The organism is Stenotrophomonas sp. STEN035 (assembly GCF_056759935.1).
The window spans coordinates 1-115,343 of record NZ_JBRRDY010000005.1 but is presented as its reverse complement, the minus strand read 5'-3'; the positions used below and the strand labels follow the sequence as shown (position 1 = coordinate 115,343).

Annotated in this window: 95 protein-coding genes and 1 riboswitch (1 of these 96 running past the window's edge); of the genes, 47 read left to right on the top strand and 48 right to left on the bottom strand. The window is 63.4% G+C overall.

What is annotated here, in order from left to right; all coding sequences use genetic code 11:
- Positions 1-2,503, top strand: the end of a protein-coding gene (locus tag ACVOLL_RS04265; RefSeq protein WP_481511749.1) for an SdrD B-like domain-containing protein. Its footprint begins 8,627 nt before the window's first position; the window shows 2,503 of its 11,130 coding nt (coding positions 8,628-11,130); the start codon falls outside the window, past its left edge; the stop codon is at positions 2,501-2,503.
- 10 nt (positions 2,504-2,513) lie between these two features.
- Positions 2,514-3,527, top strand: a complete 1,014-nt coding sequence (locus ACVOLL_RS04260; protein ID WP_481511748.1) for an OmpA family protein — start codon at positions 2,514-2,516, stop codon at positions 3,525-3,527.
- 147 nt (positions 3,528-3,674) lie between these two features.
- Here ACVOLL_RS04260 and ACVOLL_RS04255 read toward each other — a convergent pair whose 3' ends face one another.
- Together ACVOLL_RS04255 and ACVOLL_RS04250 are read right to left on the bottom strand one after the other, a co-directional pair.
- Positions 3,675-4,748: a serine hydrolase domain-containing protein gene (locus ACVOLL_RS04255; protein ID WP_481511747.1), complete on the bottom strand. Its 1,074-nt coding sequence runs from the start codon at positions 4,746-4,748 to the stop codon at positions 3,675-3,677.
- A 100-nt stretch (positions 4,749-4,848) separates the two neighbouring features.
- Positions 4,849-5,394 carry a hypothetical protein gene (locus ACVOLL_RS04250; protein WP_481511746.1) on the bottom strand — a complete coding sequence of 182 codons (546 nt, stop codon included), beginning with the start codon at positions 5,392-5,394 and terminating at the stop codon, positions 4,849-4,851.
- A gap of 199 nt (positions 5,395-5,593) precedes the next feature.
- Here ACVOLL_RS04250 and ACVOLL_RS04245 point away from each other — a divergent pair, with 199 nt between their 5' ends.
- Positions 5,594-5,776 (top strand): hypothetical protein, encoded by a 183-nt coding sequence (locus tag ACVOLL_RS04245; protein ID WP_481511745.1) that lies wholly within the window; start codon positions 5,594-5,596, stop codon positions 5,774-5,776.
- Positions 5,777-5,840: 64 nt separating this feature from the next.
- Here ACVOLL_RS04245 and ACVOLL_RS04240 read toward each other — a convergent pair whose 3' ends face one another.
- From ACVOLL_RS04240 to ACVOLL_RS04215, 6 genes are all read right to left on the bottom strand, one after another.
- Positions 5,841-6,176, bottom strand: coding sequence for a hypothetical protein (locus ACVOLL_RS04240; protein ID WP_481511744.1), 336 nt, complete (start codon positions 6,174-6,176; stop codon positions 5,841-5,843).
- Between the two features lie 96 nt (positions 6,177-6,272).
- Entirely contained in the window at positions 6,273-6,767 is a 495-nt protein-coding gene (locus tag ACVOLL_RS04235; RefSeq protein WP_481511743.1) for a hypothetical protein, read from the bottom strand.
- 436 nt (positions 6,768-7,203) lie between these two features.
- Positions 7,204-7,653, bottom strand: a complete 450-nt coding sequence (locus ACVOLL_RS04230; RefSeq protein ID WP_481511742.1) for a nuclear transport factor 2 family protein — start codon at positions 7,651-7,653, stop codon at positions 7,204-7,206.
- Between the two features lie 59 nt (positions 7,654-7,712).
- Entirely contained in the window at positions 7,713-8,612 is a 900-nt protein-coding gene (locus ACVOLL_RS04225; protein ID WP_481511741.1) for a type 1 glutamine amidotransferase domain-containing protein, read from the bottom strand.
- Between the two features lie 91 nt (positions 8,613-8,703).
- On the bottom strand, positions 8,704-9,720 hold the full coding sequence (locus ACVOLL_RS04220) for an AraC family transcriptional regulator (RefSeq protein ID WP_481511740.1): 1,017 nt from the start codon (positions 9,718-9,720) through the stop codon (positions 8,704-8,706).
- 324 nt (positions 9,721-10,044) lie between these two features.
- On the bottom strand, positions 10,045-10,872 hold the full coding sequence (locus ACVOLL_RS04215; RefSeq protein ID WP_481511739.1) for a hypothetical protein: 828 nt from the start codon (positions 10,870-10,872) through the stop codon (positions 10,045-10,047).
- A gap of 195 nt (positions 10,873-11,067) precedes the next feature.
- Here ACVOLL_RS04215 and ACVOLL_RS04210 point away from each other — a divergent pair, with 195 nt between their 5' ends.
- The 4 genes from ACVOLL_RS04210 (at position 11,068) to ACVOLL_RS04195 (ending at position 15,156) form a co-directional block, all read left to right on the top strand.
- A complete protein-coding gene (locus ACVOLL_RS04210) occupies positions 11,068-11,343 on the top strand; it encodes a metal/formaldehyde-sensitive transcriptional repressor (protein WP_282268719.1) in 276 nt (91 codons plus the stop codon).
- Positions 11,344-11,391: 48 nt separating this feature from the next.
- On the top strand, positions 11,392-12,501 hold the full coding sequence (locus ACVOLL_RS04205; RefSeq protein WP_481511738.1) for an S-(hydroxymethyl)glutathione dehydrogenase/class III alcohol dehydrogenase: 1,110 nt from the start codon (positions 11,392-11,394) through the stop codon (positions 12,499-12,501).
- Between the two features lie 90 nt (positions 12,502-12,591).
- Positions 12,592-13,419, top strand: a complete 828-nt coding sequence (gene fghA / locus ACVOLL_RS04200; RefSeq protein ID WP_481511737.1) for an S-formylglutathione hydrolase — start codon at positions 12,592-12,594, stop codon at positions 13,417-13,419.
- A 318-nt stretch (positions 13,420-13,737) separates the two neighbouring features.
- Positions 13,738-15,156: a GGDEF domain-containing protein gene (locus ACVOLL_RS04195; RefSeq protein ID WP_481511736.1), complete on the top strand. Its 1,419-nt coding sequence runs from the start codon at positions 13,738-13,740 to the stop codon at positions 15,154-15,156.
- 294 nt (positions 15,157-15,450) lie between these two features.
- Here the strand turns inward: ACVOLL_RS04195 and ACVOLL_RS04190 are convergent, their stop codons facing one another.
- From ACVOLL_RS04190 to ACVOLL_RS04180, 3 genes are all read right to left on the bottom strand, one after another.
- Positions 15,451-16,128 carry a Dph6-related ATP pyrophosphatase gene (locus tag ACVOLL_RS04190; protein ID WP_481511735.1) on the bottom strand — a complete coding sequence of 226 codons (678 nt, stop codon included), beginning with the start codon at positions 16,126-16,128 and terminating at the stop codon, positions 15,451-15,453.
- A gap of 3 nt (positions 16,129-16,131) precedes the next feature.
- A complete protein-coding gene (locus ACVOLL_RS04185; RefSeq protein WP_481511734.1) occupies positions 16,132-16,470 on the bottom strand; it encodes a hypothetical protein in 339 nt (112 codons plus the stop codon).
- A gap of 72 nt (positions 16,471-16,542) precedes the next feature.
- Positions 16,543-17,496, bottom strand: coding sequence for a DegV family protein (locus tag ACVOLL_RS04180; protein WP_481511733.1), 954 nt, complete (start codon positions 17,494-17,496; stop codon positions 16,543-16,545).
- A 249-nt stretch (positions 17,497-17,745) separates the two neighbouring features.
- On the opposite strand from ACVOLL_RS04180, the gene ACVOLL_RS04175 reads away from it, so the two are divergent.
- A complete protein-coding gene (locus ACVOLL_RS04175; RefSeq protein ID WP_282272308.1) occupies positions 17,746-18,285 on the top strand; it encodes a DUF924 family protein in 540 nt (179 codons plus the stop codon).
- A gap of 327 nt (positions 18,286-18,612) precedes the next feature.
- On the opposite strand, the gene grxD is transcribed toward ACVOLL_RS04175, so the two are convergent.
- Positions 18,613-19,539 (bottom strand): Grx4 family monothiol glutaredoxin, encoded by a 927-nt coding sequence (grxD, locus tag ACVOLL_RS04170; protein WP_481511732.1) that lies wholly within the window; start codon positions 19,537-19,539, stop codon positions 18,613-18,615.
- Positions 19,540-19,599: 60 nt separating this feature from the next.
- On the opposite strand from grxD, the gene ACVOLL_RS04165 reads away from it, so the two are divergent.
- On the top strand, positions 19,600-20,379 hold the full coding sequence (locus tag ACVOLL_RS04165; protein ID WP_481511731.1) for a polysaccharide deacetylase family protein: 780 nt from the start codon (positions 19,600-19,602) through the stop codon (positions 20,377-20,379).
- Between the two features lie 41 nt (positions 20,380-20,420).
- Complete coding sequence (locus tag ACVOLL_RS04160; protein ID WP_481511730.1) at positions 20,421-21,680, top strand: DEAD/DEAH box helicase; 1,260 nt, start codon at positions 20,421-20,423, stop codon at positions 21,678-21,680.
- Between the two features lie 265 nt (positions 21,681-21,945).
- Here the strand turns inward: ACVOLL_RS04160 and ACVOLL_RS04155 are convergent, their stop codons facing one another.
- From ACVOLL_RS04155 to ACVOLL_RS04140, 4 genes are all read right to left on the bottom strand, one after another.
- On the bottom strand, positions 21,946-22,275 hold the full coding sequence (locus tag ACVOLL_RS04155; protein ID WP_481511729.1) for a DUF6172 family protein: 330 nt from the start codon (positions 22,273-22,275) through the stop codon (positions 21,946-21,948).
- Positions 22,276-22,354: 79 nt separating this feature from the next.
- A complete protein-coding gene (locus tag ACVOLL_RS04150) occupies positions 22,355-23,053 on the bottom strand; it encodes a class I SAM-dependent methyltransferase (RefSeq protein WP_481511728.1) in 699 nt (232 codons plus the stop codon).
- Positions 23,050-23,691: an SGNH/GDSL hydrolase family protein gene (locus ACVOLL_RS04145; protein WP_481511779.1), complete on the bottom strand. Its 642-nt coding sequence runs from the start codon at positions 23,689-23,691 to the stop codon at positions 23,050-23,052. Before ACVOLL_RS04145 ends, ACVOLL_RS04150 begins: the two co-directional genes overlap by 4 nt.
- Before the next feature lie 9 nt (positions 23,692-23,700).
- Positions 23,701-24,972 carry a pyridoxal phosphate-dependent aminotransferase gene (locus ACVOLL_RS04140; protein ID WP_481511727.1) on the bottom strand — a complete coding sequence of 424 codons (1,272 nt, stop codon included), beginning with the start codon at positions 24,970-24,972 and terminating at the stop codon, positions 23,701-23,703.
- A gap of 331 nt (positions 24,973-25,303) precedes the next feature.
- Here ACVOLL_RS04140 and rsgA point away from each other — a divergent pair, with 331 nt between their 5' ends.
- Both rsgA and ACVOLL_RS04130 read left to right on the top strand, forming a co-directional pair.
- A complete protein-coding gene (gene rsgA, locus ACVOLL_RS04135) occupies positions 25,304-26,401 on the top strand; it encodes a ribosome small subunit-dependent GTPase A (protein ID WP_282273104.1) in 1,098 nt (365 codons plus the stop codon).
- 232 nt (positions 26,402-26,633) lie between these two features.
- Positions 26,634-27,890: a flavohemoglobin expression-modulating QEGLA motif protein gene (locus ACVOLL_RS04130; protein ID WP_481511726.1), complete on the top strand. Its 1,257-nt coding sequence runs from the start codon at positions 26,634-26,636 to the stop codon at positions 27,888-27,890.
- Between the two features lie 6 nt (positions 27,891-27,896).
- Here ACVOLL_RS04130 and ACVOLL_RS04125 read toward each other — a convergent pair whose 3' ends face one another.
- The 8 genes from ACVOLL_RS04125 to ACVOLL_RS04090 form a co-directional block, all read right to left on the bottom strand.
- On the bottom strand, positions 27,897-29,138 hold the full coding sequence (locus ACVOLL_RS04125; protein ID WP_481511725.1) for an FAD-dependent oxidoreductase: 1,242 nt from the start codon (positions 29,136-29,138) through the stop codon (positions 27,897-27,899).
- 85 nt (positions 29,139-29,223) lie between these two features.
- The gene (gltS, locus tag ACVOLL_RS04120) at positions 29,224-30,429 is read right to left on the bottom strand and encodes a sodium/glutamate symporter (protein ID WP_481511724.1); all 1,206 of its coding nucleotides are present in this window, start codon (positions 30,427-30,429) and stop codon (positions 29,224-29,226) included.
- Between the two features lie 265 nt (positions 30,430-30,694).
- Positions 30,695-31,093, bottom strand: coding sequence for a RidA family protein (locus ACVOLL_RS04115; RefSeq protein WP_481508577.1), 399 nt, complete (start codon positions 31,091-31,093; stop codon positions 30,695-30,697).
- Between the two features lie 34 nt (positions 31,094-31,127).
- Positions 31,128-32,567 (bottom strand): N-acyl-D-amino-acid deacylase family protein, encoded by a 1,440-nt coding sequence (locus ACVOLL_RS04110; RefSeq protein WP_481511723.1) that lies wholly within the window; start codon positions 32,565-32,567, stop codon positions 31,128-31,130.
- 3 nt (positions 32,568-32,570) lie between these two features.
- A complete protein-coding gene (locus ACVOLL_RS04105) occupies positions 32,571-33,446 on the bottom strand; it encodes a MurR/RpiR family transcriptional regulator (protein ID WP_481511722.1) in 876 nt (291 codons plus the stop codon).
- Positions 33,447-33,448: 2 nt separating this feature from the next.
- Entirely contained in the window at positions 33,449-34,804 is a 1,356-nt protein-coding gene (locus tag ACVOLL_RS04100; protein WP_481511721.1) for a GntT/GntP/DsdX family permease, read from the bottom strand.
- 23 nt (positions 34,805-34,827) lie between these two features.
- Positions 34,828-36,093, bottom strand: coding sequence for an amino acid deaminase (locus tag ACVOLL_RS04095; protein ID WP_481511720.1), 1,266 nt, complete (start codon positions 36,091-36,093; stop codon positions 34,828-34,830).
- 122 nt (positions 36,094-36,215) lie between these two features.
- Positions 36,216-37,364 (bottom strand): OprO/OprP family phosphate-selective porin, encoded by a 1,149-nt coding sequence (locus ACVOLL_RS04090; protein WP_481511719.1) that lies wholly within the window; start codon positions 37,362-37,364, stop codon positions 36,216-36,218.
- Positions 37,365-37,483: 119 nt separating this feature from the next.
- Between ACVOLL_RS04090 and ACVOLL_RS04085 the strand changes: the two genes are divergently transcribed.
- A complete protein-coding gene (locus ACVOLL_RS04085; RefSeq protein ID WP_481511718.1) occupies positions 37,484-38,143 on the top strand; it encodes a response regulator in 660 nt (219 codons plus the stop codon).
- Between the two features lie 134 nt (positions 38,144-38,277).
- On the opposite strand, the gene ACVOLL_RS04080 is transcribed toward ACVOLL_RS04085, so the two are convergent.
- On the bottom strand, positions 38,278-40,920 hold the full coding sequence (locus ACVOLL_RS04080) for a PAS-domain containing protein (RefSeq protein WP_481511717.1): 2,643 nt from the start codon (positions 40,918-40,920) through the stop codon (positions 38,278-38,280).
- 184 nt (positions 40,921-41,104) lie between these two features.
- Here ACVOLL_RS04080 and ACVOLL_RS04075 point away from each other — a divergent pair, with 184 nt between their 5' ends.
- Together ACVOLL_RS04075 and ACVOLL_RS04070 are read left to right on the top strand one after the other, a co-directional pair.
- Positions 41,105-42,436, top strand: coding sequence for a dicarboxylate/amino acid:cation symporter (locus tag ACVOLL_RS04075; RefSeq protein ID WP_481511716.1), 1,332 nt, complete (start codon positions 41,105-41,107; stop codon positions 42,434-42,436).
- A 233-nt stretch (positions 42,437-42,669) separates the two neighbouring features.
- Positions 42,670-44,961 carry an NADP-dependent malic enzyme gene (locus tag ACVOLL_RS04070; protein WP_481511715.1) on the top strand — a complete coding sequence of 764 codons (2,292 nt, stop codon included), beginning with the start codon at positions 42,670-42,672 and terminating at the stop codon, positions 44,959-44,961.
- Between the two features lie 236 nt (positions 44,962-45,197).
- Here ACVOLL_RS04070 and ACVOLL_RS04065 read toward each other — a convergent pair whose 3' ends face one another.
- Together ACVOLL_RS04065 and ACVOLL_RS04060 are read right to left on the bottom strand one after the other, a co-directional pair.
- The gene (locus ACVOLL_RS04065; protein ID WP_481511714.1) at positions 45,198-45,563 is read right to left on the bottom strand and encodes a helix-turn-helix transcriptional regulator; all 366 of its coding nucleotides are present in this window, start codon (positions 45,561-45,563) and stop codon (positions 45,198-45,200) included.
- Between the two features lie 93 nt (positions 45,564-45,656).
- Complete coding sequence (locus ACVOLL_RS04060; RefSeq protein ID WP_481511713.1) at positions 45,657-45,896, bottom strand: hypothetical protein; 240 nt, start codon at positions 45,894-45,896, stop codon at positions 45,657-45,659.
- 66 nt (positions 45,897-45,962) lie between these two features.
- Between ACVOLL_RS04060 and ACVOLL_RS04055 the strand changes: the two genes are divergently transcribed.
- The 5 genes from ACVOLL_RS04055 (at position 45,963) to ACVOLL_RS04035 (ending at position 52,962) form a co-directional block, all read left to right on the top strand.
- Entirely contained in the window at positions 45,963-47,114 is a 1,152-nt protein-coding gene (locus ACVOLL_RS04055) for an HlyD family secretion protein (protein ID WP_481511712.1), read from the top strand.
- A 197-nt stretch (positions 47,115-47,311) separates the two neighbouring features.
- Positions 47,312-50,056: a M16 family metallopeptidase gene (locus tag ACVOLL_RS04050; RefSeq protein WP_481511711.1), complete on the top strand. Its 2,745-nt coding sequence runs from the start codon at positions 47,312-47,314 to the stop codon at positions 50,054-50,056.
- 270 nt (positions 50,057-50,326) lie between these two features.
- Positions 50,327-50,524, top strand: coding sequence for a zinc-finger domain-containing protein (locus tag ACVOLL_RS04045; protein WP_282267169.1), 198 nt, complete (start codon positions 50,327-50,329; stop codon positions 50,522-50,524).
- Between the two features lie 10 nt (positions 50,525-50,534).
- Complete coding sequence (locus tag ACVOLL_RS04040; RefSeq protein WP_481511710.1) at positions 50,535-51,647, top strand: glycosyltransferase; 1,113 nt, start codon at positions 50,535-50,537, stop codon at positions 51,645-51,647.
- Positions 51,628-52,962 (top strand): O-antigen ligase family protein, encoded by a 1,335-nt coding sequence (locus ACVOLL_RS04035; RefSeq protein ID WP_481511778.1) that lies wholly within the window; start codon positions 51,628-51,630, stop codon positions 52,960-52,962. The genes ACVOLL_RS04040 and ACVOLL_RS04035 overlap by 20 nt, the downstream gene beginning before the upstream one ends.
- A gap of 13 nt (positions 52,963-52,975) precedes the next feature.
- Here the strand turns inward: ACVOLL_RS04035 and ACVOLL_RS04030 are convergent, their stop codons facing one another.
- Positions 52,976-53,896, bottom strand: a complete 921-nt coding sequence (locus ACVOLL_RS04030) for an LpxL/LpxP family Kdo(2)-lipid IV(A) lauroyl/palmitoleoyl acyltransferase (RefSeq protein WP_481511709.1) — start codon at positions 53,894-53,896, stop codon at positions 52,976-52,978.
- 407 nt (positions 53,897-54,303) lie between these two features.
- Here ACVOLL_RS04030 and waaA point away from each other — a divergent pair, with 407 nt between their 5' ends.
- Together waaA and ACVOLL_RS04020 are read left to right on the top strand one after the other, a co-directional pair.
- Complete coding sequence (waaA, locus tag ACVOLL_RS04025; protein WP_481511708.1) at positions 54,304-55,611, top strand: lipid IV(A) 3-deoxy-D-manno-octulosonic acid transferase; 1,308 nt, start codon at positions 54,304-54,306, stop codon at positions 55,609-55,611.
- Positions 55,612-55,948: 337 nt separating this feature from the next.
- Positions 55,949-56,266, top strand: a complete 318-nt coding sequence (locus ACVOLL_RS04020) for a hypothetical protein (protein ID WP_481511707.1) — start codon at positions 55,949-55,951, stop codon at positions 56,264-56,266.
- Between the two features lie 40 nt (positions 56,267-56,306).
- Here the strand turns inward: ACVOLL_RS04020 and ACVOLL_RS04015 are convergent, their stop codons facing one another.
- From ACVOLL_RS04015 to ACVOLL_RS04005, 3 genes are all read right to left on the bottom strand, one after another.
- A complete protein-coding gene (locus ACVOLL_RS04015; protein ID WP_481511706.1) occupies positions 56,307-57,662 on the bottom strand; it encodes a TolC family outer membrane protein in 1,356 nt (451 codons plus the stop codon).
- Between the two features lie 20 nt (positions 57,663-57,682).
- Positions 57,683-58,330: a protein-L-isoaspartate O-methyltransferase family protein gene (locus ACVOLL_RS04010; RefSeq protein WP_481511705.1), complete on the bottom strand. Its 648-nt coding sequence runs from the start codon at positions 58,328-58,330 to the stop codon at positions 57,683-57,685.
- A gap of 125 nt (positions 58,331-58,455) precedes the next feature.
- On the bottom strand, positions 58,456-59,130 hold the full coding sequence (locus tag ACVOLL_RS04005; protein ID WP_481511704.1) for a TetR/AcrR family transcriptional regulator: 675 nt from the start codon (positions 59,128-59,130) through the stop codon (positions 58,456-58,458).
- Positions 59,131-59,235: 105 nt separating this feature from the next.
- On the opposite strand from ACVOLL_RS04005, the gene ACVOLL_RS04000 reads away from it, so the two are divergent.
- From ACVOLL_RS04000 to ACVOLL_RS03990, 3 genes are all read left to right on the top strand, one after another.
- The gene (locus ACVOLL_RS04000) at positions 59,236-60,363 is read left to right on the top strand and encodes an efflux RND transporter periplasmic adaptor subunit (protein ID WP_481511703.1); all 1,128 of its coding nucleotides are present in this window, start codon (positions 59,236-59,238) and stop codon (positions 60,361-60,363) included.
- Positions 60,364-60,366: 3 nt separating this feature from the next.
- Entirely contained in the window at positions 60,367-63,528 is a 3,162-nt protein-coding gene (locus ACVOLL_RS03995; RefSeq protein WP_481511702.1) for an efflux RND transporter permease subunit, read from the top strand.
- Between the two features lie 215 nt (positions 63,529-63,743).
- Positions 63,744-66,623 carry a ligand-binding sensor domain-containing protein gene (locus ACVOLL_RS03990; protein ID WP_481511701.1) on the top strand — a complete coding sequence of 960 codons (2,880 nt, stop codon included), beginning with the start codon at positions 63,744-63,746 and terminating at the stop codon, positions 66,621-66,623.
- A gap of 52 nt (positions 66,624-66,675) precedes the next feature.
- Here ACVOLL_RS03990 and gdhA read toward each other — a convergent pair whose 3' ends face one another.
- The 9 genes from gdhA to ilvC form a co-directional block, all read right to left on the bottom strand.
- Positions 66,676-68,025: an NADP-specific glutamate dehydrogenase gene (gene gdhA / locus ACVOLL_RS03985; RefSeq protein WP_481511700.1), complete on the bottom strand. Its 1,350-nt coding sequence runs from the start codon at positions 68,023-68,025 to the stop codon at positions 66,676-66,678.
- A gap of 115 nt (positions 68,026-68,140) precedes the next feature.
- A complete protein-coding gene (leuB, locus tag ACVOLL_RS03980) occupies positions 68,141-69,202 on the bottom strand; it encodes a 3-isopropylmalate dehydrogenase (protein ID WP_481511699.1) in 1,062 nt (353 codons plus the stop codon).
- Between the two features lie 238 nt (positions 69,203-69,440).
- Positions 69,441-70,019, bottom strand: a complete 579-nt coding sequence (leuD, locus tag ACVOLL_RS03975; RefSeq protein ID WP_481511698.1) for a 3-isopropylmalate dehydratase small subunit — start codon at positions 70,017-70,019, stop codon at positions 69,441-69,443.
- Positions 70,019-71,437, bottom strand: a complete 1,419-nt coding sequence (gene leuC, locus ACVOLL_RS03970; RefSeq protein ID WP_481511697.1) for a 3-isopropylmalate dehydratase large subunit — start codon at positions 71,435-71,437, stop codon at positions 70,019-70,021. Before leuC ends, leuD begins: the two co-directional genes overlap by 1 nt.
- A gap of 35 nt (positions 71,438-71,472) precedes the next feature.
- Positions 71,473-73,026 carry a 2-isopropylmalate synthase gene (locus ACVOLL_RS03965; RefSeq protein ID WP_481511696.1) on the bottom strand — a complete coding sequence of 518 codons (1,554 nt, stop codon included), beginning with the start codon at positions 73,024-73,026 and terminating at the stop codon, positions 71,473-71,475.
- Positions 73,023-74,123 carry a threonine dehydratase gene (locus ACVOLL_RS03960; RefSeq protein ID WP_481511695.1) on the bottom strand — a complete coding sequence of 367 codons (1,101 nt, stop codon included), beginning with the start codon at positions 74,121-74,123 and terminating at the stop codon, positions 73,023-73,025. Before ACVOLL_RS03960 ends, ACVOLL_RS03965 begins: the two co-directional genes overlap by 4 nt.
- 111 nt (positions 74,124-74,234) lie before the next feature.
- Positions 74,235-74,486, bottom strand: a complete 252-nt coding sequence (locus ACVOLL_RS03955; RefSeq protein ID WP_057632948.1) for an ACT domain-containing protein — start codon at positions 74,484-74,486, stop codon at positions 74,235-74,237.
- Complete coding sequence (gene ilvG / locus ACVOLL_RS03950) at positions 74,470-76,197, bottom strand: acetolactate synthase 2 catalytic subunit (protein ID WP_481511694.1); 1,728 nt, start codon at positions 76,195-76,197, stop codon at positions 74,470-74,472. Before ilvG ends, ACVOLL_RS03955 begins: the two co-directional genes overlap by 17 nt.
- A gap of 38 nt (positions 76,198-76,235) precedes the next feature.
- Positions 76,236-77,210, bottom strand: a complete 975-nt coding sequence (ilvC, locus tag ACVOLL_RS03945; protein ID WP_481511693.1) for a ketol-acid reductoisomerase — start codon at positions 77,208-77,210, stop codon at positions 76,236-76,238.
- A 641-nt stretch (positions 77,211-77,851) separates the two neighbouring features.
- Here ilvC and ACVOLL_RS03940 point away from each other — a divergent pair.
- Together ACVOLL_RS03940 and ggt are read left to right on the top strand one after the other, a co-directional pair.
- Entirely contained in the window at positions 77,852-78,679 is an 828-nt protein-coding gene (locus ACVOLL_RS03940) for an AfsR/SARP family transcriptional regulator (protein WP_481511692.1), read from the top strand.
- A gap of 272 nt (positions 78,680-78,951) precedes the next feature.
- Positions 78,952-80,655, top strand: a complete 1,704-nt coding sequence (ggt, locus tag ACVOLL_RS03935; RefSeq protein WP_481511691.1) for a gamma-glutamyltransferase — start codon at positions 78,952-78,954, stop codon at positions 80,653-80,655.
- 293 nt (positions 80,656-80,948) lie between these two features.
- Here the strand turns inward: ggt and ACVOLL_RS03930 are convergent, their stop codons facing one another.
- Entirely contained in the window at positions 80,949-82,529 is a 1,581-nt protein-coding gene (locus ACVOLL_RS03930) for a BCCT family transporter (RefSeq protein WP_481511690.1), read from the bottom strand.
- Between the two features lie 278 nt (positions 82,530-82,807).
- Positions 82,808-82,909: riboswitch (TPP riboswitch) on the top strand.
- A 116-nt stretch (positions 82,910-83,025) separates the two neighbouring features.
- On the opposite strand from ACVOLL_RS03930, the gene thiC reads away from it, so the two are divergent.
- The 6 genes from thiC (at position 83,026) to ACVOLL_RS03900 (ending at position 92,790) form a co-directional block, all read left to right on the top strand.
- Positions 83,026-84,900, top strand: coding sequence for a phosphomethylpyrimidine synthase ThiC (gene thiC, locus ACVOLL_RS03925; protein ID WP_481511689.1), 1,875 nt, complete (start codon positions 83,026-83,028; stop codon positions 84,898-84,900).
- Positions 84,901-85,006: 106 nt separating this feature from the next.
- On the top strand, positions 85,007-85,597 hold the full coding sequence (locus ACVOLL_RS03920; RefSeq protein WP_481511688.1) for a DUF4136 domain-containing protein: 591 nt from the start codon (positions 85,007-85,009) through the stop codon (positions 85,595-85,597).
- Positions 85,598-85,653: 56 nt separating this feature from the next.
- Entirely contained in the window at positions 85,654-86,337 is a 684-nt protein-coding gene (locus ACVOLL_RS03915) for an ion channel (protein WP_481511687.1), read from the top strand.
- Positions 86,338-86,578: 241 nt separating this feature from the next.
- On the top strand, positions 86,579-88,852 hold the full coding sequence (locus ACVOLL_RS03910; protein ID WP_481511686.1) for a winged helix-turn-helix domain-containing protein: 2,274 nt from the start codon (positions 86,579-86,581) through the stop codon (positions 88,850-88,852).
- Between the two features lie 133 nt (positions 88,853-88,985).
- Positions 88,986-89,888: a helix-turn-helix transcriptional regulator gene (locus ACVOLL_RS03905; RefSeq protein ID WP_481511685.1), complete on the top strand. Its 903-nt coding sequence runs from the start codon at positions 88,986-88,988 to the stop codon at positions 89,886-89,888.
- Between the two features lie 61 nt (positions 89,889-89,949).
- The gene (locus ACVOLL_RS03900) at positions 89,950-92,790 is read left to right on the top strand and encodes a TonB-dependent receptor plug domain-containing protein (protein WP_481511684.1); all 2,841 of its coding nucleotides are present in this window, start codon (positions 89,950-89,952) and stop codon (positions 92,788-92,790) included.
- A 313-nt stretch (positions 92,791-93,103) separates the two neighbouring features.
- Here the strand turns inward: ACVOLL_RS03900 and ACVOLL_RS03895 are convergent, their stop codons facing one another.
- Complete coding sequence (locus tag ACVOLL_RS03895; RefSeq protein WP_481511683.1) at positions 93,104-94,219, bottom strand: HDOD domain-containing protein; 1,116 nt, start codon at positions 94,217-94,219, stop codon at positions 93,104-93,106.
- A gap of 162 nt (positions 94,220-94,381) precedes the next feature.
- Positions 94,382-94,927, bottom strand: a complete 546-nt coding sequence (gene ppa / locus ACVOLL_RS03890) for an inorganic diphosphatase (RefSeq protein ID WP_481511682.1) — start codon at positions 94,925-94,927, stop codon at positions 94,382-94,384.
- Between the two features lie 221 nt (positions 94,928-95,148).
- Here ppa and ACVOLL_RS03885 point away from each other — a divergent pair, with 221 nt between their 5' ends.
- From ACVOLL_RS03885 to ACVOLL_RS03840, 10 genes are all read left to right on the top strand, one after another.
- Positions 95,149-95,649, top strand: a complete 501-nt coding sequence (locus ACVOLL_RS03885) for an RNA polymerase sigma factor (protein ID WP_481511681.1) — start codon at positions 95,149-95,151, stop codon at positions 95,647-95,649.
- 107 nt (positions 95,650-95,756) lie between these two features.
- Positions 95,757-96,728 (top strand): FecR family protein, encoded by a 972-nt coding sequence (locus ACVOLL_RS03880; RefSeq protein WP_481511680.1) that lies wholly within the window; start codon positions 95,757-95,759, stop codon positions 96,726-96,728.
- A 126-nt stretch (positions 96,729-96,854) separates the two neighbouring features.
- Positions 96,855-99,770 carry a TonB-dependent receptor gene (locus ACVOLL_RS03875; RefSeq protein WP_481511679.1) on the top strand — a complete coding sequence of 972 codons (2,916 nt, stop codon included), beginning with the start codon at positions 96,855-96,857 and terminating at the stop codon, positions 99,768-99,770.
- Between the two features lie 178 nt (positions 99,771-99,948).
- The gene (locus tag ACVOLL_RS03870) at positions 99,949-100,539 is read left to right on the top strand and encodes a biliverdin-producing heme oxygenase (RefSeq protein WP_481511678.1); all 591 of its coding nucleotides are present in this window, start codon (positions 99,949-99,951) and stop codon (positions 100,537-100,539) included.
- A 40-nt stretch (positions 100,540-100,579) separates the two neighbouring features.
- Positions 100,580-100,969, top strand: coding sequence for a YbaN family protein (locus ACVOLL_RS03865; RefSeq protein ID WP_481511677.1), 390 nt, complete (start codon positions 100,580-100,582; stop codon positions 100,967-100,969).
- A gap of 126 nt (positions 100,970-101,095) precedes the next feature.
- Entirely contained in the window at positions 101,096-101,812 is a 717-nt protein-coding gene (gene exbB / locus ACVOLL_RS03860; protein WP_481511676.1) for a tonB-system energizer ExbB, read from the top strand.
- A 9-nt stretch (positions 101,813-101,821) separates the two neighbouring features.
- A complete protein-coding gene (exbD, locus tag ACVOLL_RS03855; protein ID WP_481511675.1) occupies positions 101,822-102,247 on the top strand; it encodes a TonB system transport protein ExbD in 426 nt (141 codons plus the stop codon).
- Positions 102,244-102,984: an energy transducer TonB gene (locus ACVOLL_RS03850; protein WP_481511674.1), complete on the top strand. Its 741-nt coding sequence runs from the start codon at positions 102,244-102,246 to the stop codon at positions 102,982-102,984. Before exbD ends, ACVOLL_RS03850 begins: the two co-directional genes overlap by 4 nt.
- A 228-nt stretch (positions 102,985-103,212) precedes the next feature.
- A complete protein-coding gene (locus tag ACVOLL_RS03845; protein WP_481511673.1) occupies positions 103,213-104,433 on the top strand; it encodes a helix-turn-helix domain-containing protein in 1,221 nt (406 codons plus the stop codon).
- A 47-nt stretch (positions 104,434-104,480) separates the two neighbouring features.
- Positions 104,481-105,149 carry a glutaminyl-peptide cyclotransferase gene (locus ACVOLL_RS03840; RefSeq protein WP_481511672.1) on the top strand — a complete coding sequence of 223 codons (669 nt, stop codon included), beginning with the start codon at positions 104,481-104,483 and terminating at the stop codon, positions 105,147-105,149.
- Positions 105,150-105,336: 187 nt separating this feature from the next.
- Here ACVOLL_RS03840 and ACVOLL_RS03835 read toward each other — a convergent pair whose 3' ends face one another.
- A complete protein-coding gene (locus ACVOLL_RS03835; protein ID WP_481511671.1) occupies positions 105,337-107,364 on the bottom strand; it encodes a sodium-translocating pyrophosphatase in 2,028 nt (675 codons plus the stop codon).
- Between the two features lie 243 nt (positions 107,365-107,607).
- On the opposite strand from ACVOLL_RS03835, the gene ACVOLL_RS03830 reads away from it, so the two are divergent.
- Positions 107,608-108,114, top strand: a complete 507-nt coding sequence (locus tag ACVOLL_RS03830) for a hypothetical protein (protein WP_481511670.1) — start codon at positions 107,608-107,610, stop codon at positions 108,112-108,114.
- 37 nt (positions 108,115-108,151) lie between these two features.
- On the opposite strand, the gene ACVOLL_RS03825 is transcribed toward ACVOLL_RS03830, so the two are convergent.
- From ACVOLL_RS03825 to ACVOLL_RS03810, 4 genes are all read right to left on the bottom strand, one after another.
- The gene (locus ACVOLL_RS03825) at positions 108,152-108,745 is read right to left on the bottom strand and encodes a DUF2846 domain-containing protein (RefSeq protein ID WP_481511669.1); all 594 of its coding nucleotides are present in this window, start codon (positions 108,743-108,745) and stop codon (positions 108,152-108,154) included.
- 4 nt (positions 108,746-108,749) lie between these two features.
- Complete coding sequence (locus tag ACVOLL_RS03820) at positions 108,750-109,463, bottom strand: hypothetical protein (protein ID WP_481511668.1); 714 nt, start codon at positions 109,461-109,463, stop codon at positions 108,750-108,752.
- Between the two features lie 499 nt (positions 109,464-109,962).
- A complete protein-coding gene (locus ACVOLL_RS03815; RefSeq protein WP_481511667.1) occupies positions 109,963-110,616 on the bottom strand; it encodes a YiiX family permuted papain-like enzyme in 654 nt (217 codons plus the stop codon).
- Positions 110,616-111,872 (bottom strand): 6-phosphofructokinase, encoded by a 1,257-nt coding sequence (locus ACVOLL_RS03810; protein WP_481511666.1) that lies wholly within the window; start codon positions 111,870-111,872, stop codon positions 110,616-110,618. The genes ACVOLL_RS03815 and ACVOLL_RS03810 overlap by 1 nt, the downstream gene beginning before the upstream one ends.
- A 142-nt stretch (positions 111,873-112,014) precedes the next feature.
- Here ACVOLL_RS03810 and ACVOLL_RS03805 point away from each other — a divergent pair, with 142 nt between their 5' ends.
- The 3 genes from ACVOLL_RS03805 (at position 112,015) to ACVOLL_RS03795 (ending at position 115,151) form a co-directional block, all read left to right on the top strand.
- The gene (locus ACVOLL_RS03805; RefSeq protein WP_481511665.1) at positions 112,015-112,578 is read left to right on the top strand and encodes an adenylate kinase; all 564 of its coding nucleotides are present in this window, start codon (positions 112,015-112,017) and stop codon (positions 112,576-112,578) included.
- A gap of 328 nt (positions 112,579-112,906) precedes the next feature.
- Entirely contained in the window at positions 112,907-114,412 is a 1,506-nt protein-coding gene (gene mpl / locus ACVOLL_RS03800; RefSeq protein WP_481511664.1) for a UDP-N-acetylmuramate:L-alanyl-gamma-D-glutamyl-meso-diaminopimelate ligase, read from the top strand.
- A 133-nt stretch (positions 114,413-114,545) separates the two neighbouring features.
- A complete protein-coding gene (locus ACVOLL_RS03795; RefSeq protein ID WP_481511663.1) occupies positions 114,546-115,151 on the top strand; it encodes an LON peptidase substrate-binding domain-containing protein in 606 nt (201 codons plus the stop codon).
- Positions 115,152-115,343 lie beyond the last annotated feature (192 nt).

The following is a 115,343-nucleotide window of genomic DNA, read 5'->3' as shown; positions in this document are numbered from 1 at the left end:
CTCCCTGCGTGGCTTCGATGCACGCTCGGCCGAGCGCCTGTACGTGCGTATCGACAAGAACCGCAGCTACATGATGTACGGCGACTTCCAGACCGGCGACACACTGACCACGCAGACCGGCATCAGCGCCAGCGGCAAGGCGGTGATGCGCAGCCTCGGCACCTATAACCGTACCGCGACTGGCTTCGGTTGGCACTTCGAAGGTAAGCGCGTGCGCGGCAACGTGTTCGCGATGGAGGATTCGCTGCGGCAGGTGATCGATGAGTTCCCCAGCCAGGGCAGTGGCCCGTACGCATTGCGCAACAGCGCGGTGCTGGAGGGCAGTGAGCGGGTGGAGGTGATCACCCGTGATCGCAACCAGCCCAGCCGCATCATCAATGTGCGTGGCCTGGGACGGCTGATTGATTACAGCTTCGAGCCGTTCTCCGGACGCATCCTGCTCAACAGCTTCCTGCCCGCTTTCGACAGCGAGTTGAACCCGATCTCGCTGCGGGTGACGTATGAGCTGGACCAGGGAACGGAGAAGTTCTGGGTGTATGGCGTTGACGCGCAGTTCCGCGTCAACAAGTACATCGAGGCCGGCGCTTCCTACGTAAAGGACGAGAATCCGTTCGCACCGTTCAAGATGGGTAGCGCCAACCTGGGCTTCCGCTTCGGCCCCAATACCTGGATGGTGCTGGAAGCGGCGCGTACCGAAAGCGAGGTCAATACCAACTCCATCAACCAGTACGCAACGCCAGGGCTGCAGAACCTCAGTGGTGATATCAGTGGCAATGCGTACCGGCTGGAGTTCGCCCACGATGGCAAGGCCTTCGATGCGCGCATGTTTGCCGGCCGCAGCGGCCCGGCGTTCAACAACCCGTCCTCGCCGCTGTATGGCGGGCGTGGTGAATACGACCTGGAGTTGAACTGGACGGTCAATCCGCGCTTCCAGGTCTACGTGGAGGCAATGCGCAGCGAGGACCGCAATCCTGATGGTGGCGACCGCGATGCGGCCGGTGCCGGTGTGCGTATCGATGCGACCAAACGGCTGACGCTGGATCTGGGCGTGCGCAGCATCCGCGAGACCATCGGTGCCTACTCGCCGTGGTCGACGCTGCCGCCGTTCGGCAGTACCGGTGGCCTCAGTGGCGGATTTGCCACCGGATCGGCGGGCGGGGCGCTGGGCTATGGCCAGCAACCGCTGGATCCGCTCACCGGCCTTCCGATCATCCGAAGCGGCGGCACGGTACCTACCAGCAGCCTGCCGATCGGCACCAGGCTGGAATCGGACAGCGTGCATGTCGGCGCCGGCTACAAAGTCACCGACAAGCTGGTGCTGGGCGGCGAGTACGAGCAGGACGTCAATGGTGAAGACCGCAACCGGGTCGCCGTGGGCGCTGACTACCAGCTGCGCGAGCGCAATAGGCTGTACGGCCGCTACGAGAAGCAGACCGGCCTGACCAGCGCCTATGGCATCACCACCACCGATCGCGAAAGTGATGCGCTGGTGTTCGGTGTCGACAGCACCTACCTCAAGGACACCCAGGTGTTCAGCGAGTACCGCCTGCGTGATGCCATTGCCGGGCGCGATGTGCAGATGGCCTCGGGCATCCGCAACGACTGGAGTGTGCGCGAAGGCCTGCGCCTGAGCACTGCTGCCGAGCACGTCAAGATCTATGACGGCGACAGTGGCGATTCCACCGCACTGGCCCTGGGTCTGGATTACAGCGCCAACCCGCTGTGGCGCGGCGCCATGCGCCTGGAGTACCGCATCTCCGGCGATGTGGACAGCACACCAGCCACCAACGAGGAGTTCAACACCACACTGTTCCAGCTGATGTGGGCCCGCAAGCTCAACCGTGACTGGACCCTGCTTGCCCGCAACTACCTGCTGGCCACCGACTACAAATCGCGCGGTGATGTGATGCAGGACCGCTTCCAACTCGGTGTTGCCTACCGCGATACCGACCGGAACCGGATCAACGCGCTGGCCCGATACGAGTACAAGCTGGAGTCGGACAAGAGCGGCATGGGCATTGATGGCGCCTCGCAGCAGGATGTTGGCCAGGACATCCGCACTGCGGCGCATATCGTCTCCACCCATGCCGATTGGCATCCTTCGCGGCCGTGGTGGCTCACTGGTCGCATCGCTGCCAAGTGGCAGAAGGACCGCTTCGCCTACAACGACGGCAGCCGTGTCGAAGACAGCTTCCGGGGCGTGCTGTTGTCCGGTCGCATCGTGTACGACGTCACCGAGAACTGGGATATCGGCGTGCTCGGTACCACTTTCCGCGGCGACTACGGCAGCAATCAATACGCCTACGGCATGGAAATCGGGCGGCTGCTGCGGCAGAACCTGTGGCTGTCGGCGGGTTACAACTTCGTCGGCTTCGAGGCGGACCGGGATCTGGCCGGTTACGAATACACCGACGAAGGCGCCTTCATCCGCCTGCGTTTCAAATTCGACGAAGATCTTTTCCGTCGCGACGACAACCGCTACCGCAAGCCGGCGCAGCCCTGAGGACCCCGACATGACACCTCGTCGTACGCGACTGATTATTGGAGTACTGCTGAGCGCTGCATGCACGGCACCGTTGTTGGCGCAACAGCCCAGCGCCGGGCAACGGACTGAGCTGTTGCCGCAGAAGGCGCGAATCACCGACGAAGCGCTGTATGCGGATCATTCGCGCTACCAGGCCGCCCAGGATCGGATCCAGGCGCTCAATGACGGTGGCCGCCCGGTACGCGACTACCACCTGTCCAAGGCGCAATGCTGGCTGGACGTATCCTTCCACGAGTACAGCCGCAACGACCGCAGTGACTTCCCGCAGCTGGCATTGGATGAGTCGGTCAAGCTGATCGACGGCATGGAGCGGGGCGTGTCACCGCTGCCAACGGATACCCCGTTGGTGAACGATGCACGCTATTTGCGCGAGGACCTGTGGAAGCGTCTGCGCGTCATCCACGGAACCCCGGGGTTTGAATGCGCGCAGCAGGCGGTCGCCTGTGGCGAAGTGGAGCTGGTGCATGCGGGCAATGAGTTCAACCAGCAGCAATGGCGCCACTCAAAGCCATACATCCAGATCGCCGAAGACCTGACCAACGACGCCGAGGCACTGGCGCGCCAGTGTGACGTGGAACCGGCGATTGTCCCGCCGCAGCAAGCGGTGCTTACCGCCAATGTGGTGTTTGATTTCGACAAAGATACCCAGCGGCATATCCGCGCTGAATCACTGCGCGCTGTGGACGATGCACTGCGCCGCGCCAGCGAAGAGAAGAGGAAGATTACCGGCGTGCAGCTGATTGGCCACGCCGATCGTCTGAAGGGCCCAACGGATCAATACAACCAAGGCCTGTCCGAACGCCGCGCGCAGACCGTTCGCCAATACCTGATCAGCAAGGGCATTGCTGCGGACCTGATCAACTACGAATGGCGCGGTGACAGCGAGCAGGTGCAAGCCTGCGACGGCATGAGCGGGGCGAAGCTGCGCGAGTGCCTGCTGCCCAATCGTCGAGTGGAGGTGAAGTTCATTACGACGCGCTGAGTTCTGCTGGGAAACCGGGCAAACCGGCAGGTTGTTGCTTGCGGTAGTGCCGAGCCATGCTCGGCAGAGGCACTACACGTAGATCACCAGCCGCCCTGCAGAAGCGACGCAGGCCGCAACACTTGCTGCCACACCAGTGCCCGACAACTACTTTATTGTCGGCAGCGAGGCGTCACGTCCATAGATGGTCTCCACGATGGCTTCCACAAAAACATTGGTCGGGATGCGCTCGCCATTGGTCGAGTAGGCGAGCGCGATGCCATCCTTGGGGTTGTAGATGACCCGTGAATGAGATCCAAGCACGTCGCCGCCGTGGCCAAGAAATCGATCCTCCCCGTACGTGAACTCCGCAAGACCCATGCCCCAGCCCTTGCCGACGACCGGCTGCATCTGCTCCACGGTATCCCTGCGCAGGATCCTGTACTGAAACAGGCTGGTAATCAGTGTGTTCAGATCGTGCGTGGTACTTGCGATATCACCAACACCGATCACATTGGAGTAGTCGACATCCTTGATCTCTCCCCACTGCCCCTTGAACGCATAGGACTTGAAGACATTGGTGGGATGAGACTCAACTGATGCGAAGTTGTCGAGGCCCAGCGGCGCTGCAATCTCCTGGGCAACGATCTGGTGATACCCACGCCCATACACTTTTTCAAGGATCATCCTCAGCAGGAAGTACGCGGAGTTGGAGTACGCGACACGTTCACCTGGCTCGAACGTCGCCCCCTGCCTCTTGATCTCCTCCAGGATCTCGCTCTGGCTGAGTGGGTCAATCACCCAAAGCGAGCCATCCTTTATGCCGAAATTCCCGAGCCCACTGGAATGCCCCAACAGGTTCCTGATGGTGATCTTCTGCGCAGACGGCATATCAGGATAGAAGTCGGACAAGCTGTCATCCAGACTCAGACGCCCATCTTCTATCAGCTTGAATGCCAGAATCGCCGTTACCATCTTGGTTACGGATGCGACCTGGTATTTGCTGTTCTCATCGTGAGCAACGCCGGCCAGGTTCTGCTGCCCGAAGCTCCTGGCATAGACCTCGCGGCCGTCCTGGAAAATGGACACACTGCCGATGCCACCATTGTTGTCTTCGACATAGCTGAGGAAGTCTTCCAGCCTTTCCGCATGCACTGCTTGTGACGACACAGGTTCCGAATGCACCACCTGCGCAAGCGCGAAAGCCGGAAGAAGCAACAGCAGGGCAGCCAATCTCTTCATATCACTCGTTTTGATCAAACAATTCAGTTGCGTGTGTGCTGGTGAACGAGAGACATCCACTGGCCTGAGCTGGAGCAGGTACATCTTTCCGGTTGCTACATCATGCTGCCGATGCCGCGCGCGCGCGGCGCACCGCCCATGTGACGGCCGGCCACAACACCAGCCGGCTAATTACAGCGATCAGCATCGGCACGCAGGCCACCAGCGCCGGCAATACGGGACCGAAGACAAAGGTCATCCCCATGACGAACCCGAACAGGTACTCGGCCCGGTAGAGCGGGAACAGAACAGCAGCCACCAGCAGCGCCATCATCACCTGCGTGGCGGCCGCCTCGCCGCTGCTGACGAAGGCCACCGACAACGCGGCTCCTCCCAGCAGTGCCCCGAGGAAGCCGGCGATGGCCGGAATGAGTGCACCCGGCCGTTTGCGCGTTCGCCGAGTAACGACCCAGCCCGCCAATGCGCCCAGCAACGGCATTGCCAGCAATGCCCACACATTGGAGATTGCCGGCAGGCTCGCGTCATTGAGTAGATGGTGGCGCAGAATGCCACCGTGGGCGTGTTCCCAGATCAACTGCATGAGCGCGGTGGCCATGCCAAGTGCCACGGCGAAGGGAAGCAGCCATCGGGACTTCTGTGTCGTCATGATCAAATCCCTATGAAGGGAGTCCGGATTGTGATGACGACAGGATAGGAAGGACGTATGCAGCACACAATGTGACTGGCGGCACCATGACCAACGGCGGTTGGGCTGCAGCAATGCTCGCGATTCGCTGCCCGCGGGCTGCGTCATGGCTTCCAAACAATCGAGGTGGATCGGGGCGCATAGCCGCGCTAGATACCGAATGAGCGTTAAGCTCACCTCCGAAAAATTGCGGAAATTCGCCATCTACGACAGGAATGGAGACTTATTCCCGATCAGCGATATTGATTCAATTGAACCCGTTGCTGGAAGAAATCTGACAACGCCGGATGCTCAGGGAAACAGAGGTGGAAGTGCGGAAGTGACGCAAGCGCATCATGTCTGATGCGAAAGACAAGGACATCATGTGCAGCATGCCGAAGGCAAGCGGCAAGCGGCAAGCGGATGTATTAGGTGCTGGATGCAATGAGAGCAAGGACGATTTCACTTTCACGAAGGTTGCCCTGCTCACGCAGGACGCAGGCGAGCACGCTCAAGTAGTCGGCCTCGCGAACGAACTGCTCATAGCCGTTGGGACGCCCCCAGTATCCGTATATCTCAACCATTCCTGCAGGAATGCTGAGTCCCTCGATCTCACGTTGATACTCGTCCAGGTCTCCCGGGTAAACAACGCCGAAGCCACCGTTGGAATCGCCAAAGCCATGCCGTTTTCGAGCGAAATCCGCCAAGTCCGTGGGTTTATACCAAGCCCCAATGACTTCCCGTATAAGCAGCTCTGTATCCATATCGCACTGATTCACTACCGCAGCACCTAGTTATCGAAAGGCCAGGACATCATGTGTCTGGAGTTGATGGTAAGTTCAATACGGAATTATCGGCGCTCAGCCGTTGTAGGAGAGAACTACAAGACGGAGCGCAGGAATGACCAGAATTACTTTTTCCGGGCCATTGACGTAATAGGAGCCTGGGTGGTGCGTAGCGTGTTCGATCTGGTCCTGAAGATACTGGTCAAGTTCAGCGCACTCCAAGCCTGGCGATAGCAATGTCTGATCATCGTCAATGAACTCGGCTTGCGGCGTTGGAAGCCATGGGCCGAAGGTATGGTAATGGTCATTCGATTTGCGGGAATGGCTTGTTCCGGGAAGGTAGTTGATGCCGTTTTTGATCAGCGCCTTGGTGGTCGCTGCGTCAATGCGATACACGGCTGCTCCACACCCTTCTCTCAGGTCCCACATGCCACCTCTTGCCACTGGGTAGCTGATTCCAATCTCGGCGGGGATGATGCGCAAGTAGAACAACTCAATCCAAGCCATGCCGGAAATAGAGAGTGCAAGTGCGGCGGCAGTTAGCTTCGCAGAGCGAGGAAAAGTCTTCATGAACGCTGATTGCCTGGTAGCCAGATCCCGGGGCCAGGTTATAAAGACTGTGCATAGCGCAGCCCAAGGTTGGCGATTCCTTTGATACGGCTCGATCTTAGGCTTGCCGGGTCCTGCCAACAAGCATGTACGTAGCCAGCAGAGCGAGCCAGCTGGAGAGCGAGGCGATGGCTAGATCGATGGGGGGGATGAGCATCGCTTTGGGTCGGAAGCAGTAGTCTTCGGCTTCCATCAGTCTGATCGCCGAGGTCAGCGAAGTGACCAAGGTCGCTGGCTCAAAGATGCGCTCGCGGCTGCGTTGTCACCCGGCATAGCCCACGAAGATACTTCAAGTGATAGTCCGTGCATCTGTTCCCGCTACCCGCACGCATAAATAATGCGCCCGGCTTTCACCGGACGCACCATCACGTAACTGATGCGAAGAGCTACGCCCCGCTTACGAAACTGGCGTCTTGCGCTTCCCGCTCCACGACTTGCTGACGATCATCCAGTTGCCGTCGATCTTCGCCAACGCGAGGTAGTCCGAGCCGTCCCATGTCGGATAGTCGAGGGTGAGCTTGACCACGGCGGCGCTGTCCGTCACATCCAGGATCTGGTATTGGCGGTGACGTTGCGCCTCATCTGGCGCTGGTTTGCCGGGAAACCCTTTGGCCCATTCTTCCGTGGTCTCCATGACGACGGCGCCGCGATTGGACGAATAGCCGATAACCACGCCGTCATTCCGCAGTACGCCGCTGAGCAGCTTGGCGTCGCCTGCTTCGAAGCCGCGCAGCAGGGTCTGCATGGCGCGATCAACTTCAGCATGTTCGTTGTTCTGAGCCATCAGTGAGGTGGGGAGCAGAAGCAGTGCTGCGGCGAGAACGGTGGATCGGATTGATGTGTTCATGGGTTTCCTGGGGAGTGTGGGTTGTTGATGTGCGTGGAGTTGGACGGGGTTCTGGCCGCTCAATCCCTCCTGGCCTGGCTGGTTTGCGGGTTGGGAAGCTTGCGCAGCGCATCGACCACGGCTGCAGCCAACGGCCCTGCGGAGGCATAGTTCTGGCCCGTCATCACGCGGCCGTCGACTTCGATATAGGGTGCGTAGCCGTCCACGGCATGGAACAGGCCGCCTCGGGCTTGTACGGTCTGCCGGATCAGGAAGGGGAATTCCTTGAAGTAGGCGGCGTCGCGGTCTTCGTGTTCTTCGGGGTAGCCGGTGATGCGCTTGCCGGCGAGCAGGCTTTGGCCGCCGGCGAGTTTGAGGTTCACGATTCCGGCCGTGCCATGGCACACGGCTGAGACCACCCCGCCATTGCGCTCGTAGACATGCATGGCGATGTCCTGCAGGGCGCGGTTCTCGGCAACGCCGTACATGGCGTTGCTGCCACCGACGTAATAGACGGCGCGGTACAGGCTGGGGTCGATCTGCGCCGGTGTGGCGGTGTTGCGCAGGCCGCGCATGACGCGCTCGTCCTGCAGGCGCGCTTCCACTTCCTTGCCCACGTACGGGTCGAGGATGGGGACGTCGCCGCCGTCGGGGGTGACGAAGTCCACTGCGTAGCCGGCCGCCTGGAACGTATCCCATGCATGGACCACTTCGCCGAAGCTGATGCTGGCCGGGATGTTGGAGCTGCCGTGCACCTTGCTGCTGGCAAGGATGAACAGGATGCGTTGCTGTCCGGTCTTGCTGGGGTCGCTGAGGCTGGTGCTGGCGACAAGCTGATGGCCACCGGCCTGTTGCGTGGATGTCTCAGCAGTGGGCCGCTCCATGGCGGGTCCGGTGTTCGCTGCGGCGTCGGAAATGCCGCCCTGCCACGCGTAAAGCAGCACGATCAGCAGGGGTTTGAGGAGTCGATGTATGGGCATGGCTTCGGCTCGTTGGGGGTGAGCCGGCAGCCTATCGTACCCCTTATAAATCAATGTCTTGCTGTGTAATTCCGGAGTGCTGGAATCTATTTCAGGAGTTGCCGGCAGCGGCGCGGAATGCTCCCGGGGGCTGGCCCTCCAGCTTTTTGAAGGCGGCGTGGAAGGTGGACATCGATTGGAAGCCAGCTTCCTCGGCAACCAGCTCAAGTGGCTTTGGCGGCAGCTGCAGTAGCAGCGTTTTTGCCTCGATGACCCGCAGCTGCGCCAGGTATTGCTTGAAAGAGGTCTGCTTGTTGTCGTTCAACAGCTGCGACAGCCGGGTCTGCGGAATGCCCAGTCGACGGGCGAGGCGGGGCAGGGTCAGGCCCGGATCGAGGTAGAGGCGCTCGCGTGCCATCAGGTCGGCCAGCGCCTGCAGTTGTGGCGCTGCCTCGTCTTCGGAAATCCGCCGGTCCTGGTAGGGCTCGATCGGCGCTTGGCCGGAACGCAGGCGCAGGTAGACGAGCATGCTCGCGGCCAGGAGGAAGGTGAAGGACAGCGCGCCCACGATATACGAGGTATAGCCAGCGGTGAAATAGGCGGCCCAGATCAGCCACACGCCGAGCAGCGCCCCCAGTAACAAGGTGCTGGAGGCTGTGTCCTTGAGCTGGGTGCGGTGCCGGTACAGCAGTCCACTGGCCAATAGCAGGTAGCCCAGCCAGACATATTGGATGGCCGGGGTGATGGCATGCCGCCACAGCTCGGGATGGCCGGTGTAGGGCAGGAATACATTCACCCCGATGACAATGGCCAGCAGGCCGGTGAGGTGCCAACGGTCCGTCTTTCGCGGGCTGGAAGCGTCGGCCAGGCTTGAGCGCAGCAGAAAGAACAGGCACGGTCCGATCATGAAGCAGGCGGTCAAACCCACTTGCAGGACCACCCTGGGAATGTCCGGCCAGAAGTAGTAAGCGACCGACTTTCCGGTGCGCATTCCCACGACCAGAATCAACAGCGCCAGCCAGCGCTGGCTGGGCTCGCCCTTTGCCCGCCACCACAGGAACGATGCGAGGGTGGCGCCAATGAAGGCGCCAAGCATGGCAAAGAAGAACAGGAAGTGTTGGCTCAGCATTGGCGAAGTATTGAGAAAACCAATCTTTCGTCAAGGTGCGGAGGTCATGTATGAAGTTGCATCGAGAGCATGCGGATGTCTTGCGTATTTGGTCGCTAGGCCAAGGTTTCCCGTGCCGGTTCCACGATCTGCATCGGTGTGGAGCCTGGCTCTTTCATATGAGTCGCGTATGGCAAATGGCGGTTCAATCGAAATTGGACCAACGAAACGGCATTGCAGCCGCAGGTTGGTTGGGCCGGATTATTGGGGGTGATCTAGTTCCGGCCGTGGGCAGGCATGGACGTGTGCTTTTGCTCCTGGCCAGTGCCCTGTCCAACGGGTCGATTACCTGATCAAACGTTCCAGTTTCAGGCGCGCCATCGATTTCTCATCGCCCAGTGCCGCGCCGCGCTCCAATAGTGCCAGTGCAGCGTTGCGATCTCCTGCGCTATCACGTTCAAGTCGCATGATTGCCGCGTTGTAGGCGGCGATCGCGCTTCCAACGCTTGCCGCATGCTCAAAACCGTTCAATGCGCCATCCGGGCATAGCATGAAAATGTCAGCACCGGCGGCGGCACGCATCTGCAGCTCTGCATCGTTTTCGGGAAAAAGGCCTTGGGATTGGCTGAACCAGCCCGCGGCGAGGGGTACAAGCAGCTCTTCGTTCTTGGGAAGAAAGTAGGATCCAGCGCCCTCGCGCAGGGTGAATGCTTGTTGGGTTGTGCGACGTGTGCCGTCCTGCTTCAACCAAAGGAAGCCGTCCTCCCCAGCGACAGGAAATCCCCCGAGTGCATTGGAGAGTCGGGTAGCCAACGATTGCGTGCCAGGGCTTGGCGAGGTGCCGGTCCACGAGCCGATCAGCTCGATGCGTTTCACCTTGTGGTCAAGTGTTGGTTTGATGGACGCCGCCAGCTCGTCGATGGTGAGGATTCGCATATCCGCGTCGTACATCCGCCACGGACTTGTATGGAGGCCGATCGTGAGGATGTCATCGCTATCCGGTACCGCATCCATGTACTGGGAGACGGCATTCCCAGAGTAGATGCAGTTCTCCGGGTTCTGCTTCGGTGAGCAGGTCGGTACGGATACCGTGCCAGACAAGGGCAGTGACGCTGTTTCGCACGCTTGTGCGACGGGGCTGAGCAGGCACAGCATGAGAACGGAGGCTTTCATGGACTGACCTTCAGCAGGTGCGATGGGTAGTGCGACGAGAGTGCCGGTTGGGTGGCGCTCGTGCAAGGCATCGACCATCCAGGGTTTGTTTCGGCAGCACTTGGGAGGGTGTTGCCTGGCGGGCTGATCGGCACCAATGGTATTCGTCCGGAGCTCGAAATATACTATCCCCCAGTACAGGATATTGGCGCCGCCATGCCGCATTCCCCCGAAGAGAAGAAAAAGGTCCTGGCCCGGGTCAAACGTATCCGCGGCCAGTGCGATGCGCTGGAGCGTGCCTTGGAAGCAGGCGCTGACTGCAATCCGGTGCTGCAGCAGATCGCGGCCATCCGCGGTGCAGTCAACGGGCTGATGTCCGAGGTGATGGAGGCGCACCTGCGCGAGGAGTTCGGCCAGCCGGCGCGCTCCGATGCGCAGCGCGCTGCACGCGTTGCCGAGATGTCCAGCCTGATCCGTTCCTATCTCAAATAATTCCGGCGGCGCCTTGCGTCGTCTTCGTCATTCCCGCAGGAGAAAGTCATGAAATCACGTGCCGCCGTTGCCTTTGGTCCGGGCCAGCCTTTGCAGATCGTCGAGATCGATGTCGCGCCGCCGAAGGCAGGCGAAGTTCTGGTCAAGATCACCCATACCGGTGTCTGCCATACCGATGCCTTTACCCTGTCTGGTGATGACCCGGAAGGGTTGTTCCCGTGCGTGCTGGGCCATGAAGGTGCAGGCATCGTGGTCGAGGTGGGCGAGGGTGTCACCTCGGTGAAGGCCGGTGATCACGTGATTCCGCTGTACACCGCCGAGTGCGGCGAATGCCTGTTCTGCAAGAGTGGCAAGACCAATCTGTGCACGTCGGTGCGCGCCACCCAGGGCAAGGGCGTGATGCCGGACGGCACCAGCCGCTTCTCGTACAACGGCGAGCCGATCTACCACTACATGGGCTGCTCCACTTTCTCCGAGTACACCGTGGTGGCCGAGGTGTCGCTGGCCAAGGTCAACCCGGAAGCCAATCCGGAGCACGTCTGCCTGCTGGGCTGCGGTGTCACCACCGGGATTGGCGCTGTGCACAACACCGCCAAGGTCGCCGAAGGTGACAGCGTCGCGGTGTTCGGGCTGGGTGGTATCGGCCTGGCGGTGATCCAGGGTGCGCGTCAGGCCAAGGCCGGTCGCATCATCGCCATCGACACCAACCCGTCCAAGTTCGAGTTGGCCAAGCAGTTTGGTGCCACCGATTGCGTCAACCCGAAGGACCACGACAAGCCGATCCAGCAGGTAGTGGTTGAGATGACCGGTTGGGGCGTGGACCACAGCTTCGAGTGCATCGGCAACACCAACGTGATGCGTGCGGCGCTGGAATGCGCGCACCGTGGTTGGGGCCAGAGCGTGATCATCGGCGTGGCCGGTGCCGGGCAGGAAATCTCCACCCGTCCGTTCCAACTGGTGACCGGTCGCAAGTGGCTGGGTACGGCATTCGGCGGCGTCAAGGGTCGCAGCCAGCTGCCGGGGATGGTTGAGGACGCGATGAAGGGCGATATCGAACTCGCACCGTTCGTGACCCACACGATGGAACTGGACAAGATCAACGAAGCCTTCGACCTGATGCACGAAGGCAAGTCGATCCGCTCGGTCATCCATTACTGATCGCAGTACTTGTGGGAGCGGCGTTAGCCGCGAAGCTGGCGCTCCCTCAGTCGCAAACACCACGCAACCCAACACCAAGGATTCAAAACCATGCAACGACTCGAACACCGCGCCTGCTTCGGCGGCTGGCAGGACGTTTACCGGCACGAATCCAAGGTGTTGGGCTGCGAGATGACGGTAGGCGTCTACCTGCCGCCGCAGGCCGAGCACGGCCCGTGCCCGGTGCTGTACTGGCTGAGCGGCTTGACCTGCACCGAGCAGAACTTCATCACCAAGTCCGGCGCGCAGCGCTATGCGGCCGAGCACGGCATCATCCTGGTGTCACCGGATACCAGTCCACGTGGTGAAGCGGTGGCTGATGCAGAAGGTTACGACCTGGGCAAGGGCGCAGGCTTCTACCTCAATGCCACGCGCGAGCCCTGGGCGCGGCATTACCGCATGTACGACTACATCGTCGATGAGCTGCCGGCCTGGGTGGAAGCCGATCCGGCCGCCAGCGACGTGCGCGCGATCAGCGGGCATTCGATGGGTGGGCATGGTGCCTTGACGATTGCGCTGAAGAACCCCGGGCGCTACCGCAGCGTATCGGCGTTCTCACCTATCGTGGCGCCGACGCAGGTGCCTTGGGGGCAGAAGGCGTTTGCTGCCTATCTGGGCGAAGACCGTGAAGTGTGGAAAGCATATGACGCCACCGAGCTGGTTGCGCATGCGCAGGAGAAGCTGCCGTTGCTGATTGATCAGGGCGGCGCCGATGAATTCCTGGAAAACCAGCTGCGCCCGCAGTTGTTGCAGGCCGCCTGCGAGGCTGCCGGGCAGCCGTTGCAGCTGCGCATGCAGCCGGGTTATGACCATAGCTACTACTTCATCAGCAGCTTCATCGGCGAGCATATCGCGCATCACGCCAAGGCGATGCGCTGAGCTGTTTCTGGTATCGCCGAGCCATGCTCGGCATTGCGCTCTGCTCCCTCCCTTTCGCGTAGCGAAGGGGAGGGTTGGGGAGGGGTTGGCTTTTGCTGGTGAGGTCCCTGCCGAGCATGGCTCGGCACTACGCTCTGCTCCCTCCCTTTCGCGTAGCGATGGGGAGGGTTGGGGAGGGGTTTTGTCATTCGCTTGTAAGGCCCTTGCCGAGCATGGCTCGGCACCACGGGTCGGGTTTCCGTGGCGGGGTCTGGGTCACGTTGTTGCAGCGACCGTCGCGCTATCGTGCGGACATGGCGCCCGTCCGTTGGGGAATGCATGCCGGTAGTGCTGATCCTGCTGTTCATCGTCTGTCATGGCCTGGTGCTCGCCATCGGCTCGGGTCCCGCTGGCATTGGTTCCTTCGTCTTCCTGATCGCAGCGCCGCTGCTTGCTGCCTGGTGCTGCGTTTTGCGCGCACGGCACGACCGCGCGGCATTGGGCTGGTATGCGATCGCGCTGGCGATGCTGCTATGGGCCGGCGGCATGGCACTCAATCTTGTCGATGCACTGGGGGCGGGCCGTGCCGATGTCACCCCGCGTGCCAGCATGTTGTTGTACGTGCTTTACGCCGTGCCGCTGGTGTTCATCCTTGCCCGCGCACGGCGCGAGCGCACCAGCATCAGCCTGATTGATGCAGCAATGGCAGTGCTGTTGGGTGTGCTGTTCTTCGTACATACCGGTTTCTTTGCCGACCGCATCGATGCGGACGAACAGGCGATGCGCAACATGCGCTACATGTTTGATATTCAGAACCTGTGCATTGCCAGCTTCGCAACCGTGCGCTGGCTCGCCGGTGATGTGGCGGAGTGGCGCGGTTTCTTTCGCGCGCTGGCGCTGTATGCCCTCGCGTACCTGCTGACTGCCGGTTACATCAACCACTTCAGCTCGGAGGATTCCTTCGGTGCGTACAACGATCTACTGATCGATATGCCATTCCTTTTGTTGATGTTGCTGGCCGTGCGTAAGGTATCGGCTCCTGTCTTCGTGCCGGACCCGCGGCTGTCGCGGCTGGTCCAGGCGGGCGGCCCGATGATCCTGCCCCTGTTGCTGCTGGTGGTAGGGACCTTGGTGGTAGACCATGCACGGACGCTGGCCGTAGCCGGCTTCGTGGTCGCCACCATCGGCTTCAGCCTGCGCAGCACACTGCTGCAGATCGGCCTGTTGGAGCGACAGGCAGCGCTGGATCAGCTGGCAAGACAGGATGGCCTGACCGGTGTGGCAAACCGCCGTCAATTCGATGCTGTCCTGCAGGCCGAGGCCAGCCGCGTACATCGCAGTGGTGCCGGCTTGGGTCTGCTGCTGGTCGATATCGATCACTTCAAGGCATTCAATGATGCACACGGGCACCCGGCCGGTGATCGTTGTCTACAGGCGGTTGCGGCACAGCTGCAGGCGAATGTCCGGCGTGCGGGCGATTGCCTGGCGCGCTACGGCGGGGAAGAGTTCGCGGTGATCATCCCGGACTGCGGGCGGGAAGATGCGATCGCCCTCGCCGAGAAGCTGCGGCTGGCCATTGAGTCGCTCGCCTTGCCGGAAGCTGCGGTCAGCATCAGTGTAGGCGTGGCTTTCCTGCAGCCTTCTGCCAAGGCACCTACGGCGCAGCTGCTGGAGGATGCTGATAGCGCCTTGTATGCGGCAAAGCGTGCGGGCAGGAACCGGGTATCGGTACGCGATGGTGCGGTGTCGTGGTTCTGATGATCCTTGAATGCAGCGCCGAAACTTGCAGGAGCAGCGTGAGCCGCGAAGCTCGTAAGCCCAGCCTTGCAAGCACTGCTGCGATTGCACGAAACGCCGTTGTTTTTGCAACTCTGGTTTCGCGGCTTACGCCGCTCCCACGAAAGCACAGCTCAGCCCAGCCTTGTGGGAGCGGCATAAGCCGCGAAGCTACCTCACCTGATGTTGCGAGCGGTGCTGCGATTGCATGAAACGCTGTTGCTTTTTGCAGCTGTGGCTTCGCGGCTTACGGCCCGAGGCCACCCGGCGCCGCTCCTACAAAGTCAGGGTGAAGTCCGTGTAGGCGTAGCGGTTCTCGCGTAGCACGGTGTCGCCTTGTTCAAGGTCCAACGGGGCGCGGAACATCGGCCCCGCGCTTACACAGGTGTGAAATTCGCCGTTCTCGCCGCAGGCATCGATGCCTGCTGGCAATTCGTCCAGCAATGCTTGATCGAATGCTCGACCCGTAAAACCGGCATCCAGTCGCTCGCTGTCCACGCAGCACAGCTGCGCCCGCAGACCGCCCGCAATCATCTGCCGCGCCAGCACCGCAGTGTCGCGGCCAAACAACGGGAACAAGGTTTGCCAGCTTTGCGCTGCATACTGCTGTTCGCGCCATAGCCGGATGTCCTCCAGCAAGAGATCGCCGAAGGCGATGGTTGCAAGGCCGGGCCAGCGCTGCTGTGCTTCGTTCAGTGCCGCTGTCATGCGCTGCAGGTACACAGCGTTGTCGCAGACCTGCGGAATCCATGCTTCCAGCAGCGGCAGCCCGGCAGCGCTTGCCTGGGCCAGCAATACTTCGCGGCGCACGCCCTGCATCGAGGAACGGTCATAGCCTTCGGTCAGCGTGCTCAACAGCGCGACAACCTCGATGTCATCGCGTTGCTGGAGTTCGTGCAGCGCCCAGGCGGCGTCTTTGCCGCCGCTCCAGGAGATCAGTACCGGTGTTCTCAAGGCTCAGCGCACATCGCGCAGTTCCCAGTGGCTGCCGGCCAGCATGCGCATGCGCTGCTTGAACAGCTCGCCGGCCAGGCTGGTGGTGGCGACCAGGTCGATGCGCAGGTCGGACTGCTTGCCGGTGACCGTGGCGTTCGGGTCAACCGCACCCAAGCCGGGGTCCACGTCGTCGGGCTCGTCCTGGGTGGCCTTCCAGCGCTCGAACAGCTCCGGCGTACGCAGGGCGCTCTGCAGCTGCTCGGCGAAGGCGTCCGCGCCGCTGGCGGTGAAGGATAGGCGCGGGTCGTTGCCGCGGGCCTTGGCCGGATCGGGCAGCGAGATGGAATAGAGCACGGACATGGGGTGTCTCCTTGGTAGAGCGTCAGACTAGCGCGTCAAATGTAGTGATTTTGTCCAGATGATGCGGATTGATCAGCTGCCGAAGGTATGCGGTTCATCGGCGAATCCAATGGTCACTGCGCCCTTGCCCACGTTGACCATGCCGGTCAGGCTCATCACCGCTTCCAGCAGCGCTACGCCGTGCTGATCGCAGGTATCGCGCAACTGCCGGTAGCCGGGCAGGGCGCGCAGCTCATCCAGCGGGCCACCGTAGCTGACGCATACCGTCGGGGTCATCAGGCCGTGGACCACACGCTTGCCTACGAAGTCGAACAAGGCCTGCACGGCAGGGTCGAAGCCCTTGATCTTGGCCACCGGCTCGGTATTGCCGCGGTAGCCGTGCAGGACGGGCTTGATGTCCAGTGCACTGCCGAGGGCGACACTGAGCAGGCCGACGCTGCGGTCGCCCTTGTGGCGGGCGCGGGCGCGCAGGTAGTAGAGGTCGCGGGTGACCATATAGCCGTGTACGTTGCTTGCCACCAGCTCCAGGCGTTCGCGCATCTGCGGGACGCTGGCACCGCTGGCACCGCTGTCGCGCAGGCGCACCGCTTCCACCGCGCTCACCGCCTGTGCGGCGAACAGGTTCTGGGTGTCGATGACGCGCAGGCTGAATGGCGAGTTGTAGCCGGCGGCCTGCCGGATCGGTTTGTACTCGTTGAGGATGCTGTAGCCGGCCTGCACAGCGTTGTCATGTATTGGGCTGCGGGTGCGGGTGATGGTCATGCAGAACACCTGGTCGAAATCGGTGACCAGGTGGCTCAGGAACAGATCGCGGATCTGCTCGGCGCTGTAGGGGATGGTTTCCGCCTCGGCACTGCGTTCGCTCAGCGGCCCCTGCAGGAAGGCCAGGGTGGATTCCTCGTCGCGGTGGTCGGGGAGCACGGTGTCGCCGATCCGTACGCTGATCGGGAGCAGCACGATATTGTTCTGCTGCAGATAGCCCTTGGGCAGGTCGCAGGCCGAGTCGACCACTATTCCTATGCGCATGCGGTTGTATCCCCCAAGGGTCGTAACAGTCACGAAAGATAGGAACCCTATCTCAAAACTTGGGATGGAACAGGTGCTTTATGCGGACGCCGTCGCAATCCAAGGCATGTTTTTTCACCTTTTCCTCATTTCATCGCCGGGGGTAGCCTATTAAGCTACTGCCAAGCAACTGAGGCCCTGTCCCCGGATGCGACGACATCGGTGGGAAGTGTCACCGCCTGAGGGTAGGCGGTGAACCAGGGATCAGTAATGGAAACTGCAAGTTCGGTAGTTGAGTTCTGGCGCGCGGCTGGTCCGCAGCGTTGGTTTGTGCGTGACGAGGCCTTTGATGTCGAGTTCCGGGAGCGTTTCCTGGACCTGCACTACCAGGCGGCCCGGCGCGGTTGTGAGGACTGGCTGGAAAATGCCGAGGGCGCGTTGGCGCTGCAGATCCTGCTGGACCAGTTTCCGCGCAACTGCTTCCGTGGCACTGCGCACTCTTACGCTACCGACGGGTTGGCGCGGCATTACGCTACCCGCACCATCGAGGAAGGTTGGGACCGCGAACTGCCGCTCAAGCTGCGGGCTTTCATCTACCTGCCGTTCGAGCACTCCGAGGACCCGCAGGACCAGGAGCGCGCGGTAGCGATGTTCGAGGTGCTGGGTGATCTGGAATACCTGAAGTACGCCGAAGTGCATCGCGATGTCATCCGCCGCTTTGGCCGCTTCCCGCACCGCAACGCGGTGTTGGGCAGGATTCCGACTGCCGAAGAACTGCACTTCCTTGCTGAAGGTGGCTTTGCTGGTTGAGTGTGCGGGAGCGCTGGTGTGTTGCTGATGGTGTTGTTGGATATGCGCCTGTCCGTTAAGCACTGATCATCGTGGTACGCATGCAGTGCAGGGCTCACAGAAAGGCACAGGCTGCATGCTTTTGGTTTGGATGTAGGAGCGGCGTCAGCCGCGAAGCTGAGATAGCTGAAGTGCTTGGCACATCTGCCACCTGAAAATGTATCGGCTTCGCGGCTGCCGCCGCTCCTACAAGGTTGCCAATCAGACTGTCGTTGCTGCGGTTTTCAACACAGGAACAAAAAACGCCGGCTAGGCCGGCGTTTTTTGTGCTGCTACAGCGCGTCCCGATCAGTACTTCGGAACGCTGTTGTCCACGTTCTCCGACCAGGCATCGATGCCGCCGGTGATGTTGAACACATTGGTGAAGCCCAATGCCAGGAACTGCGCGGCAGCCTGTGCGCTGCGGCCACCACGGTGGCACAGGAATGCCAGTGCGGTGTCCTTGGGCAGGGCTTCGAGCTTGGCGCGGTTGTCGCCGTCGAAGGTTTCAAACTTGCCGTTGATCGCGGCGATGGCGCGTTCGTCAGCCGGACGCACGTCCACCACGGTGATGGCACCGGCGCGCAGCTGGTCGTCGGCGCTGCGCACGTCCAGGTCCTGCACCGGCTTGGGCGCGTTCGGGTTGTTGATCGCCAGGCCCTGGCCGCGGATGTCGTCCACCCAGTCAATGGTGATGCCGTTGGCGCGGCGCGCGCTGGAGGAATCGAACTGCACGCGCAGGCCGTTGGATTCAGCGGCGATGGCGTTGTCGTCGAACGGGGCCAGCTGGAAGTTCGGCTGGAAACTGGCATCGATGCTCAGCTGCAGGGCCGCGCCGGGCGAGTCGGCCAGGGCGCCCTTGAGCATTTCCACCGCGGCCGGGGTGACGGTGATCGACGGCGGGGTGCGGTCCGGCGCAGCCAGACCGAGCAGGCTGCTCAGTTCGCCGCTGCTGGCCATCTGCAGGATGATGTCGCTGCCGCCGATCAGCTCGCCGTCCACGTACAACTGCGGAATGGTCGGCCAGTCGCCGTAGACCTTGATGCCTTCACGGATTTCCTGGTCGGCCAGCACGTTGACGTGGCCGAACTGCACGCCCAGGTCCTGCAGCGCGCCAACAGCCTTGGCCGAGAAACCGCACTGCGGCATGGTCGGCTGGCCCTTCATGAACAGGACGACGCGGTCGGCGCCGAGGATGGATTCAATGCGTGAACGCAGGGCGGGGTCCAGGGACATCGTGAACTCGTATAAGTGGTCGTAGACCAGCTGATTCTACGCTGCATGGCATCATAGGGAATGACTGCCCCGGAAACCCTGCATCGCATTCCCGTACACCCCTGGCGTTGGCTGTCCTGGCTGCTTGTCTCGCAATTGCTGGTTGCACTGCTGTGGTGGCGGTTGGGCTGGATGTGGGGTTTGCCCTTGATGCTGCTCAGTCATGCTCTGTTCGTCGTACCGGTATTCCTCCCCAACAGCCGCTTCTACGCGCCGGTGACCAGTCGCGCGCCCGGCCAGGACGTGTGGCTGACAATTGATGACGGCCCGTCCGATGAGACCCTGGCGGTGCTCGATCTGCTCGATCGGCACGACGCCAAGGCCACTTTCTTCATGGTCGGCGAGCGTGCACAGGCCCGCCCGGAGCTGGTGCACGAAGTGCTGCGACGTGGCCATGACCTTGGCAATCACAGCCATTCACACCCGCAGGCGCGTTTCTGGGGGTTGGGCCCGGCGCAGATGGCGCGTGAAATCGGCCAATGCCAGCAGGCGCTGACTGCCATTGCCGGGGTGCCGCCGCGCTGGTATCGCTCGGTGGTAGGCATGACCAACCCATTCGTGGCGGTGTCGCTCAAGCGCCATGGGCTGGTACGGATTGGCTGGAGCGCGCGCGGCTATGACGGCGTGAACTGCACGCCGGAGGGCGTGGTCGCACGGATTGCGCCGGATCTGGCGCCAGGCGCCATCGTCCTGCTGCATGAAGGTGCTGCCCACGGCCACAACCTGGCCATCATCGACGCCGTGCTGCAGCAGTTGCATGCGCGTGGCCTGCGCGCCCGCCTGCCGCAGACAACAGCGTAGACTCGCTTCCCCGCCATTGCGCGGCGTTCTGGAACCGCATCATGCCTTTCTCCCAACTCGGCCTGTCTCCCTACGTGCTGCCCGCGCTGCAGCAGGCCTTGCAGCAGGCCGGTTATCTGGCGCCAACGCCGATCCAGCAGCAGGCCGTGCCCTTGTTGTTGAAGGGCCGTGATGTGGTCGCGCTGGCGCCCACCGGTTCGGGCAAGACGGCCGCTTACGTACTGCCGGCGCTGCAGCGCTTCTTCATGGCAACGCCGCGTAAGCCACGCGTGCTGGCCCAGTTGATCCTGGTGCCGACCCGCGAACTGGCACAGCAGGTAAGTGACGTGTTTGCCACCTTGGGTCGCGAGTTGCCGCGACGGCCGCACCTGGTCTGCGCGGTCGGCGGTGTGTCGATCAATCCGCAGATGATGTCGCTGCGCGGTGGTGCCGACATCGTCGTGGCCACCCCGGGGCGCTTGTTGGACCTGCTGGCGCATAACGCCCTGTCATTGAAGCAGGTGCAGCTGCTGGTGCTGGATGAGGCCGATCGTCTGCTGGAGCTGGGCTTTGGCGATGAGCTGCGGCAGATCCTGGCTGAGTTGCCGGTGAAGCGGCAGACCGCTTTGTTCTCGGCCACGTTTGCGGCCGATATCCAAGCCTTGGCTGCAGCGGGCCTGCATGAGCCGCAGCGGCTGGAGATCGGGGAACAATCCGCGCCGGATATCGAACAGCGCGCCATCCACGTCGATAGCGCCCGGCGCGCCGAGTTGTTGCTGTCCTTGCTGGAAGATCCGCAGTGGCAACAGGTATTGGTCTTTGTCGGCAGCATCCGCGACGGTGACCGCTTGGCGTCACAACTGCGCAAAGCCGAGATCAACGCGCAGGCGCTGCACGGTGAACTGTCGCAGGGGCGCCGCTTCCGCATGCTGCAGGATTTCAAGGACGGCGAAGTACGGGTGTTGGTCGCGACCGACCTGGCTGCGCGCGGCATCGATATCACGCGCTTGCCGGTGGTGGTGAATTACGACCTGCCGCGTGCGCCAGCCGATTACCTGCACCGCATCGGCCGTACAGGACGGGCAGGCGAGAAGGGGCTGGCGCTGACTTTCGTCGATTCGGCGGCGATGGCGCATTGGCGATTGATCTGCAAACGCCATGGGCTGCAGAACGCGACTGAAGTAATCGAGGGCTTTGAGCCTACGCAGGCAGCACCGGTGGCCAGCGTGGTTGCTGACGACAATGGCGGCATCAAGGGACGCCGGCCGAGCAAGAAAGATCGGGCGCGGGCAGCTGCGGCGGCGGAGAAAGCTGGGCCCTGACAGGATTAGGGTAGAGCCGAGCCATGCTCGGCTGGGGCGTTACCAGCCAATCGTCTGTGGGAGCGGTGTAAGCCGCGAAGCCCAAGATCCGGCAGATTGCGGACCAGTCGGTGATTCCAATGGTGCCGGTTTCGCGGCTTTCACCGCTCCCACATCGTTCCTGCACGTAGATGGATGGCCTGCAAGGCCCTTGCCGAGCATGGCTCGGCACTACATTGGGCGCTACCGATAAGGCTTCTGCCGAGCATGGCTCGGCACTACGCGATCAATCTTCGAAATCGGTCTCTGCTGCCGGGGCTGCGTCGGCTACCGGGCGCGGGCTGCGCTTGGCGGTCTTGCTGAGCACTTCGACGTAGAACTGGGTGTTGCCAGCGGCTACCAGCGCGTCGATTGCGCGGAACAGCTCGTCGTAGCCCACCGGCTTGGCCGAGGCTTCATCCACGCCCAGCTTGCTGTCGAAACCCCAGGAATCGGCGCCGGCCGGCAGTGCCTTGCCGCGCTCACGCTTGGTGTACTTGCGGATGTCGTGCTTGCTGGCTTCCAGCAGGCGGTCGGGGTGCTTGCCTTCGATGGCGAGGCTATAGGTCTTCTTCACGGGAATCTCGTTGCTGCGCCAGCCCGGTTGGGCCGGCAGGGAATGGCACCATTATCGGTGCAAACGGCTTGACCGTGGTTCAACCGCGTCGGGCGACCAGCAGCCAGTTGTTGAATGGAGTGTTGCCGTACAGCGGGGTGAGGCTGACGGTCAGGCCGCATTGTTGTAGTAAAGCGCGCAAAGAGTCGGCATCGGGGTAGTGGCGGGGCCTGAACTGCATCCAGCCGATCAGGTTGGCCGCGCGGTCGCCGATGCGCGAGATACGGCCACGGCGGGTTTCGTCGGCCAGGGCCATGCGCATCACCAGCCGGCCGTCATCCTCAAGCATTGCCGCCGCATTGCGCAGCAGGGATCGCTGGGCGTCATCGGGCAGATATTGCAATACGTCGAGAATGGCGACGCTGCCGCGATGGGCTGGCAGGGTGGTGGCCAGATCCATGACTTCGAAGGTGCTGGCGCTGAGCGCCGAGCGCTTGGCGACTTTGCTTGCCCGCTGAATCTTGGCGGTGTCATTGTCGACGCCCCGGTAGGGCATGGATTGCCCGTCGTAGCGCAGCGCATGCGCCAGCAGACCCAGACCGCAGCCCATGTCCAGCAGCGGTGCGCTGCTGCCGCTTAGTGCTTCGAGCACGCCGGGATAGAGCGGGTCACTGCGCAGTTTGCCCAGCGTGTAGTAATAGTCCCAGCGGTTGCCCCAGGGCTGTATTGGAGCAAATGCGCCGGCAATGGCCTTGGCGGCATCAGCCGAAAAGGCTTGATGGCCGGCATGCTCGGTCACGTGGCAGGGGCTGCCTGCAGCAGTTCCGCAGCTACCGGCAAGGCAGCTTCCATCCAGCGGCGATACATGGCGGCTGAAGGATGCAGGCCATCATCGGCCAGCATCTCCGCCGTTTCACCACCATCACGGCTGGTCGGGGTGATGTCGACGAAGGCCACACCGTAGTCGCCACAGCAGGCGTGTGCGGCGGCGTTGAAGTCGTCGATTTCGCGGGCGACCTGGGCCGCATCGCGGCCGTTCTGCTGCGCGTAGGGGGTGAAGCCCCAGTCCGGTGTGGACAGCACCAGCACGCGGCGCGGGTCTTCACCGGTCAGGGCGATCGCGCGCTGCAGCAACTGTTCGAACTGTTGCCGGTACTCGGCCAGCGGCCGACCGCGGTACTGGTTGTTGACCCCGATCAGCAGGCTCACCAGTGCGTACGGCCCTTGCGGGGCTTCGGCGTCGATGGCGGCAGCCAACTCGTCGGTGGTCCAGCCGGTGGTGGCGATGACCTGCGGGTCGTCCAGCACGATGCCCTGGGCGCGCAGCGCGGCGGCCAGCTGGAACGGCCAGGTGCCGGCCTGCGGTACGCCTTCACCGATGGTGTAGGAGTCGCCCAGCGCCAGGTAAGACGTGGGAGTGGCTGCGGTCTCGCTGATCAAGGCCAATCAGCCCACCGCACTGCGCGGCTTGAGCTGCACGACCTTGGTGACGGCTTCGGCGCGCCGGCTGAGCAGTTTGTCGATGCGACCGAAGACCTCGCGCATCACGCTGGCCTCGGGCAGCAGGGTGACGCGGAAGTGGTTGCGGTAGGGCACGTTGAAGCTGGAACCCGGCACCACCAGCACGCCTTCTTCTTCCATCAGCTGCAGGGCGAAGTCGTGGTCGTCGAAGCCTTGCGCGGCCGGGCCGACAACTGCCGGGAAGGCATACAGCGCGCCCGACGGCACCACCAGCGACAGATGCTCGCTGGCCTCGCAGGCCTCGATCACCGCACGGCGGGTTTCGTACAGGCGGCCGCCGGGGCTGCACAGTTCGGAAATGGTGTCCGGGCCGTTGACCGCGGCTTCGATGGCGTACTGGCCGGGCACGTTGGCACACAGGCGCAGCGCGCTGAGCAGGTCGAGCGCGGCGCGGAATTCGCCCAACTGCTCGCCGGCACCGGACAGCAGCATCCAGCCCACGCGCCAACCGCAGGCGCGGTGCACCTTGCTCAGGCCGCTGAAGGTCAGGCAGGGGTGATCGCCGGCCAGCGGTGCGACCGGCTGGAACTGCGTGCCGTCATAGAGGATCTGGTCGTAGATTTCGTCCACCAGCAACAACAGGTTGTGCTTGCGGGCAATGGCGACGATTTTTTCCAGCAGCTCGCGCGGGTAGCTGGCGCCGACTGGGTTGTTCGGGTTGATCAATACGATGGCGCGGGTGCGCGAGGACACCAGCGCTTCCATCTCCACCGGATCGGGCAGGAAGCCGTTTTCCGGACGGCAGCGGTAGTACACCGGACGGCCGTCATTGAGGATGGTGGCGGCCGACCACAGCGGGTAATCCGGCGAGGGCACCAGCACTTCATCGCCCGGGTTGAGCAGGGCGCGCAGCGACAGGTCGATCAGCTCGGACACGCCATTGCCCAGGAACACGCGGTCAGCAACAGCATCGGGCGCACCACGGCGGGCGTAGGCGGCGGCGATGGCTTCACGTGCGACTGGCAGACCCTGCTGATGGGTGTAGGGATCCGTGCGACCCATGTCGTCGGCGATGGCGTGCTGCAGGTGTGGAGGCGCACGGAACCCGAACGCACCGGGATTGCCGATATTGAGCTTGATGAGCTTGCGGCCCTGGGCCTCCAACTCCCGCGCTCGTCGGGCCAGTTCACCACGGATTTCGTAGCGGACTTCGGACAGGCGTTCACGGGTAGCTAGCGGTTTGACAGGGCTTGACATTTTCTCAGGGCCATCAAGGGCATGGATTCTGCATGGTAGCCGAATTGTTGCGCTGCGGGGCGGGGCTTTGGCGCCGGGATTGGGGATTCGGGAATGGGGATTGGTTACAGGCAAAAACAACTACCGGAGCAAGGGCAACGGCACCCCTCCCCACCCCTCCCCTTGCCTGCGGCAAAGGGAGGAAGCCAAGCTTTGCCCCCTTTTGCCGCAGGCAAGGGGAGGGCCGGGGAGGGGTGCTTTGGCTTTGGCTTTGGCTTTTGCTCATGTCCAGACCCAGACGCAACTGAACCGCCATTCCCGGCGCCAAGCCCCACCCCGGTAGAATCCCCCAATGACTGATTCCATCGACTTCGATTCGCTGCGCCATATCGGCTGGCCATGGCCCGGTGCTCCCGAGGACCCGCAATGGCAGGAGGCCTTTGCCGCCCACCCGCAGGCCCGCCCGGGGCGGGTGATCGAGCAGCACCGTTCCGGCTACGTGGTCGCCGATGCGCCCGACAACAGCCTCAAGACCGAGTCGCCGCCGGAATGGCAGCGCCCGCGCTTCCCCAGCCATGAGCGTGCGGCGGTAGGCGACTGGGTGTTGCTGGACGGCAAGCGCATCGTCGCACTACTGCCGCGGCACACCTCGATCAAGCGTGGTGCCGCCGGTGAGCACTATCACCAGCAGGTGATCGCGGCCAACATCGATACGGTGTTCATCGTCTGTGGCCTGGACGCCGACTTCAACCCGCGCCGCATCGAGCGCTACCTGCTGCTGGTTGGCGGCGGTGGTGCGTCACCGGTGGTGGTGCTGACCAAGGCCGACCAGACCGAGTACAGCGAAGACGCGCTGGCGGTGTTGGAAGACCTGGCCGCGCAGCAGATTCCGCTGCTGGCGATCAACGGCAAGGACCCGGAAAGCGTGTCCGCCCTGCTGCCGTGGTTGGGCCCGGGCAATACCGTGGTGCTGGTGGGTTCCTCCGGTGCTGGCAAATCCACCTTGACCAACACGCTGTTGGGCGAGGACCGGATGAAGACCAACGAAGTGCGCAGCAATGATTCGCGCGGCCGCCACACCACCACCCATCGTGCGCTGATGCCGCTGCCGTATGGCGCCTGCCTGATCGATACGCCCGGCATGCGCGAGCTCAAGCCGACCGGCGAGGAAACCCTGGCTGAAGGTGGCTTCGCCGACATCGAAGAGCTGACCACGCAATGCAAGTTCCGCGATTGCTCGCACCACAGCGAACCGGGTTGCGCGGTGCAGGAAGCCATCGAGCGCGGTGACATCGACGAAAGCCGGCTGGAGAGCTACCTCAAGCTGCGCGAGGAAGTGGCGCAGGCCGCAGCCAAACTTGCCCAGCGTCAGGCCGAGCAGGCGACCGAACGCAAACATAGCGGGCGCGGTGCGCAGTGGCGGCCGATCAACAAGGGCAAACGGCGCTGAAGCCGGCGCTCGCCGCTCTGGCTCCCTCCCTTTTGCGCAGCAAAGGGGGTGAAGAAGGCCCGCTTGCGCGCCACTGGCGCGCGGCCTGATGAACGACCGAAGGCTATGCCTTCGGGCCGGACGGGTTGGGGAGGGGTAAGCTGTTCGCAGCGCTGATGCAATTGTGGCTTCGTGGCTTACGCCGCTCCCACAGACGAGTGCTTGAACTGCGTTTTATTTGAATGGAGCAGGCATGGACACGGTTGATACCCACAGCGATCCAGCCATCAGCCATCACGCCGCGCTGGATGCGCGGATGGTGGCGGCGGTCAAAGGCATCCGTCTGCTGAGCCTGACCAGCTGGCCGGCAAACATGCAGGCGCCGTTCCTGGAAAGTGTGGCGCGTGGCAACCCGCTGCTGCCGCAGGTGGACTACCCCAAGCTCGACTTCAGCGAAACGCGGCGCGAACTGGCTGCAGTAATGGAAGCGGTGGATGCGAGCCATCCGCTGGGCAGCTACATCCAGGATTCGGCGCGCAGCTGGGATCTTGCTGCCAGCCTGTTGGAAGGCCTGGGCACGCGTGCGGTGGATGACTATTCCACCCAGTTGTTCGGTGTGCCCGAGCAGCCGATGCCTGGCAATGGCCCGACCACCCGCGATGCAGCGCGGCACTTCATCCAGATCGCGCAGGAACTGGACCACGAGCTGCTGGCACCGGAGGAACAGGTGCCGGTATCGGCCACGGCCTTGCAACTGATGCTGCAGAGCGACCTGGATGAGTTCTTCGCCGGGCGCATGATCAGCGTGGAGCTGGACCCGGAACTGATCGCCAAGGCTGCCGCGGGTGCGACCCGTATCCGCCTGCGTACCCGCGCCACCTTCAGTGCCTATGACCGTGCGCAGCTTTACCACCACGAAGCGCTGGTGCATTCGCTGACCGCGCTCAACGGCCGCGATCAGCTGGTGTTGCCGAGCCTGGCCTTGTCTTCGCCGCGCATCACCGCCACGCAGGAAGGCCTGGCGACGTTTGCCGAGCAGATCACCGGCAGCATCGACATCCAGCGGCTCAAGCGCATCAGCCTGCGTATCGAGGCGATTGCGATGGCGCGTGATGGCGCTGATTTCATCGAGGTCTTCAAATACTTCCGTGGCGCCGGGCAGACTGCCGAGGAAAGCTTTTCCTCGGCACAACGTGTGTTCCGTGGCGTTCCCACCAGCGGCGGCGCGGCCTTCACCAAGGACACGGTGTACCTGCGCGGGCTGGTGTCGGTGCACACCTTTTTCCGGCAGATGCTGCGCGATGAGCAGCTGCAGACCTGTCGTTGGCTGTTTGCCGGCAAGATGACGCTGGAAGACGCACAGACGCTGACGCCGCTGTTCGAGGCCGGGGTGCTGGCGCCGCCGCGCTGGTTACCGCAGTGGATCAACCGCGCCAATGGCCTTGCCGGCGCATTGGCGTTCTCGCTGTTCGCCAACCGTATCCGCATGGACCAGATCAGCGAAAGCTGAGTTGGCTCAGGGCGTGTCCAGCAACTGCTGCACCGCCCGTTCGCCACTGCCCATCGCCAGCGTCCAGCCGAGCATGCCATGGCCGATGTTGCAGGCCAGACCATCGCCGAGGTTCTTGATGATCGGTGAGGTCCACGGCGTGACCGGGCGCAGCCCGGCCCAGCTGCTTTCGATGCGCTCGTAGTCGGCGGCCTCGGGCAATGACGCGCGTGCCTGCGCGATCAGTGTTGCCAGCCGTGCCGGTTCTGGCGCGGGATTCCAATCGTTGAGGTCAGCCAGTCCGGCGACGCGGATGCGCTCGCCCAAGCGGCAGAACACCAGTTTGCGCTTGGTGTCGGTGATGCTGACCTTGGGTGCATTGGCGCCCAATGGTGCGGTGAAGGAGTAGCCCTTGATCGCCATCACCGGCATGCGCAGACGCAAGGGTTTGAGCAGGGCAGGGCTGTCGATGCCAGCGCAGACCAGCACACGTGCTGCCTGCAGCGTGCGGCCGTCGCGTGCCTGCAGCTGCCAGTGGCCGCCAGCACGATGCAGCGACTGTGTGTCGAGGTCGAACATCGCCTGCAGGCCGTACTGCTGCTGCAACACCTGCAGCAGGCCTTGGCTGAAGCGGTAGGGGTCGCCCGCCTCTTCCTCGGGCGAATAGACGCCACCAGCCAACCACGGCGCGCCGCTGAGTGCAGGTTCTATGGCGATTGCTTCGGAAGCGTTGACCAGCCGCTGCTGCACGCCATGACCGCGCTTGAGCGCGATCATCGCCGCCGCTCCCTGCACGCCTTCGGCGGATGGGTACAGGTGCAGCTTGCCGGAGACTTCGTGGTCGAAATCGATGGGGTGCTGTTGCAGCAAGGCCTGCATGGCCTGGCGCGATTCCAGTGCCAGTTCCAGCGTGGCCAGGGTATTGCGCTGCAGGCCTGCCGTGTTGGCCTGGCGCAGGAAAGCCAGCCCCCAGCGCAGGAAATCCGGATCAGCTGACCAACGTGTGCGGAAAGGCCCGTTGCGACCGAATGCCATCTCCGGCAGTTGCGCCCAGGTTGCCGGGCCGGCCATTGCATCGGTGTAGGCGTAGCTGAGCTGGGCGCCGTTGGCGAACGAGGTGCCCAGTGCCGGGCCGGCATTGCGATCCAGCAGCAGCACCGAACAGCCGCGCTTTGCCGCGGCATAGGCAGTGGCCAGACCCACCACACCAGCGCCGATGACAACAAGGTCATGGCGGGAAGAAGGGGCGGGTGCAGCGTTGGATGTCATCAGCGGAACAGTGCAGGGCGGGTGATGCCCCATTGTCGCGCCAACCCGTGCACAAGGCACGGGTATGGCGCACGGAACCGGCGGATTAGTGTGGCCAGAAGTTCAGGAAGCCGGTGATGATCAGCGCATTGATGAAGTCAATGAAGAATGAGCCGACCAACGGTGCAACCAGGAAGGCGCGTGGCGCCGGCCCGTAGCGCTGTGCCAGCCGCCGCATCACTGCCATCGCGTTGGCGGTGGTGCCGAGCATGAAGCCGATGAAGCCACCGCCCATTATCGCTGCGTCGTAGTCGCGACCCATCAACCAGTAGATCGGCACTGCGAACAACGCGACGACCGACACCTGGATGATCAGGTTGACCAGCAGCGGCAGGCCCATTCCAGCCAATTCCCAAAGCTTCAGATCCATCAGTGCGATGGCCAGGAACAAGGCCAGGCTGATATTGCCGATCAGGTCGGTGGTCGGGACCGACAGCTTGATCCAACCGGTGTAGTCATCGATGTTGCGGATCACCGCGCCAACCAGCATCGCGCCGATATAGGTTGGCAGGGTCAGGCCCATGCTTTCGAAGCCCTTGCCCACCCACACTCCCAGCCACATCGCCATCAGCAGCACGACGATGCTCTTGAGCGCGTCGAACTCACGCGCCGACTCGCTGGGGTAGCGTACGGTGACCCCTTCGTCTTCACCCAGCTGCGCGCCGGTGGCCTTCTGGCTGGGATGCTGCACCTTGAAGCGCTGCATCAGCACAGTGATCACCGGGCCACCAACCAGGCCGCCGCAGATGATGCCAGCCATTGCCGCTGTCACCGCCAGGCTTTCCGCACCGACCAGCCCGGCCTGCTCGAAATGCCCGGCAAAGGCCAGGCCGGTGGCCGGGCCGCCGGTCAGCGTGGCCGAGCCGGCCAGCACGCCGAACATCGGGTTCAGGCCGAACATCTTGGCCACGCTGATGCCGATCAGATTCTGCAGCACCGCGAAGATGCTGCCGATCAGCAGGAACAACATCACCTGCTTGCCGCTGACCCGCAGCAATCGCACGCTGGCATTGATGCCCAGGGTGGTGAAGAACGCCACCATCAGCGGTGTCTTGAGTGTGGTGTCGAGTGTGAACAGGGTGGTCTGCTGTCCATGTGCCCACCACACGGCCAATGCCACCAGCAGGCCGCCAACCACCGGTTCAGGCAGGTTGTAGCGGCGGAAGAACGGGATGGCACGGCACAATGCGTAGCCGGCGAACAGGGTCAAGCCCGCAAAGGCGACCGTCTGTACGGCGTCAAGTTGAATCATAGGGGTGGGGACCTTACACCAGCGAAGGGCGAACTTTGTCGTTCCTTACGCACAATAGCAACCGGGCCTATTGGCACTGGCTGGTCATAAAGGTCAGATCGGGGCCATGAAGACGGGTAGTGCCGAGCCATGCTCGGCAGAGGCTTTCCCAGCAATCCAGGTGTAGTGCCGAGCCATGCTCGGCAGGGGCACTACCGGTACAGCTTCAGCCGAGCATGGCTCGGCACTACAGAGAAGCGGGTCCCTGCCGAGCGTTGCAGGCGCATCAGTCGCGCTGCGGACGCTTGTAGGCCACGCAATCCACTTCCACCTTGCAGTCCACCACCATGCGGCTTTCGACGCAGGCGCGGGCAGGCGGGTTTTCGCCGAAGTAGTGCTTGAACACGCCATTGAAGGCGTAGAAGTCGCGGGCGTCGTCCAGCCACACGCCGCAGCGCACGACATGCTCGGGGCCGTAACCGGCCTCGGCCAGGATCGCCAGTACGTTGCCGATCACCACATGCGACTGCTCGGTCACGGTGCCGGCGACCAGTTCGCCGTCGCGCATCGGTACCTGCCCGGACACGAACAGCCAGCCATCGGCCTCGACTGCACGCGAGAACGGCATGTGCTGCTTGCCTTGGCCAACGCCACCTTCGGCGCCATAGCGTTTGATATCACTCATCGGTATTCCTTTATATAGGTACAGCGGTTGCAACTCAGGCTGCTGGTGCAACCTCGGGGCAGACAAAACGGCCGGCGCGGGCAACGACCTGCTTGCCGTCGTAGCTCAGGCAGCCGTTGACCCAGACCGCGCTGATGCCCTCGGCGGCGCGGATCGGGTCGTGGAAACTGGCGGTGTCGCGTACCCGTGCCGGGTCGAACAGCACCAGGTCGGCGTACCAGCCAGCGCGGATGAAACCGCGCGCGCCCATCGCGAAGCGCGACGCGGGCAGCCCTGTCATCTTGTGCACGGCGGTGTGCAGCGGGAACAACTGCTCGTCACGGGCGTAATGGCCAAGCACGCGCGGGAAGGTGCCCCATAGCCGCGGATGTGGACGCGGATCACGCGGCAAGCCATCGGAACCGATCATGGTCAGTGGATGGGCGAGGATCTGGCGTACATCGGCCTCGTTCATACCGTGGTAGACCGCCCCGGCGGGTTGCAGACGGATCGCGGCATCCATCAGTGAGACATTCCAGTCTGCGGCGATCGCGGCCAGCAGGCGGCCGCCCTGGGCGGGCTCGGGCTCGGACCAGGTGATCAGGATGTCGAACGCATCGGTGACCTGCTTCAGGTCCAGGGTCGAGGCACTGGCGGCATAGGGATAGCAATCGCAGGCGACATCCTGGTTGGCCGAGGCGGCGTGCAGGCTGGCCAGCACTTCGCCGCTGCGGCCCCAGTTGTCGATGCCGGCGCACTTCAGGTGCGAGACGCGCACCGCTGCCTGCGGCGCGCGTGCGGCATGGAAGGCTTCTTCCATTGCATCGAGGATGCCGCCGAATTCGTCGCGCAGGTGAGTGGCATACAGACCATCGCGCGGCAGCTCTGCTGCCAGCGCATCCACTTCCGAAGACGGTGCGCTGAACGCCGACGCATAGGCCAGGCCGCTGCTCAGGCCGAGTGCGCCCTGGGCGAGGCTGTCACGCAGCTGCGCCCGCATCGCGCTGATCTCGTCATCGCTGGCGGCACGGTCCAGCCTGTCCATGTGGTTCTGGCGCAGGGCAGTGTGGCCGACCAGCGCGGCGACGTTCACGGCAGGGCCGGCGAGGTCCACCGCCTTGCGGTAGCTGGCGAAATCCGCGTAGCGGAAATCCTCGGCATCGCCCAGCAGGTTCATCGGGTCCGGCACCTGATCGCGGATCTGCACCGGGCTGGCGCTGATGCCGCAGTTGCCGACCACCACGGTGGTCACGCCCTGCGACAGCTTGCTGAGCATGTCCGGATTGCGGATTACTTCCAGGTCGTCATGGGTATGCACATCGATGAAGCCCGGTGCCAGCGCCAGGCCCTGCGCGTCGACCACATTGGCCGCCGCTGTGTCGCCAAGCTGGCCGACGGCGACGATGCGCCCGGCATTGATGGCCACATCACCCTGCACGCCAGCCTGGTCGCTGCCATCGAAGATCAGGGCATTGCGTATCAAGAAATCATGCATGGATCAGTCACCCAGCGGCAGGCGCGAATCACCGCCACGGTGGCGGTCCAGTGCCAGCTTGATGCGGCGCAGGTGCTCGTGGTTGGCATTGGCGTCGCTGAGCGCGGTGGTGGTGGCGAGCACGTCGATTGCCAGCATCATCGCGTAGCGCGAAGCGGAGGGTTTGAACACGAAATCCGTTTCCTCGATCTGGATCGGCAGCAGCCAGTCGCTGCGTTCGGCCAGGGCGGTGCCGGCTTGGGTGATGGCGCCGATGCGGGCGCCGTAGGTACGGGCGATATCGGCGGCGGAGACGATTTCCGGGGTGATGCCGCTGACCGACAACACCAGCACCAGATCTTCCGGGCCCAGCGTGGCGCCGATGATCTTCATCATCAGCGCATCGCTGCAGGCCGAGACCGGGCGGCCGAAGCGCACCAGACGGCTCTGCAGTTCCTGCGCGAACACGGTGGAGCAACCGCCCAGGCCGAAGATGTGGATCATCCGCGCGTTGCACAGCGCGTCGGCCAGGCCCTGCACCACGTCTTCCTTCAGGTTGGCGATGTTGTGGCGCAGGCTTTCCTGGATGTCATCGCAGATCTGCGCGTACAGCGCGGATACCGGTGGTGCGTTCTGCTGCTCCAGGAAGCGCTTGCCGACCGCGCTGGCCGAGGCCAGGCGTGCACGCAGTTCGCGGACATGCTCGCAGCCCAGTGCCTTGGCGAAGCGCGAGATGGCGGCCGCGCTTACTTCGGCGCGTTCGGCCAGCTCGCTGACGCCGTACTGCGCGGCGGCATCCACGTCGGCGAGGATGGCTGCAGCAATGCGCGCTTCCACCGGGCTGAACTCGTGCTGGCGCTGGCGCAGCTCATAGACGATATCGAACGTATTCTGCGACATGTTCAAAGCACCATGGAAAGGGCCATCACCAGCGACAGGGCGATGACGGAAATGAGGGTTTCGAGCACCGTCCAGGTCTTGAAGGTCTGGGCGACAGTCATGTTGAAGTATTCCTTCACCAGCCAGAAGCCACCGTCATTGACATGTGACAGCACCACCGAGCCTGCACCGGTGGCCAACACCAGCAATTCGGGGTGGGCATAGCCCATGGCGGCGGCAATCGGCGCGACGATTCCGGAAGCCGTGGTCATCGCCACGGTTGCCGAGCCGGTGGCGATACGCATCAGCGCGGCCATGGTCCAGCCCATCAACAGCGGCGACAGCTCGAAACGCTGCGACAGGCCGATGATCTCGGCGGCAACGCCGGTATGTACGAGGATGCCGTTGAGGCCGCCGCCGGCGCCCACCAGCAAGGTGATCGCCGCCGTAGGTGCCAGGCATTCCTGGGTGAACTTGAGGATCTGCTCGCGGCTGAAGCCGCGCATCAGGCCCAAGGTAATGAAGCTCATCAAGGTCGCCAGCAGCAACGCCACCACCGAGTGGCCGATGAAGCGCAGGCCATGGTTGAGGGGCGAGCCGGGCGTTGCGATCTGGTCGGCCCAGCCGCCAAGCAGCATCAGCACTACCGGCAGCAACAAGGTGGCCAGGGTGATGCCGAAGCTGGGCAGCTGCTCATCGGGAATGCGGCCATGGCCTTCGTCCAGTAGCGCTGCTTCCATCGGGTTGTGTGCGGGCAGCTTGACCCGTGGCGCGACGAACTTGGCGAATATCGGGCCGGCGACGGCAGCGGTCGGCAAGCCGATCAACAGCGAATAGAACACGGTGCGGCCGACATCGGCGCCATAGGCATTCACCGCCAGCATTGCCGCCGGATGCGGCGGCACCAGACCATGCACCACCGACAAGCCGGCCACCATAGGCAGGCCGACCAGCAACAGCGGCACGCCGGTGCGGCGGGCGACATTGAGCACGATCGGGATCAGCAGTACGAAACCGACTTCGAAGAAGATCGGCAAGCCCACGCAGAAGGCGATCAGCATCATCGCCCAGTGCACGTTCCTGGTGCCGAAGCGGGCGATCAGGGTGCGCGCGATGCGCTCGGCGCCGCCGGACTCGGCCATCATCTTGCCGAGCATGGTGCCCAGCGCGACGATCAATGCGATATGCCCCAGCGTCTTGCCGACTCCTTGTTCATAGGCCGGCAGGATCTCCGGTGCCGGCATGCCGGCAAACAGCGCCAGGCCCACCGATATCAAGGTGACACTGATGAAGGGATTGAGTCGGAAGCGGGCGATCAGCACGATCAGTGCAAGGATCGACAATGCGGCGTAGATCAACAGCAGATTACCGTCGGTCATGCGTACAGGCTCGATGGAAGCAGTTAGAACTGCGTGGAAACAGCGCCGACAACGCGGTGCGCGTCATCAACCACCAGCAGGTGGCGCCATTTGTCGAAGGTCAGGCAGGGGTGGGAAATATCGAAACAGAGCATGTCGCCCACCTGTAGTGCATCGTCGGCCTGCAGTTCGAGGAAGGCGTGCTGGTCCATCATCGCGGTGACCTTCCAGTGTGCGGCGGCTGCACGTGGCGCTGCATCGCCGGGGCGATAGTGCAGCGCGGGCACCGGCAAGCCCGCATCGAAGGCGGCGTCACGTTTGCCCAGTGCGATGATGGCCTTGCCCGGTTCCGGACGTGACTGCACATAAGCCCATAGTCGCAGTGCAGGTTGTAGGCTGCTGCCCATCTCGCGGGCGACCGGGTTGCTGGCGTGGATACGCTCGGCCGCCTGCCGGTAGATGCCGACGTCGTGGCTGAGGTAGCAGCCCGGACGCAGCACGATCTGCGTGTCGGCATCATTGGCCAGCACGGAGAACTCCTCGGCGACCACGTCGAACCACGCCGAACCGGCGCCGCTGAGGATGGCCGGCAACTGGCGGAAGCCACCACTGGCACGGATCGCCTGCCACTGCGCAAGGCTGCGCTGCAGCATCGCGCGCACGCCAGCCTCGTCGCCGGCGACACCTTCATAGACTTCCACGCCGACCAGCGCGACCGCATCCGGCCAACGCGCAATTTCGTCCAGCACGGCCTGTGCCTGGGCGTCATCGCGTACACCGGTACGGCCGCCGGCCAGACCAATCTCCAGCAATACCTTGATCTGCTGCCCGCGCGCGCTGAAGTAGCTGCCCAGCGCGGCCACATTGGCGACAGAGTCCACCACGCAGGCGAACCAGAAGCCCGGATCACGCTGCTGCAGAGAGGCGATGAGTTCGAAGTTGCCTTTGCCGACCAGCTGGTTGGCCAGCAGCACGCGCTGCACGCCCTCGGCATGGGCAGCAACGGTCTGCGGCGCGGTGGCCAGGGTGATGCCCCAGGCGCCGGCATCGAGCTGCATGCGGAACAGCGCCGGGCTCATGGTGGTCTTGCCATGCGGTGCAAGCTGGCAACCATAGGCCTGCGCGAATTGCCGCATCCACTGCAGGTTGTGCTGCAGCGCCGAGGCGCTGAGCACGGCGGCAGGCAGGCTGAGCTGCTCTTCCAGGATGGACGGCGCGGCGGCCGCAAGCGATGCCGGGGTCCACGGGGCGCCGCTGGGGAGGCCCTTGCCGACTAGAACTGTTTCGGAATGAAAGTAATTTTCCTGCACGAATCCTACCTCTTGCCGTGGTCACCCGTGATTATGGGTGGCTATTGGGGCGAAAGGTGGAGAATACGTGAAAATTATTTTCTTGTATGCCCGGCGCCGAGTGGGCCGGGCCAAACGGGGGCTTAGAAGTGCAGCTGGGCGCGTCCGGCAAGCACACCGGTGTGGTCCAGCGTCTGCCCGCGCAGTTCATCACGACGCTGGCTGTCGGTCCAGTCCAGCATCAGCCGGACGTTCTTGGAGGCGTACCAGTTCACGCCAACCGTCCAGGCTTCAGCGGTGACATCGCGGTGCTGCGCCGGCCATTGGCGGCCGTTGATGCGGTCATAGCGGGCCACCAGTTCCCAGGCGCCGAAGTCACCCTCGGGCACCAGCTGCACAAAACGGCCGCCCTGGGCGTCGTATGGGCGGGTTTCGCCAGTGAGCAGCCAGCTGCCCTGTAGATAGCCGGCCTGGATTTCGCCGCGTTGTTGACCGTCGTTGTAGCGGGCGCCACCGTACTCGGCCTGCCACGACCACGGGCCGGATACGCCGGCGGTTTCGAAGCTGTAGCGGTTGACCGTGACCGCGCGACCGCTGCGGAAGTCCACCAGCGGCAGGCGACCGTTGTGACCGTAGTGGCCGGTGGTACGGGCCTGTGCACACAGCGACAAGGCACCATCAGCGCCAGGATGGCTGTGGCGTTCACGGGCACCGGACAGGCCAAAATGCAGAACCTGGCCCGGTTGGCTCCACGGCGCATGGCCGATGCGGCCGCCGATGACGTGGCCCTTGGCCTGCCACACGTCGATGCTCTCCAGGCTGAAAACGCTGCCGCTCCAGAAAATCCCGCTGTTGTTGCCTTGGGCGCCGACGCCCAGCCGGTAAGCCGTGCCCAGCGACTGCACCAGGAAGCTGCGCTCGATTGTGGGGGTGTGATTGGCGCTGCTGCGGTCGTCCAGCGTATAGAACTGCTTGAACTGGCCAACCGTCAGTTGGGCGTTGCCGATCTTGTGGGTGAGGTAAACATCGCGGGCGACCGGGCGGTGGCCGGCGAAGTCGGCTTCGAGCTTGTAGCCCACGCTGTGGACCTTGCCGGCAAGGCCCAGCCACGCCGCGCGTAGATCGTCGCCGCTACGTTCGGCCACGCCGCGCTTGTCGTTGTCGAAATGGGCGAATTCGTAATACAGGCGGCCACTGGCAGTGGCCGTAAAGTCGTCGTTGGCAAGCGCAGCGGGCGCGGCAGCCAGCATCAGCAGACCAGTAAATGAAGCGCGCAGGGTGAATACGGCCATCCGTTGCCTCGGCATGTATAAGGGAGAGCGCGGACGATAGACAGGGCCCTTGCGGCCACCAATAGCGATTTGGGACTAGGGCTAGGGTGGGTGGGCTGCCCCCGTGCCAAACTTGCGGTATGAGTCTTATCAAGGTGCTTGTCGCCGACGACCACCCGTTGTTCCGCGCCGCCGTGCTGCATGCTTTGCGCGACGGCGGAGCCGTGGGCGAGATGCTGGAAGTGGCCAGTGTTTCGGCCTTGACCGAGGCCATGGCCGAGCACGCCGATGTGGATCTGGTCCTGCTCGACCTGACCATGCCGGGCGCGCACGGGTTTTCCTCGCTGGTGTGGCTGCGCGGCGAACGGCCTGAGTTGCCGGTGATCATCATTTCCTCCAATGACAACCCGCGGGTAATCCGCCGCGCACAGCAGTTCGGCGCGGTCGGCTTCATTCCCAAATCCGCACCGGTGGAGTCGATAGGTGCGGCCGTGGCTGCGGCGATGGACGGGGATACCTGTTTCCCACCATTGGCTGCGGTGCGCTCCGAGCACGACGCGCTGCTGGCCTCACGGCTGGCGCGGCTGACCCCGCAGCAGATCCGCGTGCTGCTGTGCATGGCCGATGGCCTGCTCAACAAGCAGATCGCGCATGTGCTGGGACTGGCAGAGAACACGGTGAAGGTGCACGTCACCGCTGTGCTCAAGAAGCTCGAATGCAATAGCCGAACCCAGGCAGCGGTGTTGTTGAAGACGCTGGAAGCAGAGTGGGAGCCGGAGTTGCCGGGATCTGCACCGTAGTGCCGAGCCATGCTCGCCAGGGGCCTTCCCAGCAAAACCAATGTAGTGCCGAGCCATGCTCGGCAGGGGCTTTTCCAGTAATGCCAAAGCCGAGCATGGCTCGGCTCTACCTTGCGGCGAGGCACATTGTTGATTCAACTCCCACGTTGATAAAGATGCGTCATCAGTGAGCGCAGTGCCGCGGTCCGCGCCTGCTTGGAGACAAAACCCCAGTTGCGGTCGCGTGCGAGCTCGTGCAGATCCGGGTCCTGCTCCGCGGTGAACAGGATCACCCCGGGTTCACTGCTCCAGCCTTCCACCAGAAGGGGCAGCAGGTCGGGGCCGCTGATATCACCCATGCGTACGTCCAGCAGCAACAGGTCGGGAACATTGTCGGCACGAGCTGCTGCCTGTGCGGCTTCTACCCCGCCGGCAAACTCCACCAGGCAGCCCCAGCGTTCCAGCAACAGGCGGGTGGCCAGGCTGATGCGGGGGTCGTCGTCGATGCACCAGACCCGGCAGCCGGCCAGCAGGGAGTCTGCTTGTGGCTCCTCCGCTGGCGTCACCGGTAGTGTGCAGCAGCCGACATCACCGCGTGGCACGGTGACCGAGAACACACTGCCGCGCCCGGGCGTGGAACGCAGGCCGATGCGGTGATCGAGCAGGTGAGCGATGCGGTCGACGATGGCCAGCCCGAGGCCGGCACCGGCCTCTTCGCTGCCGGCGTTGTCGAGCCGGCGGAACTCTTCGAAGATTTCCCGCTGGCGCGCTTCCGGAATGCCGGTGCCGGTGTCGTGCACTTCGATGCGCAGCTGTTCACCGTCGCGGCGGCAGCCAATGACGATGCGGCCGCTGCGGGTGTAGCGCACCGCATTGGATAGCAGGTTCTGCAGGATCCGCCGCAACAGTGCCTCATCGCTGCGCACCACCGCAGTGGTGGCAACGTGGCTGACCAGCAGGCCACGCGCATTGGCGAGGATGCCGAATTCGATGCTCAGTGCCTCCAGCAACGGCTCCAGTGCGAAATCACGGACCCGCTTCTCGAGCGCGCCAGATTCCAGCCGCGAGATGTCGAGCAGGCTGGTCAGGATGCCGTCCTGCGCGGTCAAGGCGTTGTCGACATTGTTGGCGATATCGCGGCTGTCGGTATCGGTCAGACGGCTGCGCAGGGCCGATAGAAACATGCGCGCGGCATTCAGCGGCTGCAGCAGGTCGTGCACGGCGGCAGCTACCAAGCGCGTCTTGGCCTGATTGGCTTCCTCGGCATCGCGCTTGGCGCCGGCCAGATCATGGGTGCGCTCGCTGACCCGCAGCCTCAACGTGTCGGCCAGCGAGCGCAGGTCGCGGGCGGCGTTGCGGTAGGCGGTGATGTCGGTATAGCTGGTGACGAAGCCGCCGCCCGGCAGCGGGTTGCCGCGGATCTCGATGACGTTGCCATCACCGCTCTCGCGCTCGTGCATATGCGGGGTGGCCGAGCGTAGGTGGTTGAGCCGGCGTTCGATGGCTTCTTCCACCAGGCCGGGTCCGAGCAGCCCGCGGCGTGCGTTGTATTGGAAGACATCGGCAATCGGGCGGCCCACCTGGATGAGCCCCGGCGGGAATCGGAACAGCTCGATGTAGCGCCTGTTCCAGGCTACCAGGTTGAGCTTGGCATCGACCACGCATACCCCTTGCGGCAGATGTTGCAGGCTGGCGCTCTCGCCATAGTCAGTCGCATGGGCAGCATGCACGACGCCGTCCTGGGCGGTGCGCAGTTCCTGTGCGTGCAGCTCCACCAGTTGTTCCAGCTCGCGCCGGCTGCGTTCGCGCAAGCGTGCCAGTCGTTGCCGCTGCCATAGCCCATAACCCAGCAGCAGCAAGGCAATCAGGCTGGCCATTACCGCGCCGGCAAAGGTACGCGCGTTGTTGCTGCTGCTGGCGGTACTGCGTAGCAGGTGCAGGTTCCACTGCTGTTGTGGCAACGGCTGCGAGACCCAGATCACGTCGCCGGCATCGGGCAGTTTCACCCGTTGCTGATTCGGCCCCAGCCGTGTGCCCGCCGAATACTGCAACTGCTGTTGCGGCAGATGGGTGTATTGGCGGGTGTGTAGCAGTTCTTCGCGGACACCGCTGCCCAGTGCATGCAGGGTCAGATAGCGCCAGGGCCGATGGCTGGAGAGGAAGATCACGCCATTGCTGTCGCTGACGAAAACGGTGTCGCTGGTGTCTGCCCAGGTCTGCTCCAACGGCCGCAGGATGACCTTGACCACCACCACACCTACCGGACTGCCGCTCTCATCGCGCACTGCTTCGGACAGGAAATAGCCGGGCATGGCGGTGGTCACGCCCTCGGCATAGAAGGTGCCGCTGCCCTGTTGCATCGCCTGACGGAAGTACGGGCGGAACTGGTAGCTATTACCGACATTATTGCTGCGCGGCATGCGCCAGTTGCTGGCGGCCACTGCCATGCCGTTGCGGTCAAGCAGGGTCAGGGTCGAGGTGGCGGCCACGCCGTTGACGCGTTCGAGCTTGCGGTTGAGACGGTCCAGCTCGGTGCTGTCCATCGTGGTCCGGGCCAACGCGGTACGCACATCCGGGTCCAGGGCCAGTACCGCCGGCAGCACTCGGTGGCGTTCGATCAGCGCCTGCAGGGCCTCGCCGTGCAGATGCAGCTGGGTTGCCGCCCGCCCGGCGTCGCTGGCAAGGCTGCTGCGCTCGAAATGGCGTAGCGCCACCAAGCTCATCGCAGCGATGACAAGGGTGGCTGTGAGTGGCAGCAGCCAGCGCATGCGGCGCCGATGGGTCGGGAAGAACGGCATGCCCCGATGGTCCGGCAGGGCTGGCGCGGGGGGCCATAGGTCTTGTCCGGTTATTGGCTGGGTCGGTCCGAAATCGTTGATCAGGTCCGGCGTCTGTGCTTGCAGTAACACCAATGCGTTATCGGCGGCGCGCGGCTTGACGCGTAAAAAACCTCCCGTAGTAAACAACCGAGGTTTCTCCGCCATGCACGCCCCTTCTGCCATCGTTGCCAGCCCGGCCGCACGCCGGCTGCCGCTCTACCGTCAGCTTTATGTGCAGGTGCTGGTAGCGATCACGCTGGGCGTGCTGTTGGGCCACTTCGAGCCGGTGTTCGCCGAACAGCTCAAGCCGCTGGGTGATGCCTTCATCAAACTGGTGAAGATGATCATCGCGCCGGTGATCTTCCTGACCATCGTCACCGGTATTGCCGGCATGACCCATCTGCGCACCGTTGGCCGCGTGTTTGCCAAGGCGATGGCCTACTTCATGTTCTTTTCCACCTTGGCCCTGGTGGTCGGCATGGTGGTGGCGCATGTGGTGCAGCCCGGCGCCGGCATGAACATCAATCCGGCCGATCTTGATCAGACTGCGGTGGAGGGTTATGTGCAGCGCTCGCACGAGCTGAGCCTGGTGGGCTTCGCGCTGGATATCATTCCCAAGACCCTGGTCAGCCCCTTTGTTGGCGACAACATCCTGCAGGTGCTGTTTGTAGCGGTGCTGTTCGGGATTGCGCTGGCCTCGGTGGGCGAGAAGGGGCGCCCGGTGCTGGCCCTGCTGGAAGCGCTGACCACACCGGTCTTCAAACTGGTTCACCTGCTGATGCGGGCCGCACCGATCGGTGCGTTTGGCGCCATCGCCTTCACCATTGGCAAGTACGGGATCGCCTCGCTGGTCAATCTGGCCTGGTTGGTTGGCTCGTTCTACCTGACCTCGTTGCTGTTCGTGGCGGTGATCCTTGGTGCGGTGGCGCGTCTGTGCGGGTTCTCGGTGTTCAAGCTGGCTCGTTATCTCAAGGCCGAGCTGCTGCTGGTGCTGGGCACCTCCTCATCGGAGTCGGCATTGCCCTCGCTGATGGAGAAGATGGAAAAAGCCGGCTGCAGCAAGTCGGTGGTGGGCATGGTGGTGCCAACCGGTTATTCGTTCAACCTGGATGGCACCAACATCTATATGACCCTGGCGGCGCTGTTCATCGCCCAGGCCACCAATACTGAGTTGAGCTTGGGCCACCAGATCGCGCTGCTGCTGGTCGCCATGCTCAGTTCCAAGGGCGCGGCCGGGGTCACCGGCGCAGGTTTCATTACATTGGCCGCTACGTTGGCGGTGGTGCCCGAGGTTCCGGTGGCCGGCATGGCCCTGATTCTGGGGGTGGACCGTTTCATGAGTGAGTGCCGTTCGCTGACCAATTTCATTGGCAATGCGGTCGCGACCGTGGTGGTTTCGCGCTGGGAGGGCGCGCTGGACCGGCAGCGCCTGACGCTGGTGCTCGATGGCGCGGAGCCGTCGGAACTGCCACCGTCGCCGCCGGCCAAAGGCTGAGGTTTACCTGTGTGTGTGTTTTTGCGCGGGGCCAGCCACCGAGCAGGCTGCCCCGCGCCTTTTTTGCGTCCCGAGCTTGTCATCCTCAGGGCTGAAACTGGCGGACACACAATGGCGTGGAAAGGTCCGAATTGTGCGGTTGCAGCATGAATGCGACAGCGTAGCGACAGGTCCAGCTGCCTTAACGGCGTTATCATCTCCCGTCCTTCTTGCCCATTAGCGCCCACAACTCGATGTCCAACGAAGATTTCAAGCAGGCCGCCCTCGAATATCACCGGATGTCGCCGCCAGGCAAGATCAAGGTGGTGGCAACCAAGCCCATGTTGACCCAGCGCGACTTGTCGCTGGCGTATTCGCCGGGTGTGGCACATGCCTGCGAAGCGATCATGGAAGACCCGGCCATGGCCAGCGAGATGACCGCGCGCGGCAATCTTGTTGGTGTGATCACCAACGGCACCGCAGTGCTGGGCCTGGGCAATATCGGCCCGCTGGCCGGCAAGCCGGTGATGGAAGGCAAGGGTGTGTTGTTCCAGAAGTTCGCCGGCATCGATGTGTTCGACATCGAGATCAACGAGAACGACCCCGACAAGCTGGTCGAGATCATCGCCTCGCTGGAGCCGACCTTCGGCGGTATCAATCTGGAAGACATCAAGGCACCGGAGTGCTTCATCGTCGAGCGCAAGCTGCGCGAGCGGATGAACATCCCGGTGTTCCATGACGACCAGCACGGCACCGCGATCATCGTTGGCGCCGCCGTGCTCAACGCCATGTGCATCACTGGCAAGAAGATCGAAGAGGTCAAGCTGGCCACCACCGGCATGGGCGCGGCGGGTATCTCCTGCGTCAACATGCTGGTTTCGCTGGGTTTGAAGCCGGAAAACATCCTGGCCTATGACCGCGATGGGGTTATCCACACCGGCCGTACCGATCTGGACCCGGAAAAGGCCCGCTACGCCCGCGATACCGACAAGCGCACGCTGGCCGAGATCGTCGATGGCGCGGATATCTTCCTGGGCCTGTCGGCTGGCGGCATCCTCAGCAAGGACATGGTCGCCAGCATGGCGCGTGATCCGGTCATCTTCGCCCTGGCCAATCCCTATCCGGAAATCCTGCCGGAAGACGCCAATTCGGTGCGTTCGGACATCATCATGGGTACCGGCCGTTCGGACTACCCGAACCAGGTCAACAACGCGCTGTGCTTCCCGTACCTGTTCCGCGGTGCGCTGGACGTTGGCGCTACCACCATCAACGAAGAAATGAAGGTTGCCTGCGTGCGCGCGATTGCCGCGCTGGCCCGCAAGGAAGCTTCTGATCTTGGCGCCGCCTATGGCGGTGACGTGCCCAGCTTCGGCCGCGACTATGTGATCCCGCGTCCGTTCGATCGTCGTCTGCTGGTTGAGCTGTCGGCCGCCGTGGCTCAGGCCGCGATGGATTCGGGTGTTGCTACCCGCCCGATCGCCGACATGGGCGCCTACCGCGACAAGTTGGCCCAGTTCGTCTACCGCACCAGCTTGTTCATGAAGCCGGTCTATGACCGTGCGCGTTCGGAAAAGCAGCGCGTGGTCTACGCCGAGGGCGAAGAAGAAGTGGTGCTGCAGGCCGTGCAGAACGTGATCGACGAAGGTGTTGCCTTCCCGATCCTGATCGGCCGTCCGGACGTGATCGAGGCCCGCATCGAGCGGCTGGCGCTGCGCATGCGTGCCGGTGTCGATTTCGAAATCACCAACATCAACGACGACCCGCGCTTCAATGAGTACTGGCAGTACTACCACGAGATGACCGGCCGCAAGGGCGTCACCGTGGCCGCGGCCAAGAACCTGATGCGTTCGCGTCCGACCCTGATTGCGGCGGTGATGGTTGCCCGCGGCGAGGCCGATGCGATGTTGTCGGGCCTGGTTGGCCGCTTCCACAAGAAGCTGGGCTATGTGCGCAGCGTGATTCCGCTGGAGGCCAAGGTCAGCTCGACCTCGGCGATGACCGGCGTGATCAACAACCAGGGCGTGTTCTTTTTCGTCGACACGCACGTGCAGGAAGACCCGAGCGTCGAGCAGATCGTCGAATCCACGCTGCAGGCGGCGTTCCGCATGAAGCTGTTCGGTATCGAGCCGAAGATCGCATTGTTGTCGCATTCCAACTTCGGCAGCCACGACTCCAAGGACGCGCTGAAAATGCGTCAGGTGCGCGAAGCGCTGCTCAAGCGCAACCCGCGCTTGAACGTGGACGGCGAGATGCAGGGCGACACCGCATGGGATGAAGCACTGCGCGACAAGCTGCTGCCCAACAGCACGCTCAAGGGCCGTGCCAATCTGTTCGTGCTGCCCAACCTGGAAGCGGCCAATATCGCCTACAACCTGGTGCGCGTGTTCACCAATGGCGTGGCGATCGGCCCGATCCTGATGGGCATGACCAAGCCGGTGCACATCCTGACCAGCAGTGCCAGCTCGCGCCGGGTGCTGAACATGACCGCGATTGCCGCGGTCGATGCGCAGATCCGCAAGCAGATGGAAGCCGACCGCGCGGGTTGATTACCAACCCGCATGCGTCAAAGCAGAGCCGGCCTTGTGCCGGCTTTTCTTTTGCCGGTGAGCGAGGCCGCCGATCTCTTGTGGGAGCGGCGTAAGCCGCGAAGCAGGTGGCTCATCAGATCGAAAAGCGCCTGATACTTCAGCAATGCCAGCTTCGCGGTTTACACCGCTTCCACTAGCAGTGGCATGTGCTCCGGACAGGCGGCGCCGATTGAGCCATCGGTCGCCGCCGAAGATCAGAACTGTGGAATCTTCTGTGCCTCCACTATCTGCAATACCAGTTTGCGGGTGGCCGCACGGCAGGACCGATACGCCAGCAACAGCCTCCGCTCCGATGGATCGTCCACCAACTCTGCGTTTTCGCTGGGTATTGCAGCAGAGATCGCATCCAGGTCACCTCGTCCCGTTGCCAGCCATTCAAACGAAACATCTGTCACCAACGCGATGGTGATCAAACGCATCGTGCTGGGCGATATGCCCGTCGGACTTTCCCAGTTTCCCACCGCGCTGCGGCTTACTTTCAGTTGGCCTGCCAACTCCGCCTGCGTCATCTTCATCTTTCTCCGCGCTTTGCGGATGCGGATTCCCAGATGGTCATGCATAAATTTCTCCTCGAGCGTTGACCATGAGAGCCGACTAAAAGCCTAAGCCATTGCGAGCTTGCGAAGTCGGCAAAGACTTATTGTCAATGTTCATTACGTCCGTGGATTGTCGGAACGAAACTCGTCATCGATATTGACGATTTTTGCCAATGTAAATTGCACCGTCTGTTCTCGCGGCTCGATGCCGCTAGGCTGCGGCGGAGGCAGTAATTCATGATGGATAGTCGTGGGTATAGCGCTGACAGATGGATGAGTTTTTTTCTTAGGCGTTGAACTCTTGGTGCAGGCGTGGCGCAAACCGAATCGAATGAAAAACTGCAGGCTGTCGATCATCGTTGGTGGTCATGGATGGAATTCAAGCGGCCCGCAAAACTGTGCCTGTATTCAGCAGGTACATTCGTGCTGTTGGTTGTCATGGCGATGGCATTGGTCATCCGCGGCGGTAACGAAGCCGCTGTGGTGGTTGGCCGGCTGGTCCCGGTACAGGGGATGGCAACGGTGTTGGCACCGGCGGGCGGCGTCGTACGTTGGCTGGATGCTGACGATGGCAAACGTGTGGTCGAAGGCGATACGCTGGCCTTGGTCACCACGCCGCGCGCGATGCCCGAACTCGGTGACGCCAATTTGGCCTTGGAGCATGGGCTGCAGCAGAAGCAGGACAGCTTCGTATTGGCGCGCGACGCGCTCAAGGAGCAGTTGGCGGCACAGGCCACAGGCTTGCATGAGCAGATGCTGGCAGCTCGCGCTGAAGCACAGCAGATCGCACTGGAGGTCGCTACGCGGCGAGAGCAGATACGGGTCGCCGGCGATGTGCTGACGCGGCGGCGAGGGTTTGAGTCAGCGTCCGCCGCTGGCCTTGCAGCAGCAGAACAGCAGGAGGCGCTGGTGTTGGAATACACCGTGCAGCTGCAATCGCTGCGCCGCCAGCAGGCCGCAACCCAGCGCCTGATTGCGCAGCTGAAACAAGCCATGCAGGAGTTGCCGGGGCGGCAGAAGGCCAACGATGCCACTTATGCGGAGCATCTGGCGCAGTTGCGCCTGGATCAGGTTGAGAACGAAGCCAGTGCTGCGTTGCTGGTAAAAGCGCCAGTAGATGGTGTGGTGGTCGCACGGATGGTCAAGCCAGGGCAGTCGGTGCATTTGGGCCAGCCGCTGCTCAGCGTATTGCCGGGTGATGGCCGGCTCGAGGCCGAGCTGATGGTGCCGGGGCGCGCGATCGGTGCAATGGCGCCTGGTGACAGGGTGGTGCTGCGCTTTCAGGCGTTTCCGCATCAGAAGTTCGGTGCCCAACACGGCACCATCGCGCACATCAGCCGGACTGCGGTGGATAGTGAAGAGGCCAGCTTCGCACCGGAGCTGCCGGCGGTGAAGGAGGCCTTCTATCGCGTTACCGTCGAGCTGGCTAGCCAAGCCATTGTGGCCCATGGCCGCTTGGAGCCGCTCAAACCCGGGATGATGCTGGATGCGCAGGTTTCCGGCGAGCGCGAGCCGCTGAGTGATCGTTTGCTGCAGCCCATGTATTCGTTCGGCGGCTGGTTGGGCGGGCGCTGATGGTTGGTGGTAGCAACGATTGCGGAGTCGGCCCAATTGGATGAAGGCAGAGGCCAGATTCACCGAGTGGCGGCACAGTGTCGTCAGCTTTTGCGATGATTGCCGTTGGGGCTTGGCCGCACTCGACCCGATGTTGGGAGCGCCAAGCGTATGGGTATGTGCGTTGATCGAAGACCAACGAGGACTGGATTCCGATGATGAAGCTTCCGTTTTGTGGCTTGGCTGTAGCGCTTTCGTTGGCATTGACGCCACTGGTGCAGGCAAAGCCGGTCGTGGCGACCACGCCTGGCAGTGTGCAGGCAGGTCCCTGTGTCGAGGGTGTGTGCGAGTACCGTTTGCAGAATGGCCTGCGCGTGCTGCTGTTCGCCGATGCCAGCAAACCAACCGTTACCGTCAATCTGGTCTACGGCGTGGGCTCGCTGCATGAGAACTACGGCGAGACCGGCATGGCGCATCTGCTTGAGCACCTGATGTTCAAGGGCACGCCAAAGCACCCGGACATCCCCGCTGAAATGCAGCAGCGTGGAGTGAGCAAGAACGCGACCACCTCGCTGGATCGCACCAATTATTTCGCCTCGTTCCCGGCCAATGACGACACCCTGGACTGGTTGTTGGGGCTGGAGGCTGACCGCATGCTCAACTCCAAGGTGGCCAAGGCTGACCTGGACAGCGAGATGACGGTTGTCCGCAACGAAATGGAAGCTGGCGACAACAGTCCGATCGGCGTGTTGATGAAACGCATGCGCTCGGTGGCCTTTGATTGGCACAACTACGCCAACATGCCGATCGGCGCGCGCTCGGATGTGGAGAACGTGCCAATCGGGAATCTGCAGGCGTTCTATCGCACCTGGTATCAGCCGGACAACGCCTTGTTGATCGTGGCTGGCCGCATCGACAGCGAGCAGGTGCTGGCGCGTGTTGCCGCGCATTTTGCGCCGCTGAAGAAGCCCGCGCGGGCCATGCCCACATTCCATACCGTGGAACCAGTGCAGGACGGTGAGCGGGAAGTCACTGTGCGCCGTAGTAGCGATTTGTCCTTGATTGCCGCCAGCTACCACGTGCCGGCGCTGGCACAGGCTGATAGCGCGCCGCTGGCAGTGTTGGGCAATGTGTTGGGGGACAACCCGAATGGTCGCCTTTACAAGGCGATGATGGAAACCAAGCTGGCCGCCTTTGCTGCCGCCAGCAGCGAGACCCTGCATGATCCTGGCTTGTTCACCCTGGTGTCGGTGCTGCCCAAGGATGGCGATCCGGGCAAGGTGGAGGCCGAGTTGCTGAAGCAGGCAGAAGCGATCGCTGTGGCACCGGTCACCGAGGCGGAAGTGAGCGCTGCCAAACAGCGTATCGACAACGCCATCGACAAGCGTGCCAGCGACGTCAACGCGATGGCGATGGCCTTGTCCGAGTACCAGGCTGCCGGTGATTGGCGTTTGTTGTTCGTGCAGCGCGACGCGATAGAGAGAGTGACTGCTGCCGATGTGAATCGCGTCGCGGCGGCCTATCTGAAGCCGCAGAACCGTACCTTGGGCCGCTTCGTGCCTACCGCCGTGCCGGACCGCGCGGTGATTCCGGCGGCACCCCCGATTGCAACACTGGTGGATGGCTACAAGGGCCGTGCTGCGGTCAGCGCAGGGGAGGCGTTTGATCCCAGCGTTGAAAATATCGCAGCGCGTACCGAGAGTTTTGTCATCGGTGACGGTCTACGGGTTTCATTGCTGCCCAAGCGTAATCGCGGGCAGACAGTGGCGTTGACTGCCACATTCCGCTTCGCCGACGAGCAGGCCATTACCGGCCGCAGCGAGGCCGGTAGCTGGGTAGGGCCGATGCTCATGGCGGGCAGCAAGCGTCTGGATCGTGGCCAGATCGCAGCCCGCTTTGATGCGCTCAATACCCAGGCGCAGGTGAGTGGCGGTATGCAAGGGGCCAGCATCGGCCTCAACGGAAAGCGCGAGAGCCTGATCGAGGCCCTGCGGCTGGCAGCCGACGTGCTGCGCAACCCTGCGTTCCCGCAGGCCGAGTTCGAGCAGCTACGGCTGCAGGCGATCACTGGGCTGGAGTTCCAGCGCAAGGAGCCGGGCACCTTGGCGTCGCTGGCACTGAGCCAGTACTTCGATCCGTGGCCGGTCGGGCACCCGCTGCACGTGCAATCGATCGATGAGTCGCTGGCACGGCTGAAAGCGCTCAAGCTGGAGGACGTGCGTGCCTATCATCAGGACTTCTACGGGACCGCCGTGGGAGAGATCGCGGTGGTGGGCGATTTCGATCCGGTGGCATTGAAGGCCGAATTGCAGTCCTTGTTTGCCGACTGGAAGTCGCCCAAGGCCTACGCGCCGATCAGCACCCATTACCGGGATGTCGCCGCAAAGCACGAACGTTTCGCCACCCCGGACAAGCCCAATGCGGTGTTGCTGGCACGGCAGAACATCTCGATCAACCTGGCCGATGCGGACTTCCCTGCGCTGAACATCGCCGTTGCCATCCTCGGTGGCGACCCGCTCAAGGCGCGTCTGGGCGAGCGCATCCGCCAGAAGGACGGCCTGAGCTACAACGTTGGTGCCGGGCTGAGTGCCGATGAAAGTCGCGTAGGCCGCGATGACAACGGCAGTCTGAGCATCCAGGCGATCGCGGCACCGGAAAACATGGGCAAACTGGAGACCGCGCTGCGTGAGGAGCTGACCCGCTTGGTCGCCGACGGCATCAGCGTGGAGGAGCTGCGTAGCGCAGTGGCCGAAAAGAAGGTGGCACGCGAGCAGTCACGGGCGGCCGATGGCGCCATCGCCGGACTGTTGAGTGACCATCTGTACTACGGCCGCGACATGAGCTTTGAAGCACAGCGTGACGCCGCTTATCAGGCGCTGACGGTGGAGCAGGTCAATGCTGCCATCCGCAAGCACCTCAAGCCGGAGCGGCTGAGCGTGTTTGTCGCCGGTGACTTCAAGTAACGTCGGCTTCAAGTAGGTAGCCAACGGGGCGGCCGGGTGCCGCCCCGTTGCTGACAGCAATCGAAGTCATGCAGCGTTGGTAGCCGGCTGCGGTGGCTGTTGTGAGCGGGGGATCGTGGCCCGCTCAGCTCAGGCTGGACCCGGGGGCGGCGTGGTCCCGGTCCCGGGGTGACCGTAACCGGCTTTTTGCTGCCCGCGCTGCATCGAAGCGGCCGCGTCGGCCCGGCGCTGCTAGAATTGCGCGGACCTGGTTTTTTTGTGAATGACGCCATGAGCCATACCGCCACCGCGCCCGCCAACGCCGAGAAGCGTTACACCGTGCACCGCGCTGACCTGCCGCTGAGCTGCCCGACGCCGGAAATGGCGCTGTGGAACTCGCACCCACGGGTTTACCTGCCGATCGAGAACGAACCCAATGGCGAGGCTGCCTGCCCGTATTGCGGTTCGGTATTCGTACTGGCCGACTGATCGCTGACCGATGCGCCGTTTGACGGTGGTGCAGTTGCTACCGGCGCTGCATTCCGGCGGCGTCGAGCGTTCAACTCTGGAAATTGCAGCGGCACTGGTGGCTGCCGGCCACCGGGCCATTGTCGTGTCCGCGGGCGGCCGCTTGCTGCAGCCGCTGCTGGACAGCGGTGCAGAACATCTGACCCTGGATATCGGCCGCAAGTCGCTGCTGACCCTGCGGCACGTGGCCCCGCTACGGCGCCTGTTCAGTGAAACCGGCGCCGATATCGTGCACGCGCGTTCGCGCTTGCCGGCCTGGCTGGGCTGGTATGCGCTGCGTGGCATTCCAGCGAGCCAGCGTCCGCACTGGATGACCACCATGCACGGGCTGAACTCGCCTGGCCGCTACAGCGGCATCATGGCCAGCGGCGAGCGGGTGATCTGCGTATCGCAGACCGTGCGTGACTATCTGCTTGAACATTACCGGCAGACCGATCCGGCCAGGCTGCGGGTGATACCGCGCGGGGTGGATGTGGCCCAGTTCCCGCGCGTGGAGCGCAGCGACCGCCGGCCGCGCCTGGCCGTGGCCGCGCAGCATCCACAGCTGGGCACGCAGGCGCCATTGTTGCTGTTGCCCGGGCGTGGCACCCGCCTGAAGGGGCACGCGCATGCCTTGCAGCTGCTGGCAGCGCTTCAGCGCGAAGGCCAACCGGCAATGTTGTGGATGCCGGGCGTGCGCGAGCCTGGCCGCGAGGCCTATGTGCGCGAACTGGAGCAGTTGGCAGGAACGCTGGGGGTGGCCGATCAAGTGGTGTTGAGTGAACCCACCACTCACATTGCCGAGGCCTATGCAGCCAGCGACCTGGTACTGCAGTTGTCGGACAAGCCTGAAGCATTCGGCCGCACCGTACTGGAAGCACTGTCGGTGGGTCGCCCGGTAGTTGGATGGAACCATGGTGGGGTGGGCGAGTTGCTCAGCCAGCTGCAGCCTTCAGGCGCGGTCGTGCGGGGTGACCTGCAGCGGTTGACGCAAAGCGTGTTGCAGTTGCTGCAGCATCCACCGTCGCTTCCACGAAAAATTCCCTATACGTTGCAGGCCATGCAGCGTGCGACCCTGGATGTCTATGCAGAACTCGGTAGCTGATCTGTCTCTGGCTGTGAGGCCACGTCAGGCGGGCTGGTGGGCGCCGATCTGGGTGATCGCCTATGTCGCCTTGCTGCCGTTGCCGGGCATCGCCGAGTCGGTGCTGGTGCTGGGTGCGTTGTTTACCGTGCTGCGCTTGTTGCTGCTGCGGCTGAACAAGGGCAGCGGCATCCGCAGCTTGTTGGGCGTGCCGGCGCTGGCGCTGACCAGTGTGCTGTTCTGTGCGTACTGGCTGCCACAGCTTGGCTCGGCGATAGGCGCAGAGGACCCGGGCAAAGTCTGGGGCAAGGTCGCCAGTGGGCTGCGCTACCTGCCCTTCATGTGGCTGGTGGCGATAGCGGTGGCTACCCCCCAGCGACGCCACACCACCTTTACCGGCCTGGCGGTGGTCACCGCGCTGTGGACGCTTGATGCATTGCTGCAGGCGGGTATTGGAACCAGCCCCTTGTTCTGGAGCCTGGATCAGCTCAAATGGCTGAGCAGTGGGCACGGCCTGTGCACCGTGCAGGAAGTTGCCGCGGCCGATCGCCTGCCCGGTGTCTTCGGGCCATGCAATCTGAAGTTCGGCCAGGTGCTGGCCAGCCTGTCGCCGTTCCTGCTGTTTTTTGTCGGCGCACGCCTTGGTCGTTTGGGCTGGTTGCTGACCGCCGCTGCAGTCGGCGCGGTGCTGGTGCTTGCCGGTTCGCGTGCGTCGCTGATTACCTATGCGCTGGTACTGCTGATCTCCGGTTGGCGCCTGTTGGGGGCCAAGTGGCTGCTGCTGGTGGTGCTTGCCGGCGTTGTCGGCGTAGGCGCATTGGCGGCGGGTTCGGCGCAGGTGCGTGAGCGCTTTGCGCGTACCGCGATGGCTTTCAGCGGAAGCACCAGCGGGGTCAACGAGGCGCTGTCCGGGCGCACTCAGATATGGTCGGCAGCTTTGTGCATGGTGCGCGAGCACCCGATCAATGGGGTTGGTGCGCGTGGTTTCCGCGATGCCTATCCGGGCTGCAATCCGAGCCCGGAGCAGCATCCGGTATGGGGCGAAGGCCCGGCCCTGCACGCCCACCAGATCGTGCTGGAGATCCTCGCCGAGACGGGTGTGCTGGGGCTGTTGCTGTGGATTGCCGGTGCAGCCATGGCGCTGCGGGCCTGGATCTATTCCGGGCCGCAGGCGCGTGAGCGGGCGCGGCCGGCGGCACTGGCCTTGGCGGTAACGGTATTCCCGCTCAATACCCATCTGGCGTTCTATTCCGCCTTCTGGGGTGGGCTGACGGTATTGCTGGCCGCGCTGTACGCCGGCGCCCTGTTGGCCGAGCCAAACGAGCGCAGCAACTGAGACGGAGGCCGCTTCAGTCGTAGAAGTGACTGCGGCCTTCGGGCTGGCGCTTGAAGCGGCGGTGGATCCACAGGTATTGGGTAGGGGCTTCGCGCACCATTGCTTCGATGGCGGCGTTGACCTGGGCGGTATCTGCAACCGCATCGTCGGTGGGGAAATCGGGCAGGGGCGGCGCGATCTTCAGCACATAGCCGCTGCCTTCGCGCCGATGGAAGTAGGGCACCACGGCACAACCAGTCATCCGCGCGAACTGATGGGTGGCGGTGATGGTGGAGGCCTGCATGCCAAAGAACGGCACGAACACCGAATCCTTGCCGCGCATGTCCTGGTCCGGTGCGTACCAGAGAAAGCCGCCTTTCTTCAGATGGCGCACGGTGGCGCGGATGTCCTCGTTGGCGAACATCGCGCAGGCATACTTCAGCCGCCCGCTTTTCACCGCCCACTCCATCACCGGGTTGCGGTACTTGCGGTACATGCCGGCCAGCGGCACGTGGTCGCAGAGCAGGCGGCCGCACATTTCAAGGGTCATGAAGTGGCCTGACACCAGCAGCACGCCGCGGCCTTCGGCCTGCAGCGCCTTGAGATGCTCCAGTCCTTCCCATTGCACCTGCGGGCGGATGACGTCGATCTTGCCCCACCAGGCGCGGGCAAATTCAAATATCCCCACGCCGAGTGCGTCGAAGCTGTCGCGCAGCAGACGTTGCCGCCAGGCCTCGTCCTGCTCCGGGAAGCAAAGCTTGATGTTGACCTCGGCTGCATGGCGGCGGCTGCGGGCCAGGTGCAAGGCCAGCCAGCCGATGCCACGCCCCAATGCGCGCTGCAGCGTCCATGGCAGACGTGCGGCGATGAGGGCAATGCCAAGCCAGGCAAAGGTGGGCCAATGGCGTGGCTGCAGCAGCGAGGGCCGGGTGGCGGTGGAGGGTGAATCGGACATGTGTCGATTCTAAGCCACGCAAGTGACGGCAGGAGCACGGCAGGGTTTGCTGCAGTGGGTGGAGAGGTGGAGGCTGGACTCTGGAGGCGAAGGCGAACAAGCGAGAGCAATGGCAAAGGCACCCCTCCTCGATCCTCCCCTGCGCTGCGCGCAAGGGAGGAGGAAAAGCAAGGGCAGCCTTCCTCGATCCTCCCCTGCGCTGCGCGCAAGGGCGGAGGACAAGCAAGGGCAGCCTTCCTCGATCCTCCCCTGCGCTGCGCGCAAGGGAGGAGGACAAGCAAGGGCAGCCTTCCTCGATCCTCCGCTGCGCTGTGCGCAAGGGCGGAGGCGGAGCGAAGGCAGCGCCGCAGCTCGGTTGGCAGCCCTTCGTCTCACGCAGTTCCGGTGTTCTCCCGTATCCTTCGCCGATGCGTAAGGATCCAGTCGAATTTCTGCTGCGCGGCATCTATTCCGTCGTGCTCTATCTGTTACTGCCCATCACCGTGTATCACCTGGTGTGGCGTGGGTTCCGCGTGCGTGAGTACTTCCGCCGCTGGGACGAGCGTTATGCTTCCTACCCGGAAAGTGGTGGTCAGCCGCGGGTCTGGTTGCATGCGGTGTCGGTGGGGGAGGTCAATGCGGCGGCGCCGCTGGTCAATGCCTTGCGTGCGCAGCGGCCGGATATCCGTTGGATCATCACCACCATCACCCCGACCGGTTCGCAGCGGGTGCGCGCGCTGTGGGGTGATGCGGTCGATCATGTTTATCTGCCGTATGACGTGCCCGGCAGCGTGAGTCGTTTTCTGGGCCACTTCCAGCCCAGCCTGGCGCTGATCCTGGAGACCGAGTTATGGCCGAACATGTTGTTCGGTTGCCGTGATCGTGGCATTCCGGTGTACATCCTCAATGCCCGCCTTTCTGCGCGTTCGTTGAAGGGCTACCGCATGCTCAAGGCGTTGGTTGGCCGCGCGCTGCGTACTGTGACCTGCGTGGCGGCGCAGTCGCAGGCCGATGCGGAGCGATTCATCGAGCTTGGCGCGCTGCCCGAGCAGGTACAGGCCTTGGGCAATCTGAAGTTCGACATCCATCCACCGGACCCGACGTCGATGCTGCAGGCATTCCATCAGCACGTGGCGGCGACGCGGCCGATATGGATTGCCGCCAGCACCCACGAAGGCGAAGAACAGGCGGTGATCGAAATACATGCACGCTTGTTGCAGCAGCATCCGGATGCCTTGCTGCTGTGGGCGCCGCGTCACCCTGAGCGCTTTGCCAAGGTCGAGGCATTGGCGCGCGAGCCGGGCTGGCGCGTGGCCACGCGCAAGGCGCAGCAATGGCCGGGTGCGGATGCGCAGGTATTCGTGATCGACACGTTGGGCGAGCTGATGGCGTTTTATGCCTGTGCACAGGTAGCGTTTGTCGGTGGCAGTCTGCAGGCCATTGGCGGGCACAACTTGCTGGAGCCGGCGGCGATGGGTACGGCGGCAGTTACTGGCCCGCACCTGCATAACTTCGCCGAAATTTCGCGACGGATGGATGAGGCTGGTGCCTTGTGCATCTGTGCCGATGCAGCCGAAGTGGGGGCCGCCGTGTCGCGTCTATTGCAGGATGAGGCCGAGCGCGAGCGCATGGTGCAGGCGGGACGTGCGCTTGTCGCCAATGGCCGTGGCGCGCTGGAGCATACGATTGCATTGATCACCCCGCAGTTGCCGCCGCCGAGCGAGTCTGCTGGGTAACTGTTTGCCGGGGCCAGGGTGCTGGCGATTGTCTGTGGGAGCGGTGTAAGCCGCGAAGCTGATCTTGCTGAAGCCCTGGGTTCCTGTGCCATCTGATGATGCCCATGCTTCGCCGCTTACACCGCTCCCACAAATGAGCAGTGTCGGGCGGCATGGCACGGGTACGTACAGTGAGCCAGGGCTTCCACGCAGAGCCGTGAAGGCCTGCAGAACGCTGTTTCCTGTGCGCGCTACGCTTGGCTGAACTACGGTGCCGAGGACAATATTGGAGGCTGCCACTACCGAGGATCTTGTGTCCGGAGTGTTGCCTCGTCATGTCCGGAATCTTTGCCGGATCATGATTTCGCTGCAACTCCGCAGCGATCAAGGAGGATGTGCGATGTCGATGAATACTTTTCCGAAGCGGTTGATCGTCGGTGTATTAGCGGCGGCGTTGGGCGCTTTCTCTGCTTCGGCGTTGGCCTCCTATGCACATGTAACAACCTACGGGACAGGGGCTACTTATCAAGCAGCTTTGTCTTGGGCGAACCAGAGTGCAGCCATTGCATGCGCACAAAACGGCGGGAATCTGATTAGCAGCTATGTCGTGCTTTCCAATCAATCTGCATTCGGATGGAACGTTACACTCGCAGGAACATGTTTCATCTACCCATAAAAAAACGGGCCCGATAGGGCCCGTTTTTTGTGACTGCCTATTACTGTGGATTGCTTTGCAGCTTGGCGGTGGCATCCACCGTCAGCAGACGGTTGATGTCCTGGACTTCAGCGATTTCCAGATCACCCACGGCCTGGCTCAGCTGCAGGCGGGACTGCAGGAAGTTGTAACGGGATTGCGCGTAGTCCACCTGGGCCTGGAACAGGGTCTTCTGGTTCTGTACCACGTCCAGCACGGTACGGGTACCAACTTCCAGGCCGACCTGCGAGGCGTCATAGGCGCTCTGTGCGGAGACCACGGTCAGGCGACGCGCTTCCACTTCGCTGATACCGGCAACCAGTGCCTGGTAGGCATTGCGGGTGTTGCGGTCGAGGGCGCGCTTCTGTTGCTCGAAGGTGTCCTGGGCGATATCGCGACGGGCCAGCGCCTGACGCACACCGGACTGGGTGGCACCACCGGCGAAGATCGGCACGTTCAGGGTCAGGCCGATGCTGTTGCTGGTGGCGTCGGGGGAGAGTGAGCTGCCGCCGATGCTGTCACCCCATTTGGCGCTCTTGCCCCAGTTGCCACCCAACGACAGGGTCGGGTAGTGACCACCGCGCGCGGCAGACACGTTGGACTCCGCTGCGCTGACCTGCAGTTCCTGCGACTTCAGTGCCGGGTTGCGTGCGACCGCATCGGCGACGAGCTGGTCGACGTTGCTGCGGTTGGCTGGCACTTCCGGGCGGAAGTCGGCCGGCAGGCCGCGCAGGTCGCGCACCGGCTGGCCCGTCAGCTCCGTCAGAGCCTGGTAGGCATCTTCCAGTGCATTGCGGGTAAGAATGGTATTGGCGCGGGCCTGATCGTACTGGGCGCGCGCTTCGTGCACGTCGGTGATCGGTGCCAGACCCACTTCCAGGCGCTTGTCCGCGTAGTCGAACTGCTTCTTGGCAGCGGCTTCGTTTGTCTCGGCAGCGGTCAGCGATTCAATGCCGACCAATACGTTGAAGTAGGTGGTCGCGGTGCGCACCACCAGGTCATCGTTGGCCGAGTCCAGGGTGAAATCGGCGGCCTTGCTGATATCGCGCTGCGCACGCAGATTGGCGAACTGCGACCAGTTGAACAGGGTCTGGCTGCCGTTGATGCCGTAGCTGCGGGTTTTGGTGGTAGCGCTGCCGCTGACGCCGTCAGCCTTGGAATGAGCGCGTTCCAGCGAGGCTTGACCGCCAATCTGCGGCAGCAACGCCGCACGTGCCTGCACCTGGCCTTCCTTGTCGAACAGGCGCGTGGATTCAGCCGCAGCCAGCTGCGTGTCACCGTTGCGGGCCATTTCGTAGACCTGCAACAGGTCGGCGGCATGGGAAGTCAGCGGAGTGAGGGCGACTGCCAGCGCAAGGGTGAGGGATCGGCGGATCATTGCGGCTTCCTTGGACGGTTTTAGAGTTGGAATTGCGGTGCGGGCGCAGCGCCCTGCAGGTAATCAAGATCGGTTTCGAACAGCGAGGCGGTGCTGCCATCGGCCTGGACCAGCACCGCTTCCATTACCGGCGAGACGCCGCGGATGGCAAACAGGCGACCGCCAGTGCGCAGCAGCTTCAGCAGCTCCACCGGAACAGTTTCTACCGCACCGGTGATGCAGATGGCGTCGAACTGACGCTGGCTCTGCCAATTCAGGCCGTCGGCCACTTCAATGCGGACATTGCTGCCCAGCTTGGCGGCGTCCAGGTTCTGGCGGGCACGCTCGGCGAGTTCGGGCTGGATTTCCAGGCTCAGCACTTCGCGGGCCAGTTCGCCCATGCAGGCGCTCAGGAAACCGCTGCCGGTGCCGATTTCCAGCACTTCGTCGGTCGGCTGCAGATCCAGCGCCTGCAAGGTACGGCCTTCGATGACGGGCTTCATCATCTTCTGGCCATGACCCAGCGGCAGCTCGATATCGGCATAGGCCAGGGCACGGTGCGATTCGGCGACGAAGGCTTCACGCGGCAGGCGGGCCAGCACGTCCAGGACGCGGACCTCCAGCACATCCCAGGGCCGGATCTGCTGTTCAACCATCATTTCGCGGACGTGGGAGTAATCAATCGTCATGGGAAGCTCATCATTCCAGCGCAGTGGGCCGGCCATTTTACCGGTTACCAGAGACAAAGTACGGGCCCAACATTGCGGCGAGGGCCGCGTTGGACGCAGTGCCGGAAGTCATTCGCACCTCCGGTTCATTCAGCTTGCGGGCGCGGGGCGTACGCGCGCAGGAAAAAATCAACGCTGGCGGCGATGTGAACGTCGACATTGAGCTGATCCGGGGCGGTGCACAGGCCACACATCATATGGGCATGGACTTCACCCTTGATCAGGCAGAAGAACTGCCGCGAGGCCAAGGGCAGGTCGTCGATGTCCAGCTGGCCACGGGCAACGCGGGCGCCGAGGAACTCCGCCAAGGCGGTTTCGGTACGGGCCGGGCCGGCTTGCCAGAACATCTGCCGGACCCGGTCATCGGTATCCGGCGTCATCATCATGCGCTGGGTGGCAATGGCCGCATCGCTGCTGATCAGGGCGAAAAAGGCATGGCCGATGCCCAGCAACTGGCCCCGCAGCGGCGCCTCGTTGTCAGTGACAAACAGCTCGTCCGGCATCATCTCCACGCACTTGGCCTGGATCGCCTGGCTGAACAAGGTGTCCTTGTCGCCAAAATGGCTGTAGACCGTCAGTTTGGAGACACTGGCACGGGCGGCGATCTCGTCCATGCTGACGCCGTTGAAACCCTGCTCGATGAACAACTCCTTGGCTGCGTCCAGGATGGCCGCGCGCTTGCCAAGGTCCTTGGGGCGACCCGGACCGGAGCTGCGTTGCGCCGCTGTCGCGGGTGCTGGGGAGGGTTTTTTCGGAGACATCAGGTAATACTAGACCAGCTGGTTCGATATTTATACTATACCGATGCGTTTAGTAATGGCGGTGAAACCCCGTCCCCTCTCCCCCTTGCGTCAGCGACCTTATTTATGACCCACCTTCGATGGATTGGCTGTTGCCTGCTGTTGCCCTTGCTTGCTGCCTGCGGCAAGCCTGAAACCGCGCCTGTACATGCTGTACCCGTGTTGGTGGAGCATCCGGCCGGCAATGGCGGGGTGGCGATCGGCGCCTATCCAGGCGAGGTGCGTGCACGCGAGGAAACCGCGCTGTCCTTCCGCGTTGGTGGCAAGCTGCTGCGGCGTGAGGTGGATGCCGGTCAGCGGGTCAGCAAGGGCCAGTTGCTGGCCGAACTCGATGTTGCCGACTACAACCTGCAGGCGCGTGCGGCGCAGGCACAGTTCGCTGCCGCCGAGGCTGATCTGGTGCGGGCCCGTGACGAGCATAAGCGCTACCAGACGCTGGCCAGCCAGCAGCTGGTCAGCCAATCCGCGCTGGACGCGCAGACTGCAGCATTGAAAGCAGCGCAGGGTCAGGCCGATGCGGCGCGGGCCAATCTCGATGTTGCGCGCAATCAATCCGGCTACGCCCAACTGCATGCGCCGGAAGGCGGCATGATCGCCAGCCGCGAGGCTGAGGCCGGGCAGGTGGTTGCTGCTGGCCAGACCATTTACACGCTGGCTGCAGACGGCGCGCGCGAGGTTGCCATTGCGCTGCCGGAAAGCACGATCCGCGATTTCAGCGTCGGCCAGGCAGTGCAGGTTGAGTTGTGGAATCAGCCAGGCAAGCCCTTGTCAGGCAGCATCCGCGAGATCGCGGCCGCTGCCGATCCGCAGGCGCGTACCTATGCTGCGCGGGTCAGTCTGGCAGCCGACGCATTGGATACGGTTGAACTGGGCCAGAGCGCGCGAGTGTTCATCGCCCACGGCAAGCAAGGCGTGATGAGCGTGCCGCTGGCCGCGGTGCAGGCTGGCAAGCAGCCGCAGCAGGCCAGCGTCTGGGTGGTGAGCCCGGCCGACGGCAAGTTGCAGGCGCGCACGGTGACGCTGGGTGCCTATGGCCCGGAGAGTGTGCCGGTGTTGGCAGGCTTGAAGGCCGATGATTGGGTGGTTGCCGCCGGCGGACATCTGCTGCGTGAAGGTCAGCAGGTGACTGCGGTGGACAGGAGTAATAGGCCGGTACTTGCGCCTGCCGCCGCATCCGCAAAGAAAGGGGAGTGAGGCGTGAAGCGCTTCAATCTTTCCGAATGGGCACTCGGTAACCGCCCGCTGGTGCTGTTCATGATGATCGCGATGGCGATCATCGGTGCCTGGTCGTACAAGCACCTGGGGCAGTCCGAAGATCCGCCGTTCACCTTCAAGGCGATGGTGGTGCAGACCATGTGGCCCGGTGCCACTGCCGAGCAGGTGTCCAAGCAGGTCACCGAGCCGATTGAAAAAGCATTGATGAACACCGGCGAGTTCGAGTTCATCCAGGCCTATTCGCGCCCGGGTGAGTCGCAGGTGATCTTCATGGCGCGCGACTCGATGCCGTCCAAGGACGTGCCCGAGCTGTTCTACCAGGTGCGCAAGAAGGTCGGCGACATCCATTCGCAGCTGCCGGCCGAAGTGATTGGGCCGTTCTTCAATGACGAGTTCGGCGACACCTTCGGCAATATCTATGCGCTGACCGGCAAGGGCTTCGACTATGCCTTGATGCGCGACTATGCTGATCGCATCCAGCTGCAGCTGCAGCGCGTGGACGATGTGGGCAAGGTCGACCTGCTCGGCCTGCAGGACGAGAAGGTGTGGATCCAGCTGTCCAACACCAAGCTGGCGACGCTGGGCGTGTCGATGCAGCAGGTACAGCAGGCACTGGCGCAGCAGAATGCGGTGGCCCCGGCCAGCTGGTTCGAGACGCCGACCGATCGCGTGCAGTTGCGCGTCAGCGGTCAGTTCACTTCCGTCGAGGACATCCGCAACTTCCCGATCCAGGCGGGTGACCGCAGCGTGCGGCTGGGCGATATCGCCGAGGTGAAGCGTGGCTTCGCCGATCCGGCCTCGGCCAAGATGCGCTTCATGGGCGAGGACGCCATCGGCATTGCCGTTGCGATGAAGAGCGGTGGCGACATCCTCAAGCTGGGCAAGACCCTGGACAGCGAGTTCGAGCAGTTGCAGAAGACGCTGCCGGCGGGCATGCAGCTGCGCAAGGTTTCTGACCAGCCGCATGCGGTGAAGGAATCGGTGGGCGAGTTCGTCAAGGTGCTGACCGAGGCGGTGGTGATCGTACTGCTGGTGAGCTTCTTCTCGCTGGGCTGGCGCACCGGACTGGTGGTGGCGGTGTCGATCCCGCTGGTGCTGGCGATGACCTTCTTCGTCATGCATCAATTCGACATCGGCCTGCACAAGATTTCACTGGGCGCTTTGGTGCTTGCGCTCGGTCTACTCGTGGACGACGCGATCATCGCGGTGGAGATGATGGCCACCAAGATGGAGCAGGGCTATGACCGCCTGCGTGCGGCCAGCTTTGCCTGGACATCCACCGCCTTCCCGATGCTGACCGGTACCTTGATCACCGCGGCCGGCTTCCTGCCGATTGCCACCGCGGCATCGAGCACCGGTGAATACACGCGTTCCCTGTTCCAGGTGGTGACCATCGCGCTGGTGGTGTCGTGGATCGCCGCGGTGCTGTTCATTCCGTACCTGGGCGACAAGATGCTGCCGGACCTGCACAACCCGCAGCCGCCCAAGCCGGGCAGCATCGCCGGGCGCTGGCACGCCATGCGCCTGCGTTGGGCTGATCGCAATCCGGCCGTGGCCAACCTGATCAAGCCCAAGGAACTGGCGCACGATCATGACCCTTACAAGAGCGCGTTCTATCAGCGCTTCCGGGTGTTCCTGGATGCCTGCCTACGGCGCCGCTGGCTGGTGATTCTGGCCACGGCGGGCTTGTTCGTGTTCTCGCTGGTGATCTTCCGCTTCGTGCCGCAGCAGTTCTTCCCGGATTCAACCCGGCCCGAGTTGATGGTGGATATCGAGCTGGCCGAAGGCGCGTCGCTGACCGCTACCCAGGCGCAGGCGCAGAAGTTCGAAGCGCTGATCAAGGGGCACAAGGGTGTGGCCAACTTCGTCGGCTATGTCGGCAATGGTTCGCCGCGCTTCTACCTGCCATTGGACCAGCAGTTGCCGGCCACCAATTTCGCCCAGTACGTGGTGCTGGCCGAGGACACCAAGGCGCGCGAACAGCTGCGTGATTGGTTGTTGAAAGAGGTGGTGCCGAAGTTCGGTGATGTGCAGCTGCGCGTGACCCGGCTGGAGAACGGCCCGCCGGTTGGCTACCCGGTGCAGTTCCGTATTTCCGGCGAGCATATCGAGCGGGTGCAGGCGATTGCTGCGCAGGTGGCGGATAAAGTGCGGCAGAACCCGCATACCACCAACGTCAATCTCAACTGGAGCGAGCCGAGCAAGGTGGTGCGTCTGGTCGTGGACCAGGACCGTGCCCGCGTACTGGGCGTGAGCAGTGCGCAGATCGCGCAGTTCCTGACCAGCTCGCTGTCGGGCATGACGGTGAGCACCTACCGCGAAGGCAATCGCCAGATCGGCATGTTGCTGCGTGGCCCGGATGACGAGCGTGCGCGCCTGGACATGCTGGGCAGCCTGGCCATCCCGACCGCCAGCGGCAAGTCGGTGTCGTTGTCGCAGGTGGCCAAGCTGGAATATGCCTTCGAAGACGGCATCATCTGGCACCGCGACCGCCTGCCAACCGTCACCGTGCGTGCCGACATCGGCGACAGCATGCTGCCGGTGGGCGTGGTCGAGCAGATCGTGCCGACCTTGAGTGAAATCCGCGATGCCCTGCCCAGCGGCTATCTGCTGGAAACCGGCGGCACCGTGGAGGACTCGGCGCGCGGGCAGAACTCGATCAAGGCCGGCATGCCGCTGTTCCTGGTGGTGGTGGCGACGCTGCTGATGGTGCAGCTGCGCAGCTTCTCGCGGGCGGCGATGGTGTTCATCACCGCACCGCTGGGCATCATCGGCGCGACCTGGTTCCTGCTGCTGTTCCAGGCCCCGTTCGGCTTCGTGGCGATGCTGGGCACGATTGCCCTGGCCGGCATGATCATGCGCAACTCGGTGATCCTGATCGACCAGATCCAGCAGGACATCGACGCCGGCCACGACCGCTGGCACGCCATCATCGACGCCACCGTGCGGCGCTTCCGGCCTATCGTGTTGACCGCGCTGGCGGCGGTGCTGGCGATGATCCCGCTGTCGCGCAGTGCCTTCTACGGCTCGATGGCGATCTCGATCATGGGCGGGCTGATCGTCGGCACGGTGTTGACCCTGGTGTTCCTGCCGGCGCTGTATGCGGCCTGGTTCCGGGTGCGCCCGGATGAGGCCAGCCATTGAGGGCAAGCCGGCGCTGATCCGTCGTCGGTGCGCTCGGCCATGGGGCTGGGCGTAAGAAACGACGATGGATTTCACGGTTGAGATGGTAAATTGGCGCGTCGACGGGGGAGTCGACGTGACCTGCGGAGGCGGGTTTGTACAGACGCCAGAGGATTACTGACGCCACAGCTGCATGGTTTGCAGGCCGAAACAGGCTGGCGGCCGGGCTGTGGGCCTTGTTCGCAACAGCACTTTTCTGGGCCGCGACCCTGCCGCTGGCACAGGCCTCGCGGCATACCGTGGCCGGTTGGGGCATGGAACAGGGGCTGCCGCACAATCTGGTGCAGTCGGTGGCGCAGGGCAGCGACGGCTTCATCTGGCTGGGCACCTGGGAAGGCGTGGTCCGCTTCAACGGCCGCAGCTTTACCGTATTCGATCGCCAGAACACTCCAGGTGTGGAGCTGTCCGGGGTGCTGAGCATCCTGCCGGAAGCCGATGGCGCAGTGTTGTTCGGCACCATCTCAGACGGCGTCTATCGCTATCACCGTGGGCGCTGGGAGGCGCTTGGCGGTGCCGATGCACGGCATCTATCGGTCGCTGCACTGCTGCGGGATTCGTCCGGTGACCTGTGGATCGCTGCCAAGGACAGGTTGCTGCGCTTGCTGCCGTCCGGGCAGCTGCTCGATGCCGGCAGTGCGCTGGGCCTGCCCGAGGTGCCGATCACCGCGCTGCGCCAGATGGCGGACGGAGCGATGTTGGTGGCCACCGAAACAGGTGTCTACCGGGTGCAGCAAGATCGTCTGACGCCATGGAAAGATACCGCTGGCTGGGTGGTACGTGATCTCGCCGATGATGGCAACGGCGGCTGGTTGGTGGCTGCCGACGACGGCGTACATTGGCTGCATGGCAATGGTCAACGGCAGCATCTGCTGCCCGGTGAGCGGGTGGATGCGGTGCGCCCTGACGGCAGCGGTGCGTTGTGGCTGAGCCTGTCGGCTGGCCGTTTGGTGCGCCTGTCCGCAGGCAAGGTCGAGCGGATAGGTGTTCCCGGACAGGTCAGTCCGGCCTTGTTGATCGACCGCGAAGGTCTGATCTGGGCGGGCAGTACCGATGGTCTGTTTCGCATCGATGAGGGCGCCGCACGCGGCCTGACCACCGAGGATGGCTTGGGATCGGACTATGTGCGGGCACTGATCCAGTCCGACAACGGCGATGTCTGGATTGGGCATTCCGAAGGCCTGAACCGCATGCGCGGTGATGCAATCAGCGCGGTGCGATTGTTGCCTGGTACAGGCCGTGACGCCTCGGTGCTGGCCTTGGCCGGGCGTGGCCAGGGCGTGTGGGCAGGCACGTACAACCAGGGCGTGCTTGGCCTGGATGTGACCGGCCGGGTCGTGCAACGGATCAGCTTGCCCGGCACCGTCCAACCATTGATCCGCAGTCTGTTGAGCGAAAGCGATGGCGGCCTGTGGATAGGCAGCTCGGAGGGTCTGTTCCATTCCCAGCAGGGCAAGCTTCATCACTACGGGCTGGAGGAGGGGCTGCCGGGGCTGGCGGTGCACGCGCTGTACCGCGACGCTGCCGGCGTACTCTGGATAGGCACCAACGGTGGTATGGCGGGGCTGGGCAAGGACGGCAAATTGCAGGCGTGGTCACCCGATGTCGGTTTCCCAGCGCGCTATGTCTTCGATTTCCTTGGCGACGACAATGGTGACCTGTGGATTGCCAGCGACCACGGATTGCTGCGCAAGCGTGGTCTGGACATGATTGCCTTCGATCATCGCAACGGGCTGCCGCGCGACAAGATATTCCGGGTGATCGATGATGGCGCCGGTCATTTGTGGTTGCCCAGCAATCAGGGTGTATTCCGACTCGATCGCAGTGACCTGATCGCGGTAGCGGCCGGCGCACGTACGCATCTTGCCGTGCAGGTGCTGGACCATACCGACGGCATGCCCAGCAGTCAGGGCAATGGTGCCTCGTCCCCAGCAGGATGGCTCACCCGCGAAGGTGAACTGTTGTTCCCCACCGGCGGTGGTCTGGCGGTGATTGATCCGCAGCGGGTCGATGGCAATACGCGCTTCCGCAAATTCCCTGTGGCCATCGAGAACGTGGTCATTGATGGTGATCCACAACCGCTACGCAGCGCTTACTACCTGCCCGCGGGAGTGGATCGCATTGCCGTGGCCTACGCCGGCCTGGGCTTCCGCGCGCCGGACAAGATGCGTTACCGCTATCGACTGGAAGGTTTTGATGCCGATTGGGTGGACGCGGGTAGTCGCATCGAAGCGATCTATACCAATCTGCCGCCCGGAAAATATCGTCTGCGTATCCAGGCGATGTCCTTGCCATTGGATTGGGAAAACACCAGTCGTGGCGGCGAAGCATTGTTGGACCTGGAGATCGCTGCGCCGCTATGGCAGCGCCCCTGGGTACGCTGGCTGAGCGCTATTGCCGCGCTCGGCCTGGTTCTGTTGCTTTCAGGTTGGCGTGCGATCAGCTATCGACGCGGGCAGCAGCGCTTGAGCAGCGAGATCGCTGCACGTACCCAGGAATTGAGCGAGAAAAACCGCGCGCTGGAACAAGCCGATTCCGAGCGCGCCAGTCTCTTGCGACGTCTGGAACATCAGGCGATGCACGATGCGCTGACCGGTCTGCCCAATCGGCGAGCGGGCGACGCCTATCTGCAGCAGGCGCTGCAGCGTGCCAGCGCCGGGGGAACGCCCCTGAACGTGGCGCTGGTGGATGTGGACCACTTCAAGCAGATCAATGACCGCTACGGCCATGACGCCGGCGATCAGGTGTTGCGCGACATCGCCAGCCTGTTGCAGCTACGGCTTGGCAAGGAGCAGTTCGTGGCGCGGCATGGTGGTGAGGAGTTCCTGGTGGTGATCCACGGCATATCGCTGCAGGAGGCGGTAGCAGCGCTACAGGAGCTGCGCATCCGACTGGCACGGCTGCGCTTTGAGGACGTGGATGCCGAGGTCAGTGTCACCGTCAGTATCGGCGTCGCAGCACTGGGGCCAGGTCAGGCTGACGGACGCACCTTGCTGGCGGCCGCTGACCGGCAGCTCTATCGGGCCAAACGCGAAGGCCGTAATCGGGTGCTGTCGTAACGACGGCGCCTGCAGGCGCCGTCAGTTCCGATTCCTGCGCAGGCTGGATGACTCAGTACAGGCCCTGCGCCAACATGGCGTCGGCGACCTTGACGAAGCCGGCGATGTTGGCGCCGTCCACGTAGTTGACGCTGCCATCGGCACGCACGCCGTGCTGCACGCAGTTGGCATGGATCTCTTTCATGATCACGTGCAGGCGTTCGTCGACATCGGCGTGGCGCCAGGAAAGACGCAATGCGTTCTGGCTCATTTCCAGTCCTGATGTGGCCACGCCACCGGCGTTGCTGGCCTTGCCCGGTGCGTACAGCGTGCCAGCCTGCAGGAATACATCCACTGCTTCCAGCGTCGATGGCATGTTGGCCCCTTCGGCCACGCACAGCACGCCGTTGTGGACCAGGGTGCGTGCGTCGGTTTCGTCCAGCTCGTTCTGGGTGGCGCAGGGCAGGGCGATATCGGCCGGGATATGCCAGGGGCGACGATCGGCGAGGAACTCGAAGCGGGTATCGTCGCCGAGCTCGGACAGCCGGCCGCGACGTTCGTTCTTCAGTGCCATCACTTCCTGCAGGGCTTGTTCGTCGAAGCCATCACGCGCATACAGGGTGCCGCCGGAATCGGAGAAGGTCAGTACCTTGGCGCCGAGTTCGCTGGCCTTGATCGCCGCGTACTGGGCGACGTTGCCGGAGCCGGAGACCAGCACCTTGGCACCGTGGGTCTGGCGCTTGGCGTGGTGCAGCATCTGCTCGACGAAGTAAACCGTGCCGAAGCCGGTGGCTTCCGGCCGCATCAGGCTGCCGCCATAGGCCAGGCCCTTGCCGGTGAATACGCTGGAGGCGTCATTGCTGAGCTTCTTCATCATGCCGGCCATGAAGCCGACTTCGCGTGCACCCACGCCGATATCACCGGCCGGCACGTCGGTATCCGGGCCGAGGTGGCGGTACAGCTCCAGCATCAGTGCCTGGCAGAAACGCATCACCTCGCCGTCGCTTTTGCCCTTGGGATCGAAGTCCGAGCCGCCCTTGCCGCCGCCCATCGGTAGCGTGGTCAGCGCGTTCTTGAAGGTCTGCTCGAAGGCGAGGAACTTGAGGATGGACAGGTTCACCGACGGATGGAAACGCATGCCGCCCTTGAACGGACCAATCGCCGAACTGTGCTGCACCCGCCAGGCGCGGTTGACGTGGGTTTGGCCCTTGTCATCGGCCCAGGCGACGCGGAACTGGATGACCCGCTCCGGCTCGACCAGACGTTCCAGCAACCCATATTGCGTGTACTTCGGGTTCTGCTGCAGGAACGGCCACAGGCTGTGTGCCACTTCCTTTACCGCCTGCAGGAACTCGGATTGGTTGGGGTCGCGCTTGGCCACATAGGCCAGGAAGTTGTCGGGAGTGCGGTAGTTCAAGGTCATTCCTTTGTTGGTGCGGGACCTGAAACGACAGGTCCAATGAAGAAACGGCGTGGTATCCACCTGGCGGGAACAGCCCGCAAAAAAAAGACGCGGCCAAGGGCCGCGTCCGGTTACATCAGTTCAACTGTGCAAGCACGGCTAGCCCGGCTTGCTGGGTGTTGAGCGCCTGCCCTTGCGCGGCCAGGTCGGCGGTGAAATGACCGCCATCGAGTGCGGTGCTGACCGCTTGCTCGATTGCCGCAGCCTCAGCCTCCAGTCCCAGCGAATGCCGCAGCAGCATCGCCGCGCTCAAGATGGTGGCATAAGGATTGGCGATGCCCTTGCCGGCGATATCCGGTGCCGAGCCGTGGATCGGCTCGTAGATGCCGACCTTGCCTTGTTCGCCCAACGAAGCGGAAGGCAGCAGGCCCAGCGACCCGGCCAGCATCGACGCTTCGTCGGTGAGGATGTCGCCGAACATGTTTTCGGTAACGATCACGTCGTAGACGCGCGGCTTGGCGATCAGATGCATGGCCATGGAATCGACCAGCTGGTGCTCCAGTTCCACATCGGGGAATTCTTCGCGGCCGATGCGTGTGGCGATGTCACGCCACAGACGCGAGGTTTCCAGCACATTGGCCTTGTCCACCGAGGTGAGCTTGCCGCGGCGCTGCTGGGCCAGGCGGAAGGCGCTGCGCAGCACACGCTCGATCTCGACCACGGTGTAGCGGCACAGATCGCTGGCGCTGTCGGCATCGCGGCTCTTGTCGCCGAAGTAGATTCCGCCGGTCAGCTCGCGCACCACCACGAAGTCCACGTCCTTGAGCAGTTCGGGCTTGATCGGAGAGGCGTTGAGCGCAGCCGGGTGGGTGCGCACCGGGCGCAGGTTGGCGTACAGGCCCAGTGCCTTGCGGATCGCCAGCAGGCCTTGTTCCGGGCGGACCTTGGCATTCGGGTCGGACCACTTCGGGCCACCAACGGCGCCGAGCAGCACCGCGTCCGCCTTGCTGCAGGCGTCCAGCGTGGCTGCCGGAAGCGGCTCGCCATGATTGTCGATGGCGATGCCGCCGATGTCATGCTCGCTGAAACTGAAGCTGTGGCCGAAACGGCTTGCGATGGCCTTGAGCACGTCGACGGCAACGGCGGTGATTTCTGGACCGATGCCGTCACCCGGCAGTACGACGATGTTGGCTTGCATGTAAGGGTTCCAGTTGCTGTTTGTTTTGTTTGAAGCCCCTCTCCCTGCGGGAGAGGGGTTGGGGTGAGGGTAGGGAGCTACGGTGCACTACTTAACTGCGTGGCTTCGCCCCTACCCTCATCCGCCCCTTCGGGGCACCTGCATTCGGCACATCCATGTGCCTCACCTTACGGGCGGCTGCGCCGTGCAGTCCGGCAATCCTGCCGGACTGTCTCCCAGAGGGAGAAGGATTGAAGCATCACGCTACGCGCGCCGCCTCATACCGCTCGATCTCATCGACCCGGCCCAGCAACCAACCCAGCTGATCCACGCCTTCCAGCAGGCAGGTCTGCGAGAAACCATCCAGCGGGAAGCTATAGGTCTTGCCGCTGGAAGTACGCAGCTCACGCGCTGCGACATCCACCGTCAGTTCGTCATCCGGGTTCTGCATCAGCGCCTGCACATCGGCTTCGTCCAGCACGATCGGCAGCAGGCCGTTCTTCAGCGAGTTGTTGCGGAAGATGTCGGCGATCTCACTGCTGACGATTGCCTTTAGGCCCAGATCGGTCAGCGCCCACGGCGCATGTTCACGTGAGGAGCCACAGCCGAAATTGCGCCCGGCCAACAGGATGGCGCGACCCTGGTTGTGCGGTTGGTTGAAGGCGAAGTCGGCATTCGGCGCGCCATCGGCCTGCCAGCGCCAGTCATTGAACGCGTTCTTGCCCAGGCCGGCACGCTCGGTGGTGGACAGGAAACGCGCCGGAATGATCTGGTCGGTATCGATATTGGTCTGGCGCAGCACCACGCTGCGCGAGGTGATCGTGGTCAGTGCGGCCATCACGCCACCTCCTTGGCAAACAACTCGCGGGTATCAGCAACACGGCCATTCACTGCTGCCCAAGCCGCACTCATCGGCGAGGCCAGCAGGGTGCGCGAGCCCGGCCCTTGGCGGCCTTCGAAATTGCGGTTGCTGGTGCTGACTGCCAACTGGCCGGGTGCGACCAGGTCGCCGTTCATGGCGATGCACATGGAGCAGCCCGGCTCGCGCCACTCGGCACCGGCAGCACGCACGATCTCATGGATGCCTTCGGCCTCGGCATCGCGCTTGACGATCTCCGAGCCCGGCACCACCAGCATGCGCACGCCGTCGGCGACGCGGCGACCGCGCAGCACCTGCGCCACTTCGCGCATGTCGTTCAGGCGGCCATTGGTGCAGGAACCGACAAACACCACATCCACCGGCGTGCCGATCAAGCTGTGGCCGGCTTCGAACTTCATGTAGTCCAGGCCCTTCTGCGCGGCGGCATCGTTGGCAGCCGGGATCGGCGCATCAACCGCAATCGCGGTGCCCGGGTGCGTGCCCCAGGTCAGGGTCGGGCGGATATCAGCGGCATCGATCTGCACTTCGACATCGAAGCGTGCGCATTCGTCGCTGTTCAACGAGGACCAGTACGCCACGGCCTTGTCGAAGTCGGCGCCCTTGGGGCCGCGCGGGGTCTTGGCGACCCAGTCGAAGGTGATCTGGTCCGGCGCCACCATGCCGGCGCGCGCGCCAGCTTCGATCGACATGTTGCACAGGGTCATGCGCTGTTCCATGTCCATCGCGCGGATCGCCGAGCCACGGAATTCCAGCACATGGCCGGTGCCACCGTTGACACCGATCACGCCGATGATATGCAGCACCACATCCTTGGCGCCCACGCCCGGCGCAACCTCGCCATCGACGGTGATTGCCATGGTCTTGGCCTTGCGCTGCAACAGGCATTGCGTGGCCAGCACGTGGCCGACTTCGCTGGTGCCGATGCCGAAGGCCAGCGAGCCGAATGCGCCGTGGGTGGAGGTGTGACTGTCACCGCAGACGATGGTCATGCCCGGCTGGGTGAAACCCTGCTCCGGGGCGATGACGTGGACGATGCCGCGGTTGGCCGAAGACAGATCGAACAGCTCGATGCCGTACTCGGCGCAGTTCTTCGCCAGCGTCTCGACCTGCGCTTCGGAGGCCTTGCTGGCATAGGGCAGCTTGCCATCCGGGCCGGCCGGCAGGGTCGGCGTGGAGTGATCCATCGTCGCCTTGGTGCGGTCGGTGCGGCGCGGCTTGATGCCGCGCTCGCGCAGTTCGGTGAAGGCCTGCGGCGAGGTGACTTCATGGATCAGGTGCAGGTCGACGTACAGCACGGCCGGCGCGCTGTCGGATTCGGGAACGACTACGTGCGCGTCCCACAGTTTGTCGTACAGGGTTTTGGGTGCGGAGCTCATTGGTTCGTTCCGTTGCCTATGTTCTGCCGTCGCGGTCAGGCGCTGACGGCTTCCTCGGTGGTGCTGCTTTCACGCTGGCGCAGCAGGCGGTTGGTGACATCCAGCCAGGCAAGCGCGCTGGCTTCGATGATGTCACGGCTGGTGCCGGTGCCTTCGAGGATTTCGCCTTCGTGACGTACGCTCAGGTTGGCTTCGCCGCGCGCATCGGCGCCGATGCCGACGCTGTGCACGTGGTAGCTGTCCAGCGTCAGCTGCACGCCGGTGGCGGCCGACAATGCCGAGAACAGCGCATCGACCGGGCCGTCGCCCTGCGCAGTTTCAGCCACGCGGTTGCCTTCCGGATCGGACAGCTCGACCAGCGCATTGGCGCGGCTGCCGACATCGCTGATGGTCATCGAGGCCAGTCGGTAGCCGTCGCTGCTGGAAGTGCCCTGCATCAGGGTCTGCAGGTCGGCGTCGGTGACCACACGCTGCTGTTCGCACAGCGCCTTGAACTGCTCGAAGATCAGCTTCAGTTCTTCTTCTTCCAGCCAATAGCCCAGCGCACGCAGGCGCGCCTCGACCGCGGCGCGGCCGCTGTGGCGGCCCAGTACCATCTGCGAGGATTCCCAGCCCACGTCTTCCGGACGCATGATTTCGTAGGTGTTGCGGTTGCGCAGCATGCCGTGCTGGTGGATGCCGGACTCATGCGCGAAGGCATTGGCGCCAACGATGGCCTTGTTGCGCTGGACCGGCATGCCGACCAGGCGCTGCAGCAGCTGCGAGGTGGGCACGATGCGCTGGGTGTCGAAGCCGGTATCGAAGTTGTAGAAGGCGTTGCGCACCTTCAGCACCATCGCGATTTCTTCCAGGGCGCAGTTGCCGGCGCGCTCGCCGATGCCGTTGATCGAGCCTTCCACCTGCCGCGCGCCGCCTTCGATGGCGGCCAGCGAGTTGGCCACGGCCAGGCCCAGATCGTTGTGGCAGTGGGTGCTGAAGATGACCTTGTCGGCACCGGCGGCATTGGCGATCACGTGCTGGAACATCGCGCGGATTTCTTCCGGCGTGGTGAAGCCTACGGTGTCGGGCAGATTGATGGTACGCGCACCGGCGGCGATGGCGACCTGGGTGACTTCGGTCAGGAAGTCCAGCTCGGTGCGGGTCGCGTCTTCGGCGGAGAACTCGATGTCATCCAGATAGCCGCGCGCCATGCTCACATGCTTGTGCACCGATTCCAGTACCTGCTCCTTGCTCATGCGCAGCTTGTGCTCGCGATGCAGGGGGCTGGTGGACAGGAACACGTGCAGGCGCGGGCGCGCTGCGGCTTCCAGGGCCTTGACCGAGGTTTCGATATCGCCGGCCAGGCAGCGCGACAGCACGGCCAGGACCGGCTGTCGTACCTCGCGGCCGATCAAGGCCATGGCTTCGCGGTCGGACTGCGAACTTGCGGGGAAACCGGTTTCGATCACGTCCACGCCCAGTTCCGCCAGCGCCCTTGCCATCACCAGCTTCTGTGGTGGCGTCATGCTGCAGCCGGGTGATTGCTCACCGTCGCGCAGGGTCGTGTCGAAGATGGTAATTCGCGGGGTGTTGTTGGTTGGAGTATTCACCAGAGGGTCTCCTCGACTGCGGCGGTAACGGAAATTTGGGGGGATTCGGATTTGGTGCTGCGCTGTGTCGATGCAACGACACGGCTTCTAAGTCGTTCGGCGTTACGCCGTCGAGGTTTGCGTGGTGGGCTGGGGCGGACTTCAGACAACAAGGTCGACAATACCGTGGCATCGATGTTGCCGCCGGATACCACCGCACACTTACGCTTTCCGGAGACCCGGCGGCCCGCGGCCAGCGCCAGCGCGCCAGCACCTTCGGCGATGACGTGTTCTTCCAGCGCCAGCCGCACCAGGGTTTCGCGCAGCTCGGCTTCACGCACGATGACCACGTCGTCGAGCAGGTTGGCGCACAGGCGGCGGGTAAGGAAGCCTGGGATCTTGACCTTGACGCCATCAGCCAGGGTCGGGACCGGATCAACTTCGCGCACATCGCCCTTGATCGCACGCGCCATCGAGTCCACGCCTTCGACCTGCGCACCAATGATGCGCACGCCCTGCGATTTCAGGGCCAGTGCGACGCCCGAGGCCAGGCCGCCACCGCCGATAGGCACGATCACCACATCCGGTGCATGCGGCGCCAACTCGATGCCCAGCGTGCCTTGGCCGGCGATCACGTCCGGGTCGTCGAAGGCGGACAGGAAGCGGTAGCCGTTCTGTTCGGCCAGCTCGCGGGCGAAGGCGAAGGCTTCGTCGTAGCTGTTGCCATGCTGACGCACGGTGGCGCCCCAATGCTGGACGCCGGCAATCTTGGTGGCCGGTGCCCCATGCGGCATCACCGTGATGGCTTGCACGCCCAGCCGGTGCGAGGCCCAGGCCACGCCTTGGGCATGGTTGCCGGCCGAAGCGCAGATTACCGGGCGCTCGTCGCCGCGCTCCAGCGCAGCCAACATCGCGTTCAAGGCGCCACGCACCTTGTAGGAGCCGGTGCGCTGCAGGTTTTCGAGCTTGAGCCAGGTGCCGAAACGCTCTGCGTAGTGCAGCGGGGTAGGCGGCAGAAAACGGCGCAGGCGTGCCTGCGCGGCCAATACGTCGGCAACGCTGACGTTCAGGACGTCAGCGGGTGCTGCAACTGCGACGGCGCGGCCACGGTCAGGCATGTACGTGGCCGTCACCGGATACCAGCGAACCCGCTGTCGGCAGTTCGCGTCGAAGAAGACGCCTCCGTGGTTTGCGGCGGCGTACTACCGGTACGCCACTTACATCGCTGCTCATACGCTGGCACCTGCTACCGGTACCAGCCGCACGGATTCGCAGTCGTAGACCTTCTGCAACTGGTGGCACAGGGTTTCCGGCGGGCGCGTGCCATGGATGTCCATCTGCACGTGCCAGCGGCCGGCATCGTCGGCATTGCGGTTGCCGGCGATGTTGCTGGGGGCGAAGCCGCGCCGTTCGACCATGCCGATCACGCGCACCAGCGCGCCTTCGGCAGGCTTCAGCACCAGGTCAAGCCGGTATTGCATTGGAACTCTCCTGCGCTGCCTTGGCATGGGCTGGGTTGCTGTCCAGCATGGTGCTGTTGGCGTTGTTGGGTGGCACCAGCGGCCACACGTTGGCGCGTGCATCGATGGACACGTGCAGGAACGCCGGGCCGGGCGTATCCAGCATGGCGGCCAGTGCATCTTCAACCTGGGCACGCTGGGTGATTCGGGTGGCGGGGATGCCGAACACCTGCACCAGCGCGGCGAAATCCGGGTTGTCGGACAGGTCGATCTCGCTGTAACGCTCGGCGAAGAACAACTCCTGCCACTGGCGGACCATGCCCAGCGAAGAGTTGTCCAACAACACGATCTTCACCGGCAGGCGACAGCGGGCGATGGTGGCCAGCTCCTGTACGTTCATCATGAAGCTGCCATCACCGGAGACCAGCACCACGGTGCGGTCAGGGCAGGCGAACTGCGCGCCCATCGCCGCCGGCAGGCCGAAGCCCATCGTGCCCAGTGCGCCGGAGGTCAGGTGATTGCGCGGGTGATTGAAGCGACAATGCTGCGCTACCCACATCTGGTGCTGGCCGACATCGCAGGCGATCACGGTATCTGGAGGTGCAACTTCGCTCAGCCGCTTCAACAGCGCCGGTGCATAGATATCATGGCCAGGGGCGTCATAGCGGGCGGCGAACTTCTCACGGTTGGCGGCACAACGTGCGCGCCAGCTGTTGCAGCTGCTACGGATGCTGGTCAGTGCCTGCAGGCCGGTCTTGACGTTGCCGGGAATGGCGATGTCGACCGCGCGCAGCTTGGAGATCTCGTAGGCATCGGCATCCAGATGGATGACACGGGCGAACGGGGCGAACTCGGCCAGCTTGCCGGTGGCGCGGTCATCGAAACGGGCACCGACCACGATCAGCAGGTCCGACTCCTGCACCGCCATGTTGGCGGCGCGGGTGCCGTGCATGCCCAGCATGCCCAGGTATTGCGGATGGTTGGCCGGCAGTGCACCCAGGCCGCGCAGGGTCAGTACGGTCGGGATGCCCGAGCTTTCGACGAAGTGGCGGAACTCGCCAACCGCATCGGCCAGGCCGATGCCGCCACCGCCGTAGATCACGGGCTTCTCAGCAGCGGCAATCATTTCCACCGCTGCAGCCAGGCGTTCGGCTGAAGGTGCCGGCACCGGATCCACCGAGGCCGGCACGTGATCGGGCAGGTGCGAGGCATCACCCAGCTGCACGTCCTTGGGCAGGTCGATCAACACTGGACCGGGCCGCCCTTCGCGGGCGACACGGAAGGCTTCGGCAACCACGTGCGGCAGCTCATCAACGCTGCGCACCAACCAGCTGTGCTTGACGATCGGCAAGGTCATGCCGAACACATCCAGTTCCTGGAACGCATCGGTACCCAGCAGCGGGGTAGCGACCTGGCCGGTCAGGCACACCATCGGTACCGAGTCGAGCATGGCATCGGCAATGCCGGTGACCAGGTTGGACGCGCCCGGGCCTGAGGTGGCCACGCATACGCCTACCTTGCCGCTTGCGCGGGCATAACCATTGGCGGCCAACGCGGCGCCCTGCTCGTGTCGTACCAGGATGTGCTTGAGGCTGGAGTCCACCAATGCGTCGTAGAACGGCATGATGGTGCCGCCCGGGTAGCCGAACAGCGTTTGCACGCCTTCGGCTTCCAGGGCCTGCGTCAGCCAGCGTGCGCCGTTACGGGGCGCACCGGGGGTGGAAGTGTTCATGCAGCGACCTTTGCCAGTTGCGGGTGGGGGACCGCGGATTACGCAGTCTGTGCTTGCAGCCAAACCATCTTGGCGCGGAGCTCTTTGCCCACCTTCTCGATCGGGTGTTCCATGTCTGCCTGCTGGAACTTCTTGTAGTTCGGCAGCCCGGCTTCGTACTCGGCTTCCCAGTTCTTGGTGAAGGTGCCGTTCTGGATGTCGGTCAGCACGTCCTTCATGCGTGCCTTCACCGAGGCATCGATGACACGCGGGCCGCTGACGAAATCGCCGTACTGCGCGGTCTCGGAGATGAACTCCAGCATGCGGGTGATGCCGCCTTCGTAGAACAGGTCGACGATCAGCTTCAGTTCGTGCAGCACTTCGTAGTAGGCGATTTCCGGCTGGTAGCCGGCTTCCACCAGGGTTTCAAAGCCGGCTTGCACCAGCGAGGAAGCACCGCCGCACAGCACCGCCTGCTCGCCGAACAGATCGGTTTCGGTCTCTTCCTTGAAGGTGGTCTTGATGATGTTGGCGCGGGCGCCGCCCAGGCCAGCCGCATAGGCCAGCGCGAACTGCTCGGCCTTGCCGCTCTTGTCCTGGTAAACCGCGTAGATGCACGGCACGCCGCGGCCGATTTCATACTCGCGACGCACCAGTGCGCCCGGGCCCTTCGGCGCGACCAGCACCACGTCCAGGTCGGCGCGCGGCTCGATCATGCCGAAATGCACGTTCAGGCCGTGCGCGAACAGCAGGCAGGCGCCTTGCTTCATGTTCGGCGCCAGCACCTCGTTGTACAGCTTCTTCTGCACCATGTCCGGGGTCAGCACGGCGACCAGGTCGGCGTCCTTGACCGCTTCGGCCGGGCTCTTGACGGTGAAGCCATCGGCCTGCGCCTTGACCTCGGTGGGGCCGCCGGCGCGCAGGCCGACAACCACGTCGAAGCCGGATTCACGCAGGTTCATGGCATGGGCGCGGCCCTGGCTGCCGTAACCGACGACGGCGATTTTGATCTGGGGCAGTTCGTTGGTGCTCATGGTGCTTGGTTTCCTTGCAATGAAGAGAGTCAGGCAGAAATAAAAACGGCCGTTGCGTCAGGACGCAGCGGCCGGGGCGGGCGGGGCAGACACCATGCAGCTCGCAGCGCTGCGGCAGGCGGCGTTGGCGGTGTGTTTGTTGGAGGTGTCTGGGGTCGGGTACATGGTTTCAGATGAAATAGAAGCTGGAAACGAAAAACCCCGCGCCGGGGCCGGTGCGGGGTCTTTGTTCGAATCTGGCATTTTCTGCTACGCGCCAGCTCGCCCCGCCCCTGTAGGTTCGGTAATAAGTACGAGTACAAGCAGCGACGCCGCGGCGTGAGCCGGGGTCGAAAGCGTGTTGGCGGTGGTGTTGTGGCGTTGCAGCATTAGTCGAGATAACCACCGCAGGCAGGTGCGTGTCAACGCTTGCAGGTGTGATTTTCTGGATTCGGCGCGTAAGCCCCGCCGTGGCGGCATGGTTGCGGCTGAAACCTACGCGTACAAGCGTCTGCTGAGGCTGGATTGCGCGGATTCGGGCCAATCCGGCACCCTGGATTGGCCCGGGAGAGAAGTTTTGTCCGGTGATGATTGGATTGCCCCGCTTTTGCCGGTTTAGGAAGTAAGAGGCTCTTTTCTGGGCCGGCCGGAGGAAGGAAGCCATGATGCAATCAACGGGACAGGACATCACGTGTGCAGGCGCGCACCGCTGTGACGGACCCAGCGGCGGGCCGATGACAGGTCTGGTGCAGCTGATGGGCCAGGGGGTTGGGCTGCCGGCACCGCTGATCTATCGAAAGGGGTGGACCCTGCTCGGCTACCTGGCGATCGAGTCCAACCGCATGCATTCGCGGGCAGCGCTGGCGGCGTTGTTGTGGCCAAGCCTGGGTGAGACTAGCGCCCTGACCAACCTGCGCCAGGTGCTGAGCAACCTCAATCGCTTCTGCACCCTGGCACTGGGGGAGGGCATTCTGCGCATCGAGCGCTCGGCGGTTGGGCTGATGCGTGGCAGTGAGCCACTGTTCGATGTCGATCTGCTGCAGCAGATGCCGTGTGAGTCGGCTCACCTGATGGCCGAGCAGCGGGTGTTCCTGGATGGAATGGAGGACATTGCCGATTCCAACTTCCAGAGCTGGCTGGCGAGCACCCGGCAGTTGCTGGACGTCCAGTTGCTCGACGCGGCGGCGCGCTGCTGCGATGGAATGCTGGAGGCATCACGCTGGGAGTCGGCCATAAAGCTGGCCAATGCCTTGAGTCAGCGTGATCCCTGGAATGAGGCACACACCCGGCGGGTGATGCGGGCCCATGCTGGCACCGGCATGCGTGCTGCGGCGCTGAATGTCTACCAGCGATTCGAATCGGTACTGCGGCAGGAGCTGGGCCTGGATCCAGACCAGGAGACGCGCGGCCTGCTGGAGCAGATCAGTAGCGGGCCCGGCGGCGGACACGAGGCCGCCAGCTTGATTGGAATGGCGTCTGCGCGGATGTAGGGCTGGGTTGCACGCGGTGGTCTGCAAGCTTGCTGTTTTACTGTGGGAGCGGCGTCAGCCGCGAAGCTGAGCTTGCTCGAACCTCTTCGTCTGATGATGTCCTTGCTTCGCGGCTGACGCCGCTCCCACAAAGACAGTCCGATGCCTGTGGTCCAGCTTGGCTGGTTTGAGCGCCAAGGTGACGGGGAGTTCAGGACAAGGCACATGCGCAAGGCGTGCGTCAGCGCGGTGGCTGGGCTATCGTCCAGCCATTCCCTTGCTGGTTGTCTGCCATGCTGCGTACCGCGTTGTTGCTTGCTCTATCTACGGTGTCGGTAACGGCGTTTGCCGCAGACCGTATCACCGGTCATGAATTCGCCACCCGTTCGGAAGTCATCGCGCCGCATGCAATGGCGGCCACGTCACAGCCGCTGGCCACGCAGATCGCGCTCGACGTGATGAAGGGTGGCGGCTCGGCGATGGACGCAGCCATCGCTGCCAATGCCGCGCTGGGATTGATGGAGCCGACCGGCAATGGCATTGGCGGTGACCTGTTCGCGATCGTGTGGGACCCGAAGACGCAGAAGCTTCATGGCTACAACGGCTCGGGCCGTTCACCGCGTTCGTTGACGTTGGCAGAGCTGCAGCGGCGTGGTCTGAAGGAAATTCCCGCGACCGGACCATTGCCGGTGTCGGTGCCCGGGGCGGTGGATGGCTGGTTCGCCTTGCACGAGCGCTTCGGGCGTAAGCCGATGGCTGAGAATCTGGCGCCGGCAATTGCCTATGCGCGCGCAGGGCATCCGGTGTCGGAGGTCATCGCCTATTACTGGGATCGCTCGGTGCCCAAGCTGTCGCAGTATCCGGGCTTCAAGGAGCAGTTCACCATCGATGGGCATGCGCCACGCAAAGGGCAGATGTGGCGCAATCCGAATCTTGCAGACACCTTGCAGCAGATTGCCGATGGCGGCCGTGATGCGTTCTACAAAGGTGACATCGCTCGTGGCATTGGTGACTACTTCAAGGCCAATGGCGGCTATCTGAGCTACGGGGACATGGCTGCTCACCAGGGCGAGTGGGTCGAGCCCGTCAGCAGCAATTACCGTGGCTACGATGTGTGGGAGTTGCCGCCGAACAGCCAGGGCATTGCCGCGCTGCAGATCCTCAATGTGCTGGAGGGCTATGACTTCTCGAAGATTCCATTTGGCTCGGCCGAGCACATCCATCTGTTCGTCGAAGCCAAGAAGCTCGCTTTCGCCGACCGCGCCCGTTTCTACGCAGACCCGGCATTCTCGCCGGCACCGGTACAGCGGCTGATTTCCAAGGACTACGCCGCGCAGCGCCGCAGCCTGATCTCGATGGACAAGGCGTTGAAGGAAGTTCAGCCGGGCACGCCCAGGCAGTTGGAGGAGGGCGACACCATCTACATGACCGTGGCCGATGCCGAGGGCATGATGGTGTCGCTGATCCAGTCCAACTATCGCGGCATGGGCAGTGGTATGGCACCGCCGGGGCTGGGCTTCATCCTGCAGGACCGGGGCGAGATGTTCGTGTTGCAGAAGGATCATCCCAATGGCTATGCACCGGGCAAGCGGCCGTTCCAGACCATCATTCCTGCCTTTATCACCAAGGATGGCAAGCCGTTCGCCAGCTTCGGGGTGATGGGCGGTGCGATGCAGCCGCAAGGGCATGCGCAGATCGTGATGAACCTGGTCGACTTCGGCATGAACCTGCAGGAAGCCGGCGATGCGCCGCGCATCCAGCATGAAGGTTCGACCGAACCGACCGGACAGGCCACGGCGATGCGTGATGGTGGCGAGGTCAATCTGGAAACCGGGTTTTCCTACGAGACGGTACGCAGTTTGATGCGCAAGGGGCATCGCGTGGTGTTTGCCGATGGCCCTTATGGTGGCTATCAGGCGATCATGCGTGACCCGGAAAGCGGCGTTTACTACGGCGCTTCGGAGAGCCGCAAGGACGGGCAGGCGGCGGGGTACTGATCTTTGCTTCTTGTGGTTGTAGCGGGGCAAAAGCCAAAGCCAAAGCCAAAGCCAAAGCACCCCTCCCCAACCCTCCCCTTCGCTGCGCGAAAGGGAGGGGGCCGTTCTTGGCGATTTACAAGATGGCGACGGAGCCGTTTCTACCCCCTCCCTTTCGCGCAGCGAAGGGGAGGGTTGGGGAGGGGTAGCTCTTCGCTGCCGTCCTTACCACCCAATTGTTCAGCCACATTGCGCAGCTGGATGCGAAGCCCGCCAGATGCGCCGCGGCAATTCACAGCTCCCGCAGCCCCCGCCTACTTGCCCAGACCTGACGAACGCTCAGTGACTGCACGTGCTTCTTCCTGCGCGGCCTGTTCGCGCTCGATCCACGCCTCCATCATGTGCCGTGCGCGCTGCGCGAGCCGGCGCTGACGGTTGTGCTCGGCGTCCAGTACGCGGTACAGCGATACCATCACCAGCACCATCAACAACGCGAATGGCAGTGCTGCAATGGTGATCATGCCCTGCAGTGCATCCAGCCCACCTGCGAGCAGCAGCGCCGCGGCGATCAGTGCAATGGCAATGCCCCATACCAGCTTGCGTGACAGCGGTGGATCGCCGGCTTCGTCGGTGGACATACCGGCCAGCACCAGCACCGCGGAATCGGCCGAGGTGACGAAGAAGATGATCAGCAGGACCAAGGCCAGCCCCGACAGCAGCAAGGAGGCCGGCATGCTGTCGAACAGCGTGAACAATACCGTTTCATAGCCATTGCCCAGCGCCTGGATCAGGTCGGCCTGGCCAAACAGCTGCGCCCACAGTGCGGTGCCGCCGAACACGGAGAACCACAGGAAGCCGAGCAGGGTTGGTGCCAGCACCACCCCGACCACGAACTCGCGCACGCTGCGGCCGCGTGATACCCGCGCAATGAACGAACCCACGAACGGCGCCCAGGCAATCCACCAGGCCCAGTAGAAGATGGTCCAATCGGCGACCCAGGTGCTGCCCGAAAAGGGCGACATGCGCAGGCTCATCGTCACCAGCTGGTTCAGGTAAGAGCCCAGCGTGGTGGTGAAGGTGTCGAAGATGAAACCGGTGGGGCCGAGCACCAGCACTGCCGCCAGCAGCACTGCCGCCATTGCCAGATTGAAGTTGGACAACCACTTGATGCCACGGTCCACGCCGCTGGTGGTGGAGATCATGTAAAGCACGAAGGCGATGGCGATAACCGTCATCTGCAGTGGCACGCCTGCGGTAACACCAAACACACGTTGCAGGCCGGCAGCAATCTGGATGGTGCCGAACCCCAGCGTGGTGGCGACACCGATTGCGGTGGCAACCACGGCGGCGATGTTCACCAGCTTGCCGATCCAACCGCGATGATGGCGGCCGATCACCGGTTGCAGCATGTCGCTGATCAGGCCGCGGCCGTTGCGGTTGTATTGGAACCAGGCCATTGCCAGCCCGATCAGCGCATAGATTGCCCACGGGTGCAGGCCCCAATGGAAGAACGAGTAACGCATCGCGGCGCGGGCGGCATCCATGCTTTGCGGCGGCAGGCCTTCGGGTGGGGTGACGAAATGCGATACCGGTTCGGCGGCGCCCCAGAACACCAGGCCGATGCCCATACCGGCGGCGAACAGCATCGACAGCCAGCTGGCGCGGGAGAAATCCGGCTCGGCATCTTCGCCGCCGATGCGCAGGCTGCCGAAGCGTCCGAACGCCAGGTACAGCAGGAAACACAGTGTCAGGAACACGATCAGCAGGTACATCCAGCCGGCGCCGCGCACAACCTGGGCCAGCGTGGCCTGCACCACGTCGTTGAAGGGGCCGGGCGCGAGGCCGGCAATCAGCACCAGCAGCGCGACCAGTGCAATGGAGACACGAAACACCATGAAGGAGCTTCTCCGATCAAATGAGCGATTGAGGGGAGCGAGCCTGAGCTTGCAGGACAACCGGCTGGCACCTTGGCACCGGGCCGGGAAAGGAGGGGCGGCAAGCGCCGCAAGGCAGTCATTCGAAACGAGCCTGCGCGGGATGTTACTGAATGGCGCGTCACGATTACGTTAGCGGCTTGTAACGTTGTGCAAGGCGAGGCCTGCTGGCAGTAGCTGCAGCCTTTTGACCGGCGCTCCTGCTGGCTTGGCTTTCCCATCGATTGCGGGTCTAATGACGCCCGAAGCGGGGGTACCGTGGCCATAGGGTCGCGGTTGAGACATACCCTTCGAACCTGATCCGGCTCATACCGGCGTAGGGAAGCTTCGTGTGCCGCCAGTCGATGTGCCCGCAATGGGCCAGGGCCGGCCGGCGTGCGCCTTCGCTTCGTTCCGTCATGCGAATCCCTCGCGTGGCCTTCGCACCCCGCGTGTGGATAGACCAGGACGAATGCCAATGAACGCACAGCCCAGCCTGCAGCAACAGGCCCAGCAACTCTCCGAATCCGTGACCCGGCCGATTCCCGGTTCGCGCAAGATCTTCGTCGCTGGTTCTCGCCCGGACCTGCAGGTGCCGATGCGCGAGATCGCGTTGACTCGCACGCCCACCCTGTTCGGCGGCGAGGAGAACCATCCGGTCACCGTGTACGACACCTCCGGCCCGTATACGGATCCGCAGGCCAACATCGATCTGGCAGCGGGGCTGGCGGCGGTGCGCAGCGCCTGGATCGAGGAGCGCGGGGATACCGAGCAGTTGGCCGGTCTCAGCTCAGAGTTCGGCCGTGGCCGCCAGCACGATGCCCGGCTGGATGCCGTGCGCTTTCCCGGCCGCACGCTGCCGCGCCGGGCGATTGGTACCGCCAACGTCACCCAGATGCACTACGCGCGGCGCGGCATCGTTACTCCGGAGATGGAGTATGTCGCCATCCGCGAGAACCAGCGCTTGGATGCAGTGCGTGATGCAGGGTTGCTTGCCCAGCATCCGGGGCATAGCTTTGGTGCCAACATCCAGCAGATCATCACCCCGGAATTCGTACGCGATGAAATCGCGCGCGGCCGTGCGGTGTTGCCGAACAACATCAACCACCCCGAGTGTGAGCCGATGATCATCGGCCGCAACTTCCTCACCAAGATCAACGCCAACATCGGCAACAGCGCGGTGTCCTCCGGCATCGCCGAGGAAGTGGAGAAGCTGGTGTGGGCGATCCGTTGGGGCGGCGACACGGTGATGGATCTTTCCACCGGCAAGCACATCCATGAGACGCGCGAGTGGATCGTTCGCAACTCGCCGGTGCCGATTGGCACCGTGCCTATCTACCAGGCGCTGGAGAAAGTAGATGGCCGCGCCGAAGCGCTGACCTGGGAGATCTTCCGCGACACCTTGATCGAGCAGGCCGAGCAGGGGGTTGATTACTTCACCATCCACGCCGGTGTGCTGCTGCGGCATGTTCCGCTGACCGCGAAGCGCGTCACCGGCATCGTCTCGCGCGGCGGTTCCATCATGGCCAAGTGGTGTCTGGCACATCACAAGGAGAACTTCCTTTACACACACTTCGAAGACATCTGCGACATCATGAAGGCTTACGACGTGTCCTTCAGTCTCGGTGACGGCCTGCGCCCTGGCTGTATTGCCGATGCCAACGACGCGGCGCAGTTCGGTGAACTGGAAGCGTTGGGCGAGCTGACAAAGATTGCCTGGAAGCATGATGTGCAGACCATCATCGAAGGTCCCGGTCATGTGCCGATGCAGCTGATCAAGCAGAACATGGACAAGCAGCTGCAGGAGTGCGGCGAAGCGCCGTTCTATACGCTTGGGCCGCTGACCACCGACATTGCGCCGGGTTACGACCACATCACCAGTGCGATCGGTGCGGCGATGATTGGCTGGTATGGCACCGCGATGCTCTGCTACGTGACGCCAAAGGAGCACCTGGGCCTGCCCAACCGGCAGGACGTGCGCGACGGCATCATGGCGTACAAGATCGCCGCGCATGCCGCTGATCTTGCCAAGGGCCATCCGGGTGCGCAGGTCCGCGACAACGCATTGAGCAAGGCACGCTTCGAGTTCCGCTGGGAAGACCAGTTCAACCTCGGTCTGGATCCGGAGAAAGCCAAGGAATTCCATGATGAGACGCTGCCCAAGGATGCGCACAAGCTGGCCCACTTCTGCTCGATGTGCGGCCCGCATTTCTGCTCGATGAAGATCACCCAGGATGTGCGTGAGTACGCCGCCGAGCAGGGGCTGGATGAGGCGCAGGCGCTGGCGATTGGGATGGCCGAGAAATCGGCACAGTTCCGCGAACAGGGCGCGCAGGTCTATCGCGTCGAATAAGCCGGTGAGTCGGGGCGGGGCATCCACGCGGGTGCCCCGGCCACTGCTTGACGCCAGCACGGGTGCGGACGTGTTAGCGTGCAGCCGTCCACACCAGGGGTAGGCCATGAAACTTCGCTTTGTTGCTCTGCTTTTCGCCTTGTCCACGTTGCTCCTGCTGGGCGCCTGCGCCAGCACCCCGCGCGTCGCCAGCCAGGCCGATCCTACTGCCGACTTTTCGCGCTACCGCAGCTTCGCGTTCTTCAGCCCGCTGGCGCTTGAGCAGCACGGCTATACCACCATCACCAGCAACCGCATCCGCGCCGCGGTGCGCGCGCAGATGGAGTCACGCGGCTACCGCTTCGATGAAGCCAATCCGGACCTGTGGGTGAACCTCAACGCCTATCTGCAGGACAAGACCCAGGTGACCACGATGCCGGAAGTGGATTACGACTATTACTACAGCTATCGCGCACGCGGCTATGTTGCCGTGCCGTACTGGCGCGACCGCACTGATGTACGTCAGTACACCGAAGGCACCTTGAACGTGGACGTGGTGGATGTGCGGAAGAAGCAACTGGTCTGGGAAGGCGTTGCGGTTGGCACGGTTGGACGGCTGAAGCCGGAACAGCGTGGAGAGCGGATCGATGCGGCGGTGGCGGCAATCTTCGCCACCTACCCGTATCGCGCCGGCATGGCCGCTAGCCCGACTCCCTGAGATCCGCGCCTGCGGGCCTTGGTTCAACCACACCGCTAGGCACTGGCAATGAAGGGATGCGTATGCACTCGCGCTTGAGATGGATCGTGATGGCGCGCAGGCACCCGTCGGCGTGGCTGCTGGCGGTGCAGTTGCTCGGCGTACTGCTTTACCCGGCGATGGAGCATATGCCGGCCGGACGCGCGCTGTTCGGCGCGTTCGGCATGCTGGTGCTCGGTTTGGCGGTATGGGTGGTGCGGCGTAGCCCACTGCTGTTGTGGCTGGCATTGACGCTGGCGATCCCCGCGGTGGTGTTCTCTATCGCCGGTGCCTTGTTGGGGCGCCACTCGTTGGTCGCGGTGGCGCAGGCATTTGAGAGCCTGCTGTATTTCTATACCTCGTGCAGTCTGATCGCCTACATGCTGCAGGACCACAAGGTCACGCGCGATGAGCTGTTTGCCGCTGGCGCTACCTTTACCTTGCTGGCTTGGGCTTTCGCGTTTGCCTATTCAGTGTGCCAGCACGTCTATCCAGGCAGTTTTGTCGCCACCAGCGAAGGCGATTTCAGGAGCTGGGTCGAGTTGCTTTATCTCAGCTTCAGCTTGTTGTCAGGGGTGGGCCTGAGTGACGTGGTCCCTGTGCATCCACAGGCACGTGCTTTGGTGATGCTGGAGCAGTTTGCGGGCGTTATGTACGTTGCGTTGGTGGTTTCAAGGCTGGTTGGCCTGACCATCTACAAGGCAGAGAAAACTGAACGCTAGATAAAAAAATCGCGCCAGAAGGCGCGAATCATGTAGCTGATTATGTAATTTCGTCGGCGAGAGAGAGCCTGATGTCGTCCACGTTTGGCACGTGGGGAACTTCATTAGAGTAATATCTGTTCCAGATAAAACATTTGCTCTGTGCGTTGATGCCTTTTGCGGAATTTGGCGGCTTGTAAGGGCTAGGGCCCTGATAGCTGGACACAGGATTGGTGTCCGCCAGCGATTTTGAAAGACCGCGATGGCAACGAACCCCACCGAAAAACCTAGCTCTGACCGACTGCGCGTCGGTGAGTGTCTGGTGGTGCTTTCCTCTCGTGAGGTGCATCTGCCAGGGACACGCAAGACTCAACGGCTCACACCCAAATCGGTGGGGGTGTTGCTGGCGCTTGCGCGTAGGCCAGGCCAGGTCGTGACCCGCGACGAGCTGTTTGCCGAGGTCTGGCCGGACACCATGCCGACCAATGACGTGCTGACCCAGGCTGTGACCCAGTTGCGCAAGGTGTTCGCCGCAACCGAGGCTGGTGAGGGTGCACCTTATATAGAAACCATCGCCAAGACCGGATATCGGTTGCTTGCCGCGGTGGTTTGGGAGTCGACTCCGGAAGTTGCGACTGTTGATGCGTTCGAGAGCGCTGACGCGGCGGTCGCTGATCCAGCGTCTGCGGACGCGCGCGAATCAGCACGCTACAAACGCCGCAAGGTGCGTCGCTATGGTTTGCTGGCAATCGGCATTGCCTTGTTGCTCAGCACGCTGGCGATGGCATGGCTGTTGTGGGGGCGTGACGCGCCGTTGCAGGCCGATGCAACGGTTGTCGAGGGCAACCGCGTGGTGGGCAGCCCGGCGCGCCCCTACAGGCTGATCACCGCTACCGAAGGCGTTGAGGTAAATCCCTCACTCTCGCCTGATGGGGCGTTGGTGGTGTTCGCCCGCGAGAAGGACAACAGCTCCAGCTTGTGGATACAAAGTGTGAGCAATGCGACCGCAACGCCGCTGCTGGCTCCGCCTGCGGGCGCCTCGGATCGTTTCCCGGTGTGGTCACCGAACGGACGTAATGTGGCCTTTGCGCGCTTCCTGCCGCAGGGCGGCTGCGAAGTGTTGGTGGTGTCGGCAACCGGTACCGGCCTGCGCCGCGCCACCCGTTGCGACGGTACCGACATGCTCAGCTTTGACTGGGCACCGGACGGTGCGAGTCTGCTGTTTGGTTCCATGACCGGTCGTTACGCCAGTCGCGGTATCCGCAGTCTGGATCTGGCATCGGGACGCTGGTCTTCCGTGCAGTACGAGATGGGTGCCGACGATTTCGACTATGCACCGCGCTATTCGGTGGACGGGAAGAAGATCGGTTTCGTACGCAATCCCCAGGTGGGGGATATGTGGGTAATGGATGCCGATGGCAGCAATGCGCAGCGCTTGACCGACGAAGCGGCGGAGATCCGCGGTTGGAGTTGGCTGGGTTCGGATGAAATGGTATTTGGCCGACGCATCGACAGCGAAGCGCGCCTGTATCGCTTGGACGTGGCGACGCGCGCCCTGCGTGACATGGGTATTGATAACGCGCAGAGCCCGGCGGTGTCGCGTGGTGGTGGCAACCTGGCATTCATGCGCAGTCAGCCGCAGTACGGCCTGTTCCGCATTCCGCTGGGGATGAATACAGGCGCGCCGCAGCGTCTGTTTGCGTCCTCTGCGCGTGATGGCCAGCCGATGGTTTCGCCTGATGGTGCGCAGTTGGCGTTCACCTCGGACCGTTCCGGTGCGTTTGCACTGTGGTGGGCGCGCTTGAATGAACCGGCGTCCCTGCAGATGATCGAGGGTATACGTCCTGAGGCGCGTCAGCCCATGGACTGGTCCGCCGATGGGCGGCATCTGTTGGTGACTGGCCGTGATGCTGATGGCACACCTGGTATTTATGAAGTCGCGCCGGAAGAAGGTAATTGGGTAAAGCTACCGGTGCCTGCACGTGAACCACTGCAAGCGGTGTATGGGCCTGCCGCCAATACGTTGCTGGTGGTGGAGCGCGGTGACGACGAGCGGATGGCATTGACCTTGTTTGACCGTAGCCAGCAGCCGTGGAAACGCCTGGCATCATTGGAAGGTGTGTCGCAGGTGCGCTACGACAATGCGGGGCAGCGGGTGTTGTTCACGCGATTGGCCGGTGGTGGGCTTTGGCAGGTGGCGCCGAGCTTGAGCCAGGACAGTGTGAAAACCGTGCACGCCGAGCTGCCTAGTCGCTGGCGTTATCGCGCTTGGGCGGTGGCGGCCAATGGCGCCGTGGAATACCTGGACATCAGTCGGGACTGCAGCAGCCGGCTCACTGCCATTGCTGGTGACGGGGCCAGTCAATGTCTGGATGCGAGGCGCTTCAGTGCGGGCAATGGTGTGAGCCTGGCACCGGATGGAAAGGCGGTTTTCATCGCCTTGGCCGCCGCTGACAATGCCGATATCGGGATGATGCGCATTCCGCATCGCGCGCCCCGCCGGGTGATGGGCCTGGCTAAGTGGTTGTCCCCGTAGGAAATATTGGCTTCGGAAATTTTTCGTAAGCCATATCGGGAATATTTCGCAGCATTCTCGCCGGACTTTCCTGACCCTCGCCGCCAAAGTTGGCAAAACGTTCGCTCAATAAGGGCAAACGATGGTGTGCGACATGCGGCAGGTTTCGTGGGTGGATCGTGGTCAGTCGGTATCGTTCGAGAAGCCTGCGGAGGATGGCCCGCGGCCTGCTTGTGTAGGCGTGGCCCGACTGGGCAGCCTGCAGACTTCGGGCACCGTGTTCACCGTCTGGCTGCAGCTGCGTGGCACCGCCTGGGTGGAATCCAAGGAGGGTAAATTCCGCTTGCGTCAGCGCGAGTGGATTGCTTTCGAGAAGGAATCTCGTCCGCTGATCCAGGCTGGTCGCGATGGCATGTGCATTGGTATCAGTCTGGATACCGATGCATTGCGCATGCTCGGTACCTTGGCCGATTGCAGCGTCTACACCGGGCGTGGTCGCATGAGTCTGGGTGAAGCGCGTTTGGCGCTGCGCCTGTGGCGCGAAGCGCAGGCACCTGGTTCAACCATCCACCAGCTGCGTCCTCTGCTGTTGCATCTTGCCTCCCTGCAGCGTGATCTCGCCGGCACCGTGCAGCGTTGCCCGGGGCGCTCACGTATCCGCAAGCGACAGGTATTTGGCCGCATGCAACGTGCGCGCATGTACCTGGAAGGCAATAGCCATCGCGTCGTACGCATTGGTGAGTTGGCCGAGCTGACAAACTTTTCCAGCTGGTATCTGTCCAAGACCTTCCAGAGTCTGTATGAAGAGAGTCCCCAGTCCTTGTCGGCGCGGCTGCGACTGGAGCGTGCAGCGATGCTGTTGCGCGATACCGACATGATGATCGGTGAAGTGGCCTCTGCCAGCGGTTTTGACAACTGCTGCAGCTTTGCACGTGCGTTTCGTGCACGTTTTGGCGCATCGGCCACGCAGTATCGTGAGATGCCGGAAGTCTTGAGGCCAGACTCGGCAAAGCTTAAGGATGGCTCGTGCAAAACCAAGGTGGCAGTACGAACGTAACGTTCAGGGGTGTTTAACACACCGCTAACTTTGTCGTTTGTTTAGCTCTTTGGAGAGATTGATGAAGCTTCGTAATTCTGCAGTGCGGTTGGGCTTGCTCCCGGCCGGCATTGCTATTGCCTTGACCCCCTCTTTTGCTTCGGCGCAGGAAGCTGCTGCCGGTGCCACCACCCTGGACCGTCTGGAAGTCACCGGCTCGCGCATTCGTGCCGCGAACATGGAAACCCAGCAGCCGATCCTGACCCTGAGCCGTGAGAACCTGGAAAAGCAGGGCTTCACCTCGGTCGCTGACGTACTGCAGAACATGACCTCGGCCGGTTCCCCGGCAATCTCGCGTTCGGAATCGCTGGCTTCTGGCGAGAACGTGGGCGGTTACTACATCGATATCCGCAACCTGGGCGCCAACCGCACCCTGGTGCTGATGAACGGCAAGCGCCTGGGCGCTACCTCGGGTGGCTACCAGGATCTGAGCCAGATCCCGATGTCGGCCATCGAGCGCATTGAAGTCCTGAAGGACGGCGCTTCTGCCATCTACGGTTCGGACGCCATTGCCGGCGTGGTCAACGTGATCACCCGCAAGAACTTCGACGGTGCTGAAGCCAACGTCCATGTCGGCCAGTACGGCGAAGGCGACGGTGAGCTGAAGCAGTACTCCTTCACCATGGGCGCCACCGGCGAGCGTGGCAGCCTGACCCTGTCGGCTGAGTACTCCAAGCAGGATCCGGTGATGGCCGGTGACCGTTGGTACTCGCGTGATGGCGGCAAGGGTCCGAACTCGACCCCGGCTGACTGGAGTGCGGTGACCAATAAGGGCAGCTGGTTCGGCCCGTGCGGCCCGGGCGGCGCCGATGCATGGTGCACCCTGAACGAGGGCGGCAATCCGAAGAACGTTGCGGATTACCACCCGATCACCCAGGGTGAGTTCACCAACGCCAATCCGGAAATGAGCCTGCAGACCGGCATCGAGCGCAAGTCGGTGTACGTCAACGGCACGTACGACTTCACTGACAGCATCTCGTTCAACGCCGACATCCTGTACAACGAGCGCAACACGGACCAGCAGATCGCCGGTTACCCGTACCAGTCGGCGCAGGCAGCGATCAATACCCCGATGTCCGCTGCTTCGGTGTTCAACCCGACCGGTGAGCAGATTCAGTTCCGTCGACGTCTTTCGGAAGTGCCGCGTACCACCGACAGCCAGCTGAAGACGCTGCGCTTCGCGCCGTCGGTCAGCGGTTTCTTCGATTTCGCCGGCAAGTCGTTCGACTGGAACGTCGGCGCGCTGTTCAACCGCAACGAATCGGTCAAGAGCAACTACGGTGACATGAGCCTGATCGCTTCACGTCAGGCGCTGGGCCCGTCGTTCATCGACGACAAGGGCGTTGCCCGTTGCGGCACGGCGGACAAGCCGATCGCTGGCTGCCTGGCCTGGAATCCGCTGCTGCCGATCGGCGTGGCTGGCCCGGGTTCGCTGGCGGACAAGGATCTGCAGGAATTCCTGTTCCCGACCTACACCACCACCGGTGTTTCCAAGACCACCGCGTTCACCGCTGACCTGGCTGGTTCGATCATGACCCTGCCGGCCGGTGATCTGGGCTTCGCCGTCGGTATCGAGCACCGCGAAGAACAAGCGCGTTACGTGCCGGATGCGTTCATGCAGTCGGGCCAGTACACCGGTCTGGCGCAGAGCACCACCAACGGCAAGTACGACCTGGACGAGGTCTACCTCGAGTTGAACATCCCGGTGCTGGCCGACATGGCCTTCGCCAAGGAACTGACCATCAACGTTGCCGGCCGTTACTCGGACTACAGCAACTTCGGCGACACCGTGAATGGCAAGTTCGGCGTCACCTGGCGTCCGCTGGATGAGCTGCTGGTCCGCGGCACCTATGCGGAAGGCTTCCGTGCGCCGTCGATCGACAACATGTATGGCGGCGTGGGCGCGAGCTTCGAGCGCTACACCGATCCGTGCTCGGTCGGCGTGGCCGGCAGTGTTGCCGGCAATGCCGCCTGCACCGCCGCGGGCGTGGCTCCGAATTACGTGCAGCTGGGTCAGGGCTCGGAGCCCTGCACCACCTGGCCGTGCGCTACCCCGGACCAGTTCATGTCCGGTTCCAATCCGAACCTGAAGCCGGAAACCTCCACCAGCAAGACCGTTGGTCTGGTGTGGAGCCCGCGCTGGGTGCAGGGCCTGGACGTCTCGCTTGACTGGTACAACTACCAGATCAAGGAAATGATCATCTCCGACAGCGTCACCCGCATCCTGCGCGATTGCTATGTGCTGGGTAACAGCAGCCGTTGCGCCGGTGTCGTGCGTGCGGCCGATGGCCACATCAGTGAGATGTTCTATGGCCTGGCCAACCTGGGCCAGATGGAAACCGAAGGTTACGACCTGGGCGTGAAGTATCGTCTGCCGGAACTGGCCATCGGCCAGATCTCGCTGGATTGGCAGACCACCTACACCGTCAAGTACGACGAAGTCGGCCAGAACAAGGCTGGTGACAAGATCATCATCGGCAACGTCGGTTCGCCGGGTATCTTCCGTGTGCGCTCGAACATGGGCGTGAACTGGGAGTACGGTGACTTCGGTGTGAACTACACCGCACGTTACTACTCGGGCATGAAGGAAACCTGCATCAGCACCGCCGAGGGCTGGTGTGACCTGCCGAACCGTTATGAGAACGGTGAGAAGGCTCCGCTGCGTACCACCGGTTCGAACACGTTCCATGACCTGCAGGTCAGCTACAAGGCACCGTGGGATGCAACCATCGCAGTTGGCGCGAACAACCTGTTCAACCACCGTGGTGCGCTGCAGTACTCGGCACCGAACAGCGCCTTCGCGTACTACGGCGGTTTCGACATCGGTCGCTTCCTGTACCTGAAGTACACCCAGCGCTTCTGATCCATCGAAGCACTGTGATGCATGACAAAGGGTGGGCCGCAAGGCCCACCCTTTTTCTTTGCGCGTTGAGTAAAGGTTGGGCCAGGGCGTGCTTTGCCGGCCAGCCTGCGCCGCTGTGAAAGCAGGGCGGCACGCAATCCATCAACACCTGCCAGACCCGTAACCGGGTTAAGCGCAACGCACCCGGGATGAACCGGGCAACGCAAGCCAATGCCGCGCGCAGGTCAGTCACGTTCAACACACAGAAACAACAACGGCCGCTATGCGGCCGTTGTCATTCAACCCTGGTTTCGCAGCGCGATAGAGAGCAGGCTCAGGCCTCGAGGCTCACGCCCATCAACTCATCGGCCATTGCCCGCCACTGCTCCAGCTTGGGCAGTACGCCGACATTGGCCAGATACTGCTCATCAACCGCGGTGCCGGCGGCCAGTGCCGTGGCAACGTGGACGGCACCGGCCACCCAGAAGCTGCGCACATTGGAGCGCCCCGGCTGCAGCTGGAAGGCGACCGCTTCGATGATCGGCATCGGCAGGCCCCACAGGCCCATCAGATAGGCACCGGCCTCGGCATGGCCGGGCCGCGGGTCATCGCTCTGGGCGGGCAGGCGCTCGTCCCGCACGCCTGGCAACAGCAGGCCGATATCGGCCAGCAGTGCGGCGGTGGAACCGAGCTCGGCGCTGGATGCAGGCAGCATCTTGGCGGCCAGGCGTGAGGCCATCAGTGCGCGTGATTGCAGTGCGTTGCGGTCGGGCCCGGACATGCCGGGCAGGGCGAATACTTCACTGGCCAGGACCAGGTCGCGCAGGGTGGCCATGCCCAGGCGGGTGACCGCACCACGCAGATCGGAGATGGCGCGGCCGCTGTTGAAGAAGGCCGAGTTGGACAGCTGCAATACCTTGGCAGCGATGGCCGGGTCGGCTGCGACCAGCTTGGCGATCTCCGCAGAGTCGCTTTCCTCGTCCTCTTCCAGCGCGTGGGTCAGGCTGATGTACAGATGCGGCGGCGAGGGCAGCTTTTCGATGCGGCCGATGGTCTGGCGCAGGTGCGGGCTGTCCAGCAGTTCGCGCAGTTCCTCCAGGCTGGTCAGTGCTTCAAGCAGCACCTCCGGAGCCAGCGGCAGCGGCAGGAAACGATGGGCAACGCCAATGATGCGCGCCGATGGCACGCGCTGATTGTTGTCGCCGTCGATCAGTGCGATACGGATGGTTTCCGGGCGCAGCGTGCGGATCTGCCCGAGCAGGGTGGCTGGGGCCAGGTCGGCCAGTACCGGCGCAACGATGATCGCGTCGATGGTGGCCGAGGACACCGCAACGATGGCGGCACTGCCATCCGGGACCGACTGTACTTCCCACTCATCGCCCAGATCGGCGACGTACTCAAGCAGCTCGGCCGACAGGTTGGCTTCGCCGCCGACTAACAGGATTCGCAAGACACTTCCCCTTGGACAAAACGCAAAAGCCAGCACAAAAAACAGGCCGGAAACCGGCCTGTCAATGTAGCTGCTTGCTGGCAAAGGGTCATGCCCTCTACCAGGAAAACGTGATGGTTGTCGCTACGCAGAGCCGAGTATTACGACCGTGCGCAGTGCCAATCAGACATCCTGTTCCTGGGTGGCAAGGTAGCTCTTGTGCGCCTCGACCAGGATGCGCTTGGCTTCGGCGGCATCGCCCCAGCCTTCGATCTTGACCCACTTGCCCTTTTCCAGATCCTTGTAGTGCTCGAAGAAGTGGCCAATGCGCTCCAGCCAGTGGCTGGACACCTGGGCGATGTCTTCGACGTGGGCGTAGCCGCTGAAGATCTTGGCGACCGGCACGGCGAGGATCTTCTCGTCGCTGCCAGCTTCGTCGCTCATCTTCAGCACGCCGACCGGGCGGCAGCGCACGACCGAGCCCGGGACCAGCGGCAGCGGCAGCACCACCAGCACGTCGGCCGGGTCACCGTCGCCGCACAGGGTCTGCGGCACGAAGCCGTAGTTGCAGGGGTAGCGCATCGGCGTGGACAGGATGCGATCGACGAACATCGCGCCGCTTTCCTTGTCCATTTCGTACTTCACCGGCTCCGAATCCTTCGGGATCTCGACGATGACGTTGATTTCTTCCGGCGGGTTCTTGCCCGGCGAGACCAATTTCAGGCTCATTGCGCTGACTCCGAATCGTTGTTGGTTGAAAAAGAGCTCCATTCTACGCGCACCACTATTGCGGCGCACCAAACCTCAGCGAGGCGGGTGATCGGGGTCGGGGAGGCCGCTGGGAACGCACTGTCGCGCAATACATATGAGAACCATTATCATTATCGATGTATGCTTGCCCGCCCAGGGCCGCCTTGTGCGGGCGGCCCGTTCTGTCTTCACAGCCTCCAATGTCCAGCAACGCCACCACTTTGACCGAACTGCTGATCCGCGAGCGCCCGGCCTTGCTACGTCTGGTGCGCCAGATCCTCGGCACGGACGGCGGTGCCGACGACGTCATCCAGGGGGTGTGGTTCAAGGTCCGCGGGGTCGGCAATGAGCCGGTGATCGGTAATCCGCGCGCCTACCTGTACCGGCTGGCCAGCAACCTGGCCACCGACCACGGCCGTGAACGTACCCGCCGGTTGCGCCTGCAGGCCGAGAATTACCTGTGGGGGCCGGACGAGGTGCTGTCCACCGAGGAACAGGTGATGGCGCAGGACGAGTTGGCGCGGGTACTGGAGGCTGCCGAGCATCTGCCAGAGCCCACCCGCAGCATGTTCCGTCTCAACCGCCTGCAGGGCCTCACCCAGCCGGAAGTGGCGCGGCGGATGGGGGTATCGGTAACCACGGTGGAAAACCATCTGCGCTTGGCCCTGCAGCGCCTGGCCTGGGCGCGCAGCGGCGGTTAGCGTTGCAATTCCTCTTGGGGATGCAATGGCGCGGTTCGTCATGTAGTGAGATCGCTGTTCTGTATTCCGCCCGTCGCCATCACAAACAAAAGCAGCAACGCCAGCCCATGAGCCCGCCGTCTTCCTCGCCACCGTCCGACAGTCCCGCTGCGCAGCAGGCGCGCGACTGGCTGCTGCGTCTGGCCTCGGGGACCATGAACGAGCAGGACATGCAGACCTTCGAGCAGTGGCTGTTGCTGCCCGGACACCGGCATGCATTTGAGCATCAACGGGTACTGTGGCGCAGCCTCGCTGCCCGTCCGCAGACCAGCGTGGTGGTACAGCGACCTGTGCGGCGCACGCAACGCCGGTGGTTGGCAGCGGTGGCGGTGCTGGCGTTGTTCTGCGGGGTGATGTCGGCGCCGGAGCTGGCGCTGCGCATGCGCGCTGATTACCGCGCGGATGTGGCAATCCGCCAGGTCAGCTTGCCGGACGGTTCAACCGCAGTGCTGGATGCCGGGGCCGCCATTGCCGTGCACTACGGCGAGGCCACGCGGCGTATCGAGCTGCTGCGCGGGCGCGCCTGGTTCGAGGTTGTGCCGCAAGCCGGCGCGCCATTCCGCATTACGGTTGGTGATGGCGTGGTGGAGGATATTTCCACCGCGTTCGTGGTCAGTCGTGACGGCGATCATGTCGATACCGCGGTCGAGCAGGGGCGCGTGCGGGTTGCGGCGCGCCCGGATCAAGGCTGGATGTACCTGCAGGCCGGGCAGACAGCTGGCTGGAGCAAAGGCGGTGTTGCCGAGCTGGGCGCGGGACTGGCAGCAGATCACGTCGCAGCATGGCGACGTGGCGAGTTGCTGCTGGAAAACGTGCCGGTGACGCAGGTGCTGGCCGAGTTGGGGCGTTATCGGCCCGGCCATGTATTCGTGCGTGGCGATCTGTCGGCGTTGCCGCCGATCAATGCCGCGTTGCGTCTGGATCAACCCGAGCAGGCGCTGGATGCGCTGGCTGCGGGCAGTGGCTTGCGGGTGACACGGTTGCCGTTCGGCATCGCCATCGTGCAGGCACAGGAAAACGAGCTGCCAGCGCGTCGCTAGCTGAACTGGGCGATTGATCTTGGGGGTTTGCCCGGTTCATTCGTCTTAACCCCGACCGTACCTCAGCCGCCGCCACGTACGTCGAACCTCCGCCGCCTCATTGCGGCTTCGACAACAGGATTTTCAATGCCCAGTTCTTTCCGCGCCGGCCCATGCCTGCGCCTGTCCCGTCTGCACGTCGCGATGCTGGCCGCCGGCCTGGCAGTGATGACGCCAGCCGTTCCCGCAATGGCGCAGGCCACCGTGGCCAGCGCCTCCGCGCAGTTCGACATCCCCGCACAGCCGCTTGCCGCAGCCCTGGGCCAGTACATGCGTCAGTCTGGCGTACAGGTGGCCTATACCGCAGCCCTGGCTGACGGTGCCACCTCGGCACCGGTTTCCGGCCAGCTGGCACCGGCAGCGGCGCTGCAGCAGCTGCTGCGCGGCACCGGCCTCGCAGCCCGCCGCAGCGGCAATGGTGCGGTCACGCTCGAAAAGCTGCCGGCAAGCGCCAATGCCGATGACCTGGTTGTGACTGGCACCCTGAGCGTGGCCGGTGATCAGCGTGGTGGCGAAGGCAGCGGCAGCGATGCCGCGCGCCTGCTCGATACCTACCGCACCACCGGTTCGACCGCCTACATCCCGCAGCAGACCATCGAACGCTTCCGTGGCACCTCCACCGCCGACATCATCAAGGGCGTGGCTGGCGTCACCGCCGGTGACCCGCGCGTGGGCAATGCCCTGGACGTGAACATCCGTGGCATCCAGGGCCAAAGCCGCATCCCGGTGATCATCGATGGTGGCCAGTCCACCATGGATACCTACCGTGGCTACGCTGGCCAGTCGCAGCGCACCTACCTTGATCCGGACCTGATCTCCAACATCACCATCACCAAGGGGCCGAGCCTGAAGGCAAACGCCTCCGGCGGCATCGGTGGCGTGGTCGAGATGGAGACTTTGAAGGTGGATGACGTGCTGCGCGAAGGCCGCAACAGCGGCATCCGTGTGCGCACCGGCCTGGCCAACAACAGCGCCAACAACGTGCCCGACTACAGCGCCGCACCGCGCACCGACCGCAACGCCACCGGCAACCAGTTTGCCAACGTGGCGGTGGCCCAGCGTTGGGAGCGTTTCGACCTGGTCGCCGCCTATGCCTGGCGCGATACCGGCAACTACTTTGGCGGCAAGCACGGCTATGACGACTTCCCGCAGACCCGGCGTACGCTGGCACCGCTGAACCCGCCGCGTACCGAAGTGTTCAATACCTCCTCGCGTTCGGAGTCGGCGCTGCTCAAGGGCACCTGGCGCATCGACGATGCGCAGACGCTGGAATTGGGCTACCGCCGCTATGAAGGTACTGCCGGCGAGATCATGGCTTCGCAGATCATCCGCGTGGACCGCGACCGTGTGCCGCAGTGGGACCCGGGCCATGTCGATATGGACAGCTACAGCCTGCGCTATCGCTTCAATCCGGACAGCGCCTTGGTCGACCTGCGTGCAAACGCCTGGTACACCGATGCAGAAAGCCTGATGTACAACAGCCTGACCGGCATCACCCCGTGGTACTTCGACCGTCGCACCGAGTGGTATGACGCGCCTAGCTTCAGCGGCAACCCCGGCTACAAGGATGCCTACGCCAATCCGCTGAAGCAGCAGCGCTTCGGCCTGGACGTGAGCAATACTTCGCTGCTGGAAACCAGCGCGGGTCTGTTCACCTTCGACTACGGCCTGTCGCTCAGCGACGAGGACATCCGCCCGAACTCGCCGATCATGCATGACGATCTGGTCAACAACCGCTTCCTGCGCAATGCCGAGCGCAAGGAATACAGCGCGGTCGCATCGATCAAGTGGGAGCCCAATGAACACTGGGAGTTCATGGCCGGTGGCCGCTGGAACCGCGTCAACGTACACGATCGCAATCGACTGGCGAAGGAAGACAAGTTCGAGGCGGATGGTCAATACCGCTACACCCAGCTGCTCAACGGCGATCCGAAGCTGCCGTCATGGCGTGCCAAGCGTATCGCGATGTTGAACTGGTACCCGGATGCCAATGGCAACTTCACCCAGGCCTCGCTGCTGGCCTCGCCGTACAAGAAGGGCACGGTGGCGGACATCGGCGGCTGGAACTTCTATGACGCCGATGCCGCAGAGGATCTGATGGTGCCGGTGAGCTGGACCTGGTCCAAGCCGATCAAGCGCCGTGACAGCGCGTTTTCGCCGACTGCAAGCGTCACCTACCGCTTCGACGAAGACAGCATGGTTTACCTGAAGTACGCCGAGGGCACCAAGCTGCCGAGTCTGTTCGAGACCACGCTGGGCCTGTTCACCGCCGCCAAGCCAGTCGGCGAACTGAAGCCGGAGCGCTCCGGCAGCTGGGAAATCGGCGCCAGTACGATCAAGCGCGATCTGTTCGCCAATGGCGACCAGCTGGCACTGAAGCTGGCCTACTTCGATACCCGTGTGGATGACCTGATCACCCGCGATTACCGCACGCTGTCGGCTGGGCTGATCCGCAATGTGGATCGCTTCAAGGTGTCGGGCATGGAGTTCCAGTCCAACTACGATGCCGGCAAGGTGTTCGCCGACCTGTCCGCGCATTACTACTTCAAGGCCAAGACCTGTGCGCCGGATATCGCCGCGGAGCGTCGTGAATACGGCATCAAGCGCAACATCGAGGAGCTGAAGAACACCCCGAACTGCGTGGACGGTGGCTTCGAGGGTTCGTACAGCAATACCCAGAACCCGCCGCGTTACACGGTCAACATGACCCTGGGTTCGCGCCTGTTCGACGAACGGCTGACCTTCGGTACCCGCGTGGTGCACAACGCCGGCCCGATCAGCAAGCTGGACAAGGAATGGAACGTCGGCCTGTCGGCGATCCAGCAGCTGTACCGTCCGGCGACCATCGTCGACCTGTTCGCCAGTTGGTCGTTCAACGATCAGTGGAACCTGGACGTCAACCTGGACAACGCCACCGACCGTTACTACCTGGACCCGCTGGCGCTGGGCATCCTGCCGGCACCGGGCCGTACCGCGCGGATGGCGCTTACCTTCCGTTATTGATGGATAGGGTGTGATCGATGCAGCAGGTGATCCCGGCGCGGCAGCGCCGGGATTGCCGGTTGCAGCACACCATGCAGGCCACTTGGGGGAAGGCCCCCGGCAGACGTCTCAATCAGGACGACCAGCCAGTCCATCAGAAGATGCAGCCGGTTTCCCCTCCGCTTCGTTGTTGCAGACCATGACCACGACCGAAACCATTGCAGCTCCCACCCGTAGCCAGCGCCTGAAGGCGGCTACCAGCACCACGCACGATTCGCTGGACAAGCGGATCATGTCCGAGGACATCTTTGCCAGCCGCGAGCGCTTCGCCAAGTTCGTGCGCGTGCAATACCGTTTCCACCGCGACATCCAGGCGCTGTATGCAACGCCGCTGCTGCGCGCGCTGTTGCCTGATCTGGAACAGCGCCAGCGCCTGCAGCAGATCGTTGCTGATCTGGGTGACCTGCAACAGGACGTTCCCGCCGGCAGCGCCGCCGTCATCCCCGACGACATCGAGCTGCCGCAGGCGCTGGGTTGGCTGTACGTGGCTGAAGGCTCCAACCTCGGTGGCACCATCCTGTTCAAGCTGGCTGGCAAGCTGGGCTTGGGCGCGGCGTTTGGTGCCAGCCACCTGGCCGCACATCCGGATGGCGCCGCCCGCCACTGGCGTGAGTTCACTGCGTCGCTGGATGGCATCAGCATGACCGAAGCGCAGGAAGCGGCGGCCATCGAAGGCGCCAATGCGGCATTCCGCACGGTGCGTGGCTACGTCGAGCAGGAATTCGCCTGATGCAGGTGGGCGCACCAGCAGACACGATGAAGGCATCGACGTGATCCGCTGGCTGTGGTTCTGCATGGGATGGTTGATGGTGGCACTGGGCGTGATCGGCGCGTTGCTGCCGGTGATGCCGACCACCATCTTCCTGATCCTGGCGGTGTGGTGTTTCTCCAAATCCTCGCCACGCTTTGAAGCGTGGCTGCTGCAGCATCCGCGCTACGGCCGGCCGTTGCGGCAGTGGCGCGAGCAGGGCGCGGTGAGTCGCAAGGGCAAGTGCTTTGCCGCTGGCGGCATGGCGCTGGGCTATGTGCTGTTCTTCATCGGAGCGCATCCGACCTGGAAGCTGGCTGTGCCTGTGGCGATATTTTTCCTGGCCAGCGCCGCTTATGTGCTGTCGCGGCCCAGCCCGCGTGAGCCGGCCGATGGTGGCGAGCAGCCATGATGCAGTCCGTCGCCGTCGCCGCGCTTCCACCTGCATCAGCCCGATGCGACATCTGTTCGTACAACGTTCAACGCACCAGCCAGATCGCCAGTGCGACTTTCTCCCACGACGATCCGGAATCTTTCCATGCACGCTGACATTTCCTCGCACGCCGCCACACAGGCACTCACACCCTGGGCCATGTACCAGTCCGCCGACTGGGTCGTGCAGGCGGTGATGATCTGCCTGGCATTGGCATCGCTGGCCACCTGGACGGTATTGATCGCCAAGACACTGGAGTTGGGCCGTATCGGCCGTGAGCTGCAGGCCGCACGCGAGGTGCTGGAGGTCAGCGGTAGCCTAGATGGTGCCGATGCGCAGCCGTTGCTGCAGCAATCGGATCTTGCACGCGGCATGCTGGGTGCGGCGCGTACCGAGCTGGCGTTGTCGGTTGATGCGCAGGGGCATGATGGCGTCAAGGAACGGCTTGGCTCGCGGCTTGAGCGCATTGAACTGGGTAACAGCCGGCGCCTGCGCAGCGGTGTCGGTCTGCTGGCAAGCATCGGTGCAGTGGCACCGTTCGTCGGTCTGTTCGGCACCGTGTGGGGCATCATGAACAGCTTTGTCGGCATCGCTGCGTCCAACACCACCAATCTGGCCGTGGTCGCACCGGGCATCGCCGAAGCTTTGCTGGCCACCGCGATGGGCCTGGTCGCGGCAATCCCCGCAGTGGTGATCTACAACCACTTCAGTCGCCGCCTGCTGAGCCTGCGCGCACTGGGTGGTGACATCTCCGCCAGCGTGCAGCAGATCGTCTCGCGCGATCTGGATTGCGGTCGCGCGCTGCCACGCGACCCGCGCTGAGGCCTGGCAATGGCTATCCGTACTTCCCGTGAGTCCGACGACGAAGCGCTGGACGAAGCGCACGAGATCAATGTCACCCCTTTCATCGATGTGATGCTGGTGCTGCTGATCATCTTCATGGTGGCCGCGCCGCTGGCAACCGTCGATGTGCCGGTGGAACTGCCGGCCAGCAGCGCCAAGCCACAGCCACGCGATGCCGAGCCGCTGTTCCTCACCGTGCAGGCCGATCTATCACTGCGCGTTGGTGAGACTGCAGTGTCGGCTGATGCGCTGGCGGCGGAACTGGAGCGGCGCACGCAGGGTGATCATTCGCAGCGCATTTTCCTGCGCGCCGACCGTTCGGTCAGCTATGGCGATCTGATGGAAGCCATGAACCTGCTGCGTCGTGCCGGCTACCTGAAAGTGGCGCTGGTCGGGGTAGAGCAGTCGCCGTGACCGCCGCTACTGCATCCTCCCGCCTGCGTTGGGGCGGAAGTTTCGCGCTGGCGCTGCTGCTGCACGCCGTGGTCATAGGCGCGGCGTTGTGGTGGAGTCTGCGCACGCCGCCCGTGCTGGCCGACCAGCAACCGCTGGAAGCGGTAATGGTCGATCTGGCCGAGACGCCCGAGGCTCCACCAGCCGCGCCAACCGAGATCCCGCAGGGCCCGCCGCAGCAGGAGCAGCAACGCAGCGAGCCGATCCCGGCGCCGCGCTTGGAGCGCGAGCCACCGCCGCAGGAGCCCGAGGTTATGGACGCCTACGTGCCGCCGCAGCCGCGCGAACACGTGCCTGCCTCCGACGCCCATACCGTGGACCAGACCCTGGCGCCGCCAGATGTCAGCGCCGAGCCCAGCGAGCGCTATGCCGCCCGCCAGACCACGGCCGGGCAGCAGGCGCAGGCCTCGGTCAGCTGGCAAGGGCAGCTGCTGGGGCATCTGGAAAAGTACCGTCGCTATCCACGCCTGGCCGAGCGTCTGCGCCAGCAAGGCGTGGCCTATGTGCGCTTCAGCGTGGACAGGCAGGGCAAGGTCAGCAATGCCAGGATCGGCCGCAGCAGCGGTCACGACAGCCTGGACGAGGCCACGCTGGAGACAGTGGCACGCGCAACACCGGTGCCGGTACCGCCAGCGGACGTCGCTGGCGACCCGGTGGAGGTGATGGTGCCGGTGGAGTTCTTCATCAACCGTAGGTAAGCGGCAGCCCCTCAGGCGACCTATCGACGAGGGCTGTCCCCTCTCCCGCGCCGCGGGAGAGGGGTAGGGGTGAGGGCGCTTTCCGCCGTTCTCCTGCGGCGTGACTTTGACCGTCATCCCGTAGGCAGGCACTCAATCCCACGAGCAAGAAGTGCTGCGTCGCGCATGTCGCAAACAGCCCCGTCCTGGAAAAGTGCATCTACGGCCGCCCGCAGTTAGCCTGCCCCCATGGACTCCCTGATCGCAGCTTCCGCACGCGCCCTGGCCACCGGTGATGTACTCACCGCGCTCAAGCACGTCGCATTGCGTGACGATCCTCCCGCACTGGCGCTACGCGGAATCGCGATGGCCCAGTTAGGCGACCTGACCCGTGCACGCGAGCTGCTACGACGTGCGCAACGTGGCTTCGGCACACACGAAGTCCTCGCACGCGCACGCTGCGGTCTGGCCGAAGCCGAAGTAGCATTGGCGCTGCGGGAACTTGGCGGCAGCTCCGAACCGCTGTCATCCATCGCGGCCGTGCTTGATGCGCAGGGTGATGCGGCCAACGCACTGCAGGCCTGGTTGATCCTGGCGCGGCGATTGTTGCTGCTGGGCAAGCTGGATGAAGCAGCGCATGTGCTGGCCAGGTTGGAGGGAAGGCAGCTGCCACCCGCGCTGAGCGCCATGGCTGATCTGACCGCTGCGACCTTGGCAATGCGCAGGATGCAGATTGCGCAGGCACGCGCTCTGTTGGAACGTGCGCGGATGGCTGCGGCGCAAGCAGGTGTCGGGGCGCTGCAGGCAGAAGTGGACGCAGCCCGCATCAAGTTGGACCAGCCGGCTGCGCGTTGTCTTGGTGCAGGTGCGGATCAGTTGCTGCGTATCGATCAGGTGCAGCAGCTGTTGGATTCCGACGCACTGATCGTTGACGGGTGCCAGCGCGGCATCAGGTCTGGTGCAGGCTGGCAATCGCTGGCAAGGCGTCCGGTGCTGTTCGCGCCTGCCCGTGCGCTGGCCGAAGCCTGGCCGGGCGAGGTTGACCGCGATGTGCTGATCAGCCGCGCATTTTCCATGCATCACTACGACGAGACGCTGCGTGCCCGGCTGCGTGTGGAAATAGGTCGCCTGCGCGGGCTCATCGCGGCGCAGGCGCAGATTGAAGCGACAGCTGCTGGCTTCCGTCTGTCCCCTTGTTCGGCGACCTCGGTGAAGGTATTGCTCCCGCCCATCGAAGGCGAACAAGGCGCACTGCTCGCGTTGCTTGCCGATGGCGCGGCCTGGTCGACCTCGGCATTGGGTTTGGCCTTGGGTCAGAGCCAGCGCAACGCGCAGCGGGCGCTGCTGGAGCTGGAGGTGGCAGGGCGCGTGTACGCGATTGGACGCGGACGAGCGCAGCGCTGGCGCGCGGTGCCGTTGAGCGGATTCACGACGATCTTGTTACTCCCTGCTGCGCTGCCGATTGACTAGTGTCGCTGGCAGGCAGCCAATCGCGGACATGCCAGGAGATCGCAGCGATGAATACCCAAACCCTGAATCCTGAGGTTGCGGCGGCCAAGGTCCGCCCTGCCGAGGTGGTACGCAAGTACGGCCCGTTTGCCGGCTCGGACACCATCAATGGCGTCAGCTTCGATGGAAAAAACGTCTGGGCCGCCACGGGTGCGGCGCTGGTGGCCTTCGATCCGAGCGATGGCGGAACGGTGCGGAGCTTGGCCGTGCCTTGTGACGCCGGTACTGCGTTCGATGGAACCTATCTCTGGCAGATCGCCGAAGCGCGTATCGACAAGATCGATCCGCAAAGTGGCGAGGTGCTGGCATCGATCCCGGCACCGGGCAATGGAATGGATTCGGGCATGGCGTGGGCGGAAGGCAGCCTGTGGGTGGGGCAGTACCGGCAGCGGAAGATTCACCAGATTGATCCAGCCGACGGCAAGATCCTGCGCACGATTGAATCCGACCGTTTCGTCACCGGCGTGACCTGGGTGGATGGGGAACTCTGGCACGCGACAGGCGAGGCAGGGCAGAGTGACATCCGTCGCCTGCAAGCCGATACCGGCGCGGTGCTTGAGCGCCTGCAGATGCCGGAAGGCATCAGTGTGAGTGGGCTGGAAGCGGATGGTGGCGAGCTGTTCTATTGCGGTGGGGGTAATGATGGTCGGGTGTATGCGGTGAAGCGTTCGGGTTGAATGGTGTTGTGCTCTACGGCGGGCTGATGCTATGTCAGCTTCGCGGCTTACGCCGCTCCTACAAGTGCCGCTGCTTGCCGAGACGCTTTGTGTACCTTCCGAATCTCCAGTTGCTGGATACAGGAGCCCCTCTCCCGCATGCGGGAGAGGGGGTGGGGTGAGGGCAGCTTTTCGCAGTCGGCTTCGACTACAACAACGGCACCAACAGCAGCGCGACGATATTGATGATCTTGATCAATGGGTTGATCGCCGGTCCGGCCGTGTCCTTGTAGGGATCGCCAACCGTATCGCCAGTCACAGCGGCCTTGTGCGCTTCACTGCCCTTGCCGCCGAAGTGACCATCTTCGATGTACTTCTTGGCATTGTCCCAGGCACCACCACCGGTAGTCATCGAGATCGCCACGAACAAGCCGGTGACGATGGTGCCGATCAACAAACCACCCAATGCCTTCGGCCCAAGCAGCAGGCCAACCACCACCGGCACTGCGACGGGCAGCAATGAAGGCAGGATCATTTCCTTGATCGCCGAGCGAGTGAGCATGTCCACCGCCTTGTGGTACTGCGGTTTGGCGGTGCCCTGCATGATGCCGGGGATTTCGCGGAACTGACGGCGGACTTCTTCCACCACCGCGCCGGCCGCGCGGCCCACCGCCTCCATCGCCATCGCGCCGAACAGATAGGGGATCAAACCGCCGATCAGCAGACCGATGATTACCGTGTGATCGGACAGGTCGAAGGCGAATGTTTCGCCCGGATGCGCCATCTGCAGGTTATGGGTGTAGTCGGCAAACAGCACCAGTGCCGCCAATGCCGCTGAACCAATCGCATAACCCTTGGTCACCGCCTTGGTGGTATTGCCCACCGCATCCAACGGATCGGTGATGTTGCGGATTTCCGGCGGCAGGTCAGCCATCTCGGCAATACCGCCAGCGTTGTCGGTGATCGGGCCGTAAGCATCCAGCGCGACGATCATACCGGCCATCGACAGCATTGCGGTTGCAGCGATGGCAATGCCGTACAGGCCGCCAAAATGGAAGGCCGACCAGATCGCCACGCAGACTGCGATCACCGGCAACGCGGTGGATTTCATAGACACGCCGAGGCCGGCGATGATGTTGGTGCCGTGGCCGGTGGTCGATGCCTGCGCCACGTGCTGCACCGGCTTGTACTGGGTGCCGGTGTAGTACTCGGTGATCCAGACGATCAGGCCCGTCAGCACCAGCCCGATCAAGGCGCAGATGTACAGATTGGTGGCGCCATGGCTGGAGTCGGCCATCAGTTGCGTGGTCACCGGCCAGAAGGCGATGGCGGCCAGCACGCCGGAGACGATCACCCCCTTGTACAGCGCGCCCATGATCGAGCCGCCGGCTTTCACCTTGACGAAGAACGCGCCAATGATCGAAGCGATGATCGATACCCCGCCAAGCACCAGCGGATACAGCACCGCATTGCGACCGACTTCGGCCATCATCATGCCGCCAAGCAGCATGGTGGCGATCACCGTCACCGCATAGGTCTCGAACAGGTCAGCGGCCATGCCGGCGCAGTCGCCAACGTTGTCACCGACGTTGTCGGCGATCACCGCCGGATTACGCGGGTCGTCCTCGGGAATGCCGGCTTCGACCTTTCCGACCAGGTCTGCGCCGACGTCCGCACCCTTGGTGAAGATGCCGCCGCCCAAGCGCGCGAAGATCGAGATCAGCGAGCTGCCAAATGCCAAGCCGACCAGCGCATGCAGGTTGTCGGCCTGGGGCAGGCCCATGCGTTGCAGAATCAGGTAATAACCCGCCACGCCAAGCAGGCCCAGACCGACCACCAGCATGCCGGTGATAGCGCCACCACGGAACGCGACATCCATCGCCGCGCTCATGCCGTTGCGCGCGGCTTCGGCGGTGCGCACGTTGGCGCGAACCGATACGTTCATGCCGATATAGCCGGCAGCACCGGACAATACCGCGCCGACCGCAAAACCGATCGCCGTGTACCAGCTGAGGAAGACACCGACCAGCACGAACAACACCACACCGACGATGGCGATGGTCAGGTATTGGCGGTTGAGGTAGGCCCGCGCGCCTTCCTGGATGGCGGCGGCGATTTCCTGCATGCGGGCATTGCCGGCAGGTTGGCGTAGGACCCATTGGGCCGAGATGATGCCGTAGACGATGGCGACAGCAGCGCAGACAAGCGAAAGCACAAGACCGTACTGTTCGAGCATGACCCCTCCAGCGTTGGTGGATGCCATCCAGCTGTGGATGAAGCGGGGACACGCCGGGTAGATCGAAGCACTGGAACAGACCCGGGCCGCGTGCGGCTGTGGTACGTGTCGCTGTGTTCAAACACTCTGAGGCGGCCTGAGTATGACTGCCAGCTGTCTCGACCGCCAGCCGCCCCCTTCTTGCTGTTGGGTTCAGTCGGATGCTGGCAACGTCGCGTATCTGTCCATGTGGAATCGCTGCCGATGAAAGCCCTGCTAGTCCTTGCCGTGACGGCCTTGTCGCCGCTGCCGTTGTTGGCGGCCAACGCCAAGCCCGAGATCGAACGTCCGGCAGCCAGCGCGCAGGCCACTGGCGCGGTGCATACCGTGCGGCAGATCCCAGAAGCCTGTACCCGCATCGAAGGCCACTTCACCGGCACGGCGGCGCAGCCGTATGACATGCAGTTGGTGCGCACCAGCCCGCAGTGCCAGCCGCGTGCGGTGTTCCTGGATGCCAGCAAGGTCAATCCCAGCGAAGCGGCTGGCTGGAAGCTCAATGAAGTGGCGCGTATTCCCTCGGCATCGTGCAGCACGCAACAGGCGGTGATCGAAGTGTGGCGCAAGCCGGCCGGGCAGCAGGTCGCGCTGGACGGGCAGGGCCAGAACCGGGTCTATCTGGGTGACGCCAAGGCGCAGGCCGCGGCCGGGCGGTTGGCGGCATTGCCGGCGTATTCGGCGCGCCTGCAGATGGAAGGCAGACCCTGCCGCTGAGTGCGGCAGGATCAAGGCTGCTCTCCCGTTGCGCTGCTTATTCGCGCAGCTTCAGCTTGTCAGCCATACCGTTGAAGGTAGCTCCATCGGAAGGTGACAGGTTGGGACGGCCAGCGAGTACGCCCATGGTGATGGTTCCCTGCACGAAGTAGGTTTCGCCTTCTTCCACTTCCATAGTCAATACGTCCTTGGCTTCTGAGTGGACGGTGTACTGATGGGTGCCCGGCTCGGCTAGATGGACGAAATAGTTGCCGCTGCGCAGCTTGCCCAGCTCCTGTTCGCCTTCCCGTACCTTGAAGCCGATCGCGCCGCCGGTGAACTTTGACGGACGGAAGAAGACGATCTGGGCTTTGTCGGCGGGGGCGGGGGCAATCAGCCCACCGTGGGCAGCGGTCTCTCCTGGAACAGGGCTGTCGGCGACGGCAGCATCAGTAGCCTGCGTTGGCGTGGTCGAGGTGTCGGCGGCTTCAGCTTCTTCAGGGGCGGTGGCTGACGGTGCGCCGGCCGGAGGCGCTTCCTGCGCGGTGGCAGCGGCATCGGTAGCCGGCGGTGCCTGCACTTGTTGCGCGAACACTCCGAACGGGGTGAGCAGACTGGCAGAAAGGACCACTGCACACGAACGTAGACGCATCGAACTACTCCTTGGGTTGGACCGGGGTTTCCGGCTGGGATGTAATGGCGGGTACTGCAGTTGCAGTGATGTTGTCCGGGGATGCGGCAACCGGATCGACCGCGCTTGCGGCGCCTGGCTGGGCCCGGACTTCGATGTCGGCTGTGGACACTGCGCTTGCAGCGGGTGCTGGCGCAGCCTTGGTTTTGGCGACGCCGCGCGTACCGGCGGGAATCACGATCTCCCTGCCCCTGATGAACATGGCGAACGGGCCCGCAGCGATTGATACGCCGATCGCCATGCCGCTGTTGTCATCACCGGTTGCGCCAAGTTTGAAGCCACGTAGCAACAGCGCGCCTTGTGCCGTTTCCAGCGTGCGTGCAGCAATCAAGAGTTCCCCGGGAGCACCACCACCGCGTGCGGCAGCTGCGTGCACGATTTCGCCAGTCCCACGGGTTCCGCGGGGCAGTCGCTCAACGCCGTCGAGCAACAGTGGTTCGGCCAGGGTGATGGCGAAAATGTCACCGCGCTTGTGTGTGGAGGACGCGAGTGGTTCGGCGATTTCAATGAAAACAGGAGTACCCGACGGAATTGCGGGAACAGCTTCGGTCACCTCTGCGAGGGGGGACTGCACCGCTGCCGGCGCCGGCGGTGAGACTTGTTGCTGGGCGGCTGCGCTGCCGCATATGGCGTACAGGACCAGCGCCATCGTGGCGTAGCGGAAAATGACTGACGACATGTTGATTGGCCCCCGCCTGAATGGCTGATCGTAGCCGCAGCGGAGCACATTTGAAATGTGTCAGGCGGCTTTCCCTGAGCAGCGTCATGGGCGGTGGCTGCGAAGGGCCGAAGCCGGAGTGCATCAGCCAGCGGCAGCGGTCCTGTCCTGCTGTGCCAGTTGCTGACCAACTCGGTAGCCTGCCGCGGCCAATACGCAGACGATGAAAAAGCCAAGCATCCCGATCAGTATCTTGCGGAACATGGTGCACCGCCGGTGTGGAGAGCTTGAGCTGAGAATGCGCTGCCGATCGGAGCGCCACACCTGCCTGAAGTAATACCGGTGATCAGTCCCAGCTATGGCGACGAGCCACGCTCGACCGGGGCATTGCCAGGAAGGCGCTTCGGTAGAGCCGAGCCATGCTCGGCTGGGCGTTACCGGGAAAGCCTCCGCCGAGCATGGCTCGGCACTACATGAGGAGCGCCTGCCGAGCATGGCTTTCCACCACGCAGTAGTTCCGTCAGCGCTGGTCAACCGTCACCAGCAAGGGTGAGGCGAAGATGGCCGCAGGCGAAATCACCGGCTCGGCCAACGGGACGTGGTTGCCGTAACGTTCGCGCAGTTTGCTGCGGACCACCGGCGCCTGCAGGTTGAAGCTGTCCAGGCGCGCCAGTGGCGCCAGCTCGATGCCAGCGGCGTCGCGGTACAGCTTCCACACCAGTTCAGAGCAATAGATGCGTTGGTCAGACCATTCGAAGGCCAGGTCGTAGGGGCGGCCCACATAGCGTGTGGCGGCGGTGTGCATCCGGGCCTTGTTTGCAGGTGTCAGCGGCCTTGATGGGCGTTTGATCACATAGTGACGCTGCGCACCGCGATCCAGCCAAGCCCGCAAGGGCGTATACCGCACTGGCTGCACCGCTTCCAATACGTGGGCTTGACCGCCACGCAGCAGGACGACACCCATATGGCTGTAACGCGAGCCGGTGGCGGCCTGTACTGCTGCACTTTGGCCGGAGGTGGAGGTGTGGAACACGATATCGCCATCCTGCGGTGTGTAGGCGCCGGCCAGTTGTGCGGACGCCATGCACAGCAGCAAGGCGATGCACTGCATCGCCCTGGAACCAGCGGTGAAGCGACGCGGAGGCCGCAGACAGCACCGGCGAAGGCGCGACATCAGCCTTCCCAATCTGCCAGCTTCTTCGCCACGGCGACGTTCTTCAGGCTCACGTATTTCGGCAGGCCATCGCGACCATACGGCAGCGGCGCTTCGCCACGAATCAACGGCTGCAGATAGCGGCGCGCCTTCTCGGTGATGCCGAAACCATCCTTGCGGATGAAGCTCGCCGGCATCTTTTTTTCGTGGTTGGCGACCTTGGACAGCGGCGCGGCTTCGATCTTCCAGCGATACGGCACGTCCGAGCTGCGCACGATCACCGGCATCACCGAGTTCTGTCCCTTCAGCGCGAACTGCACTGCAGCCTTGCCCACTGCCTGCGCCTGTTCCCAATCGGTCTTGGAGGCAATGTGGCGGGCCGAGCGCTGCAGGTAATCGGGCAGGGTCCAGTGCACCTTGTAGCCGAGTTCGGCCTTGACCTTGCCGGCCAGGTACGAAGCGACGCCGCCGAGCTGGGTATGGCCGAAGGAATCCTTGACCCCGCCGGCGTCGGCGACGAACTGACCGTCGGCGGTATGGATGCCTTCGCTGGCGACCACAACGCAGAAGCCGACCTTCTCAACGACCTGCTTGACCTTGGCCAGAAACACCGGCTCGTCATAGGCACGCTCCGGCAAGAGGATGATCTGCGGTGCGTCGTCGGGGTTCTCGCCAGCCAGGCCCGCAGCTGCAGCCAGCCAACCGGCGTGGCGGCCCATTGCTTCGTAGATGAAGACGCGGGTCGAGGTCTCAGCCATCGCTGCCACGTCCAGCGCCGCCTCGCGCACCGAGATCGCGGTGTACTTGGCCGCCGAGCCGAAGCCCGGGCAGGTGTCGGTGACCGCCAGATCGTTGTCGATGGTCTTGGGTACGCCCACGCAGGTCAGCGGGTAGCCGTATTCCTTGGCCAGCTGCGAGACTTTCAGCGCGGTGTCGGCCGAGTCATTGCCGCCGTTGTAGAGGAACCAACGCACGTCATGCGCCTTCAAAACCTCCAGCAAGCGCTCGTACTTGGCGCGGTCCGCGTCCAGCGACTTGAGCTTGTAGCGGCATGAGCCGAACGCGCCGCCGGGGGTGTGGGCCAGCGCGGCGATGTTGGCTGCCGACTCCTTCGAGGTGTCGATCAGCTCCTCGCGCAGCGCGCCAAGGATGCCATTGCGCGCAGCCAACACCTTGATTTTCCTGGCTCTTGCTTCAGTGATGACGGCCGAAGCGGTGGCGTTGATGACGGCGGTGACGCCGCCGGACTGGGCATACAGCAAGGTGCCTTTGGACATGGGCAATACTCTCCAGAGCGGGGGACATTCCGGGACATTGGCCGGATGCGGTAAGCTGCACATATTGCGGTGCAGCGTGAATCGGCCCATGAGTCTAACGCCGCTGTCCGTCCCGTTTCCTCAAAACATATGGGAGTCAGGAATGCGATTGGTTCTGTTGGGACCGCCCGGTTCGGGCAAGGGCACACAGGCGACGAGCCTGAAGGAACAACTGCAGGTTCCGCACATTTCCACCGGTGACCTGCTGCGCGCCGAAGTGGCCGCCGGCACCGAGCTGGGCAAGCAGGCCAAGGCGGTGATGGATGCCGGCAACCTGGTGTCCGACGATATCCTGCTGGGCATGCTGGAATCGCGCCTGTCGCAGGCCGATACCGCCAAGGGCTTCATCCTCGACGGCTACCCGCGCAACGTGGCCCAGGCCAACGCGCTGGGTGAACTGCTGGCCAAGCTGAACCAGCCGCTGGATGCCATCGTGCAGCTGGACGTGCCGACCGAACTGCTGGTCGAGCGCATCGCTGGCCGCGCCCAGGAGCAGGGTCGCGCCGATGACAATCCGGAATCGGTGCGTCAGCGTCTGCAGGTCTACAACGATTCCACCGCACCGGTGATCGACTTCTACGCCGCCAAGGGCACCCTGGCGCGCGTCGATGGCGTTGGCGCGCTGGACGAAGTGCTGACCCGCATCCTGGCGGCGATCAAGCGCTGATGATGCAGGGCGCCGGCGGGTAACTGCCGCGCCCATCTGCGTGTTCGCTGCGGCGGCCACGCATACAGAAACGCCCGGGTCCATGAGCTGGATCCGGGCGTTTCGTTTGTAAAAAGCCAGCTAAGGGCGTGCTCACGGCCCCATCAGCATGAGCTCCCTGGGGATGGCCTCTTGGGGAGTAGGACCTGAGGGATACTGAGGCTGGCGTCACGTATTTTCATTGTGAATGTCGCGTGACGGTATCGGGGAATCCCCTACAGGAGATTGGGGATACAGCCAGGGTTGGGCTTGGATACCCCAAATCCAGCGCATCGGCGACAATCTAGGGATGAGCAAGATCCATATTCTCGGCATTGCCGGTACTTTCATGGGCGGCGTGGCCGCCCTGGCCCGCGAACTCGGTCATCAGGTCGAAGGTAGCGATCAGGCGGTATATCCGCCCATGTCCACCCAACTGGAAACCTTGGGGATCAGCCTGTCGCAGGGCTATCTGCCCGGCAATATCAGCCCTGATTGCGACGAAGTGGTGGTGGGCAACGCACTTTCGCGCGGCAACCCGGCGGTGGAGGCGGTGCTGGATTCGGGCCGTCGTTACACCTCGGGTGCGCAGTGGCTGTCCGAACAGGTACTGCCGGGCCGCGATACGCTGGCCGTAGCCGGTACCCATGGCAAGACCACTACGACCACGATTCTGTCGTTCCTGCTGCAGGCGGCCGGACGCGAGCCGGGTTTCCTGATTGGCGGTGTTGCAGAGGATTTCGGGGTGTCGGCGCGGTTGGGGCGGTCGGTCATCGGGGTTGAAGATAAGGCCTTACCCCCATCCGCCCCTGCGGGGCACCCCCGCCTTCGCGGGGGCAGGCCCTTTGTCCCCCCGGTGGGGGAAGGGGAGGACGCGTCGATCCTTTCGGATCGATCAGTTTCAAGTCGACCACTTTTTGTGGTGGAAGCTGACGAATACGACACCGCGTTCTTCGACAAGCGCAGCAAATTCGTTCATTACCGACCGCTGGTCGCCATCCTCAATAATCTGGAATTCGATCACGCCGACATCTTCCCGGATGTGGCCGCGATCCAGCGCCAGTTCCATCATCTGGTGCGTACCGTGCCGGGCCGTGGTCGCCTGATCGTCAATGGCGAGGACAAGTACCTGGCCGAAGTGCTGGCGATGGGCTGCTGGACGCCGGTGGAGCGCTTCGGTTTTGATCCGTCGCTGGAATGGAGTGCACGCCTGATCAACCAGGACGGCAGCGCCTTTGCGGTACTGCACCGCGGTGCTGAAGTAGCGACCGTGGAATGGTCGCTGCTGGGCCGACACAACGTGCTCAATGGCCTGGCTGCCTTGGCCGCAGCGCATGCGGTGGGCGTTGATGTCGCCACTGTCGCGCCGGCCTTGGCAGGTTTCCACAGCGTCAAGCGGCGCATGGAAGTGATCGGTCAGGCGCAGGACATCACCATCTACGATGATTTCGCCCATCACCCGACCGCCATCCACACCACGCTGGAAGGGCTGCGTGCCAGGGTCGGCGAGGCACGCATCGTGGTGGCGATGGAGCCGCGCAGCAATTCGATGCGCTTGGGTGCACATTCGGATGCATTGGCGCCGTCGCTGGATACCGCCGACGCGGTAGTGTTCCTGGCGCGTCCGGAGCTGCCGTGGGATGCGGCCAGGGTGATCGATGCGGTGCGTGGCGATGCGCAGGCGGTCAGCGATACCGATGCATTGCTGACCAAGCTCGGCGATGTCGCGCGCGCTGGCGACCACGTGGTGTTCATGTCCAACGGTGGTTTCGACGGCGCGCCGCGGCGTTTCCTGGCGCAGCTGCAAGGCGGCTGATCCAGCTGTTTTTCCGACCGGGTTGCATGCAACCCGGTACTGCATTGATGACGTTCGCACGCGATGAATTGTCGTCGCGGTGTGGTGGAGTACCATCCGGCTTGTCTGCCGAACACCTGTCATCACCTGGATCATGCAATTGCTCAGTCTTGCCCTGTTTCCCCTGCACGCGGTGTTGCTGCCCGGTGCGATGTTGAACCTGCGCGTATTTGAGCCGCGCTATCTGGACCTGGTACGCGAATGTGGGCGTACCGGCAGCACGTTTGGTGTCTGCTTGATCCTCGAAGGCGAGGAGGTTGGTGCGCCGGCAATCCCTGCTGCATGGGGCGTGGAAGCGGTGGTCGAGGACTTCGATGTTGGCCCGGATGGCGTGCTGGTACTGCGCCTGCGTGGTGCGCGGCGCTTCCATGTTGTGGCGACGCATGTGCGCGACAACGGCCTGGTGATGGCCGATGTCGAATGGTGTGAGCGCGACAGCGACGACGAGCTGCAGCCCGAGCACGGATTGCTGGGCACCTTGCTGGAGCACATCATCGAGCAGATTGGCGGCGAGTACGCAGCTGCCGGCCCGGCGCAATTGGATCAGGCGGCGTGGGTGGGCTGGCGCTTGGCCGAGCTGTTGCCGTTGCAGGAAACCCAGCGGCTGCAGTTGTTGCAGGAAAACGATCCGCAGCAGCGGCTGAATCGATTGCTGGAGTGGATCCCGGAGCTGGACGTGCCGATCGAGGAAGATCTGTAGTTCAGTTGTAGGAGCGGCGTCAGCCGCGAAGCTGGCAATGCTCCGAGGCGAGCGGAAACTGCAATCTGACGACGTATCGGCTTCGCGGCTTACGCCGCTCCTACATTGCTGGCCAGCAACGCCCTGGTAGTGCCGAGCCATGCTCGGCAGAGGCTTTCCCGGTAACGCCCCCTGCCGAGCTTGGCTCGGCAC

What these genes read in the sequence shown, in the direction of transcription:
- ACVOLL_RS04260 (WP_481511748.1), top strand. Translation starts at nt 2,514, where the DNA reads ATGACACCTCGTCGTACGCGACTGATTATTGGAGTACTGCTGAGCGCT.
- ACVOLL_RS04255 (WP_481511747.1), bottom strand. Translation starts at nt 4,748, where the DNA reads ATGAAGAGATTGGCTGCCCTGCTGTTGCTTCTTCCGGCTTTCGCGCTT.
- ACVOLL_RS04250 (WP_481511746.1), bottom strand. Translation starts at nt 5,394, where the DNA reads ATGACGACACAGAAGTCCCGATGGCTGCTTCCCTTCGCCGTGGCACTT.
- ACVOLL_RS04245 (WP_481511745.1), top strand. Translation starts at nt 5,594, where the DNA reads ATGAGCGTTAAGCTCACCTCCGAAAAATTGCGGAAATTCGCCATCTAC.
- ACVOLL_RS04240 (WP_481511744.1), bottom strand. Translation starts at nt 6,176, where the DNA reads ATGGATACAGAGCTGCTTATACGGGAAGTCATTGGGGCTTGGTATAAA.
- ACVOLL_RS04235 (WP_481511743.1), bottom strand. Translation starts at nt 6,767, where the DNA reads ATGAAGACTTTTCCTCGCTCTGCGAAGCTAACTGCCGCCGCACTTGCA.
- ACVOLL_RS04230 (WP_481511742.1), bottom strand. Translation starts at nt 7,653, where the DNA reads ATGAACACATCAATCCGATCCACCGTTCTCGCCGCAGCACTGCTTCTG.
- ACVOLL_RS04225 (WP_481511741.1), bottom strand. Translation starts at nt 8,612, where the DNA reads ATGCCCATACATCGACTCCTCAAACCCCTGCTGATCGTGCTGCTTTAC.
- ACVOLL_RS04220 (WP_481511740.1), bottom strand. Translation starts at nt 9,720, where the DNA reads ATGCTGAGCCAACACTTCCTGTTCTTCTTTGCCATGCTTGGCGCCTTC.
- ACVOLL_RS04215 (WP_481511739.1), bottom strand. Translation starts at nt 10,872, where the DNA reads ATGAAAGCCTCCGTTCTCATGCTGTGCCTGCTCAGCCCCGTCGCACAA.
- ACVOLL_RS04210 (WP_282268719.1), top strand. Translation starts at nt 11,068, where the DNA reads ATGCCGCATTCCCCCGAAGAGAAGAAAAAGGTCCTGGCCCGGGTCAAA.
- ACVOLL_RS04205 (WP_481511738.1), top strand. Translation starts at nt 11,392, where the DNA reads ATGAAATCACGTGCCGCCGTTGCCTTTGGTCCGGGCCAGCCTTTGCAG.
- fghA (WP_481511737.1), top strand. Translation starts at nt 12,592, where the DNA reads ATGCAACGACTCGAACACCGCGCCTGCTTCGGCGGCTGGCAGGACGTT.
- ACVOLL_RS04195 (WP_481511736.1), top strand. Translation starts at nt 13,738, where the DNA reads ATGCCGGTAGTGCTGATCCTGCTGTTCATCGTCTGTCATGGCCTGGTG.
- ACVOLL_RS04185 (WP_481511734.1), bottom strand. Translation starts at nt 16,470, where the DNA reads ATGTCCGTGCTCTATTCCATCTCGCTGCCCGATCCGGCCAAGGCCCGC.
- ACVOLL_RS04180 (WP_481511733.1), bottom strand. Translation starts at nt 17,496, where the DNA reads ATGCGCATAGGAATAGTGGTCGACTCGGCCTGCGACCTGCCCAAGGGC.
- ACVOLL_RS04175 (WP_282272308.1), top strand. Translation starts at nt 17,746, where the DNA reads ATGGAAACTGCAAGTTCGGTAGTTGAGTTCTGGCGCGCGGCTGGTCCG.
- grxD (WP_481511732.1), bottom strand. Translation starts at nt 19,539, where the DNA reads ATGTCCCTGGACCCCGCCCTGCGTTCACGCATTGAATCCATCCTCGGC.
- ACVOLL_RS04165 (WP_481511731.1), top strand. Translation starts at nt 19,600, where the DNA reads ATGACTGCCCCGGAAACCCTGCATCGCATTCCCGTACACCCCTGGCGT.
- ACVOLL_RS04160 (WP_481511730.1), top strand. Translation starts at nt 20,421, where the DNA reads ATGCCTTTCTCCCAACTCGGCCTGTCTCCCTACGTGCTGCCCGCGCTG.
- ACVOLL_RS04140 (WP_481511727.1), bottom strand. Translation starts at nt 24,972, where the DNA reads ATGTCAAGCCCTGTCAAACCGCTAGCTACCCGTGAACGCCTGTCCGAA.
- rsgA (WP_282273104.1), top strand. Translation starts at nt 25,304, where the DNA reads ATGACTGATTCCATCGACTTCGATTCGCTGCGCCATATCGGCTGGCCA.
- ACVOLL_RS04130 (WP_481511726.1), top strand. Translation starts at nt 26,634, where the DNA reads ATGGACACGGTTGATACCCACAGCGATCCAGCCATCAGCCATCACGCC.
- ACVOLL_RS04125 (WP_481511725.1), bottom strand. Translation starts at nt 29,138, where the DNA reads ATGACATCCAACGCTGCACCCGCCCCTTCTTCCCGCCATGACCTTGTT.
- gltS (WP_481511724.1), bottom strand. Translation starts at nt 30,429, where the DNA reads ATGATTCAACTTGACGCCGTACAGACGGTCGCCTTTGCGGGCTTGACC.
- ACVOLL_RS04115 (WP_481508577.1), bottom strand. Translation starts at nt 31,093, where the DNA reads ATGAGTGATATCAAACGCTATGGCGCCGAAGGTGGCGTTGGCCAAGGC.
- ACVOLL_RS04110 (WP_481511723.1), bottom strand. Translation starts at nt 32,567, where the DNA reads ATGCATGATTTCTTGATACGCAATGCCCTGATCTTCGATGGCAGCGAC.
- ACVOLL_RS04105 (WP_481511722.1), bottom strand. Translation starts at nt 33,446, where the DNA reads ATGTCGCAGAATACGTTCGATATCGTCTATGAGCTGCGCCAGCGCCAG.
- ACVOLL_RS04100 (WP_481511721.1), bottom strand. Translation starts at nt 34,804, where the DNA reads ATGACCGACGGTAATCTGCTGTTGATCTACGCCGCATTGTCGATCCTT.
- ACVOLL_RS04090 (WP_481511719.1), bottom strand. Translation starts at nt 37,364, where the DNA reads ATGGCCGTATTCACCCTGCGCGCTTCATTTACTGGTCTGCTGATGCTG.
- ACVOLL_RS04085 (WP_481511718.1), top strand. Translation starts at nt 37,484, where the DNA reads ATGAGTCTTATCAAGGTGCTTGTCGCCGACGACCACCCGTTGTTCCGC.
- ACVOLL_RS04080 (WP_481511717.1), bottom strand. Translation starts at nt 40,920, where the DNA reads ATGCCGTTCTTCCCGACCCATCGGCGCCGCATGCGCTGGCTGCTGCCA.
- ACVOLL_RS04075 (WP_481511716.1), top strand. Translation starts at nt 41,105, where the DNA reads ATGCACGCCCCTTCTGCCATCGTTGCCAGCCCGGCCGCACGCCGGCTG.
- ACVOLL_RS04070 (WP_481511715.1), top strand. Translation starts at nt 42,670, where the DNA reads ATGTCCAACGAAGATTTCAAGCAGGCCGCCCTCGAATATCACCGGATG.
- ACVOLL_RS04065 (WP_481511714.1), bottom strand. Translation starts at nt 45,563, where the DNA reads ATGCATGACCATCTGGGAATCCGCATCCGCAAAGCGCGGAGAAAGATG.
- ACVOLL_RS04060 (WP_481511713.1), bottom strand. Translation starts at nt 45,896, where the DNA reads ATGATCGACAGCCTGCAGTTTTTCATTCGATTCGGTTTGCGCCACGCC.
- ACVOLL_RS04050 (WP_481511711.1), top strand. Translation starts at nt 47,312, where the DNA reads ATGAAGCTTCCGTTTTGTGGCTTGGCTGTAGCGCTTTCGTTGGCATTG.
- ACVOLL_RS04045 (WP_282267169.1), top strand. Translation starts at nt 50,327, where the DNA reads ATGAGCCATACCGCCACCGCGCCCGCCAACGCCGAGAAGCGTTACACC.
- ACVOLL_RS04040 (WP_481511710.1), top strand. Translation starts at nt 50,535, where the DNA reads ATGCGCCGTTTGACGGTGGTGCAGTTGCTACCGGCGCTGCATTCCGGC.
- ACVOLL_RS04035 (WP_481511778.1), top strand. Translation starts at nt 51,628, where the DNA reads ATGCAGAACTCGGTAGCTGATCTGTCTCTGGCTGTGAGGCCACGTCAG.
- ACVOLL_RS04030 (WP_481511709.1), bottom strand. Translation starts at nt 53,896, where the DNA reads ATGTCCGATTCACCCTCCACCGCCACCCGGCCCTCGCTGCTGCAGCCA.
- waaA (WP_481511708.1), top strand. Translation starts at nt 54,304, where the DNA reads ATGCGTAAGGATCCAGTCGAATTTCTGCTGCGCGGCATCTATTCCGTC.
- ACVOLL_RS04020 (WP_481511707.1), top strand. Translation starts at nt 55,949, where the DNA reads ATGATTTCGCTGCAACTCCGCAGCGATCAAGGAGGATGTGCGATGTCG.
- ACVOLL_RS04015 (WP_481511706.1), bottom strand. Translation starts at nt 57,662, where the DNA reads ATGATCCGCCGATCCCTCACCCTTGCGCTGGCAGTCGCCCTCACTCCG.
- ACVOLL_RS04010 (WP_481511705.1), bottom strand. Translation starts at nt 58,330, where the DNA reads ATGACGATTGATTACTCCCACGTCCGCGAAATGATGGTTGAACAGCAG.
- ACVOLL_RS04005 (WP_481511704.1), bottom strand. Translation starts at nt 59,130, where the DNA reads ATGTCTCCGAAAAAACCCTCCCCAGCACCCGCGACAGCGGCGCAACGC.
- ACVOLL_RS04000 (WP_481511703.1), top strand. Translation starts at nt 59,236, where the DNA reads ATGACCCACCTTCGATGGATTGGCTGTTGCCTGCTGTTGCCCTTGCTT.
- gdhA (WP_481511700.1), bottom strand. Translation starts at nt 68,025, where the DNA reads ATGACCTTGAACTACCGCACTCCCGACAACTTCCTGGCCTATGTGGCC.
- leuB (WP_481511699.1), bottom strand. Translation starts at nt 69,202, where the DNA reads ATGCAAGCCAACATCGTCGTACTGCCGGGTGACGGCATCGGTCCAGAA.
- leuD (WP_481511698.1), bottom strand. Translation starts at nt 70,019, where the DNA reads ATGGCCGCACTGACCACGATCACCTCGCGCAGCGTGGTGCTGCGCCAG.
- leuC (WP_481511697.1), bottom strand. Translation starts at nt 71,437, where the DNA reads ATGAGCTCCGCACCCAAAACCCTGTACGACAAACTGTGGGACGCGCAC.
- ACVOLL_RS03960 (WP_481511695.1), bottom strand. Translation starts at nt 74,123, where the DNA reads ATGCCTGACCGTGGCCGCGCCGTCGCAGTTGCAGCACCCGCTGACGTC.
- ACVOLL_RS03955 (WP_057632948.1), bottom strand. Translation starts at nt 74,486, where the DNA reads ATGCAATACCGGCTTGACCTGGTGCTGAAGCCTGCCGAAGGCGCGCTG.
- ilvG (WP_481511694.1), bottom strand. Translation starts at nt 76,197, where the DNA reads ATGAACACTTCCACCCCCGGTGCGCCCCGTAACGGCGCACGCTGGCTG.
- ilvC (WP_481511693.1), bottom strand. Translation starts at nt 77,210, where the DNA reads ATGAGCACCAACGAACTGCCCCAGATCAAAATCGCCGTCGTCGGTTAC.
- ACVOLL_RS03940 (WP_481511692.1), top strand. Translation starts at nt 77,852, where the DNA reads ATGATGCAATCAACGGGACAGGACATCACGTGTGCAGGCGCGCACCGC.
- ggt (WP_481511691.1), top strand. Translation starts at nt 78,952, where the DNA reads ATGCTGCGTACCGCGTTGTTGCTTGCTCTATCTACGGTGTCGGTAACG.
- ACVOLL_RS03930 (WP_481511690.1), bottom strand. Translation starts at nt 82,529, where the DNA reads ATGGTGTTTCGTGTCTCCATTGCACTGGTCGCGCTGCTGGTGCTGATT.
- thiC (WP_481511689.1), top strand. Translation starts at nt 83,026, where the DNA reads ATGAACGCACAGCCCAGCCTGCAGCAACAGGCCCAGCAACTCTCCGAA.
- ACVOLL_RS03920 (WP_481511688.1), top strand. Translation starts at nt 85,007, where the DNA reads ATGAAACTTCGCTTTGTTGCTCTGCTTTTCGCCTTGTCCACGTTGCTC.
- ACVOLL_RS03915 (WP_481511687.1), top strand. Translation starts at nt 85,654, where the DNA reads ATGCGTATGCACTCGCGCTTGAGATGGATCGTGATGGCGCGCAGGCAC.
- ACVOLL_RS03910 (WP_481511686.1), top strand. Translation starts at nt 86,579, where the DNA reads ATGGCAACGAACCCCACCGAAAAACCTAGCTCTGACCGACTGCGCGTC.
- ACVOLL_RS03905 (WP_481511685.1), top strand. Translation starts at nt 88,986, where the DNA reads ATGCGGCAGGTTTCGTGGGTGGATCGTGGTCAGTCGGTATCGTTCGAG.
- ACVOLL_RS03900 (WP_481511684.1), top strand. Translation starts at nt 89,950, where the DNA reads ATGAAGCTTCGTAATTCTGCAGTGCGGTTGGGCTTGCTCCCGGCCGGC.
- ppa (WP_481511682.1), bottom strand. Translation starts at nt 94,927, where the DNA reads ATGAGCCTGAAATTGGTCTCGCCGGGCAAGAACCCGCCGGAAGAAATC.
- ACVOLL_RS03885 (WP_481511681.1), top strand. Translation starts at nt 95,149, where the DNA reads ATGTCCAGCAACGCCACCACTTTGACCGAACTGCTGATCCGCGAGCGC.
- ACVOLL_RS03880 (WP_481511680.1), top strand. Translation starts at nt 95,757, where the DNA reads ATGAGCCCGCCGTCTTCCTCGCCACCGTCCGACAGTCCCGCTGCGCAG.
- ACVOLL_RS03875 (WP_481511679.1), top strand. Translation starts at nt 96,855, where the DNA reads ATGCCCAGTTCTTTCCGCGCCGGCCCATGCCTGCGCCTGTCCCGTCTG.
- ACVOLL_RS03870 (WP_481511678.1), top strand. Translation starts at nt 99,949, where the DNA reads ATGACCACGACCGAAACCATTGCAGCTCCCACCCGTAGCCAGCGCCTG.
- exbB (WP_481511676.1), top strand. Translation starts at nt 101,096, where the DNA reads ATGCACGCTGACATTTCCTCGCACGCCGCCACACAGGCACTCACACCC.
- exbD (WP_481511675.1), top strand. Translation starts at nt 101,822, where the DNA reads ATGGCTATCCGTACTTCCCGTGAGTCCGACGACGAAGCGCTGGACGAA.
- ACVOLL_RS03845 (WP_481511673.1), top strand. Translation starts at nt 103,213, where the DNA reads ATGGACTCCCTGATCGCAGCTTCCGCACGCGCCCTGGCCACCGGTGAT.
- ACVOLL_RS03840 (WP_481511672.1), top strand. Translation starts at nt 104,481, where the DNA reads ATGAATACCCAAACCCTGAATCCTGAGGTTGCGGCGGCCAAGGTCCGC.
- ACVOLL_RS03835 (WP_481511671.1), bottom strand. Translation starts at nt 107,364, where the DNA reads ATGCTCGAACAGTACGGTCTTGTGCTTTCGCTTGTCTGCGCTGCTGTC.
- ACVOLL_RS03830 (WP_481511670.1), top strand. Translation starts at nt 107,608, where the DNA reads ATGAAAGCCCTGCTAGTCCTTGCCGTGACGGCCTTGTCGCCGCTGCCG.
- ACVOLL_RS03825 (WP_481511669.1), bottom strand. Translation starts at nt 108,745, where the DNA reads ATGCGTCTACGTTCGTGTGCAGTGGTCCTTTCTGCCAGTCTGCTCACC.
- ACVOLL_RS03820 (WP_481511668.1), bottom strand. Translation starts at nt 109,463, where the DNA reads ATGTCGTCAGTCATTTTCCGCTACGCCACGATGGCGCTGGTCCTGTAC.
- ACVOLL_RS03815 (WP_481511667.1), bottom strand. Translation starts at nt 110,616, where the DNA reads ATGTCGCGCCTTCGCCGGTGCTGTCTGCGGCCTCCGCGTCGCTTCACC.
- ACVOLL_RS03810 (WP_481511666.1), bottom strand. Translation starts at nt 111,872, where the DNA reads ATGTCCAAAGGCACCTTGCTGTATGCCCAGTCCGGCGGCGTCACCGCC.
- ACVOLL_RS03805 (WP_481511665.1), top strand. Translation starts at nt 112,015, where the DNA reads ATGCGATTGGTTCTGTTGGGACCGCCCGGTTCGGGCAAGGGCACACAG.
- mpl (WP_481511664.1), top strand. Translation starts at nt 112,907, where the DNA reads ATGAGCAAGATCCATATTCTCGGCATTGCCGGTACTTTCATGGGCGGC.
- ACVOLL_RS03795 (WP_481511663.1), top strand. Translation starts at nt 114,546, where the DNA reads ATGCAATTGCTCAGTCTTGCCCTGTTTCCCCTGCACGCGGTGTTGCTG.